Annotated in this window: 95 protein-coding genes and 3 pseudogenes (2 of these 98 cut by a window edge); 45 read left to right on the top strand and 53 right to left on the bottom strand. The window is 72.1% G+C overall.

The annotated features are described in order from the left end of the window. Positions 1-91, top strand: the 3' portion of a protein-coding gene (locus HNR23_RS09695; protein WP_184075156.1) for a hypothetical protein. It extends 1,037 nt beyond the left edge of the window; the window shows 91 of its 1,128 coding nt (coding positions 1,038-1,128); its start codon lies off the left edge, out of view; the stop codon is at positions 89-91. Between the two features lie 229 nt (positions 92-320). Next, positions 321-1,484 (top strand): N-acetylmuramoyl-L-alanine amidase, encoded by a 1,164-nt coding sequence (locus HNR23_RS09700; RefSeq protein WP_184075158.1) that lies wholly within the window; start codon positions 321-323, stop codon positions 1,482-1,484. A gap of 55 nt (positions 1,485-1,539) precedes the next feature. On the opposite strand, the gene HNR23_RS09705 is transcribed toward HNR23_RS09700, so the two are convergent. Then, a complete protein-coding gene (locus HNR23_RS09705) occupies positions 1,540-2,646 on the bottom strand; it encodes an iron chelate uptake ABC transporter family permease subunit (RefSeq protein ID WP_184075160.1) in 1,107 nt (368 codons plus the stop codon). Beyond that, a complete protein-coding gene (locus HNR23_RS09710) occupies positions 2,643-3,710 on the bottom strand; it encodes an iron chelate uptake ABC transporter family permease subunit (protein WP_184075162.1) in 1,068 nt (355 codons plus the stop codon). Before HNR23_RS09710 ends, HNR23_RS09705 begins: the two co-directional genes overlap by 4 nt. A 684-nt stretch (positions 3,711-4,394) precedes the next feature. On the opposite strand from HNR23_RS09710, the gene HNR23_RS09715 reads away from it, so the two are divergent. The 3 genes from HNR23_RS09715 to pgi all read left to right on the top strand — a co-directional run bounded on the left by HNR23_RS09715 (position 4,395) and on the right by pgi (position 9,837). Then, entirely contained in the window at positions 4,395-6,164 is a 1,770-nt protein-coding gene (locus HNR23_RS09715; protein WP_343070501.1) for an ABC transporter ATP-binding protein, read from the top strand. A 79-nt stretch (positions 6,165-6,243) separates the two neighbouring features. Then, positions 6,244-8,025, top strand: coding sequence for an ABC transporter ATP-binding protein (locus HNR23_RS09720; RefSeq protein ID WP_184075164.1), 1,782 nt, complete (start codon positions 6,244-6,246; stop codon positions 8,023-8,025). A 150-nt stretch (positions 8,026-8,175) separates the two neighbouring features. Further along, positions 8,176-9,837, top strand: coding sequence for a glucose-6-phosphate isomerase (pgi, locus tag HNR23_RS09725; RefSeq protein WP_184075166.1), 1,662 nt, complete (start codon positions 8,176-8,178; stop codon positions 9,835-9,837). Positions 9,838-9,925: 88 nt separating this feature from the next. Here pgi and HNR23_RS09730 read toward each other — a convergent pair whose 3' ends face one another. From HNR23_RS09730 to HNR23_RS09745, 4 genes are all read right to left on the bottom strand, one after another. Next, complete coding sequence (locus HNR23_RS09730) at positions 9,926-10,135, bottom strand: MbtH family protein (protein WP_221308077.1); 210 nt, start codon at positions 10,133-10,135, stop codon at positions 9,926-9,928. Next, positions 10,132-24,507, bottom strand: a complete 14,376-nt coding sequence (locus HNR23_RS09735) for a non-ribosomal peptide synthetase (RefSeq protein ID WP_184075168.1) — start codon at positions 24,505-24,507, stop codon at positions 10,132-10,134. Before HNR23_RS09735 ends, HNR23_RS09730 begins: the two co-directional genes overlap by 4 nt. Positions 24,508-24,560: 53 nt before the next feature. Further along, a complete protein-coding gene (locus HNR23_RS09740; protein WP_184075170.1) occupies positions 24,561-25,565 on the bottom strand; it encodes an iron-siderophore ABC transporter substrate-binding protein in 1,005 nt (334 codons plus the stop codon). Positions 25,566-25,732: 167 nt separating this feature from the next. Continuing rightward, positions 25,733-27,307, bottom strand: a complete 1,575-nt coding sequence (locus HNR23_RS09745) for a lysine N(6)-hydroxylase/L-ornithine N(5)-oxygenase family protein (protein ID WP_246421675.1) — start codon at positions 27,305-27,307, stop codon at positions 25,733-25,735. A 176-nt stretch (positions 27,308-27,483) separates the two neighbouring features. On the opposite strand from HNR23_RS09745, the gene HNR23_RS09755 reads away from it, so the two are divergent. Together HNR23_RS09755 and HNR23_RS09760 are read left to right on the top strand one after the other, a co-directional pair. Then, complete coding sequence (locus HNR23_RS09755; RefSeq protein WP_184075172.1) at positions 27,484-28,431, top strand: methionyl-tRNA formyltransferase; 948 nt, start codon at positions 27,484-27,486, stop codon at positions 28,429-28,431. A 152-nt stretch (positions 28,432-28,583) separates the two neighbouring features. Beyond that, positions 28,584-29,873, top strand: coding sequence for a D-arabinono-1,4-lactone oxidase (locus tag HNR23_RS09760; RefSeq protein ID WP_184075174.1), 1,290 nt, complete (start codon positions 28,584-28,586; stop codon positions 29,871-29,873). A 13-nt stretch (positions 29,874-29,886) separates the two neighbouring features. Here HNR23_RS09760 and HNR23_RS09765 read toward each other — a convergent pair whose 3' ends face one another. From HNR23_RS09765 to HNR23_RS09810, 10 genes and pseudogenes are all read right to left on the bottom strand, one after another. Then, complete coding sequence (locus HNR23_RS09765) at positions 29,887-30,156, bottom strand: SHOCT domain-containing protein (protein WP_221308078.1); 270 nt, start codon at positions 30,154-30,156, stop codon at positions 29,887-29,889. 175 nt (positions 30,157-30,331) lie between these two features. Beyond that, complete coding sequence (locus HNR23_RS09770) at positions 30,332-31,459, bottom strand: DUF2293 domain-containing protein (protein ID WP_343070502.1); 1,128 nt, start codon at positions 31,457-31,459, stop codon at positions 30,332-30,334. Between the two features lie 19 nt (positions 31,460-31,478). Then, the gene (locus HNR23_RS09775) at positions 31,479-31,895 is read right to left on the bottom strand and encodes a DoxX family protein (RefSeq protein WP_184075176.1); all 417 of its coding nucleotides are present in this window, start codon (positions 31,893-31,895) and stop codon (positions 31,479-31,481) included. Positions 31,896-32,042: 147 nt separating this feature from the next. Next, positions 32,043-36,272: a DUF11 domain-containing protein gene (locus HNR23_RS09780; protein ID WP_184075178.1), complete on the bottom strand. Its 4,230-nt coding sequence runs from the start codon at positions 36,270-36,272 to the stop codon at positions 32,043-32,045. 223 nt (positions 36,273-36,495) lie between these two features. Next, positions 36,496-37,497: pseudogene (gene xylA, locus HNR23_RS09785) on the bottom strand (xylose isomerase); the annotation flags it as partial. Between the two features lie 99 nt (positions 37,498-37,596). Continuing rightward, entirely contained in the window at positions 37,597-38,826 is a 1,230-nt protein-coding gene (locus HNR23_RS09790; RefSeq protein ID WP_184075182.1) for an RNA-guided endonuclease InsQ/TnpB family protein, read from the bottom strand. A gap of 154 nt (positions 38,827-38,980) precedes the next feature. Further along, positions 38,981-39,139 (bottom strand): annotated as a pseudogene (locus HNR23_RS09795) (xylose isomerase); the annotation flags it as partial. 69 nt (positions 39,140-39,208) lie between these two features. Then, positions 39,209-40,606, bottom strand: a complete 1,398-nt coding sequence (xylB, locus tag HNR23_RS09800; RefSeq protein WP_184075184.1) for a xylulokinase — start codon at positions 40,604-40,606, stop codon at positions 39,209-39,211. A 440-nt stretch (positions 40,607-41,046) separates the two neighbouring features. Next, the gene (gene mmuM / locus HNR23_RS09805) at positions 41,047-41,949 is read right to left on the bottom strand and encodes a homocysteine S-methyltransferase (protein WP_184075186.1); all 903 of its coding nucleotides are present in this window, start codon (positions 41,947-41,949) and stop codon (positions 41,047-41,049) included. 10 nt (positions 41,950-41,959) lie between these two features. Beyond that, entirely contained in the window at positions 41,960-43,771 is a 1,812-nt protein-coding gene (locus HNR23_RS09810) for an FAD-dependent oxidoreductase (RefSeq protein WP_184075188.1), read from the bottom strand. A 195-nt stretch (positions 43,772-43,966) separates the two neighbouring features. On the opposite strand from HNR23_RS09810, the gene HNR23_RS09815 reads away from it, so the two are divergent. Then, positions 43,967-44,398 carry a winged helix-turn-helix transcriptional regulator gene (locus HNR23_RS09815; protein ID WP_184075190.1) on the top strand — a complete coding sequence of 144 codons (432 nt, stop codon included), beginning with the start codon at positions 43,967-43,969 and terminating at the stop codon, positions 44,396-44,398. A gap of 175 nt (positions 44,399-44,573) precedes the next feature. Continuing rightward, positions 44,574-45,857, top strand: coding sequence for a pyroglutamyl peptidase (locus HNR23_RS09820; RefSeq protein WP_394353760.1), 1,284 nt, complete (start codon positions 44,574-44,576; stop codon positions 45,855-45,857). Between the two features lie 79 nt (positions 45,858-45,936). On the opposite strand, the gene HNR23_RS09825 is transcribed toward HNR23_RS09820, so the two are convergent. The 4 genes from HNR23_RS09825 to HNR23_RS09840 all read right to left on the bottom strand — a co-directional run bounded on the left by HNR23_RS09825 (position 45,937) and on the right by HNR23_RS09840 (position 49,475). Beyond that, complete coding sequence (locus tag HNR23_RS09825) at positions 45,937-46,587, bottom strand: NAD(P)-dependent oxidoreductase (RefSeq protein WP_184075194.1); 651 nt, start codon at positions 46,585-46,587, stop codon at positions 45,937-45,939. Between the two features lie 151 nt (positions 46,588-46,738). Further along, on the bottom strand, positions 46,739-47,623 hold the full coding sequence (locus HNR23_RS09830) for an ABC transporter permease (RefSeq protein WP_184080137.1): 885 nt from the start codon (positions 47,621-47,623) through the stop codon (positions 46,739-46,741). Between the two features lie 25 nt (positions 47,624-47,648). After that, positions 47,649-48,419: an ABC transporter ATP-binding protein gene (locus HNR23_RS09835; protein WP_184075196.1), complete on the bottom strand. Its 771-nt coding sequence runs from the start codon at positions 48,417-48,419 to the stop codon at positions 47,649-47,651. Between the two features lie 3 nt (positions 48,420-48,422). Next, the gene (locus tag HNR23_RS09840) at positions 48,423-49,475 is read right to left on the bottom strand and encodes an ABC transporter substrate-binding protein (RefSeq protein WP_184075198.1); all 1,053 of its coding nucleotides are present in this window, start codon (positions 49,473-49,475) and stop codon (positions 48,423-48,425) included. A gap of 293 nt (positions 49,476-49,768) precedes the next feature. On the opposite strand from HNR23_RS09840, the gene HNR23_RS09845 reads away from it, so the two are divergent. Next, positions 49,769-50,998, top strand: a complete 1,230-nt coding sequence (locus tag HNR23_RS09845; RefSeq protein ID WP_184075200.1) for a styrene monooxygenase/indole monooxygenase family protein — start codon at positions 49,769-49,771, stop codon at positions 50,996-50,998. 5 nt (positions 50,999-51,003) lie between these two features. On the opposite strand, the gene HNR23_RS09850 is transcribed toward HNR23_RS09845, so the two are convergent. The 3 genes from HNR23_RS09850 to HNR23_RS09860 all read right to left on the bottom strand — a co-directional run bounded on the left by HNR23_RS09850 (position 51,004) and on the right by HNR23_RS09860 (position 52,300). Then, on the bottom strand, positions 51,004-51,207 hold the full coding sequence (locus HNR23_RS09850) for a hypothetical protein (RefSeq protein WP_184075202.1): 204 nt from the start codon (positions 51,205-51,207) through the stop codon (positions 51,004-51,006). Positions 51,208-51,296: 89 nt separating this feature from the next. Continuing rightward, positions 51,297-51,740, bottom strand: coding sequence for a rhodanese-like domain-containing protein (locus tag HNR23_RS09855; protein WP_184075204.1), 444 nt, complete (start codon positions 51,738-51,740; stop codon positions 51,297-51,299). Next, complete coding sequence (locus HNR23_RS09860; protein ID WP_184075205.1) at positions 51,737-52,300, bottom strand: cysteine dioxygenase; 564 nt, start codon at positions 52,298-52,300, stop codon at positions 51,737-51,739. Before HNR23_RS09860 ends, HNR23_RS09855 begins: the two co-directional genes overlap by 4 nt. 752 nt (positions 52,301-53,052) lie before the next feature. Here HNR23_RS09860 and HNR23_RS09865 point away from each other — a divergent pair. The 4 genes from HNR23_RS09865 (at position 53,053) to HNR23_RS09880 (ending at position 56,089) form a co-directional block, all read left to right on the top strand. Then, a complete protein-coding gene (locus HNR23_RS09865) occupies positions 53,053-54,003 on the top strand; it encodes a VOC family protein (RefSeq protein WP_184080139.1) in 951 nt (316 codons plus the stop codon). A 20-nt stretch (positions 54,004-54,023) separates the two neighbouring features. Next, positions 54,024-54,674 (top strand): alpha/beta hydrolase, encoded by a 651-nt coding sequence (locus HNR23_RS09870; protein ID WP_246421677.1) that lies wholly within the window; start codon positions 54,024-54,026, stop codon positions 54,672-54,674. A 211-nt stretch (positions 54,675-54,885) separates the two neighbouring features. Next, positions 54,886-55,575 (top strand): sulfotransferase family protein, encoded by a 690-nt coding sequence (locus tag HNR23_RS09875; protein ID WP_184075207.1) that lies wholly within the window; start codon positions 54,886-54,888, stop codon positions 55,573-55,575. A gap of 43 nt (positions 55,576-55,618) precedes the next feature. Then, positions 55,619-56,089 (top strand): NUDIX domain-containing protein, encoded by a 471-nt coding sequence (locus HNR23_RS09880; protein ID WP_184075209.1) that lies wholly within the window; start codon positions 55,619-55,621, stop codon positions 56,087-56,089. Between the two features lie 188 nt (positions 56,090-56,277). Here HNR23_RS09880 and HNR23_RS09885 read toward each other — a convergent pair whose 3' ends face one another. From HNR23_RS09885 to HNR23_RS09895, 3 genes are all read right to left on the bottom strand, one after another. Continuing rightward, a complete protein-coding gene (locus HNR23_RS09885) occupies positions 56,278-57,432 on the bottom strand; it encodes a hypothetical protein (RefSeq protein ID WP_184075211.1) in 1,155 nt (384 codons plus the stop codon). Between the two features lie 224 nt (positions 57,433-57,656). After that, on the bottom strand, positions 57,657-59,336 hold the full coding sequence (gene ctaD / locus HNR23_RS09890) for an aa3-type cytochrome oxidase subunit I (RefSeq protein ID WP_184075213.1): 1,680 nt from the start codon (positions 59,334-59,336) through the stop codon (positions 57,657-57,659). Further along, positions 59,333-59,671, bottom strand: a complete 339-nt coding sequence (locus tag HNR23_RS09895; RefSeq protein WP_184075215.1) for a DUF3040 domain-containing protein — start codon at positions 59,669-59,671, stop codon at positions 59,333-59,335. The genes ctaD and HNR23_RS09895 overlap by 4 nt, the downstream gene beginning before the upstream one ends. A gap of 819 nt (positions 59,672-60,490) precedes the next feature. On the opposite strand from HNR23_RS09895, the gene HNR23_RS09900 reads away from it, so the two are divergent. After that, the gene (locus HNR23_RS09900) at positions 60,491-61,147 is read left to right on the top strand and encodes a dienelactone hydrolase family protein (protein WP_184075217.1); all 657 of its coding nucleotides are present in this window, start codon (positions 60,491-60,493) and stop codon (positions 61,145-61,147) included. A 171-nt stretch (positions 61,148-61,318) separates the two neighbouring features. Here HNR23_RS09900 and HNR23_RS09905 read toward each other — a convergent pair whose 3' ends face one another. Beyond that, positions 61,319-62,026 carry a pentapeptide repeat-containing protein gene (locus tag HNR23_RS09905; RefSeq protein ID WP_184075219.1) on the bottom strand — a complete coding sequence of 236 codons (708 nt, stop codon included), beginning with the start codon at positions 62,024-62,026 and terminating at the stop codon, positions 61,319-61,321. A 122-nt stretch (positions 62,027-62,148) separates the two neighbouring features. Here HNR23_RS09905 and HNR23_RS09910 point away from each other — a divergent pair, with 122 nt between their 5' ends. Next, entirely contained in the window at positions 62,149-62,547 is a 399-nt protein-coding gene (locus HNR23_RS09910) for a PH domain-containing protein (RefSeq protein WP_184075221.1), read from the top strand. Positions 62,548-62,576: 29 nt separating this feature from the next. On the opposite strand, the gene HNR23_RS09915 is transcribed toward HNR23_RS09910, so the two are convergent. Beyond that, entirely contained in the window at positions 62,577-64,235 is a 1,659-nt protein-coding gene (locus HNR23_RS09915; protein WP_184075222.1) for a PucR family transcriptional regulator, read from the bottom strand. Between the two features lie 250 nt (positions 64,236-64,485). On the opposite strand from HNR23_RS09915, the gene HNR23_RS09920 reads away from it, so the two are divergent. The 6 genes from HNR23_RS09920 (at position 64,486) to HNR23_RS27190 (ending at position 73,629) form a co-directional block, all read left to right on the top strand. Further along, a complete protein-coding gene (locus HNR23_RS09920; protein ID WP_184075224.1) occupies positions 64,486-65,355 on the top strand; it encodes an FAD binding domain-containing protein in 870 nt (289 codons plus the stop codon). Next, a complete protein-coding gene (locus HNR23_RS09925) occupies positions 65,346-65,882 on the top strand; it encodes a (2Fe-2S)-binding protein (protein ID WP_184075226.1) in 537 nt (178 codons plus the stop codon). Before HNR23_RS09920 ends, HNR23_RS09925 begins: the two co-directional genes overlap by 10 nt. Further along, a complete protein-coding gene (locus HNR23_RS09930; RefSeq protein WP_184075228.1) occupies positions 65,879-67,231 on the top strand; it encodes an 8-oxoguanine deaminase in 1,353 nt (450 codons plus the stop codon). The genes HNR23_RS09925 and HNR23_RS09930 overlap by 4 nt, the downstream gene beginning before the upstream one ends. Continuing rightward, on the top strand, positions 67,231-69,630 hold the full coding sequence (pucD, locus tag HNR23_RS09935) for a xanthine dehydrogenase subunit D (RefSeq protein ID WP_184075230.1): 2,400 nt from the start codon (positions 67,231-67,233) through the stop codon (positions 69,628-69,630). The genes HNR23_RS09930 and pucD overlap by 1 nt, the downstream gene beginning before the upstream one ends. A 333-nt stretch (positions 69,631-69,963) precedes the next feature. Next, positions 69,964-71,418 (top strand): NCS2 family permease, encoded by a 1,455-nt coding sequence (locus tag HNR23_RS09940; RefSeq protein ID WP_184075232.1) that lies wholly within the window; start codon positions 69,964-69,966, stop codon positions 71,416-71,418. Between the two features lie 249 nt (positions 71,419-71,667). After that, on the top strand, positions 71,668-73,629 hold the full coding sequence (locus tag HNR23_RS27190) for a serine/threonine-protein kinase (RefSeq protein WP_281381836.1): 1,962 nt from the start codon (positions 71,668-71,670) through the stop codon (positions 73,627-73,629). Between the two features lie 13 nt (positions 73,630-73,642). Here the strand turns inward: HNR23_RS27190 and HNR23_RS09950 are convergent, their stop codons facing one another. Continuing rightward, a complete protein-coding gene (locus HNR23_RS09950) occupies positions 73,643-73,861 on the bottom strand; it encodes a DUF3099 domain-containing protein (RefSeq protein ID WP_184075234.1) in 219 nt (72 codons plus the stop codon). 37 nt (positions 73,862-73,898) lie between these two features. Beyond that, positions 73,899-74,807 carry an oxygenase MpaB family protein gene (locus HNR23_RS09955; protein WP_184075235.1) on the bottom strand — a complete coding sequence of 303 codons (909 nt, stop codon included), beginning with the start codon at positions 74,805-74,807 and terminating at the stop codon, positions 73,899-73,901. Positions 74,808-75,028: 221 nt separating this feature from the next. On the opposite strand from HNR23_RS09955, the gene HNR23_RS09960 reads away from it, so the two are divergent. Then, the gene (locus HNR23_RS09960) at positions 75,029-75,904 is read left to right on the top strand and encodes a universal stress protein (protein WP_184075237.1); all 876 of its coding nucleotides are present in this window, start codon (positions 75,029-75,031) and stop codon (positions 75,902-75,904) included. Between the two features lie 115 nt (positions 75,905-76,019). On the opposite strand, the gene HNR23_RS09965 is transcribed toward HNR23_RS09960, so the two are convergent. Further along, positions 76,020-76,742, bottom strand: a complete 723-nt coding sequence (locus tag HNR23_RS09965; RefSeq protein WP_184075239.1) for a CBS domain-containing protein — start codon at positions 76,740-76,742, stop codon at positions 76,020-76,022. A 40-nt stretch (positions 76,743-76,782) separates the two neighbouring features. Beyond that, entirely contained in the window at positions 76,783-77,364 is a 582-nt protein-coding gene (locus HNR23_RS09970) for a hypothetical protein (protein WP_246421680.1), read from the bottom strand. Between the two features lie 242 nt (positions 77,365-77,606). On the opposite strand from HNR23_RS09970, the gene HNR23_RS09975 reads away from it, so the two are divergent. From HNR23_RS09975 to HNR23_RS09985, 3 genes are all read left to right on the top strand, one after another. Further along, positions 77,607-78,017, top strand: a complete 411-nt coding sequence (locus HNR23_RS09975) for an HPF/RaiA family ribosome-associated protein (RefSeq protein ID WP_184075241.1) — start codon at positions 77,607-77,609, stop codon at positions 78,015-78,017. Positions 78,018-78,208: 191 nt separating this feature from the next. After that, positions 78,209-79,003, top strand: a complete 795-nt coding sequence (locus HNR23_RS09980; RefSeq protein WP_184075243.1) for a VOC family protein — start codon at positions 78,209-78,211, stop codon at positions 79,001-79,003. Positions 79,004-79,259: 256 nt separating this feature from the next. Continuing rightward, on the top strand, positions 79,260-80,735 hold the full coding sequence (locus tag HNR23_RS09985) for a catalase (RefSeq protein ID WP_184075245.1): 1,476 nt from the start codon (positions 79,260-79,262) through the stop codon (positions 80,733-80,735). Positions 80,736-80,892: 157 nt separating this feature from the next. Here the strand turns inward: HNR23_RS09985 and HNR23_RS09990 are convergent, their stop codons facing one another. Further along, entirely contained in the window at positions 80,893-81,327 is a 435-nt protein-coding gene (locus HNR23_RS09990) for a hypothetical protein (RefSeq protein ID WP_184075247.1), read from the bottom strand. A gap of 183 nt (positions 81,328-81,510) precedes the next feature. On the opposite strand from HNR23_RS09990, the gene HNR23_RS09995 reads away from it, so the two are divergent. Continuing rightward, positions 81,511-81,777: a DUF427 domain-containing protein gene (locus tag HNR23_RS09995; RefSeq protein ID WP_184075249.1), complete on the top strand. Its 267-nt coding sequence runs from the start codon at positions 81,511-81,513 to the stop codon at positions 81,775-81,777. A 509-nt stretch (positions 81,778-82,286) separates the two neighbouring features. On the opposite strand, the pseudogene HNR23_RS27775 reads toward HNR23_RS09995, so the two are convergent. Continuing rightward, positions 82,287-82,391: pseudogene (locus HNR23_RS27775) on the bottom strand (IS481 family transposase); the annotation flags it as partial. 116 nt (positions 82,392-82,507) lie between these two features. Continuing rightward, positions 82,508-82,819, bottom strand: coding sequence for an integration host factor, actinobacterial type (gene mihF, locus HNR23_RS10005; protein WP_184075250.1), 312 nt, complete (start codon positions 82,817-82,819; stop codon positions 82,508-82,510). A 257-nt stretch (positions 82,820-83,076) separates the two neighbouring features. Between mihF and HNR23_RS10010 the strand changes: the two genes are divergently transcribed. After that, the gene (locus HNR23_RS10010) at positions 83,077-83,802 is read left to right on the top strand and encodes a Crp/Fnr family transcriptional regulator (protein WP_246421685.1); all 726 of its coding nucleotides are present in this window, start codon (positions 83,077-83,079) and stop codon (positions 83,800-83,802) included. A 9-nt stretch (positions 83,803-83,811) separates the two neighbouring features. After that, positions 83,812-84,669, top strand: a complete 858-nt coding sequence (locus HNR23_RS10015) for a methyltransferase domain-containing protein (protein ID WP_184075252.1) — start codon at positions 83,812-83,814, stop codon at positions 84,667-84,669. 27 nt (positions 84,670-84,696) lie between these two features. Here HNR23_RS10015 and HNR23_RS10020 read toward each other — a convergent pair whose 3' ends face one another. Continuing rightward, positions 84,697-85,242: a carboxymuconolactone decarboxylase family protein gene (locus HNR23_RS10020; protein ID WP_184075254.1), complete on the bottom strand. Its 546-nt coding sequence runs from the start codon at positions 85,240-85,242 to the stop codon at positions 84,697-84,699. Positions 85,243-85,448: 206 nt separating this feature from the next. On the opposite strand from HNR23_RS10020, the gene HNR23_RS10025 reads away from it, so the two are divergent. Beyond that, positions 85,449-85,805 (top strand): zinc ribbon domain-containing protein, encoded by a 357-nt coding sequence (locus HNR23_RS10025; protein ID WP_184075256.1) that lies wholly within the window; start codon positions 85,449-85,451, stop codon positions 85,803-85,805. A gap of 38 nt (positions 85,806-85,843) precedes the next feature. Here HNR23_RS10025 and HNR23_RS10030 read toward each other — a convergent pair whose 3' ends face one another. Then, positions 85,844-86,578, bottom strand: a complete 735-nt coding sequence (locus HNR23_RS10030) for a flavodoxin family protein (RefSeq protein WP_184075258.1) — start codon at positions 86,576-86,578, stop codon at positions 85,844-85,846. A gap of 191 nt (positions 86,579-86,769) precedes the next feature. Here HNR23_RS10030 and HNR23_RS10035 point away from each other — a divergent pair, with 191 nt between their 5' ends. After that, entirely contained in the window at positions 86,770-88,077 is a 1,308-nt protein-coding gene (locus tag HNR23_RS10035; RefSeq protein WP_184075259.1) for a bifunctional alpha/beta hydrolase/OsmC family protein, read from the top strand. Between the two features lie 34 nt (positions 88,078-88,111). Here HNR23_RS10035 and merA read toward each other — a convergent pair whose 3' ends face one another. Beyond that, positions 88,112-89,542, bottom strand: a complete 1,431-nt coding sequence (merA, locus tag HNR23_RS10040) for a mercury(II) reductase (protein WP_184075261.1) — start codon at positions 89,540-89,542, stop codon at positions 88,112-88,114. A gap of 307 nt (positions 89,543-89,849) precedes the next feature. On the opposite strand from merA, the gene HNR23_RS10045 reads away from it, so the two are divergent. The 4 genes from HNR23_RS10045 (at position 89,850) to HNR23_RS10060 (ending at position 94,356) form a co-directional block, all read left to right on the top strand. Next, positions 89,850-90,233, top strand: coding sequence for a hypothetical protein (locus tag HNR23_RS10045; protein ID WP_184075262.1), 384 nt, complete (start codon positions 89,850-89,852; stop codon positions 90,231-90,233). Between the two features lie 490 nt (positions 90,234-90,723). Then, positions 90,724-90,918: a hypothetical protein gene (locus tag HNR23_RS10050; RefSeq protein ID WP_184075264.1), complete on the top strand. Its 195-nt coding sequence runs from the start codon at positions 90,724-90,726 to the stop codon at positions 90,916-90,918. An 82-nt stretch (positions 90,919-91,000) separates the two neighbouring features. Continuing rightward, a complete protein-coding gene (locus tag HNR23_RS10055; RefSeq protein ID WP_343070504.1) occupies positions 91,001-91,945 on the top strand; it encodes a TrmH family RNA methyltransferase in 945 nt (314 codons plus the stop codon). Positions 91,946-92,985: 1,040 nt separating this feature from the next. Further along, positions 92,986-94,356: a dicarboxylate/amino acid:cation symporter gene (locus tag HNR23_RS10060; RefSeq protein ID WP_184075266.1), complete on the top strand. Its 1,371-nt coding sequence runs from the start codon at positions 92,986-92,988 to the stop codon at positions 94,354-94,356. 102 nt (positions 94,357-94,458) lie between these two features. Here the strand turns inward: HNR23_RS10060 and HNR23_RS10065 are convergent, their stop codons facing one another. Next, on the bottom strand, positions 94,459-96,729 hold the full coding sequence (locus HNR23_RS10065) for a terpene synthase family protein (RefSeq protein ID WP_184075268.1): 2,271 nt from the start codon (positions 96,727-96,729) through the stop codon (positions 94,459-94,461). A 458-nt stretch (positions 96,730-97,187) separates the two neighbouring features. Between HNR23_RS10065 and HNR23_RS10070 the strand changes: the two genes are divergently transcribed. After that, positions 97,188-97,775, top strand: coding sequence for a hypothetical protein (locus HNR23_RS10070; RefSeq protein ID WP_184075270.1), 588 nt, complete (start codon positions 97,188-97,190; stop codon positions 97,773-97,775). 138 nt (positions 97,776-97,913) lie between these two features. Here the strand turns inward: HNR23_RS10070 and HNR23_RS10075 are convergent, their stop codons facing one another. Further along, positions 97,914-98,510, bottom strand: a complete 597-nt coding sequence (locus tag HNR23_RS10075) for an ATP-binding protein (RefSeq protein ID WP_184075272.1) — start codon at positions 98,508-98,510, stop codon at positions 97,914-97,916. A 246-nt stretch (positions 98,511-98,756) separates the two neighbouring features. On the opposite strand from HNR23_RS10075, the gene HNR23_RS10080 reads away from it, so the two are divergent. The 3 genes from HNR23_RS10080 to HNR23_RS10090 all read left to right on the top strand — a co-directional run bounded on the left by HNR23_RS10080 (position 98,757) and on the right by HNR23_RS10090 (position 101,249). Continuing rightward, positions 98,757-99,563: a helix-turn-helix domain-containing protein gene (locus HNR23_RS10080; protein ID WP_184075274.1), complete on the top strand. Its 807-nt coding sequence runs from the start codon at positions 98,757-98,759 to the stop codon at positions 99,561-99,563. Further along, positions 99,560-99,742 (top strand): DUF397 domain-containing protein, encoded by a 183-nt coding sequence (locus tag HNR23_RS10085; protein WP_184075276.1) that lies wholly within the window; start codon positions 99,560-99,562, stop codon positions 99,740-99,742. The genes HNR23_RS10080 and HNR23_RS10085 overlap by 4 nt, the downstream gene beginning before the upstream one ends. A 958-nt stretch (positions 99,743-100,700) precedes the next feature. After that, on the top strand, positions 100,701-101,249 hold the full coding sequence (locus tag HNR23_RS10090; protein ID WP_184075278.1) for an isochorismatase family protein: 549 nt from the start codon (positions 100,701-100,703) through the stop codon (positions 101,247-101,249). On the opposite strand, the gene HNR23_RS10095 is transcribed toward HNR23_RS10090, so the two are convergent. The 3 genes from HNR23_RS10095 to HNR23_RS10105 form a co-directional block, all read right to left on the bottom strand. Continuing rightward, on the bottom strand, positions 101,244-101,462 hold the full coding sequence (locus tag HNR23_RS10095) for a hypothetical protein (protein WP_184075279.1): 219 nt from the start codon (positions 101,460-101,462) through the stop codon (positions 101,244-101,246). The genes HNR23_RS10090 and HNR23_RS10095 overlap by 6 nt on opposite strands. A gap of 70 nt (positions 101,463-101,532) precedes the next feature. Continuing rightward, positions 101,533-102,084, bottom strand: coding sequence for an NUDIX hydrolase (locus HNR23_RS10100; RefSeq protein WP_343070505.1), 552 nt, complete (start codon positions 102,082-102,084; stop codon positions 101,533-101,535). A 58-nt stretch (positions 102,085-102,142) separates the two neighbouring features. After that, complete coding sequence (locus HNR23_RS10105; protein ID WP_184075281.1) at positions 102,143-102,853, bottom strand: phosphotransferase; 711 nt, start codon at positions 102,851-102,853, stop codon at positions 102,143-102,145. An 897-nt stretch (positions 102,854-103,750) separates the two neighbouring features. Between HNR23_RS10105 and HNR23_RS10110 the strand changes: the two genes are divergently transcribed. After that, positions 103,751-103,960 (top strand): hypothetical protein, encoded by a 210-nt coding sequence (locus HNR23_RS10110; RefSeq protein WP_184075283.1) that lies wholly within the window; start codon positions 103,751-103,753, stop codon positions 103,958-103,960. After that, on the top strand, positions 103,957-104,685 hold the full coding sequence (locus HNR23_RS10115; RefSeq protein WP_184075285.1) for a hypothetical protein: 729 nt from the start codon (positions 103,957-103,959) through the stop codon (positions 104,683-104,685). Before HNR23_RS10110 ends, HNR23_RS10115 begins: the two co-directional genes overlap by 4 nt. 215 nt (positions 104,686-104,900) lie before the next feature. On the opposite strand, the gene HNR23_RS10120 is transcribed toward HNR23_RS10115, so the two are convergent. The 4 genes from HNR23_RS10120 to HNR23_RS26305 all read right to left on the bottom strand — a co-directional run bounded on the left by HNR23_RS10120 (position 104,901) and on the right by HNR23_RS26305 (position 107,227). Further along, positions 104,901-105,554 carry a LolA-like protein gene (locus HNR23_RS10120; RefSeq protein ID WP_184075287.1) on the bottom strand — a complete coding sequence of 218 codons (654 nt, stop codon included), beginning with the start codon at positions 105,552-105,554 and terminating at the stop codon, positions 104,901-104,903. After that, complete coding sequence (locus HNR23_RS10125; protein ID WP_184075289.1) at positions 105,551-106,240, bottom strand: hypothetical protein; 690 nt, start codon at positions 106,238-106,240, stop codon at positions 105,551-105,553. Before HNR23_RS10125 ends, HNR23_RS10120 begins: the two co-directional genes overlap by 4 nt. Next, positions 106,216-106,746, bottom strand: a complete 531-nt coding sequence (locus HNR23_RS10130; protein WP_184075291.1) for a hypothetical protein — start codon at positions 106,744-106,746, stop codon at positions 106,216-106,218. The genes HNR23_RS10125 and HNR23_RS10130 overlap by 25 nt, the downstream gene beginning before the upstream one ends. Before the next feature lie 259 nt (positions 106,747-107,005). Further along, positions 107,006-107,227: a hypothetical protein gene (locus HNR23_RS26305; protein ID WP_221308079.1), complete on the bottom strand. Its 222-nt coding sequence runs from the start codon at positions 107,225-107,227 to the stop codon at positions 107,006-107,008. On the opposite strand from HNR23_RS26305, the gene HNR23_RS10135 reads away from it, so the two are divergent. Together HNR23_RS10135 and HNR23_RS10140 are read left to right on the top strand one after the other, a co-directional pair. After that, a complete protein-coding gene (locus tag HNR23_RS10135) occupies positions 107,189-107,554 on the top strand; it encodes a cupin domain-containing protein (protein ID WP_343070506.1) in 366 nt (121 codons plus the stop codon). The two genes, HNR23_RS26305 and HNR23_RS10135, sit on opposite strands and share 39 nt — an antisense overlap. An 18-nt stretch (positions 107,555-107,572) precedes the next feature. Then, positions 107,573-108,169: a dihydrofolate reductase family protein gene (locus tag HNR23_RS10140; protein ID WP_184075295.1), complete on the top strand. Its 597-nt coding sequence runs from the start codon at positions 107,573-107,575 to the stop codon at positions 108,167-108,169. A gap of 39 nt (positions 108,170-108,208) precedes the next feature. Here the strand turns inward: HNR23_RS10140 and HNR23_RS10145 are convergent, their stop codons facing one another. After that, on the bottom strand, positions 108,209-109,450 hold the full coding sequence (locus tag HNR23_RS10145; protein ID WP_221308080.1) for an MFS transporter: 1,242 nt from the start codon (positions 109,448-109,450) through the stop codon (positions 108,209-108,211). A gap of 402 nt (positions 109,451-109,852) precedes the next feature. Between HNR23_RS10145 and HNR23_RS10150 the strand changes: the two genes are divergently transcribed. Beyond that, positions 109,853-110,581: a nuclear transport factor 2 family protein gene (locus HNR23_RS10150; protein WP_184075297.1), complete on the top strand. Its 729-nt coding sequence runs from the start codon at positions 109,853-109,855 to the stop codon at positions 110,579-110,581. Positions 110,582-110,684: 103 nt separating this feature from the next. Further along, positions 110,685-111,251: a hypothetical protein gene (locus tag HNR23_RS10155; RefSeq protein ID WP_184075299.1), complete on the top strand. Its 567-nt coding sequence runs from the start codon at positions 110,685-110,687 to the stop codon at positions 111,249-111,251. Here HNR23_RS10155 and HNR23_RS10160 read toward each other — a convergent pair. The 5 genes from HNR23_RS10160 to HNR23_RS10180 form a co-directional block, all read right to left on the bottom strand. Further along, the gene (locus HNR23_RS10160; RefSeq protein ID WP_221308081.1) at positions 111,248-112,327 is read right to left on the bottom strand and encodes a serine hydrolase; all 1,080 of its coding nucleotides are present in this window, start codon (positions 112,325-112,327) and stop codon (positions 111,248-111,250) included. The genes HNR23_RS10155 and HNR23_RS10160 overlap by 4 nt on opposite strands. Continuing rightward, entirely contained in the window at positions 112,324-113,256 is a 933-nt protein-coding gene (locus tag HNR23_RS10165; RefSeq protein ID WP_184075301.1) for a DUF6895 family protein, read from the bottom strand. The genes HNR23_RS10160 and HNR23_RS10165 overlap by 4 nt, the downstream gene beginning before the upstream one ends. Further along, positions 113,256-113,987, bottom strand: a complete 732-nt coding sequence (locus HNR23_RS10170; protein WP_184075303.1) for a hypothetical protein — start codon at positions 113,985-113,987, stop codon at positions 113,256-113,258. Before HNR23_RS10170 ends, HNR23_RS10165 begins: the two co-directional genes overlap by 1 nt. An 11-nt stretch (positions 113,988-113,998) precedes the next feature. Beyond that, on the bottom strand, positions 113,999-114,214 hold the full coding sequence (locus tag HNR23_RS10175; protein ID WP_184075304.1) for a hypothetical protein: 216 nt from the start codon (positions 114,212-114,214) through the stop codon (positions 113,999-114,001). A 357-nt stretch (positions 114,215-114,571) separates the two neighbouring features. Next, positions 114,572-115,343 carry the 3' portion of a sugar-binding transcriptional regulator gene (locus HNR23_RS10180; protein WP_184080154.1) on the bottom strand. Its footprint extends 143 nt past the window's final position, so the window shows 772 of its 915 coding nt (coding positions 144-915); the start codon falls outside the window, past its right edge; the stop codon is at positions 114,572-114,574.

Genomic DNA, 115,343 nt, shown 5'->3' on the forward strand with positions numbered 1-115,343 from the left:
CGAAGAGCTCTCCCGGGACCTGCTCATGCCGCTCGCCCCGCCCGGGTCGACGCCCCCGGGCACCGGATCCGACCACAGCGTGACCTCCTGACGGCGGAGCGCACGCCCAGGGGCGCGCTGCGGCCCTTCCCCGGCCGGCCGCGGGCACCGGGTTTGCCGAATCGTCATGGACACGCATCAGGAACCGCCCTCCACCGGACGCAACGTGCCGTACGGTCATGATCCGGAAATCCATCCACCCGGGTTCGGCGGTGCGGACGGCGTCGCGGACCCGTTTCCCCCACAACGGGTGGCCAGACCACCCTTGGAACGGAGACCTTGTGCGACGGCGCAACTTCCTCGCGGCGGGTGCCTCCGCCGGAGCCGCGTTCGCTGCCCTCGGCGCCACGGCGGCCGGGACGCGGGCCGCGGCGGCCGACCCGCTCCCGGCACCGGACGGTACCTCCGCCGGGCACGGCGTTCCGCAGACCCTGGTCGAGCGGTCCACCGCCGACACCTCGGCGTCCGGCATGGTGCGGCCCGAGTCGGGTTTCGACTACGTCGCGGTCAGGCCGACCGGTGGCCGGCCCGGCGACGCCGCGATCCGCTTCGAGACCCCCGGCGGCCTCACCGACTGGCGGGATCTGCACTTCCACGCCGACGGGCCCGACGACAGGCCGCGGACCCCGGCGGCGCTGGCGCCCGCACCCGAGGGGTGCACGGGCTATGAGATCCGGGCGCAAGGCACCGACCGTGCCCGGTGTGCGGCGATGAACATGCGTGACGGGGGCACGGTGCGGATGGGCGGCAGGCCCGAGGGCGAACTCTACGATGACACCGGGACCGACCCCAGGGGCGGGCGGCTCGTGCGCTACCGCACCCGGGCGGGCTGGGGCGCGGACGAGTCGCACCGGTTCGACGACGGGGGCAACGAGATCTGGCCCGCGGCCTACTCCCGGGTCCAGGCCATCACCGTGCACCACAGTGCCTGGCCCGTCGGGGACGACGCCGCCTCCAACGTACGGGCGATCTACCACCTGCACGCGGTGGAGAACGGGTGGGGCGACGTCGGCTACCACCTGCTCATCGACCCGGAGGGCACGGTCTACGAGGGGCGGTGGACCGGCAACGCCCTGATGCCGATCTTCCGCGGTGTCCCGCTGCCCGGTCAGGCGGAGGCGGTGACCGCCGGCCACGCCTTCCAGTTCAACACCGGCAACATCGGCATCTGCCTGATGGGCGACTTCACCGACGGCATGCCCACCCCCAGGGCGCAGAACAGCCTGGTGCGGACGCTGCACGCGCTGTGCCTGATCACCGGGGTCGACCCGGTGGAGGAGATCGAGTACGAGAACCCGGTCAACGGGAGGAAGGCGGTCCAGCAGGGTCTGTCCCGGCACCGGGACTGGCTGGCCACCGAGTGCCCCGGTAACACCTTCGCCGAGGAGTTCGACCGGGTGATCCGCCAGCGGGTGGCCCGGGGCCTGCCCCGCCGTCCGAGCTGACCGCACGGGACCGGCTTCCCGCGGCCGCCCGCCACCGGGCGGCCGCGGGCCGGTGTCAGCCCCGGCCCCGACGCCACTCGGTGATCAGGAGCCCGACCAGGTACAGCCCACCGATCAGGCCGGTCGCGGTGCCGACGGGCAGGGCGGCGCCGGTGAAGAGCCGCTGCACGGCGATGTCGCTCACCAGGAGCAGCAGCGCGCCCATCAGGGCCGCCGCGACCAGGCCGGGACCGGGCGAGCGGGTGAGGCGGCGGGCGAGCTGCGGGGCGGCCAGCGCCACGAACAGGATCGGCCCCGTGGCGGCCGTCGCGATCGCGGCCAGCACCACGCTGACGGCGATCAGCACCAGCCTGCTGCGCTCGGCACCGACGCCCAGCCCCTTGGCGGCGTCGTCGCCCATGGAGAGCAGGGACAGTGCCCGGCCGTGGGAGACCGCGACCGGGAGCAGAACCGCCAGGGCGAGGCCGACCGCGGCGGCCTGTTCGGTCCCGGCCGCGTTGAGGCTGCCGACCAGCCAGGCCTGGGCGGCCATCGCGTCCTGCAGGCTGGCCCGGGTGATCAGGTAGGAGTTGGCGGCCAGTGCCATGGCGGCGATGCCGATCCCGACCAGGATGAACCGGCCGCCGGCCCCGCGGGTGAAGGCCAGCAGGTAGATGAGCACGGCCGCGGCCACGCCGCCGACCAGGGCTCCGGCCGCGACCTGGAGCATGCTCCCGCCGATCAGCACGATGACGACGAGGGCTCCGGTGGCGGCGCCGTTGGTGAAGCCGATGATGTCGGGGCTGCCCAGCGGGTTGCCGGACAGCCGCTGCAGGATGGCGCCGCTGACCGCCAGGGCCGCGCCGACGAACAGCGCGGTGAGCAGGCGGGGCATGCGCAGGGTGTAGACGATGAAGTCGTGCCCGGGCGACCCCCGCCCGATGAGGGTGGCGGCCACCTCGCCGGGGGTGAGGGGGAAGTCCCCGACGGTGAGGGCGAGGACGGACATCCCCGCCAGGCCGAGGGCCATCGCGGTGCACGCCGCGGCGGTGCGCAGGTGGATCCGCAGTGCCAGCCGCTCGCCCCGGGTGCGCAGCGGGGCGTACCCGGCGGGGGTGGCGGCAGGGGTCGGCGCCGGGCCGACGGAACGGGTGCGGGGCGGGTGCCCCGGCCGCGCGCTCACAGCGCGGCCGGCCGGCGGCGACGGCACAGGGCGATGAACACGGGGGCTCCGACGAAGGCGGTGACGATTCCGACCTGCAGCTCGCCCGGCGCGCCGAGAACGCGGCCCAGGACGTCGGAGCCGAGCAGCAGGATCGGGGCGAGCAGCAGGGAGTAGGCCAGCACCCAGCGCTGGTCGGGGCCGACGATCAGCCGGGCGATGTGCGGGACGGCGAGCCCCACGAAGGTGATCGGCCCGGCTGCGGCCGTGGCGGCGCCGCACAGCAGCATGATCGCGATGGCGCCCAGGACACGGGTGCGCCGGATACGCACGCCCAGGGCGGTTCCCAGCTGGTCGCCGAGCGCCAGGGCGTTCAGCGGGCGCGCGAGGGCGAGGGCGATGATGCCGCCCGCGATGATGAACGGCGCGACGGGCAGCAGGACGTCGAGATAGCGGCCGGCCAGCGAACCGACGTTCCAGAACCGGAACTCGTCGAACGCCCGCGGATCGACCATGAGGACCGCGGTGTTGAAGGCGAAGAGCACGGCGGTGATCGCCGCGCCCGCGAGCACGAGCCGGTCGGGGGTGGCGGCCCGCCCTCCGGTGGAGCCGATGGCGTAGACGGCGGCGGAGGCGATCACCGCTCCGGCGAAGGCGAACCAGACGTATCCGCTGACCGCCGAGACGCCGCAGAACGCGATCGCGACGACCACCCCGGTGGAGGCTCCCAGGCTCACGCCGAGGATTCCGGGATCGGCCAGCGGGTTACGGGTGAGCGCCTGCATCAGCGCACCGGAGAGGCCCAGCGCGATGCCCACGAGCGCGCCGAGGACCGTCCTGGGGATCCGGTAGTCGTGCACGATGACGGCGTCGCGCGACCCGTCTGGGTGCCGGAGTACCTCCCACACCGTGCGCAGCGGGATGTCCTGGGCGCCCGCGGCGATGCTGAGCAGGACTACGGCCGCCAGCGCGAGGAGGGCCACCGCTATCCCCAGCCGCCGGACCACGGGACGGGGGCCCCGGCGCTCCGTGCGCTCCTCGGGGTCGGCGACGCTCCTCTCCTGTGAGTGAGCGGTGACCGACACCGGCGACCTCCTGAAGGGGTGACGCGGCACCCGCGCTGTTTCTAAGGTGAGGCTAACCGAACCGAGATGCTAGCGGAGATCCCGACCAGGGTCCAACGCCGGGCGCGCATGCCGCGGATCACCCGGGGCCTCACGGCCGCACCCCTCCCCCACCGACCGCCTCGTGCACTGTGTCGGGAACGTGGGGCGGTGAGGGCGGCCACGCGCCCACTCCCGTCTTCGTTGATCTCGGAGATACTGGGGCAAAGATCGCCCACGAAGCCCCAATATCCCTGAGATCAACGGATGAGGTGGAAAGGGACGGCCGGAAGCCCGTGTGTCCGCTTCGCGTAGAGCTCTTTCCGCGAACCGGGAGCCCCCCTACCCCTCCCCGAAGGTGACCCTGGGCGGGCATCTCATGGTGTCCGGTTCGCCGGACTATTCCCCGTGATCACCGCAGGGAGTGGTTCTGCTTCGACCCGATCCCCCGATCCGAGCACCCCCGCCCGCACCCGGCCGGGCCAGCCCCACGGGAGAGCACCGTAGGGGACGCGTCGCGTCGTAGGGGGCGCCCTCGCATTGGTCCTGGTCGGTCGGTCTTGGGAGATCCCTGCATCCACCGAATGCGCGCAGTCGATTCTTAGACTAGCCTTACCTAACTGCTTGTCCATGGTGCCGGGTGGCCCGCCGGAGGGATGTGGAGTGGTGCGCGCAGAACGGCCCGCCGAGGTCACAGACGACCCCGCGCCGACCGGACGGCGGGTGGTGCTGCGCTCGTTGTCGGGGCAGCGGCGGCTCGTCGCCGGGGCCTCGCTGCTCGCCGCGTCGCACCAGGCATGCGAAGCCCTGGTCCCGGTCGTGATCGGTGTGCTGATCGACCAGGCGGTGGCCCCCGGTTCGCTCGGCGCGCTGGTGCGGTGGCTGGTGGTCCTCGCGGCCCTCTTCGCCGTGCTCTCCTTCAGCTACCGCCACGCCGCCCGCGCCGCGGAACGGGCCGCCGAGCAGGCCGCGCACCGGCTGAGGATCGAACTGGGCGAGCGGGTTCTCGACCCCCGGGGCGGGGCCGAAGCGGGCCGGCTGCCCGGCGCCCTGGTCAACATCGCGACCGACGACGCCCGCCGCGTCGGGCGCATCAACAGCGCCCTGCCCTTCGGCGTCGCGGGCCTGGCCGGGCTGCTGGTCAGCTCGGTGGCACTGCTGCTGATCTCGGTTCCGCTGGGGCTGCTGGTACTGCTGGGCACCCCGCCGCTGCTGTGGCTCGCGCACCTCATCGGCCGCCCGCTGGAGCGCCGCAGCGGCGCGGAGCAGGAGCGGGCCGCCTACGCCTCCGGGACCGCCGCCGACCTCGTCACCGGACTGCGGGTGCTCAAGGGGCTCGGCACCGAGTCCGCGGCCGTCGCCCGCTACCGGGAGGCGAGCCGCGACTCACTGGCCGCCACACTGCGCGCCACCCGCGCCCAGGCCGGGCACGACGGGGCGCTCCTCGCGCTCACCGGCCTGTTCATCGCCCTCGTCGCCCTGGTCGGCGGCCGCCTGGCCATCGGCGGCACCATCAGCATCGGAGACCTGGTCGCAGCGGTCGGCCTCGCGCAGTTCCTCCTCGGCCCCTTCCAGATCTTCGCGTGGGTCAACGGCATGCTGGCCCAGGGCCGCGCCTCCGCCCGGCGGGTGGCCTCCGTCCTGGCCGCTCCCCCGGCGGTGTCGGCCGGGAACGGCCGACTTCCGGAGAACGTCGCCGGGCACCTGCGGCTGACCGGCGTCGCACACAAGGCGCTCACGGGCGTCGACCTCGACATCGCCCCGGGGCGCCTGACCGGCATCGTGGCACCGGACCCGGCCGCGGCATCGGCGCTACTGGAGTGCCTGGGCCGGGACGCCGACCCATCGGCCGGGGTGGTCGAACTGGACGGCGTGGAACTGGCGGACCTGCACCCCGGCGACGTCCGCGCCGCGGTCCTGGTCGCCGCGCACGACGCCGACCTGTTCGAGGGGTCCCTGCTGGAGAACGTCACCGCGGCGGCCGGCGCGAACCCCCCGGGCGACGGGGTGGACACGCTCGCCGAACGGGCGGCACTGGACGCCGGGGTGCGGCGGGCACTGGACGCCTCGGCCACCGACGAAGTCGCCCGCGCCCTGCCGCAGGGTGTCGACACGGCCGTCACCGAACGCGGCCGGTCCCTGTCCGGCGGGCAGCGCCAGCGCGTCGCCCTCGCACGGGCGCTCGCCGCCGACCCCCCGGTGCTGGTGGTCCACGACCCGACCACGGCCGTCGACGCGGTCACCGAGGCCCGGATCGCCGCCGCGATCACCGAGGTACGCCGGGGCCGCACGACGGTCCTGGTCACGACCAGCCCGGCACTGCTCGCAACGGCCCACCGCGTGGCCCTCATCGACGACGGTGCCGTGGCCGCCGAGGGAACGCACCGCGACCTGCTGCAGGCGCACCCCGCCTACCGCTCGGCGGTGCTCACCTGACCCCGCCGGCGCCGGCCGCGTACGGCCGCCCCTTCACCTTCCCCGTGCCCACCCACGACTGCAGAGGGACACACCCCCGATGACCGCGACGTCCGACTCGGCACGAGCCCTGCTGCCCACCGCCACCGGCGCGCGGACCACCAGGGTGGTGGTCGGGCTGCTCGCGGGAAGGCGGCTGCTCGCCCTCGGCGCGCTCCTGACGATGGTCGTGGCCACCGCCATCGGACTGCTCACCGCCCCGCTCCTCGGCCACATCGTCGACGTCGTCGTCGGCCGGGGCGGGGCCGGAGCCCTGACCGTGCCCGTGGTGCTGCTGGCCGTGGTGGCGCTGACCCGCGGGGCGGTGACCGCGCTGGGGCTGGCGCTGGTCGCCCGGCTCGGCGAGGGCATGCTGGCCACGCTGCGCGAGCGGTTCATCGCGCGGGCCCTGCACCTTCCGCTTGAGCAGGTGGAGCAGGCCGGGTCCGGCGACCTGACCGCGCGGGTGACCAGTGACGTGGCCGAGGTCGCCAAGTCGGTCCGCGAGGCCCTGCCCGAACTGGGCCGCTCGCTGCTGACGATCGCCCTCACCCTCGGCGCGCTGGCCGTCCTCGACCGGCGGTTCCTCCTCGCCGCGCTGCTGGCCGCCCCCATCCAACTGCTGACCGTGCGCTGGTACCTGCGCCGGGCCGTCCCGCTCTACGCCGCCCAGCGCGTCGCCGTCGGCGCCCGGCAGCAGCAGCTCCTCGACACGGTCGGCGGTGCGCGGACGGTGCGCGCGTTCCGGCTCACCGACGACCACATCGAGCGGGTCACCCGGCGCTCGCAGGGCGCCGTCGACCTGTCGCTGCGCGGGATCCGGCTGGTCACCGGCTTCTTCGCGCGCCTGAACCTCGCCGAGTACGTGGGCCTCGGCGCAGTGCTGGCGACCGGCTTCCTCCTGGTCGGCACCGGCTCGGTGAGCATCGGCACGGCGACCGCGGCGGCACTCTACTTCCACAGCCTCTTCAACCCGATCAACGCCGCCCTCGTCCTGCTCGACGACGCGCAGAAGGCCGGGGCGAGCCTGTCCCGGATCGTCGGCGTGGCGGACCTGCCCGGCGAGGCCGACGGCACGGCGGCGAACCCGGTCGTGCCGGTCGACGCCTCGGTCAAGGCGGCCGGGCTCGGCCACGCCTACACGCCGGGCCACGACATCCTGCGCGACGTCGACCTGCACATCGGCGCGGGTGAGCGGGTCGCGCTGGTCGGGGCCAGCGGCGCGGGCAAGACCACCCTTGCCAAGCTGATCGCCGGCATCCACCGGCCCACCTCCGGGACGGTCACGCTGGGCGGTGTGGGCACCGACGAGCTCGATCCCGCCTCCATCCGCGCCACCGTCGGGCTGATCAGCCAGGAGGTGCACGTCTTCGCCGGGCCGCTGCGCGAGGACCTGCGGCTGGCCCGGCCCGGCGCCACCGACGCCCAGCTGCGCGCCGCGCTGGCCCGCGTCGGTGCGCTGGCCTGGGTCGACGCCCTCCCCGACGGCCTGTCCACGGTGGTCGGCGACGGCGGGTACCGGTTGACGGTGGCCCAGGCCCAGCAGCTGGCGCTGGTGCGGCTGGTCCTCACCGACCCACCGGTCGCCATCCTCGACGAGGCCACCGCGGATGCGGGCAGCGCGGGCGCCCGCGAACTGGAGGAGGCCGCCGCCCGCGCGCTGGAGGGACGCACCGCGCTGCTCGTGGCCCACCGCCTCACCCAGGCGGCCTCCGCCGACCGGGTCGTGGTGCTGGACGCCGGCCGGGTCGTGGAGACGGGCACCCACGACGAACTCGTCGCGGCCGGAGGACGCTACGCCGCCCTGTGGGAGGTGTGGTCGGACAACCGTCCCGACACGTGACACCGCAGCGCCCCGACCTGCCCCACCGCACCGTGCGAGCGTGTGACCTGGGCCGCTTCTCCCACGACCGGTGGTCTGGTCTAGGCCAATGTGTGGTACACACCGGGCGGAGGCTTTTTGAGTCACGTCCCTGGGACAAGGAGCGGAGCCATGCCGGAATCGAGCCCTGCGGGTGACACCCGCCTGGATCAGCGTGCGGAGTGGAAGGCGCTGGCCGAGCACCGCGAGAAGCTGGGGGACACCCACCTGCGGGAGCTGTTCGACACCGACCCCGGGCGGGCCGGACGCTACGGCCTGCAGGTCGGCGACCTCCACCTCGACTACTCCAAGCACCTGGTCACCGACGAGACACTGCGGCTGCTGCGCGAGGTGGCCGCGGCCACCGGGGTGAGCCGGCTGCGGGACGCGATGTTCCGCGGCGAGAAGATCAACTTCACCGAGGACCGCGCCGTACTGCACACCGCGCTGCGCGCACCGCGCGACGCCGTGATCGAGGTCGACGGGCACGACGTCGTCCCCGACGTCCACGCCGTGCTGGACCGTATGTCCGGCTTCGCCGAGCGCGTGCGGTCCGGCGCGTGGACGGGCCACACCGGTGAGCGCATCACCCGGGTCGTCAACATCGGCATCGGCGGCTCCGACCTGGGACCGGCCATGGCCTATGAGGCGCTCCTCCCCTTCACCGCGCGCGGACTCGACGTGCGCTTCGTGTCCAACGTCGACGGCGCCGACCTGCACGAGGCGCTGCGCGACGCCGACCCCGAACGGACGCTGTTCATCGTCGCGTCCAAGACGTTCACCACCATCGAGACCATCACGAACGCCACCTCGGCGCGCGCGTGGCTGCTCGGTCGGCTGGGCGGCGACGCCTCCGCTGTGGCCAAGCACTTCGTGGCGGTGTCCACCAACGCGGAGAAGGTCACCGAGTTCGGCATCGACACCGCCAACATGTTCGAGTTCTGGGACTGGGTGGGCGGCCGCTACTCCTACGACTCGGCGATCGGGCTGTCACTGATGGTCGCGATCGGCCCCGACCGGTTCCGCGAGATGCTCGACGGCTTCCGGCTGATGGACGAGCACTTCCGCACCGCCCCGGCCGAGGCCAACGCGCCCCTGCTGCTCGGCCTGCTCGGGATCTGGTACGGCGCGTTCTTCGGTGCCCAGTCGCACGCGGTGCTGCCCTACAGCCACTACCTGTCGCGGTTCACCGCCTACCTGCAGCAGCTCGACATGGAGTCCAACGGCAAGGCCACCGACCGGGCCGGGCGGCCCGTGGCCTGGCAGACCGGGCCGGTCGTGTGGGGCACGCCGGGCACCAACGGACAGCACGCCTACTACCAGCTGCTGCACCAGGGCACGAAGATGGTCCCGGCCGACCTCATCGGCTTCGCCCGCCCGTCGGCCGAGCTCGGCCCCGAGCTGGAGGCCCAGCACGACCTGCTGATGAGCAACATGTTCGCCCAGGGCCAAGCCCTGGCGTTCGGGAAGACCGCCGGAGAGGTGGCCGCCGAGGGCGTGGCGGACGAACTGGTGCCGCACCGCACCTTCCCCGGCAACCGCCCGACCACCACCATCCTGGCCGCCGAGCTGACCCCCTCGGTGCTCGGCCAGCTCATCGCGCTCTACGAGCACAAGGTCTTCGTGCAGGGCGCCGTGTGGGGCGTCAACAGCTTCGACCAGTGGGGCGTCGAACTCGGCAAGGTCCTGGCCAAGCGCGTCGAACCCGCCCTGTCCGAGGGCGCCGAGGTCGGCGGCCTGGACACCTCCACGGCGAACCTCGTCGCCCGCTACCGCGAACTGCGCGGGCGATGAGCGGCGGGGCCGGGTAGCCGCCGCGGGCGTGTCCGCCCCCGCCTCTTCTCCCGAGGCGGGGGCGGACACGTCCGGCGTCCTGTGCGGCTCAGCCGCCCATGGCGTCGATGAGGCTCTTGGGCCGCAGGTCGGTCCAGTTCTCCTCGACGTAGGCCAGGCAGGCGTCGCGGGTGTCCTCACCGAAGACGGTGCGCCAACCGGCCGGGACCTCGGCGAATGACGGCCACAGCGAGTGCTGCCCCTCGTCGTTGACCAGGACCAGGAAGCGGCCTTCGGCGTCGTCGAACGGGTTGCTCATGATCGGTTCCTCCTCAGGATCTCCGAGAGGGGCAGGCCGGGGTCGGCCGCCGCTCCCTTCAGTACGGTGAGCAGATCGGTGACCAGGCGCTCGGCGGTGGCCCGGTCGAACAGGTCGGTGGCGTAGATGAGGCCGCAGTGCACGTCCCCGCTCCCCCGCGGCTCGTGGAAGCCGAGCGTCAGATCGGCGGGTGCCGTGCCCGTGTCGACCGCGTCGAGGGTACCGAGCTCCCCCTCCAGCTGGGAGCGCTCGGCCTGCTCGTGGTGGATGACCAGCACCTGCGGCCCGTCCCAGCCGAGTTCGCCGGCCACCTCCTCCAGCGGGGTCTCCTGGTGGTCCAGAGCGCTGAGCGCGGTCTCGCGGACGCGGCCCAGCAGGTCGGTGAAGGCGGGGTCGTCGCCGGTGTCGGTCCGCAGCACCACGGTGTTGAAGAAGCAGCCGACGAGGTCGGCCAGCCCGTCCTCGGTCCGCCCGGCCACCAGCGTGCCGATCGGCAGGTCGTTCCCGGCCCCGTGCCCGGTGAGCACGGTCGCCAGGGCCGACTGCAGGACCATGAACATGGTCGTCCGGGTCGCGCGGGCGAGCCGGTCCACGGCCGCGTGCAGCTCCTCGTCGAGGACGAACTCCACCACCGACCCCGGTCCGCCGCGCACGCCCGCGGCGGCGCCCGGACGGTCGGCGGGCAGCGGCAGCTCGGTGGGAAGACCGCGCAGGGTACGGCGCCAGTAGTCGAGCTGCCGGGCGGCCGTGCTACGCGGGTCGGCCGGGTCGCCGAGCACCTCGTGCGCCCACCGGGTGTAGTCGGCGTAGGTGACCGGCAGCGGCCCCCACTGCGGTGCGCACCCTTGGCGCCGAGCCGCGTAGGCGGTGTTCAGGTCGCGCAGCAGCGGAACCACCGACCACTCGTCGACGCCCAGGTAGTGCAACGTCAGCAGCAACGCCTGGCCGCCCCGGTGGTCGCGCGGGATCAGCAGCCGCGCCCGCATCGGCGGCTCCTGGGCCAGGTCGGGCCGGTGGCGGGCGTGGCAGGCCAGGCGCGTCTCCACGTTGGCGCACAGTTCCGTCTCCAGCTCGGGCGGCTCCACGGTGCGCTGGTAGACCGCCCCGTCGCGTTCGACGAACACGGTGCGCAGCGGCTCGTGCCGCTCCACCACGTCGCGCAGCGCAGCTGCCAGCGCGTCGGCGTCGAAGTCCCGATCCTTGGGCGCGCGCAGCACCAGCGCGTGGTCGTGGGCGGGCAGCGCGCGGTACCGCGACCACCGCCACCGCTGGGCCGGGGCGAGCGGCAGCTCGTCGGGCCGCTCCCCACACCGCAGGGCGGGCCGCACTCCCCCTCCTGCGCCGAGCTTCTCCGCCAGGCCGGCCACGGTGGGCGCGTCGAAGACGTCGCGGATGGTCAGCTCCGCGCCGAACTCCGAGCGGATGCGGCCCAGCAGCCGCATCGACGACATCGAGTGCCCGCCGAGCATGAAGAAGTCGTCGTGGACACCGATCTCGTCGATGCCCAGCCGGTCGAGGTCGAGGACCTCGCCGAACAGACGCGCCAGGCGGCGCTGCTCGGGCGTGGCGGGGCGGGCGTCACCGGCCAGGTGGCTCCAGTCCGGTTCGGGCAGCGCCTTGACGTCCAGCTTGCCGTTGGGGGTGAGCGGAAGCGGTCCGTCCAGCGGCACCACGATGGCCGGGACCATGTACTCGGGCACCCGCCCGGCCACGTGCGCCCGCAGCTCGGCCGGGTCCAGCGGTGCCCCGCCGGGATCGGCGGGAACGGCGTAGCCGACGAGCCGCACGATGTCGCCTGCGCGATCGGCGACGACCGCCGCCTGCGCCACGTCCGGGTGGGAGGCGAGGGCGGCGATGATCTCGCCGGGTTCGATGCGGAACCCGCGGATCTTCACCTGGTCGTCGACGCGGCCGAGGAAGTCGAGGTCGCCGTCGGCCCGCCAGCGCGCCCGGTCGCCGGTCCGGTACATCCGCGCCCCGGGCTCGCCGAACGGGTCGGCGACGAACCGCTCGGCGGTCAGCCCGTGCCGGGCGAGGTAGCCGCGGGCCAGGCCGCGGCCGGACACGTACAGCTCACCGATGACGCCGGGCGGGACCGGGCGCAGGGCGGCGTCCAGCACGTAGCAGCGCGTGTTGGGGTCGGGGCGGCCGATGGGGACGCGGCCGGTGGGGCCGTCGTCCGGGTCGGGCACCCAGAGCGTGGAGTTGACGGTGGCCTCGGTGAGGCCGTAGGCGGCGATCAGGTCGACCCGGCCCGACCAGCGGTCGAACAGGTCCGGGGGCACGGTTTCAGTGCCGACCAGGATGGTCGACCCCTCCGGCAGCTCGCACTCGGCGGGCAGCGCCGACACCAGCGACGGCGGCAGGATCATGTGCGTGATGCCCTGCTCGGCCAGGAAGTCGGTGAGCGCGGGGCCCGCGACGCGCGCCTCCTCGGGGATGAGGACGAGGCGCCCGCCGTGGCACAGCGCCATGGACAGCTCGAACACGAACACGTCGAAGCCGATGGAGGCGAACTGCAGCAGGGTACTGTCCGGCCGCAGGCCCATCCGGTCGACCGCGGTGGCGACCAGGCTGCCGATGCCTTCGTGGGAGACCACCACGCCCTTGGGGCGGCCGGTCGATCCGGAGGTGTAGATGATGTAGGCGGCCTGGTCGAGCGAGGTCACGCCGACCGCGGTGGCGGGCGCGGCGCCGACGACCTGTTCTGCGACCGTGTCGGGGGCGTCGAGGAGCAGCGTTGCCACACCGTCGACCTGCGGGATCTTGCCGGCTGTGCTCTCGGTACCGACCACGATCCGGGCTCCGGAGTCACCGATCATGTAGGACAGCCGGTCGCCCGGGTGGGAGAGGTCCAGCGGCAGGAACGCGGCGCCCAGCCGGAGCGCGCCCAGCACGGTGGCGATCATGTCGGCGGTCCGGGGAACCGCGACGCCGACGACGCTCTCCGGGCCCGCGCCGCGCCGCCGCAGCAGCCGCGCGATCTCCTCGGCGCGGGTGTCGAGCTCGGCGTAGGTGACCTCGCGCCCCCGGTCGACGACGGCCACGGCTCGGGGCCGCTCGGCGACGTTGCGGGCGAACGCCCCGGGGATCGACATCTCGTCGACCGTGCGGGTGGTGGCGTTGAAGTCCTCCAGCACCAGCCGGCGCTCGTCGGCGGCGAGGATGTCGACGGCGCTGACCGGCGCCTCCGGATCGTCGGCGACCGCGCCGACCAGGCGGGACAGGCGCTCGCCCAGCCGGGTGACGGTGGCGGCGTCGAACAGCTCGGTGGCGTACTCGATCCGGCAGGTGATGCGGCTGCCCGCGTCGACCGTGTCGGCCGCGGCGCCGCCCGCATCCGATGAGGCTCCCATGTGCTCGGTGAAGCTGAACACGAGGTCGAACTTGGCGGTGCGGGTCTCGTAGGGCACGCCCTCGACGCGCAGTCCGGGCAGGTCCAGCAGGTCGCCGGAGCGCGCGTGGTAGCCGACCATCACCTGGAACAGCGGGTTGCGGGCCGGGGACCGGACCGGGTTGAGCCGCTCCACGACCGCCTCGAAGGGCACGTCGGCGTGCGAGAAGGCGGTGAGGTCGGTGTCCTTCACGCGCGCCACGAGCTCGGTGAAGGTCGGGTCGCCGGAGACGTCGGTGCGCAGCACCAGCGTGTTGACGAAGAAGCCGACCAGGTCGTCCAGGGCCTCGTCGGTGCGCCCGGCGATGGGGGCACCCAGGGGGATGTCGTCGCCCGCGCCCATGCGGTGCAGCAGTGCGGCGACCGCCGCGTGCAGCAGCATGAACATGCTCGCCCCGGTCCGCTGGGAGAGCGCGCGCAGCGCCCGGCACGTGTCGGGGTCGAGCTCCAGGTCGAGGTCGGCCCCCGCGAAGGTGGGGCGGGCGGGCCGCGCCCGGTCCAGAGGCAGCTCGACCTCCTCGGGGGCGCCGTCGAGGACACGCGCCCAGTGGTCGAGCTGGCGGGCGGCGCGGCTGTCCGCGTCGGCGGGGTCGCCGAGCAGCCTCCGCTGCCACAGCGCGTAGTCGGCGTACTGGACCGGCAGCGGCTCCCAGACGGGGGCGGTGCCGCCACGCCGGGCGGCGTAGGCGGTGGCGAGGTCGCGCAGGAAGGGGCGGTCGGACCACTCGTCGGTGGTGATGTGGTGCAGGAGCAGCACGACCACGTGGTCCTCGGGGCCGACCTCGGCGATGGTCGCGCGCAGCGGCAGCTCACGGGTGAGGTCGAAGGGGCGCGCGACGGCGTCGCGCACGATGTCCGCGATCTCGTCCTCCCTGGCGGCCCTGACGCCGATGTCGGGCCGAGCCACTGTTCCTGCTGCGCGCTCGGGCTCACCGCTCGCTGCACCGCCAACCCACTCAGGCCTGCGGCCAGTCGGGATCGACGGCTCCGCTCGCTCACTCGCCCTCGCGTCGGTGATGGGCACGATGCGCTGGAACGGAACCCCGTCCCGCTCGCCGATGAGGGTGCGCAGGGCCTCGTGGCGGGCCACGACGTCGCCCAGTGCGGCGCACCACGCCTCGACGTCGAGTCCGCCGCGTATGCGCAGCACCAGTGGGAAGTTGTAGGCCGCCGAGGCGCCTTCCAGCTGCTGGATCACCCACAGCCGCTGCTGGGCGTGGGAGAGCGGCAACTCGGCGGGGCGGTCGGCGGCGACCAGCTCGGGGCGTGCGGCCGTCCGCTCCCCCGCGCCGTCGCCCTGGGCGCGGCGGACCAGTTCGGCGACCGTCGGCGCCTCGAACAGGTCGCGGATGGCCAGCTCGGCGCCGAGCGCGGTGCGGGCGCGGCTGATCAGCCGGGTCGCCAGCAGCGAGTGGCCGCCGAGGTCGAAGAAGTCGTCGTCGATGCCGACCTCCGCGACACCGAGCGCCTCGGCGAACAGCGCGCACAGTTCCCGCTCCTCCGCGGTGCGGGGCGGACGGCTCTGCTGGGCCGCGGTGGACACGGGTGCGGGCAGCGCCCGGACGTCGAGCTTGCCGTTGACGGTCAGCGGCAGGCCGTCGACCGCGACGAGGGCGGCAGGGACCATGTAGTCGGGCAGCCGTGCTTTCAGGTGACCGCGCAGTTCGGCCAGGAGTTCCTCGTTGCACACGGCGTAGCCGACGAGCCGCTTGGCACCTCCGGGCCCGGAGGCGTCGGCGACGACGGCTGCCTGCCGGACCCCGGGGTGGGCCGCCAGCTCGGCGGCGACCTCGCCGGGTTCGACGCGGTGGCCGCGGATCTTCACCTGGTCGTCGGTTCGGCCGAGGAAATCGAGGTTGCCGTCGGGGCGGCGGCGCACCAGGTCGCCGGTGCGGTACATGCGCGACCCGGGTCCGCCGAACGGGTCGGCGACGAACCGCTCGGCGGTCAGGCCGTGCCGGTCGTGGTAGCCGCGGGCCAGGCCGACCCCGGCGATGTACAGCTCACCGGGGCCGCCGGGCGGGACGGGCCGCAGGCGGGAGTCGAGCACGTAGCCGCGGGTGTTCCAGATGGGCCGCCCGACGGTCGGCGTCGCGCTGTCGAAAGTGGAGCCGCCGAGGGTGTTGATGGTGTATTCGGTGGGTCCGTAGAGGTTGTAGCCATAGGTGCCCTCGGTGCCGCGCAGCCGCGACCACACAGAGTCGGAGACGGCTTCGCCGCCGAGCAGGACAAGTGCCGGGCGGTGGCGGCCGACGTGCTCGTCGTGCTCCAGCAGCCCCTCCTCGATGAGGAGCTGGGCGTAGGTCGGTGTCACGTTGACGACGTCGATGCGGTGGGCATCGCAGTAGGCAACCAGCGCCTCGGCGTCGCGGCGCAGCTCCTCGTCGCATACGTGGACCTCGTGGCCTTCGACGAGCCAGAGCAGCTCCTCCCAGGACATGTCGAAGGCGAAGGAGACGGTGTGAGCGATGCGCAGCCGCCTGCCTCCGGCCTCGGCGATGGCCGGACCGAAGATGGCTTCCTGGTGGTTGAGCTGCATGTTGGTCAGTCCCCGGTAGGGCGTGACGACGCCCTTGGGCCGACCGGTCGAGCCGGAGGTGTAAATGACGTAGGCCGGGTGGTCCATGCGCCCGGGGCGCCCGTGGGCGAAGTCGGGCCGCTCGTCGTCGGCGACCTCGGCGCCGGACAGCGCATCGATTTCGGCGCGGACGTCCGGGTCGTCGATCAGGACGGTCGGCACGCCTCCACCCGCCAGGATCGGTGCGACCTCCCCCGCGGACAGCAGGCACAGCGGCGCCGTGTCCTCCAGCATGAGGGTGAGCCGGTCGGCCGGGTGGTCGAGGTCCAGGGGCAGGTAGGCGGCTCCAGTGCGCAGTACCGCGAACAGGGCGACCACCATGTCGACCGAGCGGGGCAGCGCCAGCGCGACCACGCGCTCGGGGGCGGCGCCCCGCGCCAGCAGCAGCCGGGCCAGGCGGTTGACCCGCACGTCGAGTTCGGCATAGGTGAGCACCCGCTCCCCCGCCACCAGTGCGGTGGCATCGGGGGTGCGCCGCGCCTGGTCGGCGAGCATGTCGGCGACGGTGTCGTCGGGCAGCGGGCGGGCGGTTGAGTCCCACTCCTGTTCCAGGACCTGGCGCTCGGCGGCGGGCACCACGTCGACCGCGGCGACCCGGACGGTGAGGTCCGCGGCCAGGTTCTCCAGGGCCGTGGTGAACCGCGCAAGCACGTCGGCCGCCGCGCCGCCGTCGAACAGGTCGGGGCGCGCGGCCAGGGTGACGCGCAGGCGGCGTTCGCCCGGGGTCACGATGAGGGTGAGCGGGAAGTGTGTGCCGTCCACGTTGGACACGGCGGTGATGCCGTGGCGGCGGCGCAGCCCCGCCTGCCGTTCGTCGCCGTCGGCGTTGCGCAGCACGAACAGGGTGTCGAAGAGCTTGCGGTGTCCGGCCTCACGCTGGATGTCGCCGAGCCCGACGTACTCGTGGGGCATGAGCGCGGCCCGCTCGGACTGGGCGCGCCGCAGCAGGTCCAGCACGGACTCTCCGGCGTCGAAGGTGAGGCGGGTCGGCACGGTGTTGAGGAACATGCCGATGACGCTCTCGACGTTCGGCACCTCCACGGGGCGCCCTGCGACGGCCGTGCCGAACACGACATCGTCGCGGCCGAGCATGGCGGCCAGCACCATACCCCAGGCCGCGCTGAGCAGCGTGTTGAGGGTGAGGCCGTGGCTGCGGGCCTGACCGCGCAGGCGCTCGGTCAGCTCCTCGGTCAGCCACGCGTCGACGTCGGCGGGGATCACCGGCTCGCGGCCGCGGTCGTCGGCGGCGACGAGTGTGGGCTCCTCCAGCCCGGCCAGGGCGTCACGCCATGCCGCGGCGGCGGCCGCGGCGTCCTGGCGCTCCAGCCAGGCGAGGTAGTCGCCGTACGAACCGGGTTCGGGCAGCCCGGTGGCGTCGCCGCCCTGCTCGTAGAGGGCGAACAGCTGCTCCAGGAACAGCCAGGCCGACCAACCGTCCCACAGCACGAGGTGGTGGGTGATCAGGAGCCGGTCGCGGCCGTCGGACATCCGGACGAGGCGCAGGCGGCACAGCGGCGGGCGGGCCAGGTCGAATCGCTCTCGGCGGTCGCTCTCCATGAGTTCGGCGAGGCGGGCGGAGCGCTCGCCCTCGGGCAGGCCGGACAGGTCGACCTCGGTCAGCGGCACCTCGGGGTCGGTGGCGATGAACTGCACCGGCCGGGGCACACCGTCACCGGTGAAGCCGGCGCGCAGGCTGGGGTTGCGGGCCAGCAGCGTGGCGCAGGCGGCGCGCAGCCGGTCGGCATCGAGACGCCGGTCGAAGTCGAGGGCCTCCTGGGAGATGTAGACGTCGAGGGCGCCCTCGTCGTAGCTGGAGTGGAAGTACAGGCCTTCCTGCAGCGGGGAGAGCGGCCAGATGTCCACCACGGGGGTGGGGCTGATCGCCTCGACCCGGGCGGTCTCCTCGGGGGCGAGGCTGAACGTCGCGGGGGCGGTGTCGCCCGCGCCCGTGGCCGGAACGGTCGCCTGCGCGACGGCGGCGAGCGCGGCAGGGGTCCGGTGTCGGAACACGTCGCGCGGGCTGATCTCCAGCCCGGCGGCACGGGCCCGGCTGGAGACGGCGATGGAGGTGATGCTGTCGCCGCCGAGCATGAAGAAGTCGTCGTCGATGCCGACCTCGGCACGTCCCAAAGTCGCGGCGAAGCTCGCGCACAGCAGGCGCTCGCGGGCGTCGCGCGGCGCCCGCGCCGGCGTCGGGGCGGCCGTGGCGGGGGCGGGCAGCGCCGCGGAGTCGAGTTTGCCGCTGGGGGTGAGCGGGAGGTCGCCGAGCAGGACGAACGCACTGGGCACCATCGGTGCGGCCAGCCGCTCGGCCAGCTCGGCGTGCAGGTGCTCGGGGTCGAGGCCGTCGTGCCCCGGGGCGGGGACGAGGTAGGCGACGAGCATCCCGCCGCGCGCGACCACGGCCGCCCGTGCGACGCCGGGCAGCGCGGTGAGCGCGGCCTCGATCTCGCCGGGCTCGATGCGGTTGCCGCGGACCTTGATCTGCCGGTCGGTGCGCCCGAGGTATTCCAGGGCTCCGTCGGCGCGTCGGCGCACCAGGTCGCCGGTGCGGTACATGCGCTCCCCGGGTTCACCGAACGGGTCGGCGACGAACCGCTCGGCGGTCAGCCCGGGGCGGCGGTGGTAGCCGCGGGCCAACTGGACCCCGGCCAGGTAGAGCTCGCCAGGGACCCCGGGAGGCACCGGCCGCAGGTACACGTCGAGGACGTGCAGGCGCGTGTTCCACACCGGCCACCCGATGGGCACGCTCGCGTCGGCCTTCGCGCCGGGGGCAAACGGATACCAGGTCACGTCCACGGCCGCCTCGGTCGGGCCGTAGAGGTTGTGCAGCGGGACCCCGGTGAGGGCGTCCCAGCGGGCGGCGGCGCCGGTGGCGAGCGCCTCGCCGCTGCTGAAGACGCGCAGCAGGCTCGCCGCCCACCCCGGGTCCGCGGTGACCTCCTCGGCCCGGAGGAAGGCCTCCAGCATCGACGGCACGAAGTGCAGCGTGGTGATGCCCCGGCGCCGGATCAGGTCGGCCAGGTAGGCGGGGTCGCGGTGCCCGTCGGGCCGGGCGAGTACGACGGCGGCGCCCTCGCACAGAGCCCAGAAGAACTCCCACACCGAGACGTCGAAGCCGGAGGGGGTCTTCTGCAGTACCCGGTCCTCGGCGGTGAGGCCGTAGTGGTCCTGCATCCACGCCAGCCGGTTCACGATCGCCCGGTGCGTCACGACGACCCCCTTGGGCCGACCGGTCGATCCGGAGGTGTAGATGAGGTAGGCGGGATCGTCGGGCCGGGCCGCCGCGGGGGCGGTCGGGTGGTCGACGGTGTCCGCGCTGTCGGCCTCGCCCAGGACGAACCGGTCCAGGCCGTCGAGGACCGGGAGGTGGTCGGCCGCGCCGGGGACGGTGACGACGGTGCGCGCGCCGGAGTCGGCGAGCATGTAGGCCACCCGGTCGGCCGGGTAGTCCAGGTCGAGGGGAAGGTAGGCGGCGCCGGCCTTGAGGACGCCCAGGAGGGCGACCGTCAGCTCGGCGGACCGGGGGACCGCGACCGCGACGACCCGGTCGGGGCCGACGCCTCCGCCGCGGAGCCTGCGGGCCAGTGCTTCGGCCCGTCGGTCGAGGTCGGCGTAGGTGAGGGTCGTGCCGACCTCGTCGTCGGCGATGACCGCCGTCGCCTCGGGGGTCGCGGACGCCTGGGCGGCGATGAGTTCGACCAGAGTGGCGTCCGGGACGTCGTCGCAGGTGGTCGCGTTGAAACCGGCCAGCTGACCGTGCTCGGCGCCGGTCAGCGGGTCGAGGCGGGCGACGGGCTGCGCGGGGTCGGCGGCGATGGCGGCCAGGAGGCGCACGAAACGGTCGGAGAGCTCCCGCACCGCGGCGGCGGGCAGACGGGCGGCGTCGTGCTTGAAGCGCAGCTCCAGCCCCTGGCGGGTGCCGGTGGGCCCGGCCCCCTCGGTGCCGCCGGTCGGCAGCACGATGAGGGCGAGCGGGTAGTGCACGGCGTCGCGCACGTCGACGGCGGTGATGTCGAGCCGCGCGCCACCGGGCGGGGCCGCCTGCTCCGGGGCGTCGGGCTGGTTCTCGACGACCACGAGGGTGTCGAACAGCTCGCCGAGGCCCACCGTGCGCTGCACGTCGGCCAGGCCGACATGGTGGTGGTCGAGGAGGGCGGACTGCTCGTCACGCAGCCGGGCCAGTGCGTCGGCGACCGTATCACCGGGCCGCGTGCTCATCCGCGTCGGCAGGGTGTTGATGAACAGGCCGACCATCGACTCGATGCCCGCGACGTCGGCGGTGCGTCCGGAGACGGTGCTGCCGAACAGGACGTCCGAGCGTCCGGTGAGCGTGCCCAGCAGCAGCCCCCAGGCCCCGTGCACGACAGTGCTCAGGGTCAGCCCGTTCTGTCGTGCGCGCGCGTCGAGATCGGCGGCCAGGGACGCGGGCAGCTCGGTCGTGACCAGTTCCGGGCGGGGTAGCCGCTCCTCCGCGTCCGCCACCAGCCGGGTGGGCTCGTCCACCCCCGCCAGGGCGGCGCCCCAGGCCGCGCACGCGGCGTCGTGGTCGCGGGCGGCCAGCCAGGCGAGGTAGGCGCGGTGGTCGGGCGCCTCCGGCGCCTGCCCGCCGGCGTAGGCGGTGCGCAGGTCACGCAGCATGATCTCGACGGACCAGCCGTCGGCGATGATGTGGTGCAGGGTCAGGGCCAGCTTGTGGCCGGTCTCCCCCTCAGGGGTGCGGACCAGCATGGCCCGCAGCAGGGGCGGCTCGTCCAGGGCGAAGCGCTGGGCCCGGTCACGCTCCAGGATCTCCGCGAGCCGACGGTCGGGGGCGTCCGCCCCGGTGAGGTCGAACTCCCGCCAGGGCAGGTCGGCGCGTTCGGCCAGGCGCTGGGCGACCCTCCCGTCGGGCAGCCGGTGGAACCCGGCCCGCAGCAGCGGGTGGCGGTCGAGCACGCCCTGCAGTGCGCCGCGCAGCGCGGCGGCGTCGACGTCCCCGGCGAGATCGATCACCTCCTGCACCGCGTAGACGTCGGCGGCGCCCTCGTCGAACACCGCGTGGAAGTAGAAGCCCTCCTGCAGTGGGGAGACCGGCAGCGCGTCGTCGTCGAGCCGGACCGGCTCGGCCGTGCCGCCCGCCGCCTCCCTCTGCGAGGCGGCGGCGTCGGCCGCTTCGGCCAGCGCCGCGACCGTGCGGTGGGCGAAGACGTCGCGGGGCGTGATCGCGATCCCGGCTCGCCGGGCCTCGCCGACGAGGCGGATGGCGATGATGCTGTCGCCGCCCAGCTCGAAGAAGCCATCATGGACACCGACCGCTTCCAGGCCGAGGACGTCGGCGAACAGGTCGGCCAGGGCCCGCTCGGCGGGGGTGGCGGGCGCGGCGTCGCCGACCGGCGCGTTCCAGTCCGGTTCGGGCAGGGCGGCGGCGTCCAGCTTGCCGTTGGGTGTGAGCGGCAGCGGGCCGTCGAGCACCACGACCGCGGAGGGCACCATGTATTCGGGCAGGCCCGCGGCGGCATGGGCGCGCAGGTCCCCGGGTGCGGCCGTACCCGCGGCGTAGGCGACCAGGCGCTTGGCGCCCCGCTGGTCGTCGCGGACGACCACCGCTGCCTGGGAGACCTCGGGGTGCGCCATGAGCGTGTTCTCGACCTCACCGGGTTCGATCCGGTAGCCGCGGATCTTCACCTGCGCGTCACCGCGGCCGAGGAAGTCGATGTTGCCGTCGGCCCGCCAGCGGGCGCGGTCGCCGGTGCGGTACATGCGCGCCCCGGGTCCGCCGAACGGGTCGGCGACGAACCGCCCGGCGGTCAGCCCCCGGCGGCCGAGGTAGCCGCGGGCCAGTCCACGCCCACCCACGTACAGCTCGCCCTCCGTACCGACACCGACCGGGCGAAGCGCGGAGTCGAGGATGTAGCAGCGGGTATTGGGGTCGGGAACACCGATGGGGACCCTGCCATGGCCGCGCTCGGGCTCCCCACCCGACTCCGCCTCCGGCGCCACCGGCGCTGCGCGCATCGGCGCCGACGGCTCGGCTCGCTGGCTCGCCCCCGTGCCGGGGGCCTTGTGCCGCGTGTCCGCGACCCACAGGGTGGAGTTGACCGTGGCCTCGGTCAGTCCGTAGGCGGCGACGACGCGCAGCCGCCGCGACCAGCGGGCGATCAGTTGCGGGGGGACGGTCTCGGTGCCGACGACCAGTACCGCCCCCTCGGGCAGCTCGCACTCGGCGGGCAGGGCCGCCACGAGGGACGGCGGCAGGATCATGTGGGTTCCGCCCTGCTCGGTGATGTAGTCGGTCAGCTCGATCCCGGCGACGCGGCGCTCGCTCGGCACGATGACGCTGCGCCCGCCGACGCCCAGCGCCATGGTCAGGTCCCACACGGCGACGTCGAACCCGACGGAGGCGAACTGCACGACCCTGCTGTCGGCATCGACGCCGAGGCGGTCGACGGCGGTCGCGATGAGGCTGCCGATGCCGTCGTGGGAGACGACCACGCCCTTGGGGCGGCCGGTGGACCCGGAGGTGTAGATGACGTAGGCGGCCTGGTGCAGGCGGGGGGTGGCGGGCGGGGCGGCGTGCTGGTAGCCGGAGGTGTCGGCGGTGTCGAGCAGGAGGGTGGACGGGCGCGGCGGATCCACCGGCCCATCGGAGCCCGGAAGGTCGCCGGTCAGCTCGGAGGCGGTGATGATGAGCCGCGCTCCGGCGTCCGAACAGATGTAGGCGATCCGCTCGCGCGGATGGTCGAGGTCGATCGGCAGGTAGGCGGCTCCGGCCTTCATGACGGCGAGCAGGGCGACGGCGAGGTCGGTCGAGCGGGGCAGCGCGACGGCGACGACGTCCTCGTCGCGCACGCCGCGCTCACGCAGCAGGTGGGCCAGCCGGTTGGCGGCGGCGTCCAGTTCGGCGTAGGTGAGCCGGTCGGGCCCGCAGACCACGGCGACATTGCCGGGGGTGCGGGCGGCCTGGCGTTCGACGGCGGCGGGCCAGGTGAGCTCGTCGACGTCGCGCGGATCGGCGCCGAAGTCCGCCAGGAGGCGGGTGCGCTCGGTCTCGGGCAGCAACTCGATGGCGCCGATGGGCCCGTTCGGGCGCTCGGCGATCGCGTCGAGCACGGCGAGCAGGCGGTACTCGTGCCCGGCCAGCTCCTCGGGGGTGCACACGGCGGCGTCGGCGTCCAGGTTGACGGTGAGGCCGCGGCCGTCGGCCTGCTCGTCGACGGAGACCGACAGATCGTTGACCGGGCCCAGGGACAGGTTGCGGTGCTCGACCTCGTGGTCGCCGAAGCGCATGCCGTCGCCTGTGTAGCCCATGAAGTTGACGGTGGGCCCGACGAGCCGGGGCAGCCCGTCGGTCAGTCCGAGTTCCCGGGCGAGGTCCTCGCCGCGGAACCGGCTGTGGGCGACGAGCGCGCGGACCTGCGCGTCCGCGGTGCGCACCAGATCGGCCGGGGTGGTGTCGGGGCGCACGGTGAGGCGCAGCGGCAGCACGTTGGAGGCCATGCCGGGGACGTCGCGCGTGCCCGGGTCCGGGCGGGCGGTGACGGGTAGGCCGAGGATGACGTCCCGGCTGCCGGTGGCGCGGTGCACATAGGCGGCGACGGCGGCGACGGCGACCCTGGACAGCCGGGTGCCGGCCTGCTCGGCGACGTCACGCAGCGCCTGGGTGGACGCGGCCGGAAGGTGGAGGGTGCGGCGCAGGAAGCGGCGCATCGGGGTGTCGGCGCGCTCGACCAGCCGGGCCGGTTCGGGGCGGTCGGCGAGGAGTGTGTGCCAGTACTCGCGGTCGGTTTCGTGGTCGGGCGAGGCCAGGTAGGCGGCGTCGGCGGCCCGCAGCCGGTCCAACGGGCCGAAGCCGGTGCGTCCGGCCTGCCCGCGCCCCGAGGGGGCCGCGCGGCTGCCCGCGGGGCCGTCGCCCGCACCGGCTTCCGTGTCGGACACCGAGGCGGTGTAGAGGGCGGCGGCCCGCCGTGTGACGAGGGTGCCGCCGTAGGCGTCCATGACGAGGTGGTGGTAGCGCTGGTACCAGCGCACGTGCCCGTCGCCGAGGCGGAGGAGCGCCTGGGTGAACAGGGGGCCGCGTTCGAGGTCGGCGGCACGGTCGAGGTCGGTGCGCATCCACGCGTCCGCGGTGGCGGCCGGGTCGGGGTCGGCGCTGAGGTCCAGCAGCCGCGGCGCCGGGTCGGCCGGCGCCGCGGTCCGGCGGGGAGTACCGTCGGGACCCGCGGCGGTGGTGAACACCGTGTGCAGGCTCTCGGCCTCGGCGGTCGCGCGCCGGACGGCGGCGGCGAGCCGGTCGAGGTCGACGCGGCCGCGGATCTCCACGCACCACGCGATGTTGTAGACAGGGCTGTCCGGCTCGACCTGCTGGGCCTTCCAGACTCCGGCCTGCGCACTGGTCAGAGGCTGACCGTCGAACACCATCTCAGACGCCTTTCCGGCTACGGTGGCTTCGGGTACTCCGTCAGGGGCCGCCGCTACCGGTCGTCGGCGGTCAGCAGCGGAACGGTCTCGTCGACGGCGTAGGGGATCGACAGGACGGTGTTGAAGGAGAAGGCGGCGCCGATGTCGGGGTCCTCGTAGGGGATGAACAGGTCGCGGCCGTCCTTGACGACGTCGAGGCGCTGGTAGAGCTTCTCGTCCTTGATGCGGTCGTCGGCCTCCTCACCGGAGGTCACCCAGACCACACGGTCGGCGGAGTCGAGCAGGTCGAGCTTCTCGGAACCGAACTCGGCCACGTTCATGTCGTTCTCGACGAGGTCGTCGACGTCGTCGGAGAGCTGGAAGCCCAGTTCCTGGAAGAAGAGCGCCTTGGGGTCGGTCGCGGCGAACGCGGAGTAGACGCCGGGCTCGAAGCTGTCGGCGACGATGACGGTCTCGTCGGCGAACTCCGGGTGCTCCTCGCGGACCTGGGCGAACTTCGCGTCGGTCGCCTCGATCAGCTTGTCCATCTCGGTTTCCCGGCCCAGGGCCTGGCCGATCCGCTGCGCCATCTCCTTCCAGGGCGCCGCGTAGTCGGGGTGGTCCTTGGGCTGGGCGACGACGGGAGCGATCTCGGAGAGCTTGTCGTACTGCTCCTGCTGCATGCCGGAGTACTGGGCGATGATCACGTCCGGTTCCAGGGCCGCGATCTTCTCCATGTTGTACTCGTCGCGCTCGCCGACGATCTCGGGGGCCTCGTCGCCCCACAGCTCCTTGGTCCAGGGCCACTTGCCGTAGGGGTCCTCCTTGAACCAGTCCACGGCCCCGACCGGCTTGACGCCCAGGGCGAGCACGGCGTCCTGGTCGGACAGGCCGAGGGTGACGACCTTCTCCGGTTCGGCGGTGATCTCGGTCTCGCCGAACTTGTGCCCGATGGTGACCGGGAAGGCGCCGTCGCCGGAGGCGTCGCCGCCGGACGACGCGTCCTGGCCGCCGCCGCAGGCGGTCAGCGCCAGGGTGAGGGTGAGCAGCATCGCCCCGAGGGCGTGCTTGCGGGACATCGGGTCCACCTTTCGAGGAAGCGTCTGTGCGGTGGGGGGCGCGTGCGGCAGGCACCGTGCCCGGGCGGCGCGGGAGCGGCGCAGGGCACGGTGTCGCCGGAGAGAAGAGGGGGAAGTCGCCCGGCCGCCGTCGGCTGCGTGCGGGCCGTCCGGAGGCGGTCGCAGGGTCAGCCGGAGGCCCCGAGCACCTCCGGCTGACGGGGGAGCGCGGCCGGAGTGCGTGCGGTGACCGACCGGAGGATCTCCGCGGAGCGGACCGACACGTTGGAGAGCAGGGAGGAGGTGATGCCGTGCGTGTGCTCGGTGCCGCCCTGCAGGTAGAGGCCGCCGCCGACGGCGCGGGTGGTGGCCACGCGGTAGTCGCGGTCCACGCGCAGCCGCCCCTCGGCGTCGCGGAGGCATTCGCGGGCCAGCTCGCCCAGCAGGCCGATCGGGGAGGCCGGGCGGTAGCCGGTGGCGAAGACGGCGATGTCGGCGTCGAGCACCTCGGTCCTGCCGGTGCTGGTCGACTCGGTGGTGGCCCGCACTCCGTCCGCCGTCTCGGTGATGCCGGTCACGCGGGTGAGGTTGAGCATGTGCAGGCGCTGCCGCCCGAGGACCTTCTCCTGGTAGCTGCGGCGGTAGAGGTCGTCGATGAGTTCGATGTCGACCACGGAGTAGTTGGTGTTGCCGTGGTACTCCATCATCCGCTGCTTGGTCTCGGCCGGCGCCCGGTAGAAGTCGTCGACGGCGTCCGGGTCGAAGATGCGGTTGGCGAACGGGGAGTCGTCGGCGGGGCTGTAGCCGTAACGGGAGAAGACGGAGTAGACCTCGGCGGAGGGGAAGCGCCGGTGGAGGTAGGCGGTGGCCTCGGCGGCGCTTTGCCCGGCTCCGACGACGACGAAGCGCTTGGGGTCCTCTGCGCCGTCCGCGGCGAGCCGGTCGACGTTGGGGACCAGGTCGCGGTTGTGCCAGACGCGCTCGGAGACGGTGACACCCTCGGGGAGGGAGGGCCGCAGGCCGGTGCCGAAGACCACGTTGCGGGCGCGGTAGACGGTCTCCGCGGGTTCCGGGGAGGCGGCGCCGGCGGGCACGGCGACGACGTCGAAGTACTCGACCACCCCGTCCACGGTGACGGGGCGCACGGTGCGCACGTCGTGGCTGTAGGAGACGAGGTGGGAGAGCTTGGCGGCGGCCCATTCGAGGTAGTCGTGGAACTCCACGCGCAGGGGGAACAGGTTCTTGTGGTTGATGAAGTCGACCAGGCGGTCCGCGCTGTGCAGGTAGTTCAGGAAGCTGAACTCGCTGGTGGGGTTGCGCAGGGTGACCAGGTCCTTGAGGAAGGAGACCTGCATGGTCGCATCGTCGATCAGCATGCCGCGGTGCCAGCCGAAGCGCGGCTGCCGTTCGAGGAAGAGCGAGGTGAGGGCGTCCCCCGACCTGCTGTTCGCGCACTCGGGCTCCTCACTCACTCCGCCGCCGACCCACCCGGGCCCACGGCCGTTCAGGGCCGACGACTCCACTCGCTCGCCCACCCTCGCGTCGGTGCTCCCCGCGCGCTCGGGCTCCTCACTCACTCCGCCGCCGACCCACCCGGGCCTACGGCCGTTCAGGGCCGACGACTCCACTCGCTCGCCCACCCTCGCGTCGGCGTCCCCGTTGTGCTCCGTGACGGCGATCGCCAGCGCAAGGTTGGAGGGGCCGAAGCCGATGCCGATGAGGTCGTAGAAGGGAACCCCATCGTCGGGAATTGCCAGTGACATACCTGTCCCATCACTCGGGCGAGTAACACTCAGTCGGTCGGAGTCTGGGGTGTGCGGGCATGGCTCACCGCACACAGCAGAAGGAAGCCTAACCTAACTAAGGCATTGCTTACTTAGGTGAGTCTTGCTTAACTTGTGCGCGATCGTCAATCCCTGCACCACTATGAGGAGGCCCGATGCGGGTCGTCATGTTCGGTTACCAGACCTGGGGGCACCGCACGCTCCAGGCGCTCCTGGACTCCGACCACGAGGTGGCCCTGGTCGTCACGCACCCCAAGAGCGACCACGCCTACGAGCGGATCTGGAGCGACTCGGTAGCCGATCTGGCCGAGGAGCACGGCATCCCGGTGCTGCTGCGCAACCGGCCCGATGACGAGGAGCTGCTGGACGCCGTCAAGCGGGCCGAGCCCGACATCATCGTCGCCAACAACTGGCGGACCTGGATCCCGCCGCGCATCTACGACCTCCCGCGGCACGGGACGCTCAACGTCCACGACTCCCTTCTCCCCGCCTACGCGGGCTTCTCCCCCATCATCTGGGCGCTGATCAACGGGGAGAAGGAGGTCGGCGTCACCGCACACCTGATGAACGAGGCCCTCGACGCGGGTGACATCGTCCGGCAACTCGCGGTCGAGGTCGGACCGAAGGACACCGCCGCCGACCTCGTCGCCAAGACCGTGGACCTCATCACACCGATCGTGACCGAGGCGCTGGACCTGATCGACTCCGGCCGCACCGACTGGCAGCGGCAGGACCGGTCCCAGGCCAGCTTCTTCCACAAGCGGTCCATCGAGGACAGCCGCATCGACTGGACCTGGCCCGCCGAGGACCTGGAACGGCTCGTCCGCGCCCAGTGCGACCCGTATCCCAACGCGTTCACGCACTACAAGGGCGAGCGGATCCGGATCGTGGAGGCCGACGTCTCGGAGAAGTGCTACGGCGGCACCCCCGGGCGCGTCTTCATCCCCGAGGGCGACGGCGTGGTGATCACCGCGGGCGCCGACGCCCGCACCGGCCGCAACCGCGGCCTGGTCATCAAGCGCGTCCGCACCGACGACGGCTCCGAGCACACCGCACTGGACTACTTCCGCAGGATGGGCGGCTACCTCACCGCCCACCCCTAGGCTCGCGCCGGTCGCCGACCGCTCCCCGCCGGTGCGGTCCCGGGGGGCTGCGGCGACCGGGCCGCGCCGCACCGGCGGAGGCCGAAAGGCCTGTCCCGCAGGGGATGCGGCTTGTTAGGCTCCACGCGACCGCGGTGCGGAAGGAGACCCGGATGGAGCGGCGACGCAGGAACTGGGCGGGGAACCTCACCTTCCGGGCGGAGCGCATCCACCGGCCCTCCTCCCTGGCGGAGCTGCGGCGCCTGGTCGCCCACGCACCCCGGATCCGCGCGCTCGGCACCGCGCACTCGTTCAGCGACGTCGCCGACGGCCCCGGGGACCTGGTCTGCTTCGACCGCCTTCCGGGCGCGATCGAGGTCGACGGCGAGCGTTCCGCCGTCCGCGTCGGTGCGGGGGTGCGCTACGCGGACCTGGGGCGGGTGCTGCACGAGAAGGGGCTCGCCCTGCCCAACCTCGGCTCCCTGCCGCACATCTCGGTGGTGGGATCGTGTGCGACCGCGACGCACGGTTCGGGGGACGGCTGCGGCGGTCTCGCCACGGCCGTGCGGGAGATCGAGATGGTGACCGCCGACGGGGACCTCGCGGTCCTCCGCCGCGGCGCCTCGGGCGCCTCCCCCGGCGCCGACGCCTTCTCCGGGGCGGTCGTCTCCCTCGGCGCGCTGGGTGTCGTCGTCCGGGCGACACTGGACACCGTGCCCGCCTTCGACATGCGGCAGTACGTGTACGAGGGGCTTCCGGCCGATGCCCTCGACGACCACTTCACCGAGATCACCTCCAGCGGGTACAGCGTCAGCCTGTTCACCACCTGGCGCGGTCCGGTGATCGACCGGGTGTGGGTGAAGCGGCGCGTCGACGGCGGTGGGCGCCCGGCCCCACCCGGCCCGGAGCGGTTCGGTGCGCAGCCCGCCGACGGCCCGCGCCACCCGGTCGCGGGGCTGTCGAGCGTCCACTGCACCGAGCAGCTCGGGGTGCGCGGCCCCTGGTTCGAGCGGCTGCCGCATTTCCGACCCGACGCCACCCCCAGCAGCGGGGAGGAGCTGCAGGCCGAGTACCTGGTGCCGCGTCGGCACGCCGTCGACGTGTTCCGGGCGCTGGACGCCGTCCGCGATCGTATCGCCCCGGCCGTGCAGGTCAGCGAGATCCGCACGGTCGCCGCCGACGACCTGTGGCTGAGCCCGGCCTACCGGCGCGACACCGTCGCCTTCCACTTCACCTGGGTGGCCGACGCCGCGGCGGTGCTGCCGGTGATGGCGCTCGTCGAGGAGCGGCTGGAGCCCTTCGCCGCACGTCCGCACTGGGGAAAGCTGTTCACGGTTCCCCCGCGGGTGCTGCGCCCGCTGTATGAGCGGCTGCCCGACTTCCAGCGCCTCGCGCACCACTACGATCCGGCCGGTAAGTTCCGCAACGGCTTCCTCGACCGCCATCTCCTGGGCGAGGCCTGACCGCGCGCGCCCGTCAGGGCGAGTCCCGACCCATCGCCGAGCGCAGCTCGCTCAGCCGCTCGCGGTACTCGTAGGTGTCGATCTCACCGCGGGCGAACCTCTCACCCAGCGTCTGCTCGGCCGCCTTCCGCCACGTTCGCGCGGCATCCCCGCGGCTCTCACGGACGGCGTAGCGCACCAGCAGCACGAAGCCCACGATGACGAGGGACCAGAACACCCACGTGCTCGCCTGCATGAGACCGTGGCCCCAGGACATGCCCATCACCTCACACCATGCGTTCATCTCGTGCCCCCCTCGACGCCCTTGGCACCCACTGAGCGCTCTCCCCTACTTCCGAGGGTGCCGCAGAGAGCCGTGTACGGGCCACTGCCCTACGTCGCGACGCGGTGTTGCCTTGGTCCCGTTTTCCGGCGGGGCGGGGACGGCGGTCGGGCGATGGAGGTCGGGTCGGCGGAGGTCAGGCCGAGGGTGACCAGGCGGCGAGCACCCGGTCGATGGTCGCGGCGATGAGCGCGCGGGCATCCTCGCGGGCGACACCGGACATGAGCATCCGGTCGTAGTCGGTGTCCTCGTGGCGCACCGCGGCGACGACGGCACGCCGGACCGCGCCGGGGTCGACCTCCCGGCCCGCGGCGGACCGACCGACGCGGCCGCTGCCGCGGGCCGCGGTGTGCCGGGCGATGCGGTCGGAGCGGTCCTCGGGGCAGCCGGGGAACTGCCGAAGGATCTCCCGACTGATGCGCGCCTGCAGGTCGACGTCCTGCTCCGCGCGGCGGACGGCGTCCCGCTCGCGGCGCCGTGCCCGCAGGTCGGCGTCGGCCAGGCACTGCTCTTCGGCCCGCTCCAGGGCGGTCTCCGCCACGAGGATGCCGCGGCGCCGGTAGCGCTTGCGGCGGCGGTCCCACTGGGTGACCACGGCCGAAAGCGAGCTGGCCTTCTTGGCCCGGCGGGTGAGTGTGGCGTTGCCGGAGGGCAGCAGGACGAGGTGGTCCATGTCCGCGCAGCGCAGGCAGACCGTCTGCTCGCCTTCCAGCAGGAGGAGGCCGGCGGCACCGACCGCCGCACCGCTGTCCTCCCCGCGCTCCCCGCCCTCGCCGCACTCGGCGCAGACCCAGGGCCGGTCCGCGATGACGACCATGAGATCGGGGGCGGCCTCCCGCCTGGTGTCGACGCGCCTGCGCTGCGCCGCGGTCAGGTCCGGGGCGACCCAGTGGGTGCGGTAGGCGAGTTCCGTCGCCTCGTCGCCGTCGGCGGTGAAACGCAGGGCACGGCGGTCGCGGGTGGCGGCGGTGTACGGCGCCTCCTCCGGGGCCAGTCCCTGCTCCCGTGCCCAGGCACCCAGCAGCGCGACGGCACGCGCGAGTTTGTCCGGCGCCACCTGCGCGAACTCGGCCAGATGGGTGGCCCTGCCCTGGCGCCAAGCGTCGATTCGGTGCGCGGGCAGCCAGCCGATCCCGCTGAGGACGTCGACCGGCGCGACGGCGCCGGACCGGGTCACCGCCTCTCGGGCCGTGCTGGACACACGCAGCCCGAGCCGGGTGGTGTGAAGGTCGTCGCCGAGGTCGTCCCGCTGCACATTCCGCACAGGGGAGAGCGTAGCGCCGTCAGACGATGATGAAGAGCGGGCCGGTGATCGTCAGGCCGAGCGTGGGTGTGGCGGCGAAGAAGGCGAACAGCATCAGCGAGGCACCGGCCAGTGAGATGTCCTTGTTGAACTGGATCATCTCGTTCTGCCGCGCGTCGGGTTCGCTCTCCTGCCAGAAGGAGTGCATGAGCAGGGCGGTCGGCACGAGGAAGATCACGAGCAGCAGCGCCCCGAGGTCGGGCCAGATCCCCAGCAGAATGCTGAGTCCGCCGAGGAGCATCACGATGCCGCTGGCGAACACGGCGAATGTGGGGACGGGAATGCCCTTGGACTGGGCGTAGCCCGCCATCGCCTTGGGCTGTGTCAGGTGGCCGGCCGCTGAGGCCAGAAAGATGACCACGAAGAGAATGCGCCCGATGAGCACCACGATGTCCATCACTGCCCCCTGTCAGGTGTGGCTTGCTCAGGTACTCCCCTCCACCCCTACCCACCACCGGTCCGCCACGAACAGTAAGTGTTCGGATTCGTTGAGTGATTACGACGTCGGCGGGGCGGGATCCCGCCCCGCCGACGTCGGCGGTGGTCAGACCGCTGCGGCCCTCGCCGATATAACCGTCGTGTGGAACTGGTCCGTGGTCTTCTCGTCGCTGCGGCCGTTGACGACGAGGCCGGTCGTGACGGTGATCCGACCGGCGATGTCGTCGGTGAACGCGTTGAAGGCGATCGGGTGGGCCTCCCCGGGCGCCACCGGCCGATCGGGCTTCCACGTGACGGTGGTGGCCGCGTTCGCGCGGGTCACCCTGGCGCCGACGACCTGGTCGGGCGGCACCGTCACGGCGGCCTTGTCACCGCGGACGACGACGGTGAACTCGACGTCGGCGACCGACGGACCGTCGTTCTCCAGCATCCAGGCGTAGGTCACCGGGTCGCCCGCGGTGCAGGATGCGGGCGCGCTGGTGACGATCGCCTTCTCGACGGTCTCCCGCACCACCTTCACCTGCCCGGGCGCCTCGTTGCAGGCATCGGGGTCCTTCCCGGTCACCACCGCCTTCGGGGCGCGCGGACCTACGGCTGCATCGGCCGCGACATCCACGTTCAGCACGACCAGCGCGTCCGATCCGCCACCGAGTGGCCCGACGGGAATCAGCCACGCCCGGGGGGCCTGACTCTCGGTGATCCTGGCGGGGATCGCGTCGACCGTGGCGCCGCGCGGGACGAACCCGTCGATGACGGGTACCGCGAGCGTCACCTCGGCGCAGCTCGACGGCCCTTCGTTGCTGATCTCCCACACGAGGCTGACGCTGCCGCCCGCGCACGCCGGGTCGGGGTGGGAGAGCCGCATACCGATCCCGAGGGCGGCCTTTCGCTCGACGGTCAGCGTTTCACACACCGCGGGTGTGTCGCGCGGGGCGCCGTCCCAGACGGGTGTGGCGGTGAAGGTGAGATCGCGGGCCGCCAGGTCGTCGGCGACCGCGTAGGTCGCCTTGATCGTGATCGGGGCCGACGGGGTCACATCGACGGGCACCAGGGGGTTGCGTTCCCCGGCCGGGACGGCGACCGCGTGGCCGTTCACGGTGATCGCGGTGACCTGCGCCCCGTCCGGGACGCCGAGCCGGACGGCGGCACCGTGCGGCCGGCCGTGCCCAAAGAGCACGGTCGACCAGGCCAGGGTGGCCGAACCGCCGGCGGTGACCGACTCCGGGTTGCCGTCGACCGGGGCCACCTTCACGACCGCGTCCGAGACGGCCACGACCGCCGACGTCCCGCTCGTCAGCGCCTTGCCGTCCTCCTTGCCGTCCTCCTTGACGTCGGCCTTGACCGCCACCGGCCCGGCGTCCTGCGCGACGAGCACCCCGGTGAGGGTGATCGTGGCCTCGTTCCCCTCGCCGGGCGGCAGCGAGTCGATGGTCACCGTGCCGTCCGCCACCTTCCCCTTAGTGGTGGTCAGGTTCATGCCGTCGATCGTGTCGGGCACGTCGAAGTCGACCGTGACCTTGCGCGCCACGGAGACGCCGGTGTTGCCGACGGCCCAGGTGAACGTGGCCTGCTGCCCGATGGTGACCTTCGTTCCGGTGGATCCGGTGATTCCCAGTACGGACCGCTCGATGATGTCGGCGGTGGGCTTGGTCGCCGATCGCGCCTGACCGGCGTTGCCGGCCGTCGCCTCCGCCTGAACGGGTCCCAGTTTTCCGCCGCTCTGGTCGGCGTCGACGTCGAAGACGGCGATGACGCTCGTCGCCCGCTTGGGCCGGAGCCGGCCCGGCTTCCAGGTCAGTTTTCCGCCCGCGGCGGTGGCCGTGGGCGCGGACTCGGAGAACGTCGCCTGCGCGGTGGGCAGGAGCGGCATCGTCAGCCGGATGTCCTCCGCCTCGACCGCACCGGTGTTGCGCACCGTCCAGAGGTAGGTGGCCTTCCCTCCGGCGGTGACCGTGCCGAGGATCCTGCCGTCGACGCCCAGCGTGGTCCGTACCGCCGCGGTGGCCTCGGCCCGGACCGGCGAGGGGTCGGCGTCGGCCGCGGCGACCTCGGCGGACGCGGTGAGGTCCTTGGTCGCGCTCTTGGTGACCGCCCCCTTCATCCTGAGGGTCATCGAGCCCTTCGCCTTGATGTCGGCGAGTTCGGCGGTGAGCTGGTTCTTCCCCTTCTTCGTCACCGCCAGGGCCGTCCCGTTCACGGTGACGGTCGGCTTGTCGAGCCCCTTGGGCACGGTGACGGTGAGCTTGGGCCGCCGGGCAGTGGACGGCCCGCCGTTGGTGAGCTTCCACTCGAAGGTGACGTCTTCGCCGACGCCGACCTGGGCGGGTGTGGCCTTGCCGCCGGGCAGCCGCAGTTTCACCACGTGCCGGGGCCGCAGGTTGAGCGTGTAGAGGCCGGGGGCGACCACGTTGGAAGCGGTGGCGATCCCGGCCACAGGGATCGCGGCGGGCGGGTCATCGTCCACCACCGCCGTGATCTTGACCTCGGCGCTCTGGCCCTTGCCCAGGGAGCCCGGGCGGTAGAGCACCTCGCGCCGACCGAGTCTGGTCGCCGTTCCCTTGGTCGCTTCGGCCTTCTTCACGGTGAGGCCCAGGGGTGCGGTGATGGTCGCGGAGACGGGGGCCCTGGTCTCGTTGCTCCCGGTGTTCTTCACCGTCCAGGTCATGGTGATCTGGGCACCGGCCTTGGGCGGGGCGGTGCCGGACCGCCCCTCCAGACCGAGAGTGGTCAGCTTGGTCTTCCGCCGCCGGTTGCGGCGGTTCTTGCGCATGCCGCGAATCGGGTTGCCCATCCCTCCACCGGGGAGGACGCGGAAGAGCCACACGAACAGTCCGGCGATCAGGGCGCCGAGGATCGCCCCCCAGAGGGCCCCGTCCCTGGAGGAGTCCCACTTGCTGCCGCCGTCCTGCTCGGAGGCGACGTCGGCCCAGGCGTCCAGAGGAGCGGCCGGGTCGGCGATATTGGCGGCGGTGACGGTGGCGGTCGCGGTCAGCTTGCCCGAGGCGTCCTTGTCGACCACCGTCATCAGGGGAACGGTCTCACCGTCCTCCTCGGGGTCGAGGTCGGCCGCCTTGAACCGGTAGGTGTTGTCGCCGACCTTGACGATCGCCTTCTCGTCCAGCGCCTCTTTGTACTTGGGGTGCAGACTGACCTTGTCGGGCAGTTCCACGGTCACCTCGATGCCGGTGGCCTTGGTCGGTCCGGCGTTGTCCACGCGCCAGGAGAAGCCCAGGTCGCCGCCGGGCTGCACCTTGGCCGGGAACGCGTAGCCCTCCTGCAGGGTGACCTCGGCATCGGTCGCCGGGCCGATGGCCATCGCGCAGGCGTCACGGCAGCCGAACAGCCGCTGCACCGGCGCCTCGAAGCCGATCTTCTGGCAGAGGTAGCGGTTCCGCTGGATGACGGTCGGGCCCGGGAAGACCTTGTCGATCTCCTCCCAGATGCTGCCGCTGGGGTACCCCCACGCCAGGGCGGACCCGTCCGGCCGGGCGAGGAAGGCCCAGTAGCCTGCGGCGATTCCGACGTTCCCGGGCTCTGTGGGTGACTCCCAACCACCGGGAGGAGGAGCGACGGCCCGGCCCCGCCTGATCCCGGAACCGTCGAAACCCCACGCGAACGCCTCCCCGCTCTCGGTCAGCGCCATCGCCATCCGGGCGACCGCCGATACCGCCGTCACCTGCGCCGCCTCCAGCGCTTTCGGCGGCCGGATCGGCTCGTCGTCGGGGTCCTTCGTCCAGGCGACGAGCCGGTTCTTCGAGGTGCGGATGAGGGCGTAGCCGATCCCGGCGGCGATCTCGACGGCGCGTTCGCCGGCGACCGGTGTGAACAGCACGCGCTCGTGGCCGCGCCCCTCCCAGTCACCCCACCAGTGCACGGCCCCGTCGACGATCGCCACGATGTCGTCGACCCCGGCGGCCACAGCGGACGCTTTGCGGTTCCTGATCGCCTCGGGCATGGCCCGGTCGAGCATGGCGACGACGTCCGCTCGGCCCCACGGCACGATCTGCCCCGTGGCGAGCAGAGCGACGGAGAAGGGACCGCCGCCGCAGCTGATCGCGACCACCTTCCCCTGGTGCTCGTCGGGAAACTCCTTGACGATCTGCCCGTACCACTCGATCACGGTTCCGTGCCGCAGCGCGGCCATGTACCCGAGCTCGCCTCGGACAACGGTTTCGACTCCGCCGTGGGTGACCTCCCGGGGCACCCACAGCGTGCCCCACCCGCGCATCATGACCCGCCCCGTGCGCAGGGGACGTACCTCGTCGCGCTGCTCGGCCTCCAGGTCGAGCTCGCCGCGCGGGCCGGGAATCGCATACATGGTCTGAACGGTCTTCACGCTGATCCTCCGCAGAACGGCCGCTTCCGCAGCCCGCGGAAACGGCACACCTGATGTGACCGCGCCGGATGGCACCTCCCCGCCGCGCGCGGCCCACAAACGCCGCTTGCGGGGAGATGCGCCGCGCATGCGCATGCCTTTACGCAGTGGCGGCCGGGGTCGGCCGAAGGCCGAGAGGGGGCACAGGCACGCACGGGTCGGGTGGGTCGACGCCCGCCGCAGGTCACCGCACCCCGAGGAGGTGCTCCAGGGCGAGCTGATCGAGGCGTTCGAAGTGGTAGCCGCGGGCTCCGGCCTCGTCGAGGTCGAGGTCCTCGGCCAGCAGGTCGGCGACCGACTCGCCCGGCGCCAGGGTCGGCCGGGCCAGCTCGCCGACACCGGAGGCCTCCAGGGCGGCCGCGACCTCCGGGTCCGCGCGGAAGGCGGCGGCCTTCTCCCTGAGGATCAGGTAGTTGCGCATGCACGCGGCGGCCGACACCCACACACCGCCGGTGTCCTCGGTGCGCTGCGGCTTGAAGTCGAAGTGCCGCGGGCCGTCGTAGCCCGCCCGTTCCAACAGGTCGACCAGGAAGAACGCCTCCTTCACGTCGCCCGCGCCGAAGCGCAGGTCCTGGTCGTACTTGACGCCGCGCTGCCCGTTGAGGTCGATGTGGAAGAGCTTGCCGTGCCACAGGGCCTGCGCGACGCCGTGGGTGACGTTCAGCCCGGCCATCTGCTCGTGGCCGACCTCCGGGTTGACGCCCACCATCTCGGGGTGCTCCAGCTCGGCGATGAACGCCAGGGCGTGGCCGACGGTCGGCAGCAGCACGTCGCCGCGCGGCTCGTTGGGCTTGGGCTCGATGGCGAAGCGCAGGTCGTAGCCGCGCTCGCGGACATAGCCGCACAAAAGGTCGAAGGCCTCGCGCAGCCGGTCCAGCGCCGCGCCGACGTCCTTGCCCGCCTCGGTCTCCGCTCCGTCCTGTCCGCCCCAGCACACATAGGTCCGCGCCCCCATCTCCGCGGCGAGGTCGATGTTGCGGACGACTTTGCGCAGCGCGTAGCGGCGCACCTCGCGGCGGTTGGAGGTGAAGCCGCCGTCACGGAAGACGGGGTGGGAGAAGAGGTCGGTGGTCATCATGGGCACGACCAGGCCGGTGGCGTCCAGCGCGGCGCGGAAGCGCCTGACGATGCCGTCCCGGGCGGCAGGCGGCGACCCGGCCGGCACGAGGTCGTCGTCGTGGAAGTTGAAGGCTCCCCCGCCTGAAGGCGGGGGATTCCCGCCCGGCCTGGCGGCCGGTCGCCCCCTGGCGGGGCGCCTTTCATGGCGTGCGTGGGGATTCATGGCTCAGGCCGCCACCCGGGGCAGCGCCCCGCGTGGTCTTGCACCCTCAGCGCCATCCGGGTTCCAACCCGCCCGGACCAGCATCACCCGTGCGGAGTTCTTGTCCCGGGGGGACACGGCCCCGCACGCGGTGCACGCGTAGGTTCTCTCGGACAACGGGAGTGCGTGCTTGGCTCTCGCTCCGCACTGCGCGCAGTCCATGGTGGTGTGCGCGGGATGCACCAGCCGCACATCGCGCCCGTGCTTGCGGCCCATCTCCACCAGGGCCGCCTTGACCGCGCCGATCGCCGCGTCGGCGGCCTTGCGCGCCATGGTGGACTTGGCCAGGAACTTCGGCCGGAAGTCCTCCACCGCTACCCGGTCGTGGTCGCGCACAACGCGCTTGGCCCACTTGCGGGCGGTGTCGGTCCGCTGCCGGGCGACCCTCTTATGCAGCTTCGCCGTCTGCCGCTTGGCCTTCCGGTAGCCCTTCGAGGCGGCCCTGCCCTTCGGTGGCCTACGCCGGGCCATCATCCGCTGATACCGCGCGAGTTCGGCAGCTGCCCTCTTACCGTGCCCGGCGTGGGCAAGGTCGTGGGCATCGGACGTGGTGGTCGCGGTTTGGCCGACACCCCAATCGATGCCGATCGCCCGCCCGGTCGCGGGCAGCGGCTCGGACCCGGCGGGCACGACGAACGACGCGTACCAGTGCCCGACGCTGTCGCGGTACACGCGCACGCTGGACGCCTCGCCGGGAAGGCCACGCGACCACACCGGGCGCACACTGATCCCTCCGGCCAGCACCAGCAGGCCGTCTCGGAGACGGAATCCGCGCCGCGAGTAGTTCAGGGACGGGTCCGCCAGGTCTTTCTTCTTGAACCGGGGCATGCCCGCACGCCGGCGCACGGGCAGCCGGTCCTTGATGTCCTTCAACGCCTTGGCCCGGGAACGGGCGAAGTCCCGGACGGTCTGCTGCTGTGGGACGGATGCGCCCTTACCCAGCCACGCCTTGGACGACCGCCACCCGGTCAACATCCGGTCGAGCTTCCCGGGCCCGCACGTCCGCTTGTCCGCACCCTCGGGAAGGTCCCGGTTGCGGGCATGGGCGGACCGGGATTCAGCGACGCACTGGTTCCACACCCAGCGGCACCGCCCCCACTCGGCGAGGAGGGAACGCCGCGCGGTTGCCGACAGGCGCAAACGGTAGGTGTACCGGGCGTTCCCGGTGTCTTCCGTGCGCTCAGTCGTGGGCATGTCCGCGAATCTAACGGGAGGGTGCGACAGTTGCGGAATCGCTGTGGTGTGGCGGCGCCGGACCGCCGAGCGGCGGTTCGGCTTTCCCTGTCCCGCTGCGCGGGGAACCGGATTCCTTCCCGGCCTTCAGGCCGGGGCATCCTCCGGGAGGATCGGTGACGCCGTAGGCCCCGAGGTCGGCCAGCCGGTGCACCGCCTCCACGGCGTCGAGTGGCGGCCGCACGGGGCGGCCGAAGGTGGTCGCGCCGCGCCACCCGACCGTCCACAGGCCGAAGCTGAACCTGTCCTGGGGCGTGGGCCGGTGGTCGGTCATGGGTCGGGGGCCCCCTGTCTCCTCGTGTCGGCGGGTGCAGGACGGCTCGGCCGGGCGCCGCGGCGGTGCTCAGGCGGACGCCGAGCGCATCGCCTCGCGCGCCGCCGCGTACCGTTCGCGGACCTCGGGGACCGGGTCGGCCGCGTGGTCCGTGGCAGGACGGGGCTCCCAGGCGGGCGGCGCCTGGGTCAGCGCCCGGGCCGCCTGCCACGCGGCGCCGTCGGCGACGTACTCGCCCGGTTCGGGCACGGTGACGGTGCGGCCGAAGACCTGCGGGGCGATCTCCCGGACGGCGCGGGAGCGCGCCCCGCCGCCGATGAGCAGGATCCGGCCGACCGGGACCCCTTGCGCGGCCAGCGCGTCGACCGCGTCGGCCAGCCCGCACAGCATTCCCTCGACGACGGCGCGTGCGATGTTCTCCGGGGAGAGGTTGGCGCGGGTCATACCGTCGATGCGGCCGGTCGCGTCGGGGAGGTTGGGGGTGCGCTCGCCGTCCAGGTAGGGCAGGAAGGTCAGGCCCGCGGCGCCGGCGGGGGCGGATCGCGCCAGGGCGTCGAACTCCTCCAAGGCGACTCCGAGCATCCCGGCTCCGGCGCTCAGCGCGCGGGCGGCGTTCAGCGTGCAGACCAGCGGCAGGAAGTTCCCGGTGGCGTCGGCGAACCCGGCGACCTGGCCGGAGGGGTCGGCGGTGGGGGTGTCGGTGGCGGCGAAGGCGGTGCCCGAGGTGCCCAGGGAGACGACGACGTCGCCGGGCCGCAGGTCGAGGCCGAGGGCGGCGGCCATGTTGTCGCCGGTGCCGGCCGATACGACGTCGATCGGCGGGAGCCCGGGGACGGCCGCACCGGGCAGGGCCTCGAACGGGGCGGCGACGCGGGGGGTGCCCACCTCGCGCCCGAAGGCGAGGCGGAGCAGGTCGCGGCAGTACTCGCCGCGGCCGGGCGCGAAGTAGCCGGTTCCCGACGCGTCGCCGCGGTCGGTGACGGCCTCCCCGCCGCCGGTGAGCCGCCAGGTCAGCCAGTCGTGCGGGAGCAGGACCCGGTCGACGCGCCGGCTGTTGCCGGGCTCGTGTTCGGCGAGCCAGCGCAGCTTCGACACGGTCAGGCTGGCCACCGGGACGGTGCCCACGGCGTCGGCCCAGGCTTTGGCTCCGCCGAGCTCGCCGACGAGGTCGGCGGCGGCCCCGGCCGAACGGGTGTCGTTCCACAGCAGTGCGGGGCGCACGACGTGTCCGTCGGCGTCCAGGGCCACCATGCCGTGCTGCTGGGCGCCGACGCCGATGGCGGAGACGCCGTCGAGCAGGCCGCCCTCGACGGTGCCGAGCAGGGCGGTCCACCAGTGCCGGGGGTCGATCTCCGTTCCCTCGGGGTGCGCCGCCCGCCCCTGCCGGACCAGGGCTCCGGTGTCGGTCCGGCGCACCACGACCTTGGTCCCCTGGGTGGAGGAGTCCACCCCTGCGACGAGCGTCATTCGCCCTCCCTGCCTGCGTATTCTCGGTGGCCATCCGCCATGTGCGGTGATTAGTTTGGACGCTCGACCAACTGCGCGTCAATCGGGGCGGCCCCGGCCGTGCCCGTCGTCGGCGCCGTCGCGGCGGGACGGCGGTCACCTCACGTGTTTCGATCCTGATCGAAAAGTGTTGACCTGTCCATGTCCGCACCCCCACGATCGGTCGCACGGGGGCACGCTCCGCGATCGGAGCGGGTGGCATCGGGCGGCGCCGACATCGGGGGTGACGTCGGCTCCGCAGAGCCCGCCCCGGCCGGCCGCCGTCGGCGGCCGGCCGGGGCGGGTCCGCAGGTCGGCACAGCGGTCCGCGGACCCGGTCCCTCGCACCGGGCGCGGGGCCGCCGTGCCCGCGCGCCCCGAGGGGGAGGAGGAGGCGTGACCGCACCACACCGAGGAGCGCGCTACGCGCCGGTCCCGCGGACACGGCGGCGGATCTGCCGGATGTGCTCGGGCGTCGTGCGGCAGCAGCCGCCGATGAGCCGGGCGCCCGCGTCGCGCCAGCCGAGCGCCGCGGCACCGAAGGACACCGGGTCGGACGAGCCGGCCCAGCGACGGTTGCGCGCGTCCCACGACTCCCCCGAGTTGGGGTAGGCGACCACCGGCGCGCCGCCGGTCGCCGCCGCGCGGACCAGCGAGGGGATGTGGCGCGGCGCGGTGCAGTTGGCACCGACCGCGACCACCTGGTCGAGGCCGGAGAAGAGCGCGGCGCAGTCGGCCAGCGGGGTGCCGTCGCTGATGTGCGCGCCGTCGCGGCAGGAGAAGCTCACCCACACCCGGACGTGCGGGGTCTCGGCGAGCAGGCGGGCGAGGGCGCGCGCCTCGGCATAGGAGGGGACGGTCTCGCAGGCCAGCAGGTCGGCTCCGGAGTCGGCGAGGATATGCCACCGCTCGCGGTGCCAGGCGGCCAGGCCGTCCTCTCCGAGGTCGTAGGCGCCGGTGTACTCGGAGCCGTCGGCCAGCGATGCGCCGTAGGGGCCGACGCTGGCGGCCACCAGGCCGCCGCCGTGCTCGTCGCGGGCCTCGGCGGCCAGCGCCACCGAGCGGCGGAGCAGGTCGGCGGCCTCGCGCGCGCTCAGCCCGCGCCGGGTGAGGGCGGGCAGGCTCGCCTGGTAGCCGGCGGTGGTGGCGACGTCGGCGCCCGCCGAGAAGAAGTCCCGGTGCGCCCGCCGGATCAGGTCGGGGCCGTCCAGGAGCAGGCGGGCCGACCACAGCTCGTCGCCCAGGTCGCAGCCGAGCGCCTCCAGCCGCGTGGCCAGCCCCCCGTCGAGGACGAGGACGTCGTGTTCCCCCAGAGGTGTGCCCACACCCTCGACCCTAGCCGCCGGCCCGTGCGCGCCCTCCGCCCCCGGAACCGGCGGGGCGCCGGCGGCCCTGGGGCCGCTCCCAGCCCAGCAGGCGGCGCAGCGCGCCGGTGAGCAGCCCGGCGGCGTCCTCGGTGGCCCGCGGGTGGCGGAAGGCCACGTGGTTGTCGGGGCGGACGAGCAGGACGCCGGAGTCGCCGATGCCGCGTGTCCGCGCCCAGTCGCCGTAGGGGTCCTCATAGTCGCGGCCGGGTCCGATGACCGCGGTGGCGATGTCCAGGCCGAACTCCTTCTCGGCCATGCGTACGGCGTCGGTCCAGCACTCGCCGCCGATGCCGGTGATGAGGGTGAACCGGCCCCGCCCGCCCAGGTCCAGGGTGGACAGGTCGCGCGCGCCCGCGGTGAGCCAGGCGTGCGGGAGCTTGGCGCCGGGGCGGGTGGTGGGCCGGTAGTGCAGCTCGGGGTCGCGCTCGAAGCCGGGGTCGGGGGTGCCGTCGGGGATGACGGCGGAGGAGGTGTAGCGGTGGTTGAGGTCGACGCCGTGCGCGTTGAACTCGTACACCTTGGCCGCGATCGCCTCGCGCAGCCGTGCCCGCTGTTCGGCGGCCTGGGGGGTGGCCGACTTGCGGTCGGCGATGTTGCGGCGCAGCTGCTCGGGCGTCTGCGGCCGCAGGCCGTCCAGGGCCTCGAAGATGGGGGCGGTCTCGCCGATGGACTTGTTGGCGCGCTCGACGACCTGGCGGCCGATGGGCGCGCGCTCGGCGTCGTAGCTGTCGAGCAGGGACGGCGCTGCGACCCCCTCCAGGACCAGCTTGAGCTTCCAGGCCAGGTTGTAGGAGTCCTGGATGGAGGTGTTGGAGCCCAGGCCGTTGGACGGCGGGTGGCGGTGGACGGCGTCGCCCGCGCAGAAGACGCGCCCGGAGGAGTAGCGCTCGGCGTACATCTCGTTGACGGTCCAGGCGGAGGTCGAGGTGATGGAGACCGGGAGGTCGTCGTCTCCGACCAGCCTGCGCACGACCGACCGGGCGTAGTCCTCGGTGAGGTCCGGGGGCGCGCCCTGGACGTCATAGCCCCACACGATCAGCCACTCGTCCCACGGGCGCACGCAGCGCACCAACCCGGCCCCGATGCCTCCGACGGTGGCGCCGGGCGCCAGGACCCAGTAGAGGGTGCTGGGGCGGTGCGCGACGTACTTCGACAGGTCCGCCCGGAACACGATGTTGATGCTGCCCGCGACGCCCATCCGGCCGCGCATCGGCAGCCCGGCGTGCCGGGCGACCAGGCTGCGGCCGCCGTCGGCGCCGATGAGGTACCTGGCGCGGATGCGGTAGGTGTCGTCGCGCAGGCGGTCGAAGACGGTGGCCGTGACGCCCTGGGCGTCCTGTTCGAAGGACGTGTAGACGGTGTCGAAGCGCAGCCGCGTCCCGCGCTCGACGGCGGCGTTGACCAGCACCGGTTCGAGCAGGTGCTGCGGCATGTCGCACATCCGGGTGGGGCTGGCCAGCTCGTGCTCGGCCTGGACGAGCGGATCGTTGCCCCAGGAGCGCACCCGGCCGAGTTCCTCGCCGGCGAGGGAGGTGCAGAACACCGTGTTGCCCATGAGGTGCTGCGGCGTGGCCTTGGCGGCCACGTCCTGCTCCACGCCGAGGTCGCGCAGCACCTCCATGGTCCGCTGGTTGGTGATGTGCGCCCGGGGGGTGTCGGCCAGCCGCCCGTAACGGGTCACCAGGATGTTGTCGACTCCGTAGGTGCTCAGAGCGAGGGCGGCACTGGCGCCCGCCGGTCCGCTACCCACGATCAACACATCGGTTTCGACCGTTGCCATCGGGTACTCCTCGGGAGTTCCAGCGGCGGGCGATCGGGCCGCCGCAGGGGGGTCGTGATTCGGTCGCAGACGATTATCGGATACCGGATACGCCCGATATCGCCACGCTCCGCTACCGTAGTCCACAGGCGGAAAGCACGCACCGCCGGTAAGCGCCGTGAAGACGAAAGTGCAGGTGCGAGGTAGGGTGAGGACATGAGCGAAAGCGCCGCGCACCCGTCCACGCCGATCACCGGACCGACCGACTCCGGCGACGCCTTCGGCGATCTGGCCTTCGACGTGTTCGCGAAGCGCTGCCCCTCGCGCACCGCACTGGAGAACATCACCGGCCGCTGGGGCGTGCTGGTGCTGGCCGCGCTCAAGGACGGCCCCTACCGGTTCAACGCCCTGCGCAGGCGGGTGGACGGCGTCAGCGAGAAGATGCTCTCCCAGACCCTGCACGCCCTGGAGCGCGACGGTCTGGTCATCCGCGACGTGCAGCAGCAGATCCCGCCGCGCGTGGAGTACCGCCTCACGCCGCTGGGCGCGGACACCGCCGGGAAGCTGCTGGACCTGGTCGGGCTCCTCGAAGGCCGCATGGACGAGGTCCTCGCCGCCCGCTCCGCCTACGACGCCGCGCGCGGCTGAGGCGATCGGGCCTCACGCCACTTCCCCCGGTCTGACCAGCCCTGATACCGCTATCCCTGCCCTGCCGTCCGGCACCGCGCAGGTCGCGTAGTAGCTTCCGGCTCTGGTGATTCGCGCCATATGCGGATCCGAGGCACGGAAGGGACGGCGGAGCCGTATGGGTTTCCTGCGGACGATGGCACGGGTGTCCACGAGCGCGCTGATCGCGCTGCCGGTCGCGGCGGCCGCGCTCCCCGCCCACGCCGATCCGGCGGGTGCCGGAGCCGCCTGCCGGGGCGCCGGTGAGGTCACGGTGGAGGAGGCCCGGCTCGACGGGGCGGTCCCGCAGGAGATCCTGCGACGCTCCGGGTTCGACGGACGCGTCGCCGACTTCGCCGCCGCCCTGTGCGGGGCCCGGAACGCGCAGGCGGCCCAGGCCGTCGTGCGCCACCACGGCTCGCGGCTGTGGCGCGCGGCCGTGGACCGGGTCCAGGGGCACGGCCGGGCCACGGGTGACCTGAGCGCAGGGGACGACCGCCCCCTGTACTGGGCGCGGCTCGGGATGACCGCGGCACTGCGCACATGGGAACCGCACTTCGAGCTCGGCGGCGACCGGCGGGCCGACCTCGTCGCCGCGCTGGAGCGGTGGTCCCGGGGCCACCATGAGATGCGCTTCCCCGCCGACTCCGGCGTCATCCGCGTCGTGGTCACCGGCTTCGACCCGTTCGGGCTGGACAACGACATCCGCCAGGCCAACCCCTCGGGTGCCGCCGCGCTCGCCCTGGACGGCACGACGATCGAGACCGACGCGGGCACCGCACTCGTCCGGACCGCGATGTTCCCCGTGCGGTGGCGCGACTTCACCGACGGCATGGTCGAGCAGGCCCTGCTCCCCCACTACACCGGCGACCGTCCGGCCGACGTGGCGGTCACCGTCAGCCAGGGCCGCGACGGGCGATTCGACCTGGAGGCCTACAACGGCGCATGGCGCGGCGGCGGCGCCGACAACGAGATGACCGGAACCGCCGAGCAGGTGCCGGTGCCCGACGGCGTGCCCACCGTCGAACCGCAACCGCAGTGGAGCGAGTCCACCCTGCCCCACCGAGCGATCGCCGCCGCCGCGACCGGCCCCTTCCCCGTCTTCGACAACACCGAGGTGACGGAGATCCCCGCAGGGCGGACCGAGCCGGTCGTCCGCCCCGACGGCCCCACTCCGGGTTCCCGGGCGGTCCGGGGCGGCGGCGGGGACTACCTCTCCAACGAGATCGCCTACCGCAACACGCTGCTGCGCGACGCCACCGGCCGCGACATCCCGGCCGGGCACGTGCACACCCCGATCCTGCGCTTCGGGCCGCACAACGCCGGAGCCGTCACCGACCCGGTGTTCGAGCGCGACCGGACGCGCATCGTCGAGCAGGTGGACGCGATCGTCGCCGAGGCGGTCGCGCACCGGCGGCCGCAGGACTCCGCGCAGTCGTAGGTACGGAGCGGGCGTGCGCCGCGGGGGTCGCACCCCCGCGGCGCACGCCCGCTCCGTCCGTGTTCCGCGCGGTGCGGGCTCAGCGCGCGGCGGTGAAGCGTCCGCCGACGTGGCGGGGCCGCTCGATCTCGTCGACCAGCGCCACCGCGTAGTCCTCGGCGCTGATGTAGCTGGTGCCCCCGCCGTCGACGACGAGCCGCTCGGTGTCCGTGCGGTAGCGGCCGGTGCGCTCGCCCGGCTCGATGGTCCCCGCCGGGCTGAAGCTGGTCCAGCGCACGTCGGTGACGGTGCGCAGGTACTCCAGCGCGTCGCCGTGGGCGTGCATGATCGTGAGCAGCCAGTCCGGCAGGCCGGGGGCGTCCCAGACTCTGGCGCCGGACGCGGTCTGCAGGCTGCCGGCACCGCCGACCGAGATGAGGCGGGGTGCGTCCGCGCCCAGGGCGCGCAGCCCCTCGACGAGCGCGCGGACGGCCGGTTCCACGACCGCCTGGGTCGCGGCGGCGTCGCCGCCGCCGACCGCGCTGACGACGACGTCGGCGCCCTTGGCCGCGGCGGTGACGGAGCCGGGGTCGAGGACGTCTCCGGTGGTGACGGTCAGGGCGTCGTGGGTGCGGTCGAGCCGGGCCGGGTCGCGGACGACGGCGATCACCCGGTGGCCGCGGGCGAGCGCCTCGTCGAGGATGCGGGTGCCGATGGTTCCGGTGGCACCGAAGAGAACGATGGTGGCCATGGTGGAGCTCCTGTGCAGGGTGGTGGACGGGCTGCTGCTGCCATCCCGAGCGTACACTAACTTTTATAAAGTGCCATCATTTGGTTAGTGCACGGTGTGTCGCAGTCCCCCTCCACCACCTGCCGCATCGGCGCCCGTCCGTCACCGCACGTCAGCTCGTGGTCAGCCCCCACCGCTTGCGGATGCTCGCATCCGCCCGGTTGAACAGGACGTCGATGAGGATGCCGATGGCCATCACGATGAGGATGTAGGCCAGCAGCCGGTCGGCGTCGTTCATGGCGCGCGACTGGCTGAGCGCCCACCCGATCGAGTTCTGCTGGTTGATGATGACCAGCAGCTCGCCGGCCATCAGCGACCGCCAGGAGAACGCCCACCCCTGCTTGAGGCCGGAGACGAACATCGGCAGCGCCGCCGGGACGATGAGGATCCGGTAGAGCGCGATCCCGCGCAGGCCCATGACCTGTCCGGCGCGCCGGAGCGTCGGCGGGACGTAGTCGACGCCGTTGGCCAACCCGTTGGCGATGGACGGCGCCGCGCCCAGGACGATGACGAACATGATCGCGGCCTCGCTGATGCCGTAGAGCAGCATGGCGAAGGGGAACCACACGATCGACGGCATCGTCTGCAGGCCGGTGATCAGCGAGCCGATGGCGGTGCGCAGCACCGCGAAGCGGGAGATCAGCAGGCCGACCGCGCTGCCCACGGCGAAGGCGAGGACGAAGCCCGCGACCGCGCGCTCCATGGTGGTGCGCACCGCCTCCCAGAAGGGGGCGGAGGTCACCTCCTCCACAAGGGTGGCCAACACCCTGTCGGGGCCCGGTAGCACGTAGACGGGCCGCCACCCGCTCCACACCACCAGCTGCCAGCCGACCAGCACGATCGCGGCGGCCAGGAGCTTGGGCCAGGTGGCCGACCACAGGCGGGCGGCGAACACCGCGGCGCCGCGCTCCTCCTCCAGCCGCTCGGGGCCCAGTTCGAGGGCGTCGATGCCCCGGACGCGCCGGCCCTCGGCGTCAGCGGCGTCGTCACCGCTCATCGGCTCGGCGCGCACGCGGGTGGGTTCAGCGGGCATGGCGGGCGACCTCCACACGCAGACGGTCGGTGATGGTGGCGGCCTGTTCGGCGATCTCGGCGGAGTCGATGCGGCGCGGGCGCTGCCCGTGCACGGAGAACTCCTCGATGACCCGCCCCGGCCGGCTCGACAGCAGGACGACCCGGTCGCCCAACCGCACGGCCTCGCGGACGTTGTGCGTCACGAACAGCACGGTCAGCCCGCGCTCGCGCCAGATGCGCTCCAGCTCGTCGTGGAGGATGTCGCGGGTCATCGCGTCCAGGGCGCCGAACGGCTCGTCCATCAGCAGCACGTCGGCCTCCTGGGCGAGCGCGCGGGCCAACGCGACCCGCTGGCGCATGCCGCCGGACAGCTCATGCGGGCGCTTGCGGGAGGAGCCGCTCAGCCGGACGAGGTCGAGCAGCTCCTCGACGCGGCGCCGCCGCTCGGCCTTGGCGATACCGTGCACCTTCATCGGCACCTCGATGTTGCCGCCGACGGTCAGCCACGGGAACAGCGCGGACTCCTGGAACATCATCGAGACCCGGTGGCCGTTGACCGAGACCCGGCCGAGCGTGGGCTCATCGAGCCCGGCGACCAGCGAGAGCAGGGTGCTCTTGCCGCACCCCGAGGCCCCGAGGATGGAGACGAACTCCCCCTGGCGCACCGAGATCGACAGGCCGTCGATGGCGGTCAGGGTGTGCTTGCCGCGCCCGAACACCTTGGTCACGTCGTCGATGGAGACCGCGGTGCCGACGGATTCGGCCGTGAGGACACTCATGTGCTAATCGCCTTCCAGTCCGCTGACCCGGTCGTGGCCGGCCTCGGAGAGCAGGTCGTTGAGGATGTCGAGGGAGTAGACGCCATCGAGGTCCACCGGGTCGAGCAGGCCCACGGCCTCGGCGTGCCGGGCGCTGTCCGCCAGGGAGGATGCGACGGGGTCGACGGTGAAGGTGAGGTTGCCGAAGGCCGCGGTGAGGATGTCGTCGTGGAGCGGCCTTCCGCTGAGCCTCTCGAAGTGGTCGCCGACGGCGCGCTGGGCGCTCTGGGGGTCGGCGTTCATCCGGTCCACCGTGGCGATGTGGCCCTGGAGCAGCCGCCGCACGTTGTCGGGGTGCTCGGCGAGGTAGTCGGCGCTCACGATGAGCTGGGTGGTGACGTACTCGCCCCCGGTGTCGGGCCACTGGTCGGCCTCGTCGACCAGGACGTGCCCCCCGCCTTCGAGCACGAGGCGGCTGAGGTAGGGCTCGGGCACCCAGGCGCCGTCGATCCGGTCGGTGAGGAAGGCGTCGACGATCTCGGAGTTCTCCTGCGGGATGATCGCGATGTCGCCGCCGCCCTCGGTGTCGAAGGCCCAGCCCTGACCGGTGGCCCACCAGCGCAGCGCCACGTCCTGGGTGTTGCCGAGCTGGGGGGTGGCCAGGGTCGCGCCCTTGAGGTCGTCGACCGACGTGATGTCGGGACGCACCACCAGCCCGCTGCCGCCGGAGGTGGATCCGGCGATGACCCGCAGGGCGGCGCCCTCGGACTGCTCCCAGCCGTTGATGGAGGGGTTGGGGCCGACGAACGTGGCGTCGACGTCACCGGAGAAGACCGCGTTGATGGCGTCGGGGCCGGCGTTGAAGGTCTGGGTGGAGAACTCGATCCCGTCGCCGAGTGCGTCGGCGTAGATGCCCTCCTCGACGCCGACGAGCGCGGGGGCGTGGGTGACGTTCGGGAAGTAGCCCAGGACCAGGCGGTTCTCCCCGGCGGAGGCGTCTTCACCGCACGCCGTCGCCGTCATCCCGAGGAGGAGGGCGGCCGCGGCGGCCGGTAAGCGGAACCTGCGCATGCTCATGCTGGAGAGCCCCTTGACGTTGCTGACCCTGACTCACGACTGCGGCAAATCCTACTTAAGAAGTAGGATTAATGGAAGTGATCTTGCCCTCTCCACCCGTCCACCGCACCACCCCCGGGCCGCACTGAACAGCACCGACACCCCGCGCCCGCGAGAAGCCCCCCGGGGGCCGAGCCCGACGCCCGCATCCCGGTGCTAGATTCGCCGACGGGTGGCGGGATGTCGCGTTCCTGCCCATTTCCTGTTGATCTTCCGATCGAGCTGTTCCTGAGCTTCCGAGTACGGGTGGACCCATGCGCAGAATCCTCATCGTCGGCGCCGGCCAGTCCGGCCTGCAGATGGCGATCGGGCTGCTGGCGGACGACTACGACGTCACCCTGGTCAGCCTCCACTCTCCCGAGGAGATCCGGGCCGGCCGCGTGCTGTCGACCCAGTGCCTGTTCGGCGCGGCACTGCGCGACGAGCACCGCCACGGGCTCGACACCCACAACGGCGCCGCACCGCCCATCGGCGGCGTGGGCGTGGGCCTGGCCGACGCCAAGGGCGGGCTGAGTGCCGACTGGACCGGGCGGCTGCGCGAACCGGCGCGCTCGGTCGACCAGCGGCTCAAGATGGCCGCGTGGCTGGAAGAGGTCGAGCGCCGCGGCGGGCGCATCCTCATCCACCGCGCCACCGTCGAGGACCTGGACCGCGCCGCCGACTCCTACGACCTGGTGGTCGTGGCCACGGGCCGCGGCGAGCTCGGCGAGCTGTTCGAGCGCGACGGGCAGCGCTCGGAGTTCGCCGCGCCGCAGCGCACCCTCACCGCCGCCTACGTGCACGGCATGGCCGAGCACGCCGCCGGCAGCGTCCTGCGGCGCAATGTCCTACCCGGCGTCGGCGAGATCTTGGTGACGCCCTCCTACACGCTCGGCGGCCCGTGCCACGCCATCACCGTCGAGGCCGTCCCCGGCGGCCCGATGGACACCGCCCCCGGATCGGACGAAGGCGCCGAGGCCATGCTGGCACGCGTCCTGGAGGCGGTGCGCAGACACACGCCCTGGGAGTACGAGCGGTGCCGGGGCGTCGAGCTCACCGACGGGCGCGCCGTGCTGCAGGGCGCCGTCACCCCCGTCGTACGCAAACCGGTCGGGCGGCTGCCCGGCGGCGCGGCGGTGCTCGCGATGGGCGACGCGGTCGTCACCAACGACCCCGTCACCTCGCAGGGCGCCAACAGCGCCGCCCAGTGCGCCAAGGCCTACCGGCGCGCCATCGTCGACCACGGCGACCGCCCGTTCGACGCGGAATTCATGCGCTCGGCGTTCGACGGCCATTGGCAGCACGCGCGACACGTCGTCGCCTGGAGCAAGGTCATGCTCCGGATGCCGCCGCACGTCCAGGAGCTGCTGCAGGCGGCGCAGTACAGCCAGGAGACCGCGGACCGCTTCGCCAACGGGTTCGCCGACCCGGCCGACTTCATCGGCTGGTTCCTCCACCCGAGGCGCGCGTCGGAGTACCTCACGTCGCTGCCCATCTCGGTCTAGCCGGGTCACATCCCCACGGAGGGGAGAAGGGCGAGGGTCCGGTCGGAGGCCCCGGGCTCGGCAACGTCACCCGTGGTGTCCTGGCCGCCCAGGCTGCGTTCGACGCCGCCGGTGGAGGAGTAGGAGAGGGTGTCGTCGCCGAAGCCGGCGGTCGACGGCGCCCCCAAGGCGAACACAGCGGCACCGAACAGGGCTGCGCAACGCTCCACATCGCTCCAATCACTGGAAGTGATGACGCTGCCTCCACTCTCCCCCACGGCCCACGGGTCGACCTAGCCCGGCACCGACCGAAGAACCCTTAACCAGCAGTCCGTATACGGGTATGGGACGAATAGTCCGGTAAACCCGGCCATCCGGTTGCCTCACCCTGCTCGACCGGCAGGCCGGACGCCACCCAGGCGCGAAATCCGCCGACCATGTCGGTGGCGCGGCGCAGCCCCAGCTCACGCAGCTGCGCGGCCGCGAGGCTGGAGGCGTACCCCTCGTTGCAGAAGAGGATGACGTGCAGGTCGGCGTCGGCGGCCTCGGGGATGCGGTCCGGACTCGTGGGATCCAGGCGCCATTCCAGGACGTTGCGGTCGATGACCACGGCGCCGGGGATCACGCCCTCGGCGGCGCGGTTGACCACCGGCCGGGTGTCCACGAGGAGCGCCCCGGACCCGTGCGCCGCGTGCGCGTCACCGGGCTCCAGCCGGTCGAGCCCGGCGCGGCGGCGGCGCAGCAGGTCGTCGATCGCGCTCACCGGCGGCCCTCCCCCGGGAACGGCGCGGGGGCGGAGCCGCGCGTGGGGACCTCGTCGAGCGTGACCACGGCCGGCTCGGGGTCGTGGGTGAGGATGCTGTGCGTGCGGCGCAGGCGGTCGCCGTCCAGCCGGTAGTAGGACATCGCGGTCAGCGGCGGCGAGTAGGCGTGCACGCTCACCGCCGGCTCGGCCGAGCGGTTGACGACATCGTGCACGTGGCCGAGGGGGAAGACGGCGCCGCACCCGCCGGCGATGGACCGGTCGCGCAGGCCGGAGGACCAGTAGTGCTCGGTGAGCGTCCCGCTGACGACGGTGAGCGCACCGAGGGATCCGGCGTGGTCGTGCAGGGCGGTGGACTGGTCCCGGGTCCAGGTGATCAGCCAGACGTCGGCGTAGGCGTCCCCGCTGAGCCGGACCGACCAGCGGTTCTCGGCGTCGAAGCGGATCTCGTGCAGTCCGGCGCGGACCTCGGCCGCGGTGGCGGCGGTGAGTTCGACCAGCCGGTCGAGGGTGAGGGGGGTCGGCGCCGCACCGAGGGCGGGGTGGGTGTCGGTGGTCATGGGTGTCGTTCCAATTCGGTTAGGGAGCGGACGGGTGCATACGCCGCCCCTGACACCCCTCGTCGAAGGTGAGACTCCGCCGCCGCGCCGGGCGGTCGGGACCTGTGACATCCATGATCGAAGTCAACCACATTTCCTACATGTTCGGTTGGTTATCTCGGCCACACCCACGCCGACGTGGATGAAGAAGAATTTCCTACTTTATTGGTTGACATTATGCACTTTGCGCCCGAGGCTGATCCCGCGGCCCCGCGATGCGCGGAACCGGGGCCGCCCGGAGCGGCATCGCCACCACGCGGGAGGTGGCAGGCCGGGGGTCGGGTGAGTCAAGCGCCCCCGCCCCGCCCGACCGCACCGGCTCACCCGGCCGGGGCCCGCTCCGCCTGTGCGGGGCGGGGCGGACCCCGGCCGGACATCCCCACCCCGGCGCGGATGTCGACCGCGACGGCACACACCCGAGCCGGGGCGCCGACCGACGGCGACACGGCGAGTGAGATAAGCATCACTATCGCCATCACGGAACGTAGGCACCGCCGAATCAACGCCCTGGTGACAGTGGGTGAAATCGAAACGGTCACCCCAGCGGCACACGGCCACCCCCCGTTCACCCCGATTCCGATGCCCTCCAGGGGCCCGGATCGGGCGTCCTCCTCACTGCTGCCGCACACGCCTCTCCGGGAATTTGGTTTATATTTCAACCGTTTCCGATGATGAGAGAACCGAACAGCCCCGCGCTGTACGAGGAGACCCCTATGGACGTCCGCCCGGCCGGACTACACCACGTCACCGCGATCGCGAGCGACCCCCAGGCCAACGCCGACTTCTACCTGCACGCCCTGGGGATGCGACTGGTCAAGCAGACCGTCAACTTCGACGATCCGGGCACCTACCACCTGTACTACGGCGACCGGGCCGGAAATCCAGGCACGATCATGACCTTCTTCCCCTGGCCGGGCGCCCCGCGAGGGCGCATCGGCGCGGGCCAGGCCACCACCACCTCCTTCTCCGTGCCGGAAGGAGCGCTCGGCTGGTGGCAGCGGCACCTTGCCGCCCTCGGCATCGAGGCCACCCGCCCTGCCACGCGCCTCGATGAGGACGTGCTCACGCTGCGCGACCCCGACGGACTGGTCATCGAACTGGTCGCCGGCGCCGACCCCCACGACACCGACCCGTGGGACGGCGGGCCCGTCCCCGCCGAGCACGCGATCCGCGGCATCCGCGCCGTGACGCTCACCGAGAACGACCTGGACCGCACCGCGGCCATGCTCAGCGGACAGCTGGGCTTCCGCCTCACCGCAGAGGAAAGCAACCGCTTCCGCTTCCACACCGACGCGGCAGGCGCCGCCGTCGGAACGGTCGTCGACATCATCGCCGACCCATCCGCCCGCCCCGGCCTGGTCGCCGCCGGCACCGTGCACCACATCGCCTACCGCGCCCCCGACACCGAGGCGCAGGTGGCCTGGCGCAAGTCGCTCGTCGAGGACGGGGTCAGCGTCACCGAGGTCCGCGACCGCACCTACTTCCAGTCCATCTACTTCCACGAACCCGGGGGAGTTCTGCTGGAGATCGCCACCGACGGCCCCGGCTTCGACTACGACGAGCCGCTGCTCGAACTCGGCCGCAGACTCCGACTCCCGCCGTGGCTCCAGCCCGACCAGGCCCGCATCGAAGCCGCACTGCCGACGCTGAAGATCGGAGAGTGAGGCCGGTGACCCGCCCCGGCATGTCGAACGGAGATAGGCCGGTCCCCCTGATGGACACCGACTCCCCCTACGTCTTTCGGCCCGCCACCGACCCCGACGCACCGGTCCTGCTCCTCCTGCACGGCACCGGTGCCGACGAGCACGACCTCCTCGGGCTCGGCAGTGCCCTGTCCGAAGGCGCGGCGCTGCTGTCGCCCCGCGGGAGGGTGCGGGAGTTCGGCGCCAACCGGTGGTTCCGGAGGCTGCGCGAGGGCGTCTTCGACGTCGAGGACGTCATCGCCCGCACCCACGAGCTCGCCGACTTCGTGACGGCGGCGGCCGAGTTCCACGACCTGGACACCGGCCGCCTGGTCGCGGTGGGGTTCTCCAACGGCGCCAACATCGCCGCCGCCGCGCTGCTGCTGCGCCCCGGCCTGCTGCACGGAGCCGCCCTGTTCGCGGCCGCCGCACCGCTGCAGGACCGCACGCCCGACCCGGTCGACCTGGCCGGCACGCAGGTCTTCCTCAGCGCCGGCCGCGCCGACACCATCACCCCGTTCGACCAGGCGCATCTCCTGGCCACCCAGCTCACCGACCGCGGCGCCGACGTCCGCTTCGCCGAGCACCCCGGCGGCCACGGCCTGCCGTCCTCCGCCCTCCATGCCGCACGGGAGTGGCTGGACGGCCGCTGACCGGCCCACGACCGCGGAGCCGGGCCGAGGGGACGGCCCGGCTCCGCACCCTATTCCCACCCGGGGCGGGACATTTCTGTCCCCCCGCGGCTACCTGCGCTGCGCGTGCGCGTACCCCAGGGTCGACCTAGACCGGGCGGGCCGCGGCCGCAGGGGCGCCGCCCGCCCGCTCACCCACGACGCGACGCCGCACGAGCGGAGGACACGGACGATGCTGCAGGTCATCGGCGCGGGCATGCCCCGCACCGGGACCGCCTCGATGAAGGCGGCCCTGGAACACCTCGGGTTCGGCCCCTGTCACCACATGTACGAGGTCATCCAGCACCCGGAGCAGGCGCGCCGCTGGAGCGGTGTGCTCAGCGGCGGCCCCGTCGACTGGGAGCACCTCTTCGAGGGCTACCGGTCGGCGGTGGACTGGCCCGGCTCCTACTTCTGGCGCGAACTCGTGGCGGCCTACCCCGACGCCAAGGTCATCCTCACCCGGCGCGACCCGCAGCGCTGGTACACCAGCTGCCGCACCACGATCTTCGAGTTCAGCGCGGCCGTGGCCCGCGGCGAGACCCCGCCGGCCACCCCCGCGCACGAGGAGTTCAACGCACAGGTGCTCGACGTGATGTTCCGGACCGCGTTCGGCTCCGGTATGGCGGACATCCCGGAGCCGGAACCCTCCATCGCGGGGTTCCGGCGCAACAACGCCGCCGTCCTCGACACCGTCCCCGCCGACCGCCTGCTCGTCTACGAGCCCGGAGACGGGTGGGGTCCGCTGTGCGACTTCCTCGGCGTCCCGACCCCCGACGGCACCCCCTTCCCCCACCTCAACGAGGGTGCGGAGATGCGCCGCAGGCTCCAGGAGGCGAGAGGCAGCGGCAGGGTCGCCTCCCCGTTCGCCCCGGGGCACTGAGGGGGAGGCCGCGGGCGGAGTCCGACTCGGCTAGCCTGCCCGTATGCCGCAAGAGTTCCTGCCGCCGGAGCAGTGGTTCGCCACCCTGCCGACCGCCTACCTGTCCGCCTTCGGGCTCATCACCGACGAGTCCGGCAACGTGCTGATCGTGGACCCCAACTACCGCGAGCACTGGACACTGCCCGGCGGAGTCGTGGAGGACGGGGAGGCACCGCACCTGGCCTGCGAACGTGAGGTGGCCGAGGAGGTCGGGCTGCGGCTGACCCCCGGCCCCCTGCTGGCCGTGCACTGGAGCGCGCCGCAGGGTGTGCGCCCCAAACCGTTCCTGGCATTCGTCTTCGACTGCGGGACCGTCGGCCCCGCCACGGAGATCACCCTGCAGGCGGAAGAACTCGACGGCTACGCCTTCGTCGAACCGGAGAAGGCGGCCCGGCTGCTGTTCCCGCCCTTCGTCCCCCGCCTGGGTGCGGCACTGGAGGCCCGCCGCACCGGCAGCGCCGCCTACGTGATGTAGGCGCGCCGCCCCCGTGCCCGCCTTACCCGCGGATCCGCACGAGTCCGCCCCAGCCGCCGGGCGCCCTCCCCTCTCCCTCGCGCACCCCGGAGCCGCGCCGCCCCACCCGTACGGAGAAGACCCGCCGGGGCCGTCCGTCCGCCGGCCCCGGCGGGTCGCCCGGCACCCCGGACGCCTGGCCCGTGGCCTCAGCGCGCCGCGACGGCGGGTTCGTCCGCGCCCCGGCCGCACACCGCGCACGCGCCCCGGCGGCGGTAGTAGTAGGCCAGCGTCGCCGCCCCGAGCGCCGCGCCCCACAGCGGGAACAGCGCGGTGGGCAGCACACCCAGCAGGAGGGCGCCCATCTCATCGCCGGACACCGTCTCGGCCACCATCTCGGCGTACCCCGACCACATCGCGATCCCGGCGACGACCAGCAGCACCGCCACGAGCGTCGCGGGCACGACCGCGAGCGAGACGGGGACGCGCCGTCCCGCCGGCCCGACCATCCAGCGCGGGAACACCTCGCCCCAGCGCTGGGTCAGGCCGAGCGTGAGGACGGCTCCGACCAGCCCGAACGCCGCCAGGAACGCGCCGGAGGTCCACATTCCGGTCTCCTGGCCCTCGCGCAGGAACTCCTCGCTGATGCCCAGCGGCACACCGAACGCCCAGGCGAAGCGCGTGAATGCGTACAGGACCGGGGTGACGACGGCCAGGTAGACGGCGGCGCGGCCCCAGCGCGCGGCGTTCCGCGGGCTCCGCCACCCCTCGCCGCCCTGCGCGCGCCCGCAGCGCAGGCAGGCATCACCGGTACGGCGGGCGTAGGCGACGGTCGCCAGCGCCCACAGAAACCCGCCCACCAGGCACAGCAGCTGGTGCAGTACACCTGCCTCGGTGGCCTTGGCCGCGAAGGCGGCGGCCGATTCGGGGTCGGTGAACACGCTGACCAGGGCATAGGGGACGTAGCCGAGCAGAGTCAGCAGGTCGACGCTGGTCATCAGCGCCAGGAGCTGGACGGACAGCAGGGCCCCGACGGCGATGAGCACCGGTCGGCCCGCCCGCACCCCGCGCAGCATGGCCGCGCCCAGCAGCGCCGCCGGTACGCCGGCGAGCAGGACGGCACCCCAGGCGACACCCGGCCCGAAGCGCCCGGCGAGAGGCTCGGTGACCGCCGCGTCCGGAGCCGCCCCGTAGGGGAACCCGTGCCCGGTCAGCGCCCAGTAGGCGGCAAGCACGGCGTAGAGCCCCGACCACAGCACGGCGGCGTGCGCCGCGTAACGCGCATACCCGCCGCCGTCCGGCTCCGGTGCGGCCGTCGGCCGCACCGGACCGTGGCCCCGCCGGTCCCTCGTCTCCCGTCGCATGACGTCCCCTTCCGGCTCTCCCCGCCCGGCCCGTATCCGTACGCTCGGGCGCCCTTCCGGCGAGGTCGAGTCGAGCATCGCAAGCGCGAACCCGCCGGGACCTCCCCTGCGCAGGGGGTTGTGGGCGGTGTTCTCCCCCTCACGGGGGACCCGCGAGGGGGAACGTCCCGCACCCGCGGCTCCCATCGGCCTCGGGGCCGCCGACCCGATCCCGGCGGAGCGCGTCAGCCGGGTTCGCGGGAGCCCGCCACGGCACGCACGCCCTGGTAGGGGTACTTGAGGTCGAAGGCCGGGCGCTCGCTTCGGATGCGCGGCAGGGAGACGAAGTTGTGCCGCGGCGGCGGGCACGACGTCGCCCACTCCAGGGAGCCGCCGGAGCCCCACGGGTCGTCGGTGCCGACCTGCGGCGCGTTGTTCGACGTGTACCAGACGTTGGCCAGGAAGATCAGCGTGGATGCGCCCAGGACGAAGGAGCCGATGCTGGAGATGAAGTTGAGCGCGGTGAAGCCGTCGGTCGGCAGGTAGTCGGCGTAGCGGCGGGGCATGCCTGCGGCGCCCAGCCAGTGCTGTACAAGGAACGTGGCCTGGAAGCCGAGGAACAGCGTCCAGAAGTGGAACCGCCCCAGGCCCTCGTGCAGCATGCGGCCGGTCATCTTGGGCCACCAGAAGTAGAACCCGGAGAACATCGCGAAGACCACGGTGCCGAACAGCACGTAGTGCATGTGGCCGACGACGAAGTAGGAGTCGGTCACGTGGAAGTCGATGGGAGGCGAGGCCAGCAGCACCCCGGTGAGCCCGCCGAACAGGAACGTCACCAGGAATCCGACCGCGAACAGCATGGGGGTGGGGAAGGTCAGCTGCCCCCGCCACATGGTGCCGATCCAGTTGAAGAACTTGATGCCGGTGGGGACGGCGATCAGGAAGGACATCAGGGCGAAGAACGGGAGCAGGACCGCTCCGGTGGCGAACATGTGGTGGGCCCACACCACCATCGACAGCCCCGTGATCGCCATGGTGGCGCCCACCATGCTCTTGTAGGCGAACAGCGGTTTGCGGGAGAAGGCCGGGATCACCTCGCTGATGATGCCGAAGAACGGCAGCGCGACGATGTAGACCTCGGGGTGGCCGAAGAACCAGAAGAGGTGCTGCCAGAGGATCGCCCCGCCGTGGGCGGAGCCGTAGACCTGGGTGCCCATCATGCGGTCGGTGGCCAGGGCCGCCAGCGCCGCGGTGAGGACGGGGAACGCCAGCAGGATGAGCACGCTGGTGAACAGGGTGTTCCAGGTGAACAGCGACATCCGGAAGGGCGTCATTCCGGGGGCGCGCATGCAGGCGATGGTGGTGATGAAGTTGGTGGCGCCGAGGATGGTGCCCAGGCCCGAGACGATCAGGCCGATCACCCACAGGTCGCCGCCCAGTCCGGGGGTGCGCACGGCGTCCGACAGCGGTTGGTAGGCGAACCAGCCGAAGCTGGCGGCGCCGCCGGGGGTGAGGAACCCGCCCATCACGATGAGCCCGCCGAAGAGGAACAGCCAGTAGCTGAACATGTTCATCCGCGGGAAGGCGACGTCGGGCGCGCCGATCTGCATCGGCATGATCACGTTGGCGAAGCCCACGAACAGCGGTGTCGCGAAGAGCAGCAGCATGATCGTGCCGTGCATCGTGAACAGGGCGTTGAACTCCTGCGGGGTGAGGACCTGCAGGCCCGGCCACAGCAGCTCGGCGCGGATGAGCATGGCCATGACCCCGCCGGCGAGGAAGAAGCCGAAAGAGGTGATGAGGTAGAGGTATCCGATGACCTTGTGGTCGGTCGCCGCGAGCCAGCGCACGGTCACCCAGCCCTGCTGGGCGGTGGGGGTCACGGCGGTATCGCTGGGGTCTTCGTGCGACTCCGTCTGCGTCATGTGGCCGATCCCTGCCCGGCCGCGACACCGGGGGTCGGCTGGTCGGTGGACGTGCTGGAGGTGGTGGGGGGCGGGGCCCCGTCGGCCGGATCGGCGGGGGTGCCGCCGGTGGTGCTCATGGCCAGGGCGAGGATCAGCGCCATGACGACGGCCGCCATGGCGGCCCACAGCATGAGGGGAACGGACAGGGAAGCCGACGTGTCGGCATCAGGGGGTCGGTCTTCGGGGATCCGCTCGGCGCACCGTTCGAGTTCCTCGGCGAACTCCGGATCCTCCATGCGGAGCTGCTCCTCGATGGCGCGCAGCCGCTCCCGCTCGCTCCTGGACAAGGACATGGCGCCCGCCCCTCCCCGCCGCGTCTCATGGGCCGGTCCTGGGACGACCGGGGTGCCCGCTGCCCGCAGGAGGCGGCTGTGCAGCGGCGCGGCCCATCGGTGCCATGCGGCCGACCGCGGTCCACGTCGGATCGCGCTGTTAGTAGTACCCGCGCAGATGGGCTCGAATGCCTCACATCGCCCACAGTCGCATGCCCGCCCCCAGGGGAAGTCGGGGGCACCATAGCCGAGACGGTTGAAAATGTAGCGACCTCTCCCCCGCACGCCGTCACCCCGAATACGACACGAATGATCTCCGCTTCGCGCAGCGGACGTTTCACCCACGGCGGCGGATCGACGGCGATATCGGCATCGGCGCCCGCGCCGCCCCGCCCCACTCAGCAGGACCCTATACCGTGACCTGCGCGGAGTCCGCGATCGCCATTCGGCTTCGGCTCGCGGACACGAAATTCCGCGATTGCGCCGCGACCGTTTCCGGCGCACTCCCGATCGGCGGAGGAGCATGCCGCTCCGGGCCTCTCCGATCGTCGGGTTCGGTGGGCGATCGCGCGATATCGATCGAGGTTGCACATTGGCCGAAATTCCGGGCCGCGGGCCAGTGCGCACAGGTGGACGGGGGCGCGGCGCTCGCGGGCCGTCGGCACCGCCCGATAGGCGGCAGGACGACCGGTAAGCGGCGGGATCAGGGGAATGATCGATGAGGGGCGAGGGAACGGGACGCCCTCCCGTCCGTCCGACCGCGGGGATCCGGGCGCGACGCCGTCCGCGTCGCCCGTGCCCGCCGCACCGGTCGGACCCGTCTCGACCCGGGGGACCCACATGACGAACGCGACACCCGTGACCGTGACGACTCCGCACGCCACCCTCAACGGCGACCTGGCCGTCCCCGCGGGCGCGCCCGGGATCGTGGTGTTCGTCCACGGCAGCGGCAGCTCCCGGCACAGTCCGCGGAACAGGGAGGTGGCCGCCACGCTCAACGAGCGCGGTCTGGCCACGCTCCTGTTCGACCTGCTGACCGAGGAAGAGGAGGCGGAGGACGACATCCACCGGGAGTTCCGCTTCGACATCGACCTGCTGACGGACCGGCTGACGCACACGATCGACTGGCTGAACGGCGGCCGGGAGACCTCCCGCCTGCCGGTGGGCCTGTTCGGGGCCAGCACCGGGGCGGCCGCGGCGATACGCGGCGCGGTGGAGCGGCCCGACCGGGTGAGGGCGGTGGTCTGCCGCGGCGGGCGTGTGGACCTGGCCCGGCAGGCCCTCGACCGGGTCCGCGCACCGGTGCTACTCGCCGTCGGAAGCGCGGACGATCCCATCGTCCGGATCAGCCACGAGGCCGCGCGCCGGATCCGGGCGCCCCACCAGGTCTACCTCGTGCTGGGCGCCGGCCACCTGTTCGTGGAGCCGGGCGCACTGGAGGAGGTGGCCCGGGTCTCGGCGGAGTGGTTCGAGCGGCATGTCGCCGCAGCGGTGTGAGAACCGGGGGTGGGTGCTAGGGCGTGTTTGACGGATCATTTCCGGCTCGCGGCCACCGGAACGACGCTCGCTGCGCCGCTCCACTCGTGAAGCCGACCTGGATCGACTTCGTGCAGCGGCTTGCGAGCGCCGCCTTTACGTCGTAGATTCACCTCGGTCGGATGGGGCCGATCATTCCGCCACCTGGACCCCGATTCCGGCCAGGAGCATGTTCGCCTGGCCCGGCGCGACCGTGGCGCCGCGCAGCACGTGCGCCTCGGCCAGCGGGATCTCGCCCAGATCGGCCCCGCGCAGGTCGGCCCCGGCGAAAAGGGCTCCGCGCAGGACCGCGCCCCGCATCCGGCTGTCCTTCCACACCGTTTCCCGCAGATCGGCCTTGCTCAGGTCGGCCTCGTCCAACCGCAGCCCCTCGATCGCCTGCCCGCGCAGCACGACCCCCGCCATGCGGGCGAGCATGAGGTTGCACCCGGTGAACCGGTAGCCGATCCCCCGGCAGCCGCCCAGCCCGGCACCGGTCATCCGGCACCCGCTGAACACGGCGTCGGTCAGCAGCGCGCCGAGCCAGCGCGAGGTGGCCAGGTCCACCCGCTCGAAGCGGGCCTCCGCGCACTCGGCGCTGAAGAACGACGCACCGGAAGCGCTCCCGCCCTCCCACCGCGAACCGTCCAGCGCCGCCTCGTCCAGCCGAGCGCCGTCGAGGCGGCAGCCGGTGAACCGCGCGTCCACCAGATAGGCGCCGCGCAGGTCCGCCTCGCGCAGGTCGCAGTCCACGAACACGCGGGGCCGCTCGGGCTCGGCCCGCAGAATCTGTGCCAGGTCGCGTTCGGCCAGGTCGGCGCCGTGCAACTCACCGCCGGCGACCAGAGTCTCCTCGATCATGGGCGGAGGCTACCGGGACCCGCTGACAGTCGGCGGCGGCGCCGCGGCCGATGGACGCGCGTCCGGGGCGGCCTACAATCACCGAAACCGCCGCGTTGGCCCCACACCGTGGAGGAGCTGGGATGACCGATGCCGATGCCGTGTACACGGACGACCCGGAACTGCTGGAGGAGGTCCAGAGGCTTCTGCTGCGCGGCGAGCGTCTCCTGGCCGCCTACAGCAGCCCGGAGCCTAGCACCGGGTACATCGGGGTGACGGACCGCCGCGTGATCATCTTCATCGCAGGCGACTACCACTCCTCGCTCGTCAGCATCCCTTTCCACGGGATCACCGAGGTGGCACTTAAGGCCGACGCTGCGGGCGGGTCGATGTTCAAGCGCTCGTCGACCCGCTACCGGACGGTCAAGCTGGCAGGCCACAGCGATATGCGGCACCACCGCCTGGTCTTCCACAACGAAGACAGCGCCGGGCAGGCTCACGACATCATCCTGCGCCACGTCACAGGGGGCGTCCAGACGTAGCCGAGGTGGTCGTGCGCCCCCATACCCCCTCAGTCGCGCAGCTTCAGCGCCAGGAACAGGTCGACGCGGTGCTCCAGGTTGCTCAGGTCGCGCCCGGTGAGCTCTTCGATGCGGCCGATGCGGTAGCGCAGCGTGTTGACGTGGACGTGCATGGCGGCCGCGCAGCGCTGCCAGGAGCCCGAGTGCTCCAGGAAGCGCTCCAGGGTGCGCACCAGCTCCGAGCGGTGGTCGCGGTCATAGGCGAACAGCGGCCCAAGGAGGCGGTCCCGGTAGGAGGCCTGCACCTCCTCCGGCACCGAAGCCAGCAGTAGCTCGTGGGAGTCGATCTCGGCCCCGGCGATGATCTGGGCGCGCCCCTCGCGTAGCTCGGCGAGGCGGCGGGCGTGGCGGGCCTCGACGGCGGCGCCGCGCAGCTCCGGGATGCCCCGCACGGTCGAGCCGATACCGATCGCCAGCCGGTGGTCGGTGAGGCCGGCCTCCAGCACGTGCACGGCCTCGCCGATGGCGCGGCGCAGCCGTTCGGCCGTTGCGGCGCCCGCCTCGGGGCGCCCCCCGGCGACCGGTGGCCGCGCCCCCGTGCGCGTACCCGCCTCCCGCGACGGTGCGGCGGCCTGCTCGGGGACCGGGATGACGGCCAGGACGTCGTTGTCGCCGGTGACGACGGCGTCGGGCCATTCGGCCAGCAGCTCGCAGACGACACGGCGGGCGAGGTCGGGCACGCGGGGATCGGGCCGCATCATCGCGCTGACGACGATGTGCCCGGTGTCCTCGCGGCTCTCGGCCCCGGCGTCGCCGCCGACGTGGAGCAGCGCGGCGACCTCGTCGAACCGCTGTGCGGCCAGCAGCCGGGGCAGCCCCTCGACGTGCCGGGCCGCGGTGAGCGCGTTCTCCTCGACCCGGCTGCGGGCGAGGACCGCGATGGAGGTGAGCTCGGCGACGGCCTCGCGGGTCTCCTCCGGCCACTCGGCGTGGTCGCCGGAGCACACCAGGGTCCACCCGGCCAGCGGGTGGAACTCGCGGGTCTGCACCGGCAGGATCGTCACGGTCCGGGTGACCGCGGGGTCGGCCGTCGCGGGCATCGACGTCGCGAACGGGGAGGCGGCGCGGGTCAGGGCCCGGGACGCCAGCCAGGAGCGGTCCTCGGCGGGCAGCTCGGGGCCGGCCGCGGCGACCTGGCGCCCGGTGCTGGAGATCACCCAGGCGTCGACACCGGCCTCGGCGGCGGCGGAGGCGAATACGCGGGGGAAGTCGGCACCCGCGGCGACCTCCGCCATGAGCTGGCGGTGGCGGTGGTGGGTCTCGGTGATGGTGGTGAAGCGGTGCTTGGTGAGCAGCCGCAGCACCTCCTCGGTGACCGCCCCGAAGGACGTCTGGCTGGGCACCTCCAGCAGGGGGAGGTCATGTCTGCGGCAGGCCTCGATGAGGTCGGGGGGCACCTCTCCCAGGGCCGTCCCGGCGGCCAGACAGGCCGCACCGGCGTCGACCAGGGAACGGACGAAGGTTTCGGAGTCCTGTGGAGCGTTGCGCCACATCATGCCGGTCAGCACGAGCTCACCACCGCTCAGGTAGCGCTCGGGCTCCAGCAGGTCGGTGGTGTAGGCGAGCCGGACGTGCCGGTCGACGTGCTCCGACCCGGTCAGGAAGCGCAGGTGCAGGCGCGGAATCGCGAGGAGTTCACTGATCTGCATGGGCCTTCCCTCACGTCACCATCATCGCACCGATCGACCGGACCACGGGGGTCCGCGTGGCGGACACGTTAACCCACGACGGCGCTTGTAGGAAACCACGAAGGGGCGCCGCCCACCTGGTGATCACTTCATGTCATCGCGACCTAGCACCCACTCGGTGACGAGTGTTCTACTTCACATAGACGCCGACTGTCGGGTGTATCACCCCCCGGCAGAACATCCGCGACACGGCTGACGAACGAGGACGAGTATGGAATTCATGAGCCCTTCCACGTGGCAGGAAGCGCTCGCCGCCAAGGCCGAGCACCCCGACGCGGTGCCGATCATGGGCGGGACCGATGTCATGGTGGAGCTCAACTTCGACAAGCGCCGCCCGCCCGCGCTGCTCGACCTCACACGTGTGGCCGAGCTCGGCGAATGGGGGCCGGACGGCGCACACCTGCGCCTGGGGGCCGGGGTTCCCTACACCACCATCATCGAGCGCCTGGGCGGCCACGCCCCCGCACTGGCCCAGGCCTCCCGCACGGTCGCCTCGCCGCAGATCCGCAACCGGGGTACCGTCGGCGGCAACCTCGGCGGCGCCTCGCCCGCCGGCGACTCCCACCCGCCGCTGCTGGCCACCGGCGCCATCGTCGAGGTGGCCTCCGTGCGCGGCGTGCGGCACGTCCCGGCCCGGGAGTTCTACCTGGGTCTGCGCCGTACCGCCCTGCAGGACGACGAGCTCATCGCCGCCGTGCTGCTCCCGGAGCCCGCCGGCCCGCAGCACTTCAGCAAGATCGGCACCCGCAACGCGATGGTCATCGCCGTTGCCTCCTTCTCACTCGCGCTGGACGCCGCCGGGCGCCGGGTCGGCACCGGCATCGGCTCGGCCGCACCCACCCCCATCCGCGCGGTGGAGGCCGAGGAGTTCCTCGCCGCCGAGTTCGACTGGGAGAACGGGACCGTGCCAGGTGAGGCGACGGTGCGCCGCTTCGGGGAACTCGTCGCGTCGGCCGCCCGCCCCATCGACGACGTCCGCGGCAGCGCGGACTACCGCAAGCACGCCCTGTCTGTGATGGCCCGCCGCACGCTCGCCTGGTCGGTCACCGACTACCGGAAGGAGAGCAAGCGATGCGCGTGACATTCACCGTCAACGGCGAGAGGGTGACCGCCGACAACGTCTGGCCCGGCGAGAGCCTGCTGTACGTGCTGCGCGAGCGGCTCGGCCTGCCCGGCAGCAAGAACGCCTGCGAACAGGGCGAGTGCGGGTCCTGCACGGTCTACCTCGACGGCGTGACCGCCTGTTCCTGCATGGTCGCCGCAGGGCAGGCCGAGGGCCGCGACGTCGTCACCGTCGAGGGTCTGGCCGAGGGATCGGGCGAGGGCTCCGACAGGCGGCTCAGCGATGTCCAGGAGGCCTTCGTCGAGGCCGGTGCCGTGCAGTGCGGCTTCTGCACCCCGGGCCTGCTGGTGCAGAGCGACGACCTGATCAACCGCACCGTCGGCGCGGGCCGGGGCGTGCCCGAGGACGCCGAGATCCGCGAGGCGCTGGCCGGGAACCTCTGCCGGTGCACCGGCTACGAGAAGATCATCGAGGCGGTGCGGAACGCCGCGGAGGCGGCGAGTGCCAAGCGGGCCGCCGCCGGTAGCGCCGGGGGCGAGTCGTGAGCACCATCGTCATCGACGGCGCCTACATCGCCACCGTCGGCGGCGCCGAGTACGTCGACGGGCACATCGTCGCCTCCGACGGGCGCATCACCCAGGTCGGCTCCGGCGCCGCCCCGCACATCCCGGGCGCGCAGCGCATCGACGGGCGCGGGTGCATCGCCACGCCCGGCCTGGTCAACACGCACAACCACCTCTACCAGTGGGCGACCCAGGGCCTGTTCTCCGACGGCACCCTCTTCGAGTGGCTGGTCGGGTCCTATGAGATCTGGCACCGGCTGGACGCCGAAGTCGTCGCCCAGACCACCACGGCCGCGACCGGCTGGCTGGCGCTGTCGGGCTGCACCACCGCCTCCGACCACCACTACATCTTCCCCTCGGGCCGCGGCGACATCGCCGCCGCCGAGGTGGAGGCCGCCCGGCGGGTGGGCATCCGCCTGGACCTGGCCCGCGGCTCGATGGACCGCGGCCGGTCCGACGGAGGGCTGCCCCCGGACAGCGTCGTGGAGACCCTGGACGGCGCGCTGGCCGCCACCGAGGCCGCGATCGACGCCCACCACGACCCCTCCCCCGACGCCATGACCCGCGTCGCGGTCGCGCCGTGCTCGCCGTTCTCGGTCAGCCGAGAGCTGATGACCGGCGCCGCCGAGCTCGCCCGCGCCAAGGGCGTGCGGCTGCACACCCACCTCGCCGAGACCCGCGACGAGGAGGAGAAGTGCCTGGCCGAGTTCGGCTGCACGCCGGTGGAGTACGCCGAGAAGCTCGGCTGGCTCGGCCCGGACGTGTGGTTCGCCCACGCGGTGCACCTCTCCGACGAGGCCATCGCTCGGATCGCCGCCACCGGAACCGGGATCGCGCACTGCCCGACCTCCAATGCCCGCCTCGGCGCCGGCATCTGCCGCACCACCGAGCTGCTGGAGGCAGGAGCCCCCGTCGGACTCGGCGTGGACGGCCCCGCCTCCAGCGAACTGACCCCCCTGTCGGGGGAGATGCGCCAGGCGCTGCTGATGGCCCGCGCCCGCAAGGGCCCGCAGGCGCTCAGCGCCCGCGAGGCTCTGCGGATGGCCACCCTGGGCGGCGCCCGCTGCCTCGGCCGGGACGCCGAACTCGGCTCGCTGGAGCCCGGCAAGCTCGCCGACATCGCGCTGTGGCGGATCGACGGATTCGGCTACGACGTGATCGACGACCCCGTGGTCGCACTGACCTTCGGTCCCCCTCCCCCACTGGAGCGGCTGCTGGTCGGCGGCGAGACCGTCGCCGAGCGCGGTGAGCTCCGCACCGTCTCCTCCGGCGAGGCCGCCCGCCTCGGCCGCGCCGCCCACCGGACTCTGCTTCAGGAGGTGAGCCGCTGATGGCCGGCTCCGCGACGCGCACCACCCCCGCCGACCTGTCCAGCACCACCAAGGACGGGATCGGCGCCAGCCCGCGCCGCCCCGACGGAACACTCAAGGTGACCGGCGAGTTCGCCTACTCCTCCGACATGTGGATGGAGGACATGCTCTGGGGGATGACGCTGCGCAGCCCCCACCCCCACGCCCGGATCCGCGGCATCGACACCACCGAGGCGGTCAGGCTGCCCGGGGTGTACGCGGTGCTCACCCACGAGGACATCCCCGGCGAGAAGCGCTACGGCCTGGAGTACGAGGACCAGCCGGTCCTCGCCTTCGACAAGGTGCGCTACCAGGGCGAGGCGGTGGCGATCGTGGCCGCCGACCACCCCGAGACCGCGCGCCGCGCCCTGGAGCGCGTCAAGGTCGACTACGAGGTGCTGGAGCCGGTCGCCGACGCGCGCCGGGCCGTGTTCGACGAGGAGTGCCCGCGCGTCCACGAGGAGGGCACGCTGCCCGTCCACGAGGAGTACAACCAGCGCGGCAACCTCGTGCGCTACCAGCCCATCCGCACCGGCGCCTTCACCTCCGGCACACCCGTGGCGGAGCTGCGCGCCCAGGCCGACGCCGTGGTCACCACCGACTACGAGGTCGGCATGCAGGACCAGGCCTTCCTCGGCCCGGAGTCGGGTATGGCCGTGCCCGCCGAGGACGGCGGCGTCGACCTCTACATCGCCACCCAGTGGCTGCACGTGGACCAGCGGCAGATCGCCCCCTGCCTGGGGCTGCCCCAGGACAAGGTGCGGCTGACCCTGGCCGGAGTGGGCGGCGCGTTCGGTGCGCGCGAGGATCTGTCGATGCAGATCCACGCGTGCCTGCTGGCCCTGCGTACCGGCAGGCCGGTGAAGATCGTCTACAACCGCGAAGAGTCGTTCTTCGGGCACGTGCACCGGCACCCGGCGACGATGCGCTTCGAGCACGGCGCCACGAGCGACGGCACGCTGCTCTACGCCACGCTGGAGATCATCGTCGACGGCGGCGCGTACGCCTCGGCGACCCCGGCCGTGGTCGGGGTGGCGTCCTCGCTGGGCATCGGCCCCTACGAGGTGCCCAACGTGAAGGTGGACGCCTACGGCGTCTACACCACCAACCCGCCGTGCGGCGCGATGCGCGGCTTCGGCGCGGTGCAGGCCTGCTTCGGCTACGAGTCGCAGATGGACAAGCTCGCCGCCGAGCTCGGCATGCACCCGGTCGACCTGCGGATCAAGAACGCCATGTCGCAGGGGTCCCGGATCATCACCGGGCAGGAGATCGACATGCCGCTGCCGATGGCCGAGATGCTGCGGCGCGCCCGCGACCTGCCGATGCCGCCCGCTCGCGAGGAGCTGCCCGACCCGGCCGACCTGCGGACCCTGCCCGGCGGCGTGGCCAACACCAGCCACGGCGAGGGCGTGGTGCGCGGCGTGGGCTACGGCGTGGGCCTGAAGAACCTGTGCTTCTCCGAGGGCTTCGACGACTACTCCACGGCGCGGGTGCGCATGGAGGTCATCGGCGGGGAGCCGTCGGTCCTGGTGCACACCGCCGCGGCCGAGGTGGGCCAGGGGCTGGTCACCGTCAAGGGCCAGATCGCCCGCACCGAGCTGGGTGTGGAGCGGGTGACCATCCATCCCTCCGACACTCAGGTGGGCTCGGCCGGGTCGTCGTCGGCCTCGCGCCAGTCCTACATGACGGGCGGCGCGGTGAAGACGGCCTGCGAGGCGGTGCGCGAGCGCATCTTCGAGCTGGTGCGCGAGCGCGGCCTGGTGTCCGGCGGCCACCCCGGCGGCGGGCTGAGCCTGGTCGGCGGCAAGGTCGTCTCCGACACCGAGGGGGTGCTGGTGTCGCTGGCCGACCTGCTCGGCGACACCGTCGTCGAGGAGACCCGCGAGTACCACCACCGGCCCACCGAGATGCTCGACCCGACCCAGGGACAGGGCTCCTCGCACACCCAGTTCGGGATGTGCGTGCACCGGGCCGTGGTCGACGTCGACGTCGAGCTGGGCCTGGTCAAGGTCGTGGCGCTGGACGCGGTCCAGGACGTCGGCAAGATCCTGCACCCCCAGCAGCTGGCCGGGCAGATCCAGGGCGGGGCGACCCAGGGCCTGGGCCTGGCCCTGATGGAGGAGATCCAGGTCACCGGCAGTGAAATCCGCAACCCGTCGTTCACCGACTACTTGATCCCGACCATCCTCGACACCCCGCCGATGCGGATCGACGTGCTCGAACACCCCGACCCGCACTCGCCCTACGGCCTGCGCGGCGCCGGGGAGCCGCCGACACTGTCGTCGACCCCGGCCATCGTCTCGGCGGTCCGCGCCGCCACCGGCCGACCGCTCACCCATGCCCCGATCCGACCGGAGGACATCGTGGGAATCGAGCTGTAGCCGCACGGTCGGCGTAGGAGCCCCACAAGGCCTCGTCGCCCCTGACCCCGGGCCGACGAGTCGGACCTGCCCGCCCCGAGCCGCCGGCGCCCTCGGTGCCGGGGCGGGCAGCCGTCCCAGGGCTCGCGCCCGGTGACCCGCCGCGGCCGGGTGAGCCTGACCCTCACCCCCGCCGTCGACGCGTCCCGGCGCGAGCGATCCCACCGAACAGGCACCACTGCGCTTACAAAGACGCAACCAGTGATGACTTCGGAAAGTAATCGATTGAATACATAAAGCAAAAACCGACCGGGCACCGTGCCCGATCCCCCTGATTCCCTCCAGGAGGGGACCATGACCCAACTCGACACAGCGGGCCCGCAACCGCAACCTCAAGCCCCCGCGGAGGCCCGGCCGGCTCGATCCTGGCTCGACCGGTTCTTCTTCATCACCGAACGCGGCTCCGGCATCGGCCAGGAGGTCCGCGGCGGCCTCACCACGTTCATGGCGATGGCCTACATCATCGTCCTCAATCCGATCATCCTCGGCGGCGTCACCGACGTGAACGGGGACACCCTGTCCACCGCGCAGCTGACCACGATGACCTGCCTGTCCGCCGGAATCGTCACCATCCTCATGGGGGTGATCGGGCGCGCCCCGATCGCCTGCGCCGCCGCGCTGGGCGTCATGGCGGTGGTCGCCTACCAAGCCGCCCCGCAGATGACCTGGGCCGAAACCATGGGTCTGGTGGTCTGGCAGGGCATCGCCATCATCCTGATGGTGGTCACCGGAGTCCGCACGGCCGTGATGAACGCGCTCCCGCACCACCTCAAGCTGGCCATCGGCGTCGGCATCGGCATGTTCGTCGCGCTCATCGGCTTCACCAACGCCACCTTCGTGAGCGCCGGCGACGGCAAACTGCTGCAGCTCGGCGAGACCGGGCACCTGGCCGGCTGGCCGGTGGTGGTGTTCCTCATCGGCCTGGGAACCTCGGCGGTCCTGCTCGCCCGCCGCGTCCCCGGCGCGATCTTCTACGGCATCGTCACCGCGACGGTCGTCGCCGTCATCGTGCACTACGCCTTCCGGGTCCCGGCCGAGGACTGGGGGCTGCAGGCACCCGAACTTCCCGGCTCGGTCTTCTCCGCCCCCGACTTCGGCCTGCTGTTCCAGGTCGACATGTTCGGCGCCTGGACCACGGCCGGCGTGGCCAGCGCCGGGGTCATCCTGTTCACCCTCGTACTGGCCGGGTTCTTCGATGCCCTGGGCACCATCCTGGCCATCGGAAAGAAGGCCGACCTCACCGGCGAGGACGGCCACATGCCGCGGGTCAACCAGATCCTGGCCACCGACGGCGCCGGCGCGATCAGCGGCGGCCTGACCAGCTCCTCGGCCACCCTGGTGTTCGTCGAGTCCACCGCCGGCGTCAGTGAGGGCGCCCGCACCGGTCTGGCCAGCGTCGTCACCGGCGGGCTGTTCCTGCTGGCGCTGTTCTTCGCCCCGGTGTTCAGCATGGTCCCGGCACAGGCGGCCTCGGTCGCCATGGTCCTGGTCGGCGCCATGATGATGATGCACGTCGGGCAGATCGCCTGGGACGACATCACCGTCGCCGTTCCGGCGTTCCTGACGATCGCGGTCATGCCGTTCACCTACGACATCGCGCACGGCATCGGCGCCGGCATCATCTCCTACACCATCATCACGTCCGCCAGCGGGCGGTCCCGCGACGTGGGCTGGCTGATGTGGGTGCTCAGCGTCGTCTTCGGGATCCACTTCGGACTCGCGGGCATCGAGAAACTGCTGGGGCTGTAGCCGGTCCCGACCGTCCCAGCGGGCCGCACCCGCGCATTTGCTCCCATCACCCATTGACCGGGCCGTGCCCCCTTCCCCTCGGGGCACGGCCCGATGCGCTGCGTACAGGCCGGATCCCGATTCGATCAAGCAAGGCAACTGTGGCCTCCAGGACAAGGGGCCAGGGCGAACCGGCTGCGTCCAATGGGAGACAGGGAACGGGCACGGCGCGCGGCATCGCGCGCCGTGTGACGGGAGGGGACAGCCCATATGACGACGCCGTTGAAGAAAGGGGACCCGGCCGCCATCGGGCCCTACGAACTGACCGCGCGCATCGGCAAGGGTGGCCAGGGGACCGTGTACCTCGGTCGGGCGCCCGACGGCGGCGAGGTCGCGATCAAAGTGCTGACCAGCGAGTGGACGGGCGACGCGCGCCAGCGCTCCCGCTTCGCCCGCGAGCTGGAGTCCGCCCGGAAGGTCGCACCGTTCTGCACCGCCGCGGTGCTCGATGCCGACCTGGACGCCGCCGACCCCTACATCGTCAGCGAGTACGTGAAGGGGCCGAACCTGCGGGAGGCCGTCCTGGCCGAGGGTCCGCGCCGCGGCTCGGCCCTGGACCGGTTGGCGATCGCCACGGCCACCGCACTGGTCGCGATCCACCAGGCAGGCGTGGTGCACCGCGACTTCAAGCCCGCCAACGTGCTGCTGAGTGCCGAGGGGCCGCGCGTCATCGATTTCGGAATCGCCCGCAACACCGACAGCACCGTGACCCAGACCAACTCGGTGACCGGAACCCCCGCCTACATGGCGCCCGAGCAGATCCGCGGCGAGGAGATCGGCCCGCCCGCCGACATGTTCGCGTGGGCCGGCGTCATCGCGTTCGCCGCATCCGGAAACGGGCCGTTCGCCGCCGACAGCGTCCACACGGTCATCCACCGCATCCTGAGCGAGCCGCCGGACCTGGCGGCGGTCCCCGGCAATCTGCGCCCGCTGCTGGAGGCGTGCCTGGCCAAGGAGCCCGAGCAGCGCCCCACCGCCGCCAGGGTGCTGGGCCTTCTGGTGGGACATGACTTCGAGGCCGCCGCGCCCACCCCCGGGCCGGCCGCAGGCACCGGTGAGCGGACCGAACCGGTCGACCCGGTCACCGACGTCCTGCGCCGGGGCGCCACCGCGGCGATCGACGCGCAGACCCGCGTCGAGACGGTCGAGGTCCACTCCGCGGCCGAACGGCCCGAGCACACCGCCGCCCGGCAGGACGAGACCGAACGGGAACCGGCACAGCAGGAGCGCACTACCCCCGTCGACGGGCCGGAGACGGTCGAGCAGACGGCGACCGGCCCCGACGACACGCCGACCCGGACCGGCCAGGACGCCAAGCCGCGCAGCCACCGCCACATCCCCCGGCCGCTGCGGGGCGGACGCCGCGTCGCGCGCGACGGCCCTGCCGTGCTCCCCGGTCCCCCTGCGGTCGTCCCGGAGGGCACCGCGCCGCAGGGGCCCGGACCCCGCCACGGCAAGCCCCGGCGCCTCGGTCGGCGCGTGGTGGTCGTCCTGTCCCTGATGTGGCTCCTGGTCCTGGGCGGCGCGGCCGGCTGGGCGCTCACGAAGGACGGCGGCATCCCGTTCTTCCAGACGCCCATCGACCCGTCGGACTCGTCCGATCCCGGCGTTCAGGGTGGCGGCTCCGGTGGCGACGGTTCCGAGGACGGTGGAAACGGCGGCGGTGACAGGGGCGGGGGTGGCTCCGAGCCGCAGGGAGGTAGTGACGGCCACGTCGACCAGCCCGTGAACGGCGGTGGAGGCGGGGGCGATGGGGGCTCCGGCTACGGCGGTGGCGACAGCGGAAGCGACAGTGGCACCGGCGGCCAGCAGATCGAGGAGCGGGGTGGCTCCGAGAACGGCGGCGAAGGTGGGCCGGAAACCAGGGGCGGCGGTAACGGCGGGGGAGGCAACGGAGGCCATGGTGGCGGAAACGGAGGCGGAGAGAACGGGGGAGGCAACGGAGGCGGCAATGGTGGCAACGGGGGTAATGGGGGAGGCAACGGTGATAACGGCAACGGCGGAAACGGAGGAAACAGCGGGAACGGAGAAAACAACGGCAACGGCGGAAACGGAGGCACGAACGGCCCTGACAGTCGCAACCCCGGCGGTGGCTCACGCCCGGGGGACGACGATGGGGACCGGTCGGATCCCGGACTCCGCCCGCTGCAGGAGGATGGCGACGACGGGTGACGCCCGTCCCGCCTCAGTCCGCGTAGGGGCCGAAGGGGGTGTCCCGGTCCTCGGGGTCGGTGGGGTCGGGGGTGTTGGCGATGATCACCGCGACAGGCGGCAGCGCCATGGCGACCAGGCACATGGCGACGGCCGGAACCACGCCGAAAGCGTTGTAGACGGGCAGCGACCCGGCGAACAGCGTCAGGCAGGCCCCCATGAGCCACGAGTAGCGGCGCACACGCCGTTTCATCACTCCAGCCTAATCATCCGGGCGCCCCGAGGCGGGATCACGGCCGGAGCGCCACCGCCCCGGGGCGGTCGGGCCTGCGGACGCCGATGAGGCCGCCGCGCACGTCGTACCCGGCCGCTGCCAGGCGTTCCCGCGCCGCGCGGGCGCTGCGCACCGTCCGCTCGTCGAAGAGGCGGTGGTAGGCGGGGTCGGGCACCGCGTGCAGTGTTCGGCGCAGCGCGGCCAGCCCGGCCGTGGTCGCGGCCTGGCCGCCGGGGAGTTCGGGTAGCACGCGGTACGTGCGGCGCGCCCATTCGGGCAGGCTGTGGTAGGCCATCGCGCCGATGGGAAACCACAGCGGTTTGAGCGGCGCCAGCGCCCGCAGCCGCTCGGGAACCTTCGGCCACAGCAGGAAGCGCACCGCCCGGACGGCCTCCGGGGTGGCCCGCAGTCGGTGGCGGACGTCGGCCAGGTAGCGGCGCATGCCGACCAGGGAGGCGGGGACCTCCTCCGGGGCCAACCCGACGTAGGCGGCGGCACGCGCCTGCTCGGCGATGTACCGGTCGGCCTCGGCCGCGGTGAGGCGCTGTCCGGCGCGGCTGACGACCTCCAGGTAGGAGACGACCTCGGCGCAGTGCACCCACACCAGCAGGTCGTGCTCGTCGACCCGGTGGCGGCGGCCGGTGCGCGGGTCGGTGAAGGACAGCCGGGCGTGCACCCGGCGGATCCGCGCACCCAGCTCCTCGGCCTCCTCCGGGCTGCCGTAGGTGGTGACGGCGACGAAGTGGGTGGTGCGCAGCAGCCGCCCGGTGGGGTCGTCGCGGAAGTCGGAGCGCTGCCACACCCCCTGCATGGCCACCGGGTGCAGCGCCTGCAGCATCAGGGCGCGCACCCCGGCCACCCACATGGCGCGGTCGAGGTGGATACGCCAGGTGATGCTCTGGGGATCGGCGACCGTCGGGGGCATGGGTCCTGCGACCCTCCTCTCCCGCGGCCCGCCGGTGGTGCCGGTGGCCCGTCCGACGACCGCGTCCGGGGACGCCTGTCAGTCTAATGACGGCTTGGTCGGCGCACATCCGGGCCGACCGGGGCCCAAGGCCCCGCCCGTCCGGGCGGTTCGGCCGGAGAGCGGGGAGGAGGGTGCGGGGAGTCTGCAAAGGGAAGGTGTCTGAACAGGGAGGTCGAACCATGGCGTCATCGATACTTGTCGGAGTCGACGGCTCGGAGGAGAGCCTCATCGCTCTGGACTGGGCCGCCGAAGAGGCCGCCCTGCGCGGCAGCGGACTGCGCCTCCTCTACTCGGCGTGGGTGCCGGCGCTCGAACCGATCTTCCTTCCCGGCTCGGGTCCGTGGGACGACCACGCCCAGCGGGTCCTCCAGGCGGCCGAGGAGCGCGTGCGGCTGACCGATCCGGGCGTGCACGTCGAATCGAGCATCGGCTACCACGAGCCGGCCGCGGCCACACTGATCCACGCATCCCACGAGGCCAGCCTCATCGTGGTCGGCCTGCGGGGACGCGGGGGCTTCCCGGGGATGAAGATCGGCTCGGTGGCCTACGAGGTGGCCGCGCACGCCACCGTTCCGGTGGTGGTCGTCGGTCCGGAGCCACTGGCCGTCACCACCGTGCCGAAGATCGTAGTCGGGGTCGACGATTCCGACCACGGTCGGGCCGCACTGCGCGCGGCCTTCGTCGAGGCGCGACTGCGCTCGGCGCGCGTCGAGGCGATCCACTCCGTACGGGTTCCGCCGGCCATCATGTCGGTGGCCATGCTCGGCGGCTACGACCTCGAATCCATGCGCGGCGAGCGGGAGCGCCTCACGCACGACGCGCTGAAGCCCTACCGCAACGAGTTCCCGGACGTGGAGGTGGAGACCAGGGTGGAGTGGGACGACGCCACCCACGCCCTCAGCCGGGCCTCGGCAGGGGCGCACCTCGTGGTCGTAGGGGCGCGCGGCCGACACGGCTTCCCGTTCCTCGCCCTGGGCTCCGTCGCCCACGGCATCCTGCACCACGCGGCGTCCCCGGTCATGATCGTGCACATCGCCACCACCGAGGACGACTAGCGGGAAGGGCGCACACCACGCACGAGGGGAGGTCCCGGCCGAATGGCCGGGACCTCCCCTCCACTTTCGTCTCTTCTTCCGTCCCTTGGCCGCGCGTCCCACGGTGCGCCCCCGGTCAGGGCAGGTAGGGCGTCCGCGGCCGGACCAGGTCGTCGACGTTCCAGGTGAGCCGGTCGTGCACGCCGACGATCCCGTCGACGCTCTGCACCAACTGGAGCAGAACCGGGACGTGGCTGTGCTGCTCCAGACGCCCCTCCAGGGTGACCATGCCGTCCTGGACGGTGAAGCTGATGCTCCCCGGTTCCAGCCAGCGCGGTGCCCGCCCGAGTGCGGTGCCGACGTCGCGCGCGATGTCGGCGTCCTTGCGCACGAAGACCCGCAGCAGGTCGCGTCTGCTGACGATCCCGACCAGGTGGCCGTGCTCGTCCACGACCGGAAGCTGCTTGACGTCGTACCGGTCCATCACCCGGGCCGCCTGGACGACGGAGGCGTCGGGATGCGCCGTCACCACGTTGCGGCTCATCAGCCGGTCGGCCTTCTCCGCCAGGGCCTTGTCCCTGGCGGAGGCGCCTCCGACTCCGCCGAGCGCGTGGCGCAGCCAGGCGCGCATGGGCTCCCGGTAACCGGAGTCCAGATGTCCCTCGTCTCCCTCGGGCTGGAACTCGGCCTTGTGTACCAGGTCGGATTCGGAGACGACGCCGACCACCCGGCCCCTGTCGACGACCGGCAGCGCGGCGACGTTCTTGGTGATGATGCAGTTGGCGATGTCCTTGAACGCGGTGTCCGGGCCGATGGTCACCACGTCGGTGGTCATGACGTCGCGAACGGTGGCGGTCATGTGCTTACCTCTCATCTCGCGGTCTGTGGTGGCCGGGCCGTCAGCGCAGCCACGGGTAGCGTCGGACCACTCCGAGCCTGCTCCAGGCCCGACCCAGTCCGAGGGTGTCCCCCGCGTTCGCCACGGCCAGGAGGGCCAGGACGAGCGCGAAGACGATGTGGTAGCTGATGACGGGGTTATCGGTGGGCGGCAGCATGGACGACCACATCAGCAGGAGCATGACGGCTCCGCTGACCGCGGCGATCCGCATCCCGATCCCCAGCATGAGGGCCAGGCCGATCCCCAGCAGCCCGGCCATGAACAGGGCGTCGGCCCACGGTGCTCCGGCGATCGACCGGTAGAAGTCCGCGAACGGGCCGTGGACGGCATTGGTGAGGAACCCCTCGGTCGGACTGCCGCCGCCGAGCCACGCGGCGTCGCGCGGTGTCGCGAAGCCCAGGCCGAAGGTCTTGTCCAGGAACGCCCACAGGAAGATCCACCCCATGGCCAGTCGGAGGACCGCCAGGGTGACGGGTGCCGCCGCCACGCCCGCGGGCGGAGAGTTCACGGCACGGGCCCACTCCTCCCGCCGCTTCGCGACGGACGCCGCGCGCCGCTTTCCCATTCCCTCGATACCGGTCATCGCCGATCCCCCTTCGGGCGTCGGAAGCTCGTCCCTTCCAGGCAACACCGTCGACCTGTGCGGGATAAGTGCCGGACGGCGCCGCCGCGGCGGGCCGAATGTCCCGGCTGCACGGCCCCCTCGGCCCGGCCCAACGGCACCCGGGGGACGGGCTGAACGGCGGTGGTCAGGGCCACGGTGCCGGGGCCACTCTGGGCACGTCACCACATCCTCCACCGCGGTTCGACGGGAAGGCGGCGGCCATGGACCTCACCAGGATCGACCTCAGGAACGCCGAGGCGACCACACACGTGGGCGTGATCCGGACCGGCGGCGTCGATGACGCCGCCCTCGCCCACATTCGCGACAGGTTCGAGGGCGTGTCGCTCTACTCCGCCGTTCCCCTGTACCGGGTGTCGGTGACCGTCGGCTGCAGGAAGGTGCCCGTGTTCGGCCGCGTCGTGCGTGTCGAGGTGCACACCGACCGCGGCGCCGACACCGTGAGCGCCGAGGCGGAGGGGGATTCGGTCTTCACGGCCGTGGACAAGGCGCGTGACCGCCTCTGCATGGAACTGGCCGGGCACGACGTGGCCGAAGCGGTTCTGCGGCCGGCCGGTACGTGGGCGAGGATGAAGGCGATGCTGCGCGCCGGGGTGCGGCAGGCCGCGTCGTAGCCGTGTTCCGCGGTCCGGATCCGCGCTGGCGGCCACCGGCACGACGCCCGCCGCGCCGGGCGTTCGGCACGGTCAAGGAAGACTTTGCCACGACGGGAGGGCGGGATATCGGTGATCGGCGTCACACTCGTAGGGTGAGCGGCCGCCGCGACCGGTCGTAGGACGTCACCTGGCACACGGGGGAGGCCACCGTGATCACCACCGACTTCATTCCCGGTTCGCCCTGCTGGATCGAGATGTTCACGCCCGATATCCGGGCCACCACCGCCTTCTACCGGAGCGTGCTCGGCTGGGGGTCCGAGCCCGCCGAGTCCGCCGGGGCCGACACCTACGAGCTGTTCCACCTCGACGGCCGCACCCTCGGCGGCGTCACCGCCTCCACCGACCGGGGGTCGGGTTCCGCCTGGACGATCTACTTCACCAGCCCCGATGTCCATGCCACCGCCCGCGCGGTGGAGCACGGCGGCGGCACGGTGAGCATGGCGCCGATGGACGTCTTGGATCTCGGTCGCGCGGCGGAGTTCACCGACCCGCAGGGCGGGCGGTTCGGCGCGTGGACCGCCGCCTCCTTCACCGGGTTCGAGGCGGCGGACCGACCGGGGACCCTGTGCTGGACCGAGCTGTGGACGGACGATGTCACGGCGGCCAAGAAGTTCTACGCGGGCGTGTTCGGCTGGGGGTTCCAGGACATGGTCATGCCCGGCGACGAGGAGTTCACCTATACGCTGCTCACCCCACCGGGGGCAGGTGAGGACCGCATGCACGGCGGCCTGTGCCAGGCCGAGGTTCCCGGGCCCGAGGGGTCCGCGGCCAACTGGCACCCGGTGTTCGCCGTCACCGACTGCGACGACACCACCGCCAGGGTGGCGGCCGAGGGCGGGCAGGTACTGATGGGCCCGGAGGACGCCGAGGGGGTCGGTCGGCTCTCGGTGGGCAAGGACCTCTTCGGGGCGGATTTCGTGCTACTGACACCCGCCCCGGAGTGAGTCCGCAGGACGTTTCGGGCGCTGTCGCCCTTCTTGAAGCGTTCCTCAGCGGCGGTTTGGCCCGGCTTGGCATTACCCCCGCCCTGAGCGGGGACGATCCAGCGCGAGTGTACGACGACGAAGAAGAATACGTCGGGGCTGTCCCGTCGATACCGGTACCGCGGCCCTCGTGGCGGATGGCCGGGGCGACAGGCCCGGGCACCGCCGCGGGGATCACCGAATCGGCAGGACGGCCTGACGAGGGAGGTCCGAACCGATGGCCGCCTACGGTCTGCCCGAACAAGGAAACCCCACGACCACCACCGGCGCGGGCGCCCCCGCACCCAGTGACGAGCAGTCGCTGAGTGTCGGGCGCGACGGGCCGCTGCTCATGCACGACGCCTACCTCATCGAGAAGATGGCGCAGTTCAACCGGGAGCGCGTCCCCGAACGCGTCGTGCACGCCAAGGGCACCGGGGCCTACGGTGTCTTCCACGTGACCGACGACGTCTCGGAGTACACCTGCGCCGACCTGTTCCAGCCGGGGCGCGAGACGCCCATGCTCGCACGCTTCTCCAGCGTCGCCGGAGAGCTGGGCAGCCCCGACACGTGGCGCGACCCGCGCGGTTTCGCCCTGAAGTTCTACACCCATGAGGGCAACTACGACCTCGTGGGCAATAACACGCCCGTCTTCTTCATGCGCGACCCGCAGAAGTTCCAGGACTTCATCCGGTCGCAGAAGCGCGACCCGCGCACCGGGCTGCGGGACCACACCATGCAGTGGGACTACTGGTCGCTGTCGCCGGAGTCCGCGCACCAGGTCACCTGGCTGATGGGCGACCGCGGGATCCCGCGGTCCTACCGCCACATGAACGGCTACGGCTCGCACACCTACATGTGGGTCAACGCCGAGGGGCGCCGGGTGTGGATCAAGTACCACATCCACACCGACCAGGGGATCGACTTCCTCACCCAGGACGAGGCCGACCGCCTGGCCGGGAAGGACGCCGACTTCCACCGACGCGACCTGTACGCCGCCATCGACCGCGGCGACCACCCGTCGTGGACGCTGAAGGTCCAGGTCATGCCGGTCGAGGACGCGGCCGGCTACCGGTTCAACCCCTTCGACCTCACCAAGGTGTGGCCGCACGGGGACTACCCGCTGATCGAGGTCGGCCGGATGACGCTGAACGAGGTGCCCGAGGACTTCTTCATCCACGTCGAGCAGGCGGCGTTCGAGCCCTCCAACCTCGTGCGCGGGGTGGGGCCGTCACCGGACAAGATGCTGTTGTCGCGCCTGTTCTCCTACCCCGACACCCACCGCTACCGGATCGGCGTCAACTACAACGAGCTGCCGCCGAACCAGCCCAGGGTGCCGGTGCGCTCGTATGCCAAGGACGGCCGGATGCGCTTCACCAAGCCGGACACCGGGGCGGTCTACCACCCCAACTCCTTCGGCGGGCCGGATGCCGCCGTGCAGGAGGGCACCGAGCACGCCTGGTGGACGGTGGAGACGGGAGACCTGGTCCGCGCGCCCTACACGCAGCACCGCGAGGACGACGACTTCGTCCAGCCCCGGGCGCTGATCCGCGACGTCATGGACGACGCGGCCCGCGACCGCCTGGTGTCCAACGTGGCCGGACACATGTCCAAGGTCACCCACGACGGGGTGCTAAGCCGGTCGCTGGAGTACTGGCGCCGGATCGACCGGGAGATCGGCGACCGCATCACCGAGGCGGTGGGCGGAAAGTAGGGCGACTCGCGCCTCAGGGCGTCCTGAGGGGCCACGGCCCCTCAGGACCACGCGGGGAAGCGGGGATGGCGCGGCCCGGTCGTTCCGTGGCGGGGTTGCGGCCGACATCCTCTCCTTCAAGCCCGTGCCGCCGGCAGCGCGCGGCGCGGGCCGGGCGCTAGGCGTCGCCCCGGCTCAGGGCGTAGAGCGTCGCGGCGGCGACAAGCCCGTAGACGGCATGACCCATCAGGCTCATCACCGCGGCCTCGTCGATCATGAAAACGGGCATGCCCATCATGGTCGGCATCAGGACGAGCGCGCCCAGAACCCACCAGACCAGTCCGTAGCCGAGGCCGGCCCCCAGCACCGGCAGGATGCGGTGGGCGAAGGCGCCGGCGAGAATCCCGAACACCAGCCCGATGGCGGCCGAGATCACCAGGTGGACGGCTCCCCCCACCACGGCGCTCTCACTGCCGACGAGCATGGCGACCATCGGAAGCATCCCCGTCATCGCCATGAGCATGCCGAAGACGACACCGCCGGCCAGTCCGGCCACGACGCCGCGCCCGGCGTAGGTCACCGCGTGGGAACGGGTATGGGCGATCGTGGACATGGCATCTACCTCCCTGAGACGGCCGCGCCGCGATCTGCGGGCGGCGGGTGCGGCTCTGACCGCAGCGCCCATTGCATCCCGGAGCCCCCGCCGCAGGGCCGGTCCCTGTCGCTTCGCTGACACTTTTCCCTCCGGTGGAGCGGGAACGAGGCCTACTGGTGGGGCAGAAGGGAGGGGGTGGCGATGATCCGCGCCGTGTGGAACGGTGTCGTACTGGCCGAGGCCGAGCGCACCGTCAGCGTCGAGGGCAACCACTACTTCCCGCCCGAGTCGCTGCGGCGGGAGAACCTCACCGAGTCCGCTGGCTGCTCAGCGGGCGGGAGGTCAAGGTGCTGCTGCCGGCGCCGACGCCGGGCCGCCCCACGCGCTCGCTGCGGTGGGCGGCCACCTACGGGGTCGCCTACGCGGTCGCGTCGCTGTCGTGCACCGTCGGCCCGTTCCTCGCGGTGACGGCGAGCGCCCTGCGCTCCACCACCCCGCTGGGCGCGGTGGGCGTGTTCCTCGCCTACGCCGCCGGGATGGGCCTGGTCATCGGCGTGCTCACGGTGACGGTGGCGCTGGCCCGCGAGGGGGTGACCGCGCGGCTGCGCCGCGCCCTGCCGCACCTGACCCGCGGCGGCGGCGCGCTGCTCATCCTGGCCGGGGCCTACGTCGCCTACTACGGCGCCTTCGAGCTGCGGGTGTTCGCGGGCGGGTCGGCCCAGGACCCGGTGATCGGCGCCGCCACCGCGATCCAGTCGGAGCTGGCCCGCCTGCTGGGCGACATCGGCCCCGCCTGGTTCGCCGTCGCCCTGGCCGTGCTGGTGGCACTGGGTACGGCCCGCGCCCTGTGGCGGGCCCGCAACCACCGGGCCGCCGCACCCCGTTCCTCGGCCGCGGAGCCCTCCGAGCCCTCAGAACGGGGATGACGCGGCTGCGGGGAACCGATACCGGACCGCCGAATGGCGCGGCCGCCCGCTGTCCCCGGCCTGGGACAGCGGCCAGCCGTCCTCGACGATGCAGCGGGCCAGGGCGAGGCGGCCTGCGGGTGCGAGTTTGGCGTTGGCGTGGGTAGTGTGGGCCACGGAGGGCCTCCTGACCTACTTCAGGTGTTGATCTTGACAATCCACACCTATGTCGGAGGCCCTCTCGTGCTGTCAAATCGCTGCCGGGCTGTACCTAACCTCTGTGGTCAGTACAGCTAGCCGACTCTCGCGACCAGCTCACGGCGCTGGCGGTCGCCGAGCTCGCCGATGCGGCGGTCGGCGCCGATGCCGACCTCCGCCATCAGGGCGACGACGCGTGCCGTGCCGATGCCGGGTACGGCGTGCAGGACCAGCGAGACCTTGGTGCGGGCGACCACCGGGTCCCTCTCGGCCCGGGCGAAGACATTCGAGAGTCTGCTTCTGCCGCTGCGAACGGAGTCCAGCAGCGCCGTTCGGGACCGCCGGGCCGTCGCGGCGTTCTCCTGAGCGGCCATTCGCTGAACAGGGGTCATCGACAGCAGGGGCATCGGGACCGTCCTCTCTCCGGGGGGCTAGGGGCTAGGGGAAGACCACGCGCGGTTACTGATCGTTATCGCCCGCAACCGTCAGTGCGAAACGATCGAACGCGCTGCTCACACCGCAGGCGGTGTCCGGAAACCGACGTCCCGGACCTCCCCTCGCCGGGCCGCCGTGTCGAGTAGGTTCGAACCGAGATCGTCGCCCCGCGCCACGCACCGCCGCGCGCGCAGGGGTTGCGTCGGCGAGAGGGAGTGCGAACGACAGCATGGACCGGGGACACGGCTCGGCGATGGACCGTGCACTGCGGCTGCTGGGCGGACAGAGCGACCAGCGGTTACAGCAGGCCGCATGGGTGGCCCGCTGCGTGGGCCGCGGGGCGTCGGCGCCGCTCACCTCCGAGGACGTCTCCGCGCTCGCCGCGACCCTGACCCGCCGCACCGTGCCGCGCGGCGCGGTGGCCTACGGCGGGCGCGAGGACCGGCCCGGCGTGTGGATCGTCCGGTCGGGCCGCCTGGAGCTGACCTCGGGGGCGGGGCCCGGCCGCGTGGTCGTGCAGATCCTGCGCGGCGGCGACGTCGACGGCGACATCCAGCTGCTGCTGGACATGCCGCTGCCCTATACCGCGCGCGCTCTGGACGATGTCGAGATGCTGCACCTGCGCCGGGAGGACTTCGAGCGGCTGCTGGCCACGCGCCCGCCGATCGCGCGGCGCTGGCTGTCCAGCGTGGCGGAGCGGCTCAACACCAGCCACATGCGCATTCTCGGGCTGCTCGGCCGGAGCCTGACGCAGCAGACGGCGCAGCTGCTGCTCGACGAGGCGGGCGAGGGGGACGTGGCCCTGCCGCAGCGGACGCTCGCCGCGATGCTCGGCGTGCGGCGCCCGTCGCTCAACAAGGTCCTCAAGGAGCTGGAGAAGGACGGCCTGATCCAGGTGCGCTACTCGGCCATCGACATCCTCGACCGCACGGCACTGGCCCGGCGGGCGGAGTAGGGGCGCCGGGTGGACGAGCGGGAGTGGCGCCGGTTCCTGGCCGAGTTCCACCACACGCGGCCCGCCATCACCGAGCGGCTGCTGCACCACGCCGACTCCGACCCCTACGCCTGGGTTGCCGACCCGCTGCGGCCGGTGCGGGGCGTCGTCCTGGACCTCGCGTGCGGGTCGGCGCCCACGCGCACCCACCTGCCGGGCGCGCGCTGGGTCGGGCTGGACGCCTCGGCCCGCGAGCTGGGGTTCGCCGCATCGCGCGGCCGCGGCCCCCTGGTCCGGGGCGAAGCGGCCGCGCTCCCCTTCGCCCGCCGTTCGGTGGCGGGGGTGTGCGCGGCGATGTGCCTGCAGGTGGTCACCCCGCTGGACGCCGTGCTGGCGGAGGTGCGCCGGGTGCTGCGCCGGGGCGGGCTGGTGGCGACGCTCACCCCGGCCCGGCTCGGGTCCTCTCCGGTGAAGCTGTGGGGGTGGCTGCGTGTCCTGCGGTCGGTGGGGGTGCTCCGGTTGCCGTGGCCCAACCCGCAGGCCTGCGACCGTGCTGCCGACGTGCTGCGCGCCCACGGGTTCGCCGTCGTCTCCGACGAGCGGCGCGTCTTCCGGCTGGACCTGTCCACCGCAGCGGCGGCTTCACTCCTGCTGGACAGCCTCCACCTGCCGGGGCTCGGCGCCGACCGGCTCGCCGAGGCGGAGGCCGCTCTCTCCGGCTGGGCGCGCCCCGGCCGCTCGCTTCCGCTGCCGCTGCGCCGGGTGGTCGCCCGCCTGCCCGAGCGCCTGGACGCCGCCGGTTCCGAGGATGAAGAGGAGGCCGAGGCGGACGAGGACGCGGCGGACCGGGCGGTACGGGGCGCCGAAGAGGAGCGGCCGGCCGCCTGACCGCCCGCTCCCCCGCTGCCCCCGCGCTCAGACCAGGCCGGGCGCCCTGGGCACGTCCAGCTCGGTCTCGGCGTAGTGGTTGAAGTAGTTGGTGAACACGTTGACCATGACGTGGGTGTAGAGCTCGGCCAGCTCGGCGTCGCTCCACTCCGCCTGTCGTGCGGCGTCCCAGGTCGCGTCGGCCACCTCGCCCTTGTCGGCGGCGATCTCGCGGGCCACGGCCAGCAGCGCGCCCAGGCGCGGGTCGGCGGTGAACGATCCCGAGCGGATGTCCACGGTCTCCTCCAGGCTCCACCCAGCGGCCCTCCCTGCGGCGGTGTGCGCGGACTGGCAGTAGCCGCAGTGGTTGGTAGCGCCCACGGCCAGTGCGATCGCCTCGCGTGTGCGGGCGTCGAAGCCGCCGTGCTCGGCGATGGCCCGCTGCATCCCGTCGTAGGCGGCGAGGACGACGGGGGCGTGCGCCATCTCGCCGTGGATGTTGAGCACCGTGCCGAGCTGCTTCTCCAGCCCGCGCAGCGTCTCGCGGGCCTCCTCGGGTGCGCTGTCGATGGTGTGCACAGGGATACGCGGCATCGTCCTCAGCTCTTTCGCCTCGTCGTCATCGCGGAGCGGCCCGGCCCCGGCGGGGCCGTGTCCCGGCCGTCACCGGCTCCCCTGGACTAACTTCCCGCGCCCGCCGCCGCGTACCCGAACTGTCAGCGAGGTGTCCCTCTCAACCCGCCGCGCAGGCGCTTGGGAATCGCGCCCTGTGTTCCGGAGCCGGTCGCTACCATCGCCTCATGGAAGGCCGTCCTGACCCGCACTACATCCTCACCGTGCCGCCCGAGGTTCGGCCGGTGATCCTCGGTGACCTGGAATGGCTGGCGACGAAGGTCTACCAGGAAGAGGCGCCCCTGCTGGACATGCTCGCCGTGAAACTCAGGTCCGGTGGCGGGGAGATGCGGCTGACACAGCGGGAGGCGCAGCTCATCACGGCACCCGTCCTGTGGGGCGTGCACCGTGACGCCTATGCGAACTACATGGAAGAGTTCGAGGCCGTCCGCTCGAAGCACCGCAGGCCGCGCATCTGCGGCGGCTGTGGAGCCGAGAACCCCGACTACAACCAGTACTGCGTGTCCTGCGGCAGAAAGCTCTGACGGCGGAGCGGGGAGACCCGGCGGACCGCCCCCGCCGACTACCGGTAGTCGGGGTTGTCGAAGCCCGCGTGGCAGCCGGCCTCCCAGGCCGAGCGCTGGTTGCCGTAGGCGGGGATGCCGCCGGAGCGGCGCAGCATGGCGGCCACGTGCATGAGGTTGTAGGTCATGAACGTGGTGTTGCGGTTGGTGAAGTCGTTGTCCGGGCCGCCGGATCCGGGGTCCAGGTAGGAGGGGCCGGGTCCGGCCTCGCCGATCCACCCGGCGTCGGCCTGCGGCGGGATCGTGTAGCCCAGGTGCTGGAGGCTGTAGAGGACGTTCATCGCGCAGTGCTTGACGCCGTCCTCGTTGCCGGTGATCAGGCACCCGCCGACCCGCCCGTAGTAGGCGTACTGCCCGGCGTCGTTGAGCAGGTGCGAGCAGCCGTAGAGGCGTTCGATGACCCGCTTCATCACCGAGCTGTTGTCGCCGAGCCAGATAGGGCCGGCCAGCACGAGGATGTCGGCGGCCAGCACCCACTCGTAGATGCGCGGCCACTCGTCGCCGGGCCAGCCGTGCTCGGCCATGTCGGGGTACACCCCGGTGGCGATGTCGTGGTCGACGGCGCGCAGGTGCAGCACCTCGACCCCCGAGCGGTGCATGAGGTCGGCACTGCGGTCGATCAGCCCCCGGGTGTGGCTCAGGTCCGGCGAACGCTTGAGCGTGCAGTTGATGAACAGCGCGCGCAGGCCATCGAACCTCGGCGGCCGATCGTCACCCGCGACCTGTCCGTTCATGGCTCCCCCGTCCTGTCCTGCGTCATCCTGTCAGCGTCTCGCCCGGAAATCGACGATCCGGGCGCGCGGTGTCGGATAACCTGCGCGCCGAATTCGACCGCAGGTCGCGGATGGTGTCGCAAGTGTCAGCAGAATGACGATCTGGTGTGGCGTGCGGCGCATGTCCCATACGCGAGTGCCAGGATGTTCCCATGGCCAGCGAAAGCAAGACGAGCAACAGCAGACGTTGGGAATTCCCCGGGTCCCAGGGGGCGCCACTGGCGGCGCTGCTGGACCTCCCGGAATCGGCACCGCGCGCCTACGCCCTCTTCGCGCACTGCTTCACCTGCAGCAAGGAGGTGTTCGCCGCCGCCCGCATCTCGCGGGCGCTGACCCGCTTCGGGATCGCGGTGCTGCGCTTCGACTTCACCGGGCTGGGGCAGTCCGGCGGAGATTTCGGCAATACCGATTTCAGCTCCAACATCGCCGACCTCGTGCACGCGGCCGACCGGCTGCGGTCCGAGTTCGCCGCACCCAGCCTGCTCATCGGGCACTCCCTGGGCGGCGCCGCGGTGCTGGCCGCCGCCCACCGGATCCCGGAGGTGCGGGCCGTGGCCACCATCGGCGCCCCCGCCGACCCCGAGCACGTCACCCGGCACCTCGCCGACGCCCGGGAGGAGATCGAGCAGGCGGGCGAGGCCGAGGTGGTGCTGGGCGGGCGGACGTTCCGCATCCGGCGGCAGTTCCTCGACGACATCGCCGCCCAGCCCCAGGCCGACCGCATCCGGCGGCTGGGCACCGCGCTGCTGGTGATGCACTCCCCCACCGACCAGACGGTCGGAGTGGAGAACGCCCGGCGCATCTTCGACACGGCCAAGCACCCCAAGTCCTTCGTCGCGCTCGACGGCGCCGACCACCTGCTGACCGAGCGCGCGGACTCGGAGTTCGCCGCGACGGTCCTCGCGGCGTGGGCGGGCCGCTACATCTTCGCGCCGGAGACCGGCCGCGCGGAGCCGGCCCCGGAAGAGGCACCGGCCGACGAGGGGGTCGTCACGGTCGCCGAGAACGGGACCGGTCCCTACGGGCAGCAGGTCACCGCCGGCCGCCACGTGCTCGGCGCCGACGAACCCCAACCGGTCGGCGCCGACTCCGGCCCCTCTCCCTACGACCTGCTGCTGGCGGGACTGGGCGCGTGCACGTCGATGACGGTGCGGATGTACGCCCAGCGCAAGCAGTGGCCGCTGGAGAAGGTCACGGTGGCGCTGCGGCACTCGCGCATCCATGCCGAGGACTGCGCGGACTGCGAGACCCGGGAGGGCAAGGTCGACCGGATCGAACGCGTGGTCCGCTTCGACGGTGACCTCGACGCCGTTCAGCGGCGGCGGCTGCTGGAGATCGCCGACAAGTGCCCGGTGCACCGCACCCTCACCACCGAGACCGTCATCGCCACCACCCTGGAGGGGGACACCGGAGAGGGCACCGAGGCCACCGAGGCCACCGAGGCCACCGCCCCGCAGTGACGCGGCGGTCCGCACCGTCTCCCGGCCTCCCCCCTCAGGAGGCGCAGCAGGACAGCCCGGTGACGTCGCGGGTGAAGGCCTGCGCGGCCAGCCGCAGGGCCTCGGCCATGGTGAGGTAGGGCGACCACAGCTCGGCCATGTCGCCGACGGTCATCCGGTGGTGCAGGGCGTGGACGGCGGTCGCGATGACGTCGCCCGCGCCCTCGCCGGCCATGTGCGCGCCGAGCAGGCGCCCGCTCCCGCGCTCGGCGACGAGCTTGACCAGGCCCCGGGTGTCGCGGTCGACCTGCGCCCGGGGCACGTGCTCCAGCGGAAGCACCCGGGACTCGGCGTCCAGCCCCTCCTCGCGGGCCTGGGCTGCGGTGAGCCCGACCGCCGCGAGCGCGGGTGCGGTGAACACCACGCGCGGCAGGGTCCGGTGGTCGACGGACCGGTGGGCCGCGCCGAAGGCGTTGTCCACCGCGAGCCTGCCGTGGGCTGCGGCGACGTAGACGAACTGCGGGTGGCCGGTCACATCCCCGGCCGCCCAGACGCGGGGGTGGTCGGTACGCAGCCGGGTGTCGACCGTGACCTCGCCGCGGGAACCCGTGCGCACGCCGACGCCGCCGAGTCCGAGCCCGGCGGTGGCGGGGCGGCGGCCGGTGGCGATGAGGATGCGGTCGGCGCGGAGCGGGCGGTGGTACCCGGAGGCGTCGGCGATGTCGGCGGTGACCTGCCCGCTCTGTCGGCGTACCGAGGACACTCGGGCTCCGGTGTGCACGGTGAGGCCTTCACCGGTCAGGGCCTGTTCCAGCGCGGCGGAGACCTCGGGCTCCTCGAAGGGTGCCACGCGCTCCATGGTCTCCACGAGAGTGACGGCGGTGCCGAGCCGCGCGAACAGCTGGCCCAGCTCCAGGCCGATGGAGTTGGCGCCGACGACCAGAAGTGACGCGGGCAGCTCATCGAGTTCCAGAGCGGTGGTCGAGGTCAGGTAGCCGGTGGCGGCGAGCCCGCCGATCGGTGGTGTCCACGGCACAGACCCGGTCGCGATGAGGTAGTGCTCGGCCTCGATCCGCCGGGGTCCGCTGCCCTGCCCGCCGTCTCCGGCCGGGCCGACGGTCAGGGCCGGCCCCTCGGAGAAGCGGGCCGTTCCGGTCAGGATCTCCCAGCCGTGTTCGGCGGCCGAATCCAGGTACTTGGCGGTGCGCATCGCCCCTACCAGCGCGTCCTTCCCACGCACCAGCTCGGCGAAGTCCAGGCGCGGTGGTCCGCCCCGGAGACCGGGGAATCGCCCGGCGGAACGGGCGGTGTGGTGCGCGTGCGCTGCGGCCAACAGGGCCTTGGACGGCACACAGCCCGTGTTGACGCACGTGCCGCCGATGGTGCCGCGCTCGATCATCACCACCGACCGGCCCTGTCGGCGTGCGGCGATGGCCGCCGCGAATCCCGCGCTTCCCGAGCCCACGATCGCCAGGTCGTAGCGCATGGCGGCACCTCCGGCGATGGATCTATTCGCGCATCCGAATTCAACATGCCGCACGCGCGACGCCCTGCGCAAGGCGACCCCGGCGCCTCCGCAAGCCACCGGAAGCGAGGCCCCCACTGGGCTTGACTGAAAAACGTTATTGAATCAGACCGAAATTTGTCCTTCAGGGACGCATGAGAACTGCGGTCACTAGGCTGACCTTTAACGCAAGCTTCCCCATACGTCACCAATTCTTGACATATCGGCACATCAGCCACATGCATCACGTGTCGACATCGAGATACCGCGGAGCATCGGGGGGGACATCATGAAGGGAACACTGGGCAAGGCGGCAGCGGCCATCGCAGCATCCGCCGCTCTGACCGGCGCGATGATGGTGGGTGCCGCTCCGGCCGCGGCCGCGACGTCCACGACCGCGGCCGGCAGCTCGACAGCGAGCCACTACGGCTACACGGTGAAGTGCCACAAGCACCATCACGGCCACGGGCATCACCCGGGCCACCACCACGGCCACCACCACCCGCGCGGCGGGCACTCGCACTACCACTGCCACGTGTACTTCCACGGCAAGGGCCACGGACACGGACACGGACACGGCAAGGGCCACCAGCACGGCTCCACGAACGTCAACGTGGTCATCGGAGGAGGCGGCATCGGACTGGGCGGCGGCCTGATCACCATCAGCGGATGACATCGCCGACCCAGGTGCGTCGGACCACCCGGGTCCGGCGCACTCTCGTGCCCGCCCCGGCACTCGGCGGCCCGACGGCCGGGGCGGGCGGCCCGCGGCACTCCCCGGCCTCCGGTCGGTGTTCGCCGCCGGGGCCACCGAGCGGCGGCGGACAAAGTTCCGACCAACGGCACCCGCCGAGAGACCGGAGGCACGGCCCGCACCCTGCACCGCAGCGCCCTTGGGCGATGGCGGCGGCGACTCCGGCGGAGCATGCCGATCGGGATCTCCGCCGACGACGGCCGGAACCGGCGCGGCAGCGGGGCTCCGGGGCATTCACGACCGACAGCGCCGGCGAACTTACCGTCTTCTTAGCTTCCTTGGTAGAAGCGGACATTCTGGACATGTCAGGGTGTGAACTATGCGCATCACATAGCCGAGGACCCCGGCCGTACCGGACCACCGAGGGGGAGCCATGAAAGGCGCGGCAGGCAGGACGTTGGCGGCACTGGTGGCAGTGATCGCACTGGCGGGCGCGATGGCGTTGAGCACGGCTCCGGCCGCCGCGTCGACGTCACCGTCGGCGACGGCATCGGCGTCCACCACAGCGGAGACGTACGGACACGGCTACGGCAAGGGCAAAGGCAAGGGGGGCGGCGGGCAGAGCTTCTGCTTCCTGGTGCTGATCTGCATCATCTACCGCTGAGGCGGATGCGCCGCCGCGGCACGCGCGGCGGGTGGCGATGCATCACCACAGTGGCGCGGCGTCCGGCTGCTAGCTTGGGGCCGTGCCGGACAGACACCGCAGAAGCGGACCACAGCGGGCGGAGCGCCCCACACCCAGCAGATCACCGAAGAAGCGCGCGGACGGGCCGTCCACGCGCGACGGGCAGCGCTCCGGCCGCACCCTGTCGGTCACCACGCGCAACGCGCTCTTCCAGCAGTGGGAGGCGATGCTGACCAACCGCAACAAGCGGCAGCGCCTCGGCCAGTTCCTGATCCAGGGGGTCCGGCCCATCACCCTGGCCGTCGACCACGGATGGCCTCTGCACCACCTGCTCTACCCCGCCGACCGGCGGCTCTCCGACTGGGCGCGGCGCATGATCGGCGACAGCGGCGCCCCCGCGGTCCGGGTCGACCCCGACCTCCTCGCCGAACTCGGCGAGCGCGGCTCGGGCACACCCGAGCTCATCGCCGTCGGCGGGCTCCGGGACGACGCCTACGACCGCCTGGCGGTGGGCACGGACTTCCTCGGGGTCGCCTTCGACCGCCCGGGTTTCCCGGGAAACATCGGCACGCTCGTGCGCTCGGCCGACGCGTTCGGCGCCAACGGCGTGATCGTGACCGGCCACGCCGCCGACGTCTACGACCCCAAGTCCGTCCGCGCCAGCACGGGATCGCTGTTCGCCGTCCCGGTGATCCGGCGGCCGTCCCCCGCCGACGTACTCGACTGGGTCCGCGCGCAGCGCGACCGCGGTGTGCCGATCCGCGTCGTGGGGACCGACGAGGGCGGGGCGACCACCGTCACCGCCTGCGACCTCGCGACCCCCACGCTGCTGGTCATCGGCAACGAGACCACGGGGATGGCCGCCGGGTGGCGCGAGGTGTGCGACGAGGTCGTCAACATCCCCATCGGCGGCGCCGCAAGCTCACTCAACGCGGCCTCCGCCGCAACGCTGCTGCTCTACGAAGCCGCGCGGCAACGCGGTTTCCCCGCGGGAATTCCGCGGTGATCGCGGAATTCCGGATCGGGTCTGAGCGATCCTCGCCCGTCGTCCGCTAACGCCAACGGGTGTCGCATATGCGCTGACCGCCACCCCTCTTACACGCCTGTATGGTCAGATCCTTGGTCACCCGATGGGGCGACCTCCAACTCGCCGCAAGCGTTACAGGGGAACGGCGTCCCTTAGTGTTCTCGATATTCAGCGTGGTGGTCTGCCAGCTCCACCGGCTCGTGCGCCACCGGTATCGAATGCGGAACTCGGCATATTTCCCGTCCGCCCTGGTATCACTCACCGAGCCCGCCAGCCACACGCGCCCCCAACCGCCCTGGAGTCGGTCATCCCAGCAGATTCGCGCCCTGGCTGTGGCACCACCACCCTTGGCGGTACTCGAAGCGGTCCGACATCTTTGAGCCGCCTCTGCAGTGGCCGCGCCTCGGGTCGTTTGCAGGGGTTGCTCGGGGCTATCGGTCAGCAGGCCAACCTCCGCCGGGACACTCGCCCCGGCACCCGACACGCCAAGAAGGCCGAAGGTCAGACCGAGACCGGTGACGACGACGGCACTGCGGAAGACCAGGGAACGTCGGGTCGACATGATTCTCCCTCCATTGTCCCCCCGGATTCCTTCTCGATATCAACGCGACCACAGGAGACAGGCGGCAGAAAGCCGCTCTTCGCGGGTGCACCTCAACCGCTTGGTAGATGACGCTACCCATCCAGGAAAATGTTCGCGACCCCCCGAAACTGGCCACGTCCGGACACCGAGGATCCAGAAATTCTTACCCAACAGAAAGTGAAAATCGGACGTTATTGCAGGACACCCCATGACCTCATGGGGAATTCGTCGGACGCACGACAATGCACGAAATCTCTTCTCCACCCCCGCCCCCCGGCGCTCCACTCCGCCGCCCCGCCCCGCGCCCAGAACACGATTCGGCATCGCTGCTCCAGGCGTGACCTGCGATGCTGCAGTGATCGGAGGGTGACGGTGGTCCGGGCACTGCCTCCGGTCCGGTCCAATGGTCAGTGCGCTAACACGACAAAGGAGGACAATGTCCACACAGACGTCGAGCAGGTCGTCCGGATCGGGCAGGTCGCTCTGGCGGCGCTACCTCGACTTCCCCCTGATCTGGAAGCTGGCGATCGGGCTGGTCGCCGGTGCCGTGGCGGGACTGGCCATCGGTGAACCCATCACCGTCATCGCCCCACTGGGCGAGCTCTTCCTGCGCCTGCTGAAGATGCTGGTGATGCCCCTGATCATCGTCACCCTCATCGCGGGCGTCTCGTCGGTCACCCCCTCGGCCCTGGGCCGCATCGGGTTCAAGGCGTTCGTGTTCTACCTGGCCACGTCGGCCTTCGCGATCACCATCGGGCTCGGGCTCGCCCTGTCGGTCGCACCGGGCACCGGACTGTCCATGCCGGGCGACGAGGTGGAGGGCGCCACCCCGCCGCCGGTGTCGGAAACGCTCCTCAACATCGTCCCGGAGAACCCCTTCGAGGCCCTGGTCGACGGCAACGTCCTCGCGGTCATGTTCGCCGCGATCGTCGCGGGCCTGGCGCTGACCTTCATGCGCGGCAGCGACGACGACCGGGTCCGCGAACTCGGCGACTTCCTGCGCCGCGGTGTCGACGGCGCCGTGGAACTGGTCTTCCTCGTGATCAAGGGTGTCCTGCAGTACGCGCCGATCGGCGTCTTCGCCCTGATCGCCGTGGTCATGGGCGAGACCGGGGTCGACTCGATCGTCCCGCTCGCCAAGCTCACCGGCGTGGTCTACGGCGGCATCCTGCTGCAGATCCTCGTCTACACCGCCATCATGCTGCTGTTCCGCATCGGGATCCGCCGCTTCTACGCCGCGGCCAAGGACCCGATGCTCACCGGCTTCGTCACCCGCTCCAGCAGCGGCACCCTCCCCGTGTCCTCCCGGGCCGCGGAGAAACTCGGCGTGCGAGAGGGCGTCTACAGCTTCACGCTGCCCCTCGGCGCGACCGTCAACATGGACGGGACCGCGATCTACGTCGGTGCGGCGACCGTCTTCGTCGCCAACATCTCCGGGGTGGAGCTCACCCTGACGCAGCTGGCGACGGTGGTCCTGGTCGGAGTCCTGGCGTCCATCGGCACGGCGGGCGTGCCGGGCGCCGGGCTCATCATGCTGACCATGACCGTCTCCCAGACCGGCCTGTCCATGGCCCCCGTCGCCCTGGTAGCGGGCATCGACGCGCTGCTGGACATGGCCCGCACCGCCTGCAACGTCACCGGTGACCTCGTTGCCACCCGCATCATCGCCCAGACGGAGCCCGGCATGCTGCGCGACCCCGACGCGCCCGAGCCGCACGACGCGGCGCACGCGCTCGACGGCACCGGCACCCCGCCCGACGGAGGCAGGGGCGGCGACGGGGGCGGCTCGACCGCTGCGGCCACCTAGCGCCTCACCCCGCGTGCCGAACGGCCGACGCCCTCCGCGGTGCGTGTCCGGCTCCCCGGTGCGGAACCGGACACGCACCGCCGTCCCCCAGCCGACAGCGCCTCAGCCGGCCAGTCGGTCGCCCAGCACCTCGGCGATGCGGGCCGCCGACGTCCCCAGCCCGCTCGGCCCGTGCGGTATCGGCGGCTTCGGCGCCGCGTGCGCCGCCTCGGGAACGCCGTGCCTGCGCCCCAGGTACTCCGCCTTGTACCGGTCCACGGCCCGGTGCCACTCCAAGATGCCGGACATCCACTCCTTGAGCCCGGCGGCGTGCCCGTCGAGTGCGCCCCGGGCCGCCGTGTCGAGCTCCAACTCCGCGCAGAGGCGGGGCAGGTCGTTGTCGATCACGTGCTGGAACTGCTCGACCCGCGAAGCCATCAGGCCGACGACGACGTCACGGGCGGTCAGGCGGTCCACGTCCAGGAAGTTCTGCACCACCAGGACCAGGTTGTGCACCTCCCCTTCGTACTGGATCTCCTTCTGGTAGGAGTGCAGGTCGTTGACGATGGTCGCGACGTCCTGGGCCGATGTCTCCAGCTCGTGGATCACCCGGGTCCGGTACACCTCGGGGCCGACCACGTCGTCGTGGGCGAAGCGGGACAGGGCGATCGTCAGGTCGGAGCCGAAGGTGCTGCGGCGCATCTCCACGTAGTCGACCGGGTCGGGGACCCGGTTGGCGGCCTGGTTCTCCACCTCCCACACCCAGCTCGCGGTCATCGACCGGACCGCATCCCGCAGGCGTTCCCGCTGGGCGAGCGTCATCGGTGTCGCCGTGCGCGTCCACAGGTCGGCCAGACCGCGCTCCAGCGGGTCGGCCGGTGCGGGCGTGGGTCCCAGGTTCACCGGCATGAAGTGGGCCAGGCGCTCGTGGCACAGCCTGGCGGCTTTCACATCGCGCGCCACGCCGAACACCAGCGGGAAGTAGTCGTCACCGTAGGTGCCCCAGCCCAGCCAGTCGGTGGACAGGTCGAGCTGGTCGGGCTCGGCGTCCGCGTGGATCATCGCCGCGCAGTAGGCGAGGTCGCTCGCGTCGTAGTGCTCCGGGGTCCAGACCCCGCCCACTTCCACACCGGGCAGCGAGTCGAAGAAGCCCACCCGGCGCGCCCACTCCAGGCCATGGCGGCGTGAAGCGTCCAGGTGCGGGCTGATCCGGATCGGGTAGGGCATCGGCAGTTCGGGCAGCGGCAGATGGCCGACCGGCTCGAACAGCGGCTGGGTGTGCTGGCGCGTGCGGCGGGCGAGACCGGGGCCGAACGCGAGCATCGGCATCCGGGCGGTGGAAGTGCCCAACCCCGTCGGGGCGAAGGGAATCGACGGCTGCCGGACCGCGCCCCCGTTCATGTACCGGCTGGACCGCGCGTGCCATTCGTGTCCGCCGGACTGCCAGTCCTGCAGGCCCTTGACGTAGGCGGCGACGCGGGCGGCGTCGTCGGGGGTGGCCGCCCTGTCGGCGAACAGCACGGGAACCTCGTCCAGCGCGGTGGTCTCGAACTGCACCAGGCGCGAGGTCAGCAGGTCGTTGACCTTGTCGGCGGCCTCCTGGGTGGTGCAGCCGAAGAAGTGCTCGAAGACCAGCACGGCGTTGGAGTTCTCGCCCTCCTCGCGCACTTCGCGCTGGTAGGAGAACAGGTCGTTGCGCAGGTGGACGGCGTCGGCGAAGGTGTCGGTCAGCACGCACAGCGGCCGGGTGCCGATCAGGTGTCCGGGCAGCTCCGCCCCGGCCGCCACCTCCACCAGGTTCGCCGACCAGGGGGCGCCGCCGACCTTGCGGCGCATCTGGATGTACTCGACGGGGTTGGCGATGCGCCCCCGCTCGATGTTGTCCAGCTCCCACATCGACTCGATCATCAGGTTGTAGGTGCTGCGCTTGAAGCGGCGCCGCCACTCGCCCGACATCATCGGGACGGTGCGCCGCCAGAGGTCGTCGAGGGCGGCCTCCGCGGCGTTCTCCGGTTCGGGGGCCCGGTCCTCTGATCCCTCGTCGGTCATGAACAGTTCCAGGCGGGCCAGGTAGGCGCGGGCGCCGTCCATGTCGCGGGTGTACTTGAACCGGGCGAGGAAGTCGTCGTCGAAGAAGAACACCCACACGTACCAGTCGGTGATCAGGTCCAGCATGGGACCGTCGCAGTCCGGGTGGATGTAGGCGCACATCAGCGCGTAGTCCATCGCGGCGAGGGCTTCCTCGTCCCACACCGTGCCGCCCTGGGGCGAGGGGGCGTCGAGGATGCCGATGTCACGGGACCACCGCATGGTGTGCGTGCGTGAACGTTCGACGTGGGGATTCAGACGCGCCGGGTAGGGGAGGTAGAAGTCGGGCAGTACGAAGGCGTCCATACCTACCTGTTCTCTTGTCGGCTGACCGGCACCGCGGAACGGCGTGGCGCGCCTCAGAAGCATAGGTATGGCTTTCGGATCATCGCATCACTTTTCCCGGAACTCCCCGGAACACATCCTTTTCGTGGGCATCGGCCCGCTTTATCCACCCCTTTCCGGAGGTCCGCAGTTCGGGCCGACTACCGGCCCGATACCCACCCGGTACGGCCGCCGGAATAGTCTTCCCTGGCCTCGACGCCACAGCTTCGTGGCAGCGTCGGGAATGGGTGCATCCGCATGGAAAGCGCATCGTCGTACCCATGGCGAGTTTGTGCGGTCGACGCACCCTTGCGGGCGACACATGCCGGAACGAGCGCATCTATCCTCCCTGCCACCATCACACGGAGCAGGCCATACGCGAACGCCGGATGAGGAAGAGGAAACGGAAACGGCGATCCCCTCCGCCTCGTCCCCAACTGGTGTGGCGTGATCCGGCGCGAAGGGGCCGCCTTCGGCTCCGGCCGTTCGCCGACCGGGAACCCGCCATCCACCAGGGGCCGCCTCCCGAGCTCGCGGAGCTGGCCGAACGGGAGTGGGACGCGGAACGCCGGAACGCGATCGAGGCCTTCGCCGCGTTCGTCTCCGACCGCACCTGGCGCCACATCACAGCGCAGCGCGCGAACCCTGACTGCCGCCCCCTGGAGCTGTGTGCCCGCGCGTGCGAACAGCCGGAGCCGCCGATCGACCTGGCACGGCGGCTCTCGCTCGCCAAGCCCGCCGCCGACCTGGGCATCAACCGCGACGTGGAGCGGATGATCCGCGCGGTCGGCAAGGGCAAGGAGGACACCGCCGCCGGCCTCTTCCTGGACGACCCCGAGCGCCACCTGGCCGAGCTGGCGCTCGCGCTGCGGCTCATCGGTGTGCACGCGTGCTGGGCCCATGGACGGCTGGGCGGCTGCCCCTGCCTGGCCGGTCTGGCACGCGACGGCGGACTTCCCACTGCCGCCCGGATCACCGCCCTGGTCTCCGGATTCGCCCTGCCGCACCCCCTGCGCCGCACCGGATGAGGCTCGGCGGGCCACCCGCCGACACCGACAGGACCTCCCGACCCCGCCGCCGAGAGGAGCGGGGCCGGGAGGTCCGTTTTCCCCTCCCCCCGATCCCTTCCTCTTCGTGCCGGGCGAGGAGGAAGGGGGATCGCGGTGCTACCGGGCCACTTCGGCCCACACGGTGGTGCTCTGCCGCTGCGGTCCGGGCACGACACCCCACCGCTGCGAGGACGCCTCCACCAGGGCGAGTCCCCGCCCGTGGACACGGTCGGGGTCCGCCTGGCACGGGCGGGGAAGGGTGCCCGGAACCAGCGGCCCCTCGTCGGTGACCTCGATCAGGATCGCCCCGGGCCGACGGGTCAGGGCGATGTCGACGTCGCCGCCGGCCCCGGAGCGCGAATGCCGGAGCGCGTTGGTGACCAGCTCGCTCACGACCAGCTCGGCCTCGTCGGCCCGACCACCGATCCCGGCCCCGGCCTCGCGCACCCACTGCCGCGCCCGCCGCACGGACGCCGGTTCACCGGGGAACGCCCGGCTCCGCGGCTGCCCGCGCCGAGGGAGAAGGGGGTCGTCGAGGAACGCCGCGACGGCGGTGAGGTGATCGAAGCCGATGAGGTGCCCGCTGCTGGAGTTGCGGAGCGTGTACCGGTACCCGCCGGTGGTGCTGTGCCGGTGGAGGTCATAGCCGAGCGCCATGGCGTCCGCTTCGACCGCAGCGAACCCTCCCGCCCGCTCAGGGGTCTCGGTGGCCATCACAGGTCACCCCTCCCCCGATAGATGTGCTCATGGGTGGATTGGGCACTGTTAGGATCTTGCATGTTCTCGCCTGCCTTACTCAGGTGGGAGCCACGCCTCGGGGCCAATTGGGTGGCCGCCGAGGCTTTCTTCATGCGCTAACTACGATGCCTCCACAGGCTCTGACCTGCCATAGAAGCCACATAGAAAACAATTTCCGTTGATCTCGTGGCGAACTGTGGAGACGTGGTGTACGCAAGTGGCATGAACCCTGAGGTAAATCCCGCATGGGTAAGGTTCGGCGTTGAGGTCAAGAAGCTGCGCTCCAAGGCCGGACTTACACAGGTCCAGATCCACAGCAGGACTGGCATCTCCGCCTCTATGCTGTCCGCCATCGAAAACGCGACACGCGCCCCAAAACGGAATCACGCGGAGCTACTGGACAAAGCTCTCTCCACACATGGCGCACTCGTCAGGCTCTGGCTCGACATCAACGACAGCGTGAACGTGCCCGATTGGTGGCGGAACATCGGGGTCATGGAACGCAACGCTGTGGAGATCCGTGAATACCAGATGACGTTCGTTCCTGGCTTGATCCAGACGGACGCCTATATTCGAACCGCGATGCGCCAGGCTCGCCGCTGGGACTCCGCCGACGTCATCGAGCGCGATGTCGAAGCGCGCACATCGCGCCTCGACAAGCTCCGCGAAGACGTGTTCCTGTGGTTCGTCGTAGACGAGTACGCCTTCACGCGCGTTGTCGGGGACGAGCAGATCATGCGAGCCCAACTGAGCCGAGTGCTCGACCTCATTGCCCAAGGGAGGATCCAAGTGCAGGTCATCACGCAGCCCAGGCCGCTCCACCCCGGTATGAGCGGACCCTTGCGCGTCCTCGACTTCCAAGATCGCAGCCCCGTAGCCCTTGTGGAGCACCTGGTGGGCGAAGAGGTCATAGATTCCCCGCAGACCGTCAGGCAATGCCGCAGCCTGTTCGGGGCGCTGCAGGCCGAGGCTCTCTCGCTTTCGGACTCTGCGAGGATGCTTGAGAAGCTCAGAGAGGATTACGGATGACTGAATTGCGGTGGCACACATCCAGCTACAGCGGTGGAAGCACAGGCACCTGCGTCGAGGTAGCCGAGGGTCTGATGACCGCCGTGCGCGACACCCAACACCGCCACCATGGCCACCTGGAGTTCCCCAGCACCGAGTGGACGAAGTTCCTCACCTCGGTGAAGGACCGACAGCTATAGCAGCCGACTTCCAACGGAGACTCCGCCCCAAGCCCCGTGTGGAGTCTCCAGTCGTCCTTCGGCGGAATTTGTCAAGGTCAGGCACCTTCTCCCCGACGACTGACCCACTGACAGGAAGAACCATCTCCGTTACAGTCCCGACATGCACTTTCACGGGTACTACTGGCGTGGTCCGCAGCTCCGCAGGCGTACCGAAGTGGAAAATTCCCACCCCAACAACCCGGGGTTCTTGACGTCCGATATTCCGCCGCTGAAGATCTGCCATTGGATGCGGCGAGGCCCCGCATCTGTGCAGGGGACCTGGGACAAGGCCATCGACGGTGTGGCATGGATGATCGAATGCCATGACCGTGTAGCCCATCTCGTTGTCGATCCATCACCCTGGAGGCCTGACCACGCGCTTCGGGTATCGACCAGGATCCAGTTGGAGGCCGGTCGGGATGCATGCTGGAACTACGGACTCGCCGAGGGCGACCAGATGTTCACTGCCCTTGTCTGCTGTCCCAACCGCTGGGAGGCTCTGGAGTGCCCGGTCACAGTGCGTCCAAGCGGGGGGACTCGATGATGTCGAACGGGTCTGTACGAGTTTTCAGACGGTGATTCCCGGCGGCAACAACAGGTGGTCTAGATGTGGTGGCCCGTCCAGTTAGGCGATGCGTGAAGGATCGTGGTGGCGGCCGGTGCCCACGCATATCCGGCACTCCTCGGTGGCCTGCTGCCACCCGATGGCGCCTGACTCCTCCCGCACGGGCTTCTCCGCAGTCCACCCTCCGGTTCCCCGGCAGTGGGCACAGGGCTCGAACGGTCCGGCGCAGAATGGGCACTCGGTCAGAGCACACTGGCGGTACAGGGGAACCATGGGTCTTGACTACCAGATGGCAGTGTGGACGACACTCCTTCCCCTTATTTCTTTCGGGCCACAAGATCACCGGGTTAGGGAAAGGGAAGGCGAGTTACGGTGCAGCCGAATACGCGTGACGTCCTTGTCGTCATCGACATGCAGAACGGGTTCATCCGTCCCGCATCCGCTCACATCGTGCCGGAAGTCGTGGGCCTGGTCCGCGACTGGGCGGCGGCCGGGGGCGCGGTCCTGTTCACCCGTTACCTCAACTACCCCGGCAGCCCCTACACCCGCATCCTCGACTGGCACAAGCTCCAGGCCTCACCCGAGACAGACATCATCCCCGAGCTGGCCCCGCTGCTGCCCTCCGGTGTGGTGCTGAACAAGACCGTCTACTCCCTGTTCACCGAGGACGGCGGAGACCTCGTCAAGGAGCACGGCTGGCAGCACCTCTACTTCTGCGGCATCGACACCGAAAGCTGCGTCACCCAGAGCGCCATCGGTGCCTTCGAGCGCGGGCTCACCCCCTACGTCATCACCGACGCCAGCGCCTCACACGACCACGACGACCTCCACCGCGCCGCACTCCTCCTACTCGCCAAGAACATCGGCGCCCACCAACTGCTCACCCGCACTGACCTCGCCCTCCCCCACGCACACCTATAACCCAGCACACCGCGGCGACACCCCGGGGATGTGGGTCGGCAGGTCGAGGATGGTGACCTGGCCGAGCAGACGGCCTGCGAAGGTCGTGCAGGAGCGCACCCAGGGGATCGTCGAAACCGAGCCGTCCTCGACGGGAATGCCGACCACCGCCCACACCGCCCCGGGGAAGCCGTCCCGCTGGACCCAGTCGGGCCAGGAGCCGGGCGATTCCATCACCCGTGCTGTCCATCCACTGACCTCCCCCGTGGTTTCGAACCGGCGAAGTGCCGCGGCACACGTGCTGTCACCGCCAGGAGAACGTTATGTCGGTCATCGGCGGGGCCAGAGTGCGATCCGGGCGGCTCACCGGTGTCTCCAGCCCCGCGATCTGCCCGCCCACAGCGGGAAACAGGGCGAGGTCACCCACGGTGCGGTAGTCCCGCCACTCCACCCGCCCGGTGTCGCCCCGGCCGTTCGGGGCGGCGTCGTGCTCCTCCTCGGCCAGCCGCCCCCGCGCCTCCTCGCCGATATGCAGCCGGTAGACCAGGTGCAGCTTGCGGGGCGGCGGGGTGGGTCCGGGGCGCGCGACCATCTGGTCTTGGACCCACAGCAACTCCGGGGGGCCGTCCCAGGACGCGGCCTCCAGGCGCAGCTCCTCGGACAGCTCGCGTGCCAGCGCCCCTTCCAGGGGTTCGCCGGGTTCGACTTTGCCGCCCGGCAGCGTGTACAGGGCACCGGCGGGCCGGTCGCGGCGAATCACGCACACCCGCTCGCCGCAGAACAGGGCGGCGCCGACGCGGATCCGCACGGTGGAGAACGCCGGTGCGCCGGTGGTGCCGGTGGAGGGGTCGTGCACGGTGTCGACCTTCCGCTGGGGGTGGGTGGCCGCCGGTGGGGCATCGGGCGGGCCGCGGTCAGGGGGTGTCGTAGCCGTGGTGGCGGGCGACGAGCTTCCAGGTGTCGTGGTTGCTGTCCCACAGCAGCGCGTGGTCCCAGCCGGGCAGGTAGAGCCCGGCCCATTCCCAGTCGAGCATCATGACCATGGAGCCGTCGATGTGGATGTTGGCGGGCAGGGCGTCGCCGTGGGCCACCACCCACACCCCCTGGACCTCGGCCAGGGCGGTGTAGATGAGGGTGAGGCGCCGCACGTCCTCCTGTGTCAGCAGCCCGTACCCGGCGGGGCCGTAGCGGGTGAACCTCTGCGGGTAGCCGAACACCGGGGTGAACGCTTCTGTTGGCGGGGACCAGGCGGCCACCGCATCGGCCGCGCCGACCACCGCGGCTGAGGATCGCGGGGGCAGGGGTGCGGCGGGGTGGCGCTCGGTGGCCGCCGGGCGGCCGCTCATGTGCTGGAGGATGAGGATGCCCGCCTCAGTATCGGCAGCGAGCAGGCGCGGCGCGCCCACCGGCGGCGGGTGGTCGGCGGCCACCTCGTAGGCGCGGGTCTCGGCCGCGAACCGCCGGCGCCACATCTGGGCGTGATCGGTCAGCAGTTTCGCCACAGCGGGCGCGCCGTCGTAGTCACCGGCCACGAGCAGAGCCTTACCGGTGTCGGCCACCATCCCGGCGGGGGTGAAGTGGAGGAAGCGGTCCAGCCGGGCCGCCACCGCGTCGTCCAAGGGCATCCAGCCCGTCTCCTCTCCTGCGCTGTCGCGCGCCCAGGGGCAGCGATCCGGGCACGTCCTGCGCTTTTCCTGGCCGGTGCACCTGCGCGACCACCGGCCACGCCGTGCATGGTGCAGAAGATGCGGCTAGCGGGCGCGTTTCGCCTTGGAGGTCGGCGAGCGGCACGCCTGCGGCCGTCGTCATGCTGTCAGGTCGCCGCCCCGGATGGGCGTCGGATCAGTGCGCTGACGACCTCGCGCTCCCCCACGTACACGCATGAGCCGGGACGCCTGGGCGGCATGACTGTGCGGTGGGCCGACGCAGAGAACGCGCTCCCGGCCGGGTGTACCCGGGCGGGAGCGCGCCTTGTGAAGCTCGGCCGTACCGTGCCGGTCGGGGTCTCCTCACTCCCGGCCGGCCGCGTGAGATCCAGGCCTGTCCAATGCATCCACCGTGGGTTGCGGCAAGCGCCTTAACCGCTATCTGTCAATCCGGAAAGAATCCGTCATTCCTTCCGAACCTGTCAGGATCCTACTTTCCCTGATCAACACTCTCAAAATCCCCTGAACAACCCCGAGCAAAGGAGGACACACAAAAACATCGGCAAACATTTCTGAACACGACCGAACGGGACCGGCAAGCCCGCGTACACAGGGGAAACGACGCACGCGGAAAACCTCATGAGACTCATCAGGGATGCTGTCCGACAATCAGGCAAATATGGGGCTCGACAGCCGGGAGCATTCCTGTAAATTCACCTCACGGCCAACCGCTCGCGCTCGTGGCGCGCCGTCTCCTCTCGACTTCACTGGCGCCGCCGCAATGAGCAACCGCATTTCCGAGCGCTATCGGTTCGATCCAGGCCGCGCCGGCACCCCGGCACCGCCGGGGTCTCCCCCGTAAGCGAAGGAAGCTCGATGTTCCTGAGAATCAGCGGTAATCGCCCCCGGACCCGTCGCCCGCAGGCCCTGCGGCCCCTGGTGCTGTTCGTCATCGTGGTCATGGTGGCCTTGGGCCTGTCGGTCGGAGGCGAGGGCATCGCCACCGCCCTGCTGATCAGCCTCGGCGCGCTCGCGCTCACCGCCGACCTCACGCCGCGCCTGGCACCTGCGGAGGGGGTCGGATGAGCATTCGCGACCTGCTGGAGCCGACCGGCCCCCAGCGCCCCCTGCGGCCGCAGCGCCCGTCCACCGTCTACCAGATCGCGCCCGACGCCCACCCGCGCCGGATCCACCGCTCCCCCGACGGGACGCTGATGGGCGAGGTGCCGGTCGTGCCCGTTGCTCCCGACGACCGGGATCCCCGGGAGCAACGCGATGCCCGAGAACCACGCGATGCCCGCGACCGGCGGAGCCGGCGGGCCCCGCAACCGCGCCGCACACCGCCGCGTGCGGCCGCGGACGACACCGGCGACGACCGGGCGGATCCGTCGGTCCGGCGGCAGCGGGCCATGGCGGTGCGCGACGTCGAGGGCTTCGACCTGCGCCCCGACCCCTTGGAGGCGGCCACGCCCGCCGAGTTCGTCGAGGCGATGCGGCGCTACCGGAGGTGGGCGGGCAACCCGTCGTACCGCACGATGGCCACGAACTGCGGCTACACGTGCTCGTCCGCCGCCTTCCACGCGGTTCTGAAGGGGGAGGGGCTGCCGAAGTTCACCCAGCTCAACGCCTTCGTCATCGCGTGCGGCGGCGACGAGTCCGAGTTCCAGCGGTGGGCCACCGCCTGGCGCAAACTCGACCAGGCACGCCAGGCCGCCGCCCAGGCGCCCGGTGGGGCGCCCTCCCGTCCCGCCGCCGGCGGCGGGACGGGTGACGGTGGCGGCGATGAGGGCGGACGGGGCTCCCGGAAGTAGCCGCGGCACCGGCGATCGCGGCATCGGCCGGTGATACCCGCACCCGTGGGTTCCCGCAGGCGTGCCACCCTGCGGGAACCCACCTCCTCAGCGGCCCCGGTCGTGCCCGGTCCGCGGGCATCGCCGTCGTTCACGGCATCACCGACGCGGTCCGAGCACCGACGCCGCGTCGTCCAGCCGTGAGTGGTGATGGCACCCTGCTCGTCGGGCACCGGTCACTCGCCGCCGAGGCGCAGGTCCGTGACCTCGTAGCGGCACCGCAGTCGGGTGCCGTCGTAGGACTCCGCCCGCAGGAGGAATCCGGTCTCCTCGTCGACCGCGGCGGACAGGCGGGTCATGTCGATCGCCGCCCACCCCGTGTACGCGCAGCCGCAGGCGTCCCAGGGGCGGGGGCGGGCGGTGAGCCGGTAGGCCGAGCGCCCATCGGCCTCATCCCGCTCGGCCCGGACCTCGGTCAGCCACGACACCAGCATCGCCGGACGGAACATCTCGGCGAGCCTGCGGTCGAACATGCCCGTCCAGGTCGTGTTCGACCACCACCCCTCGGGGTCCTCGCCCCGTACCGGAGGCTCGGGGTCGGGGACGGCCTCCAGTCCGGCCAGGTCGCCGTCGAGGTATTCCAGCTTCCAGTCGGTGGTCGACCGCGCCGTGAGCCGGACGGTCTGCACCACCCACGGCGCGTCCTCCGGACCGGGTTCGGGCATGAAGCGGCTCTCCGAGCGGGTGTCCCCCGCACGGTCCGACATCAGGTCGTAGGAGGTTCCCCCGCAGCGCACGTCGGCCCGGAACACCCGGTCCTCCCACTCCGTCGCGGCCATCCGCCCGACGGCCGCCCGCAGGCACGCGGTCTCGTCGTCGTGCACGCTCACACCACCTTCACGGCCCACGAAGCACTGTTCTCATGCACGCCGTCCGCGCCATCATCCCCGTCTCCGGGGCCGGCCTCGTCGACCACCGCCCACTCGCCGTACACGATGAGGTAGGGAGCGTCGGCGACGACGTCGGGCTCGATCCGGACCTCGATCCGTTCCCGGTCCCCGTCCTTCGACAGCCGGTGGACACACGTCGCGTCGTCCGCCGCTCGGCTCTGGGGGGCGCAGACCGCGGAGATCTGCCGCTCCTCTTCAGGGAGCCCTTCCGCGTCGACGTCGGGTGACGCGCGGACCTCGATCCTGCTCGGTTCGGCCGGGGCGCCGATGGAGAGCGTCACCGCCTCGCCGTCCGCACGGACGTCGACCCACTCAAGTGTCGTCGGAGGCTCGATCGAGGCGTCGGTTCCGGCCGCGGCCCAAAACGCCACGATCGCGTCGACCGTGACCTCACCACCGTCCGGCGCCGCGGCCCGGAGCGACGGCGGGCTCGGCATGTCGGACGCCTCCGCCAGCGGGACCAGCGGTTCCTCGGGGGGAGCCGACGGCGGCGACGCGTCGGTCGGCGCCGACTCCGCAGAGCAGGCCGTGGCCAGGAGCAGCAGGGCGGCGAGGCCGAGCCGGCGCCCGGCCCGTGCGGTACGGGCCGGGCGCCGCGGCGTCACGCCCTCGCGTTCTTCTTGCACTTGATCTCTTTGGGGTTCTGGTTGTGGAAGGACCGCGACCAGGTCGTCTTCCCGACCTTGGCGTAGAAGCGGCCGGACGCACGGTACTTGTACCACGTATCGGCCTTGCACTTCTTGTTCAGGTTGAGCTGCAGCTTCGCCTTCGCGCCCGAGACCCCGTCGGACTTCAGGTGCTCCCACCCGTACCACCGGGAGCGGTACAGGCTTCCGGCGATGTTGTGCGTGGAGGGCTTGGCCTTGCACCGGCCCCTCAGGTGCGTGTTGATGGTGTAGGTGACCCCCTTGGTCCCCGACACGTGGGGGTAGTCGATCTCGCCCTGGCAGATGCTGGCGGAGGCCGCTCGTGTCGAGGGCTCGCCGCCTCCCTGAGGCACGCCGCCGCTGTCCGCTTCCAGGGGAAGTGTCTCCGCGAGGGGCCCGGCATCCGCGGGGACCATCGCCTCGGACTCCGGCAGGCTCCGCTGCTCGCCCGGTTCGGCGTCCGCGTGCGCAGCAGGGGCGCTCACCAGCGCAAACCCGACCACGAGTGAAACGAACAGGTGCTTTTTCACGAATCTCCGTTCAGCTCGACCCGCCGCCCTTTCTCCCGGGCCGCGGGATCCACGTGTCGAGTGGAGAACTCTAGAGCACGGTTCACACGAAATGCCCCACCATTCCACATACCGCCGAATCATTGATAATGATCACATAAGCGGGCATCGGCAACGGCCGGGCGCATGAACGATCCCGGACCTTCCGACGGCGGGCCGCGGACACTGCTGTGCGCTAGACGGCCATGCGCACGGGTGCGGTTCCGGGTGACGCCGACGGTGTGAAGGCACCCCACGCCGCGGCCAGGCGGCGGACCGCCCCGCTCAGGTCCTCGGTCGGCGCGGCGAAGTGCAGGCGCAGGCGGTCGCGGCTGCCACCGGATGCGTCCAGCCCCCTGCCCGGCAGGACGGCGACGCCGTGGCGCAGCGCCGCCTGGACGGCGAGTTCCCCTGGCACCACCATGACGAGGACGAACTCTTCCTGTGCTGGGACGGGACGTTCCGCCTCGACCTGGAGGGACGGCAACCCGTCGTCCTCGGCGCGGGCGACCTCTTCGTCGTGCCGCGCGGCGTGCGGCACCGGCCGGTCGCCGACGCGCCCGCCCACGCCCTCCTGGTGGAGCGCCTGGAGACAAAGCAGTATGGGAACGGTCGGGGAGCAGGCGGCGAGGGGCGGCCGGAGACTCATGCCCTGCTGCGACGCGTACCGGTGGCGGAGGGCGGGGCCGCCCGAAGATGTCACAGGGGCCCGTTAACGTCCTTCACCTCATCCCCCGAACGGTGAAAAGAGGAGCGTGGTTCCATGCGCATCGTGGTCATCGAGTTCATGAGCTTGGACGGCGTCGTACAGGCTCCGGGCGGGCCCAAGGAGGACACCGACGGCGGCTTCGCCCACGGCGGCTGGACGGGACCGTTCTTCGAGCCGGAGACGGTGGGCGCCGCCTTCGACGATGCGCTGAGCAAGGCCGAGGCCCTGCTGTTCGGACGCCGTACCTGGCAGACGATGGCTGCGGCGTGGCCCGGGCGCGCGGGCGACCCGTTCGCCGACCGGATGAACGCGATCCGGAAGTACGTCGTGTCCTCGACGCTGGCCGATGACGACCTGACGTGGAACAACACGACGCTCGTCCCCGGCGGCGAGGCGGTCGCCCGCATCGGGCGGCTGCGTGCCGCCGAGGGCGGCGACGCGGTGGTCATGGGAAGCTCGGCGCTCGTCCGCACCCTGTTGAGCGAAGGCCTGGTCGACGAGCTCCGGCTCATGATCATGCCGGTGATCCTCGGCGGCGGGAAGACGGTCTTCCCCGGAGACGGCGCCCTGCACAAGTTCGAGCTGGTCGCCAACGCCACCAGCGGCACGGGCGTCCACATCTGCACGTACCGGCCTGCCGCCGAGGGATAGTTCGGGGCGCGGCGCAGCGGGCGGCGGCTACGCCGTCCGCTACGCCACGGTGTCGCGCAGGACACGAGCCGGGAGTCGGCGCTCCAGCAGCAGCACTCCGACGACGGTCACGGCGTTGGCCAGCCCCAGGGCGAGCCAGGGTGCCGCGTGGTCGAGTTCGTAGAGGGCGCCGAAGAAGGCGGGCGCGGCGATCGACGCGAGGGTGAAGGAGTACTGGAAGACGGCGAGGTAGCGGCCCCGGGCCTGGACCGGGGCCATGCTCGCGGCCAGGCCGTTGGAGACCGGCGCGTGCATCAGTTCGGCCGCGGTGAACAGGAGGGTCGCGACCAGCAGCGCCGGGATCGCCCACCACAGCTGCCCCGGCACGAGCGCGGCCATGATCAGGCACCATCCGGTCCACAGCACCGCCGCGCCGATCAGAGTCCGGGTCCTGCGGCGGCCGGCGAGTCGACGCGCGATAGGGGCGGACAGGACCGCGATGAGGATCGCGTTGCCCGCGAGGATCGATGCCGTCAGCCAGGCCGGCCCCTGGATCCCGCTCAGTACCACGGTGGGCAGGGCCAGCCCGAGCATCAGGGTCGACAGCGCGTACACGGTGTTCAGGCAGATCAGCCCAAGGAAAGGCCGGTCGCGCACCAGCTCCATGTAGCCGGACGCGGGGGCGGACTCGGCCGATCGCTCCCCACGCGCCTCCCCGGTGCGGACGAACGCCGCGATCATGACGGCGGCGACGGCGAAGCACACGGCCGCGCCGTAGGCGACGGCACGGAAGGCGGCCTCGCGCCCGTCGGCGACGACCACCCCGGTCAGCAGCCCGCCCGCCGCGAGTCCGGCGGTGCGTGCCCCGTTGCCGATCGCATACCAGGTGTCCCGGCCGCGCGGCGAGGCGCTGTTGTCGGCGTAGTCCGCGACGGCGGTGAAGATCGTGGACCAGAAGAAGCGGACACCGAGGGCGACCAGGCTCGCGGCCAGGAAGATCCCGACCGGCCCGCTCACCCACGCGTAGGCGAGGAAGCCGACCGCCTGCATCACCTGGGCCGCCACGACGACGGGAAGCGGACCGATCCGGTCGGCGATGGCGCCCGCCCAGACGGGGATGGGCAGGGTGATGGCGTTCGCGACGCTGAGCAGCACACCGAGCACCGCGAGCGGAACCGGGGTGAGCTCGGTGAAGTAGACGAGCGAGAGCGGGAGGAACAGTCCATGCCCGAGTGAGTCGATCGCCAGCGCCGCGATCAGCACCTCCCCGCCCCTGGCGCTTCTACGGGCACCGCCGCTCAACGGCACGCCTCCCTTCCCGAGCAGGCAGTCCGCCTACCCCAGACCTTCCGGCCGCAGTGATGTCCACGGCGGCACGGGCTACGGCGAGGGGGCGCTCGCACATGCGGGACATCATGGCCCGCCGCGCTTCCTCCACGCCAAGGGGTTTTACTCCCCGCCGGTCCAGGGCCGTTCTCCCTCGATGATCATGGGCGGGCATCCGATCATGTCCGTCTTGTCGGAACGGTTGCCTTGATCATCGGCGATGGCTCTGGGGGTGGAGCCACCGCCGCCGGCCCGCGTTCGAGGTGCGGATCGGTCACCCCGCACGCGGGAGAGATGACCCGGATTTAAGGATCACGCACCGGCTTCCAGGGAGACCCTTGACCTAGGAGTGAGATCGATTCATGGGGAGGGATCACCATGGCGGTCAAAGAAGAGGCGGGCCAGCGGTTCGATGTGGACGGGCTGCGCCACGCACTGGAGGACAAGGACCTCGACGCGATGATGTCCCTGTTCACCGAAGACGCCGAGTACCGCATCATCAGCCAGAGCTCACCGCCGTCGGCCCCCCGCGTCTTGCGCGGGCGCGGCGAGATCGGTGACCTGATGCGCGACGTGTTCAGCCGCGACCTGGACCACCGGCTGCAGAACGCGGTGGTCGGGGGCGGCCACGTCGCCTTCGAGGACCTGTGCACCTACAGCGACGGGACCCAGGTCGCCGGCATGGCCATGGCGGACGTGGTGGACGGCCGGATGAGCCGCGTGACCGACATCGAGGCCTGGGACGCTGTGAGCACCACGAGCCGCGCCGACTTCGCCGCGCCCGACGAGACGCGGACGTTCGGCCATGGGCGGCTGGACGTCGTCAACATCGACGACAGCACGATCGGGCTGTTCCGGCTCGAACCGGGGTGGAAGTGGTCCGTGGACGTGAAGCCGATCGCCGGCACGGATCTGTGCGAAGTCGCCCACTTCGTCTACTTCATCACGGGGACGATGTGCATTCGGTTCGCCGACGGCTCCGAGGTCGAGGCCGGGCCGGGCCAGGTGGCGCAGGTGCCCCCGGGACACGACGCGTGGGTGGTCGGCGACGAACCTGTGACAGCGATCGACTGGGCAGGAGCCACGCACTACGCCAAGACCACGTAGAAAGCCCGCACCGCGGCGTCCGGCGACGTGCCGTACGCCGCGGTGTGCCGGGCAGCCGGAGGTCGGGGGCGGCGTGGCGCCGGAGCTTCCTCCCGTTCAGGGTGTGGGGCGCAGGCCCGCCAGGGTCACCGTGTCGGTCGGCTGGCTCGGAGCGGTCGCCGCCTTCCTCGCGCTGGCCGTCGCCGGGCTGACGGCCGAAGACTCCCTGACCGCCCGGGGCGCCTACCTGGCGATGGAGGTCGTCGCCTGGTTCGTCATCGTCCCGTTGGGGCTGGCCTCCCTGGTGACCGGGCTCGTTTCGGCGCTGGGAACGACGTGGGGCCTGTTCCGCCACTACTGGGTCCTGGTCAAGCTGCTGCTGACCGTCGCCGCCACCGTGCTGCTGCTGGTGCACCTGCAGCCGATCGGCTTCATGGCCGGGATCGCGGCTGACACGGCGGCGCCCCTGACCGGCGCCGACCACCTCGGCGTGCGGACGCAACCGCTGTTCGACGCCGGTGCCGCCCTGCTGGTGCTGCTCGTGGCCACGACGCTGGCGGTGGTCAAGCCGCGCGGCATGACGCCCTACGGGCAGCGCGGGCAGCGCGGGCAGCGCGCGCAGCGCCGAGGCCCTTCCGCCGCTGCGGCGGTGCGGAGCAGCGGCTCCGACCCTGCGGTCGGGGCCGACTAGTAGGAGCCGTCCGGGAAGAGCACCGCGCGGAAGAGGCGGCGGGCGGCGCGGATGGCGGGTTGGCGCCAGGTCGGGGTGGCGTTGGCGAGCACCGCCACGGCGGCGTTGGCGGTCGGGCTGAACCCGACGAACGCGGTGAAGCCTCCGGTTCCTCCGGTGTGCCAGAGCAGGGTCTGCCCGCCCACGACGCGGTGGTTCCACACCAGGCTGACGCTGGTTCCGGCCGCACCGGCACGGCCCGCCATGGAGCGGCGCGGGATCCGGGTGGCCCGCAACGCCGCGGCGAGGGGCGCGTCGGACATCTCCGGGCGCAGGTGGGCTCGGAGATAGCCGAGCAGGTCGACGGCGGTGGACCGGACGGCGCCGGCCCCCGCCAGCGCACCGAAGTGCCATGGTCCGACCGGGCGCCCGCGCCGGTGGCCGGTCGCCGCACGGGTACCGGGGGCGATGGCGGGCGGCGCGCCGCTGTCGTCCATCCGCAGCGGGCGCAGGATGCGCTTGGCGAGCAGGTCGGGGTAGCTGCTTCCGGCGGCGTCGGCCAGCAGTTGGCCCAGCAGTCCGATCCCGAACGTGGAGTAGGAGGGCGGCGGCGACACGGCGGGCGCCGGGCGCAGCCGCGCCGTGGCGCGGTAGAGATCGTCGCGCGAGTAGCGGGCGTAGGGGTCGCGCAGCCAGTTGGACACGGCGCCCGGGAACAGGTTGCGGGGCAGTCGGGGCAGACCGGCGGTGTGGGTGGCGAGGTCGAGCAGGGTGATGGGGCGCTCCCCGCGCCGGGGGCGGCCCTCAGGTGGCAGGTAGGTGTCGATCGGGTCGCTGTAGTCGACATCGCCGCAGGCGGCCATCTCGGCGAGCAGCAGGGCGGTGAACGTCTTGGTGACCGATCCCGTCTCGAAGGTCGTGAAGGTGTCGACGAGGTCGGGCCAGCCGCGCCGCTGGAAGCCGACGGCGCGCACCGCCTCCTGGTTGCCTCGGATCACGGCTGCCGCCGCGGCCGGCACGCGCGCCTCGGTGAGCAGGGGCCGCATGTGGGTGTCGAGCAGCTCGGAGGGCGACTGGACGTCCGTCGATGTGGTCACGCGGTTCCTCCCGAGGCCGCCGCACTGGCAGTGAGGGCACGCGACACCGTCGTCGTCGCGGCGATGACGGCGACGATGGTCGGGTGGTGATGGTTGCGGAACGCCCGCTCCGGGTCGCACGAGGGCCGGGTGACGCCGTTGGGGACCATGCCGTCGTCCCGCTGCGCCTTGGCCAGGTGTGCCCACACACGCGGGAAGAGCAGGGGTTCGCGCAGGCAGGTGCCGACGGTGAGGATCTCGCCGAGCAGGTCCCAGAACCCGGTCTCGTCGAACACCTCGACCCATACCGGCAGCCACTGGTGCAGGTACTCCTCCAGCTCCTGGGGCAGGCCCTCGGGGTCGGCTCCCCAGTCGGTGAGGTGGAAGACGGTGTGGGTGACGCCGTAGGCGTTGGTGGCGTCGAGCATCCACGGCTCGGGGGTGGCGCCGAGCCAGGTGCGGGCGGTGAGCTCGGCGGGGTCGTCGTAGAGCGGCAGGCCGGTTCTTCGGGCCGCGGCGAACACCGCCAGCCGCCGGTTGGGCACCTGCTCGGGGACACGGGCGGCGCGCAGGCTGAGGAGGTGGGCGGCCAGCTCCTCCAGCTCCTCGTGGCGGTACCCGGCGGCGGCGAAGGTGGAGTAGATCTCCAGCGGGTAGGTCGCGGCCGGGGTGTGCTGCTGCAGCCGGAAGAGGAGGTCGCCCTCGCGGAGCTCACGCCAGGCGAAGTCGAACAGGGAGTCGGCCACCGCCGAACTGCGCGGGCCGAAGACCGCCTCGCGCCGGACCAGGCCGACGGCCAGCGCGAGTTCGCTCAGCGACTTGAGCGCGCCGCCGTCGAGGTCGTGGTCGGCAGCGTCGTGGTCGAGGGCGAAGCAGGAGCGGACGTGGTCGAGCCAGTCCAGGGCACTGTCACCGACCCGGTGAGCGGATCCGATGGTCGCGGCGTCCATCAGCGCTTGGGCTCCTTGAGGAGGTGGGCGATCGTCAGTTCCAGCAGGGTGCGCGGCTCGCCGGTGGCGAGCATCGCCATGTGCTCCAGCGCAGGGGTGAGCAGCGGTTCGGGCGCGGTGCTGTGGTCCAGGGCCAGCCAGCGGGCCAGGCGCGCGGCGGTGAGGTGGTCGCGGCGCAGCATGGAGCGGACCATGCCCCGGCTGAGGTCGGCGCGGCGGCGTCCGGCGTCGGTGCGGGTGGCGCCGACGAGGCCGGGCAGGGCGAGCGAGGACAGGCGCGCGTAGGCCACCGACCATTCGGGCCAGGGCGTGCCGATGCTGGCGGCGATCCCCTCGCCGGAGTCGCTGTCGACGGCCGGGGCGGGTGACAGCCCCTCCCAGGAGGTGGCGTCGACGGCGAAGCGCGCCAGCACGCGGCGCAGGGCCCAGTCGCGGGCCGCCCAGACGAGGTCGGGCGTGGGCGAGACCGGCGGCGCGGGGTAGGCCCGCGCCGCCTCCCGGATCACGGCGACGTCGTCGTCCTCGGGGAGCCGGCCGCCCAGCACGTAGGGCGCGAGGATGTCGGTTCCCAGGACGCGGACCGCCCCCAGGCCCGTGCCGTTCTCACCGAGTTCGGCGACGCGCCGCTGCAGTGTAAAGGCGCGCTCAGGCGCCGCCAGGGCACCGGCGACGTCGGCGGCCAGGACCCGGGTGGCTTCCTCGAATCGGGCCGAGGGCGATGAGGTGAGCATGGACCCGGCCGTCAGAACACCCGGGCGCAGGCGAGATTCTGCACCACGCCCTCGCACGCGTCCGCCTCGATCGGCTCGCCGCCGTCAGGGGCGATGGCCGGCAGCAGCGCCAAGAGGAGGTTGGAGATGCCCGCCGCGCGCGGTGCCGCGTTCGAGGGGGCCTCGGCAGTCTCACCTGCGTGCACCAGCGTCTGGACCGCGCCGCGGTCGTCGGCGGTCACGTCCACGTGACAGTCTGTCGGCGGTGTGCGCATCGCCATCCTGATCCCCCGTGTGAATTGGAATACACATGACCGAACCAAGAATGGGGGGCGGTGGCGGTTCACCACAAGTGACCGCCATTCCCAATCGCGCGTTCCGGTCGACGCGCAATTCACCGGCCGTGACGTCCGGCGCTCACCCAGCCGCACGTCAGAGGAGGTGGCAGCGCCCCGCCCGGGAAATGGAGCACTGCTTCCTATATCCCATAAAATCCCCCATCTCCTATCGACACCTGGCGATACCGCCGCCCGGCGGGTTCATCCTTTTCGGTCGTCGGAGAACGGGGCCGGGCGGGAACACGCCGTGTCCCACCCGCGGGGCGGCTACTCCTCCAGCAGGACCTTGGCAACGGCGGCGTCGGTGACAAGGGAGGAGATCAGGCCGGTGCGCAGCATGATGCCGATGGCCTCGGCCTTGGCCGCTCCCCCGGCGACCGCGATGACCTCGGGGACGCGGCGCAGTTGTTCGGCGCGGACGCTGAGGACCCGGTCGTCGAGGTCGGTGTGGACCTGCTCGCCCTTGGCGTCGAAGAGCTGGGCGGACATGTCGGCGCGCACCCCCATCTCGGCGTAGCGGGCGCGCTCGTCGGGGCCCAGGGTCTGGTAGACGGTGGAGGTCTGCTCGTCCCAGCCGCCGATCGCCACCACGGCCTTGGTCAGCCGCTCGAAGCGGCCGAAGGCCGCGGCGATGCCGGGGTCGGCGCGCAGCGTGCGCGCGGTGGCGGCGTCGGGCAGGACCAGCGGGGCATATATGGGGAAGGCGGACCCGCCGGAGATGTGCGCGGCGCGGCGAACGGTCTCCACCGGGCCTGTCGCGTTGGGGTGGTCCGAGATGACGCCGTTGAGCTGCACGATCGTGCAGGGCGCCAGCCGGGTCAGCTCGGCGCACATGATCTCCAGCGTGCGTCCGGAGGTGAGGCCGAGGACGTCGTCGGGGGTGACGATCTCACTGAGCAGGTCGGCGGCGACCGTGCCGACCTGGCGCCGGGTCTGCAGGGGGTCGCCGGACTCCGCCACGACGATGGCGTGGTGCAGTCCGAAGGCCTCGCGCAGCCGGTCGGAGCGCTCGGCGTCGAGCAGGGCGGGAAGCCGGATG

Origin of the sequence: Nocardiopsis mwathae, from assembly GCF_014201195.1 — a bacterium.
GTDB classification, from domain to species: Bacteria; Actinomycetota; Actinomycetes; order Streptosporangiales; family Streptosporangiaceae; genus Nocardiopsis_C; species Nocardiopsis_C mwathae.

What these genes read in the sequence shown, in the direction of transcription:
- HNR23_RS09720 (WP_184075164.1), top strand. Translation starts at nt 6,244, where the DNA reads ATGACCGCGACGTCCGACTCGGCACGAGCCCTGCTGCCCACCGCCACC.
- pgi (WP_184075166.1), top strand. Translation starts at nt 8,176, where the DNA reads ATGCCGGAATCGAGCCCTGCGGGTGACACCCGCCTGGATCAGCGTGCG.
- HNR23_RS09730 (WP_221308077.1), bottom strand. Translation starts at nt 10,135, where the DNA reads ATGAGCAACCCGTTCGACGACGCCGAAGGCCGCTTCCTGGTCCTGGTC.
- HNR23_RS09735 (WP_184075168.1), bottom strand. Translation starts at nt 24,507, where the DNA reads ATGGTGTTCGACGGTCAGCCTCTGACCAGTGCGCAGGCCGGAGTCTGG.
- HNR23_RS09740 (WP_184075170.1), bottom strand. Translation starts at nt 25,565, where the DNA reads ATGTCCCGCAAGCACGCCCTCGGGGCGATGCTGCTCACCCTCACCCTG.
- HNR23_RS09745 (WP_246421675.1), bottom strand. Translation starts at nt 27,307, where the DNA reads ATGTCACTGGCAATTCCCGACGATGGGGTTCCCTTCTACGACCTCATC.
- HNR23_RS09755 (WP_184075172.1), top strand. Translation starts at nt 27,484, where the DNA reads ATGCGGGTCGTCATGTTCGGTTACCAGACCTGGGGGCACCGCACGCTC.
- HNR23_RS09760 (WP_184075174.1), top strand. Translation starts at nt 28,584, where the DNA reads ATGGAGCGGCGACGCAGGAACTGGGCGGGGAACCTCACCTTCCGGGCG.
- HNR23_RS09765 (WP_221308078.1), bottom strand. Translation starts at nt 30,156, where the DNA reads ATGAACGCATGGTGTGAGGTGATGGGCATGTCCTGGGGCCACGGTCTC.
- HNR23_RS09775 (WP_184075176.1), bottom strand. Translation starts at nt 31,895, where the DNA reads ATGGACATCGTGGTGCTCATCGGGCGCATTCTCTTCGTGGTCATCTTT.
- HNR23_RS09790 (WP_184075182.1), bottom strand. Translation starts at nt 38,826, where the DNA reads ATGCCCACGACTGAGCGCACGGAAGACACCGGGAACGCCCGGTACACC.
- xylB (WP_184075184.1), bottom strand. Translation starts at nt 40,606, where the DNA reads ATGACGCTCGTCGCAGGGGTGGACTCCTCCACCCAGGGGACCAAGGTC.
- HNR23_RS09810 (WP_184075188.1), bottom strand. Translation starts at nt 43,771, where the DNA reads ATGGCAACGGTCGAAACCGATGTGTTGATCGTGGGTAGCGGACCGGCG.
- HNR23_RS09815 (WP_184075190.1), top strand. Translation starts at nt 43,967, where the DNA reads ATGAGCGAAAGCGCCGCGCACCCGTCCACGCCGATCACCGGACCGACC.
- HNR23_RS09820 (WP_394353760.1), top strand. Translation starts at nt 44,574, where the DNA reads ATGGCACGGGTGTCCACGAGCGCGCTGATCGCGCTGCCGGTCGCGGCG.
- HNR23_RS09825 (WP_184075194.1), bottom strand. Translation starts at nt 46,587, where the DNA reads ATGGCCACCATCGTTCTCTTCGGTGCCACCGGAACCATCGGCACCCGC.
- HNR23_RS09830 (WP_184080137.1), bottom strand. Translation starts at nt 47,623, where the DNA reads ATGAGCGGTGACGACGCCGCTGACGCCGAGGGCCGGCGCGTCCGGGGC.
- HNR23_RS09835 (WP_184075196.1), bottom strand. Translation starts at nt 48,419, where the DNA reads ATGAGTGTCCTCACGGCCGAATCCGTCGGCACCGCGGTCTCCATCGAC.
- HNR23_RS09840 (WP_184075198.1), bottom strand. Translation starts at nt 49,475, where the DNA reads ATGAGCATGCGCAGGTTCCGCTTACCGGCCGCCGCGGCCGCCCTCCTC.
- HNR23_RS09845 (WP_184075200.1), top strand. Translation starts at nt 49,769, where the DNA reads ATGCGCAGAATCCTCATCGTCGGCGCCGGCCAGTCCGGCCTGCAGATG.
- HNR23_RS09860 (WP_184075205.1), bottom strand. Translation starts at nt 52,300, where the DNA reads ATGACCACCGACACCCACCCCGCCCTCGGTGCGGCGCCGACCCCCCTC.
- HNR23_RS09865 (WP_184080139.1), top strand. Translation starts at nt 53,053, where the DNA reads ATGGACGTCCGCCCGGCCGGACTACACCACGTCACCGCGATCGCGAGC.
- HNR23_RS09870 (WP_246421677.1), top strand. Translation starts at nt 54,024, where the DNA reads ATGTCGAACGGAGATAGGCCGGTCCCCCTGATGGACACCGACTCCCCC.
- HNR23_RS09875 (WP_184075207.1), top strand. Translation starts at nt 54,886, where the DNA reads ATGCTGCAGGTCATCGGCGCGGGCATGCCCCGCACCGGGACCGCCTCG.
- HNR23_RS09880 (WP_184075209.1), top strand. Translation starts at nt 55,619, where the DNA reads ATGCCGCAAGAGTTCCTGCCGCCGGAGCAGTGGTTCGCCACCCTGCCG.
- HNR23_RS09885 (WP_184075211.1), bottom strand. Translation starts at nt 57,432, where the DNA reads ATGCGACGGGAGACGAGGGACCGGCGGGGCCACGGTCCGGTGCGGCCG.
- ctaD (WP_184075213.1), bottom strand. Translation starts at nt 59,336, where the DNA reads ATGACGCAGACGGAGTCGCACGAAGACCCCAGCGATACCGCCGTGACC.
- HNR23_RS09895 (WP_184075215.1), bottom strand. Translation starts at nt 59,671, where the DNA reads ATGTCCTTGTCCAGGAGCGAGCGGGAGCGGCTGCGCGCCATCGAGGAG.
- HNR23_RS09900 (WP_184075217.1), top strand. Translation starts at nt 60,491, where the DNA reads ATGACGAACGCGACACCCGTGACCGTGACGACTCCGCACGCCACCCTC.
- HNR23_RS09905 (WP_184075219.1), bottom strand. Translation starts at nt 62,026, where the DNA reads ATGATCGAGGAGACTCTGGTCGCCGGCGGTGAGTTGCACGGCGCCGAC.
- HNR23_RS09910 (WP_184075221.1), top strand. Translation starts at nt 62,149, where the DNA reads ATGACCGATGCCGATGCCGTGTACACGGACGACCCGGAACTGCTGGAG.
- HNR23_RS09915 (WP_184075222.1), bottom strand. Translation starts at nt 64,235, where the DNA reads ATGCAGATCAGTGAACTCCTCGCGATTCCGCGCCTGCACCTGCGCTTC.
- HNR23_RS09920 (WP_184075224.1), top strand. Translation starts at nt 64,486, where the DNA reads ATGGAATTCATGAGCCCTTCCACGTGGCAGGAAGCGCTCGCCGCCAAG.
- HNR23_RS09925 (WP_184075226.1), top strand. Translation starts at nt 65,346, where the DNA reads ATGCGCGTGACATTCACCGTCAACGGCGAGAGGGTGACCGCCGACAAC.
- pucD (WP_184075230.1), top strand. Translation starts at nt 67,231, where the DNA reads ATGGCCGGCTCCGCGACGCGCACCACCCCCGCCGACCTGTCCAGCACC.
- HNR23_RS09940 (WP_184075232.1), top strand. Translation starts at nt 69,964, where the DNA reads ATGACCCAACTCGACACAGCGGGCCCGCAACCGCAACCTCAAGCCCCC.
- HNR23_RS27190 (WP_281381836.1), top strand. Translation starts at nt 71,668, where the DNA reads ATGACGACGCCGTTGAAGAAAGGGGACCCGGCCGCCATCGGGCCCTAC.
- HNR23_RS09950 (WP_184075234.1), bottom strand. Translation starts at nt 73,861, where the DNA reads ATGAAACGGCGTGTGCGCCGCTACTCGTGGCTCATGGGGGCCTGCCTG.
- HNR23_RS09955 (WP_184075235.1), bottom strand. Translation starts at nt 74,807, where the DNA reads ATGCCCCCGACGGTCGCCGATCCCCAGAGCATCACCTGGCGTATCCAC.
- HNR23_RS09960 (WP_184075237.1), top strand. Translation starts at nt 75,029, where the DNA reads ATGGCGTCATCGATACTTGTCGGAGTCGACGGCTCGGAGGAGAGCCTC.
- HNR23_RS09965 (WP_184075239.1), bottom strand. Translation starts at nt 76,742, where the DNA reads ATGACCGCCACCGTTCGCGACGTCATGACCACCGACGTGGTGACCATC.
- HNR23_RS09970 (WP_246421680.1), bottom strand. Translation starts at nt 77,364, where the DNA reads ATGACCGGTATCGAGGGAATGGGAAAGCGGCGCGCGGCGTCCGTCGCG.
- HNR23_RS09975 (WP_184075241.1), top strand. Translation starts at nt 77,607, where the DNA reads ATGGACCTCACCAGGATCGACCTCAGGAACGCCGAGGCGACCACACAC.
- HNR23_RS09985 (WP_184075245.1), top strand. Translation starts at nt 79,260, where the DNA reads ATGGCCGCCTACGGTCTGCCCGAACAAGGAAACCCCACGACCACCACC.
- HNR23_RS09990 (WP_184075247.1), bottom strand. Translation starts at nt 81,327, where the DNA reads ATGTCCACGATCGCCCATACCCGTTCCCACGCGGTGACCTACGCCGGG.
- HNR23_RS09995 (WP_184075249.1), top strand. Translation starts at nt 81,511, where the DNA reads ATGATCCGCGCCGTGTGGAACGGTGTCGTACTGGCCGAGGCCGAGCGC.
- mihF (WP_184075250.1), bottom strand. Translation starts at nt 82,819, where the DNA reads ATGCCCCTGCTGTCGATGACCCCTGTTCAGCGAATGGCCGCTCAGGAG.
- HNR23_RS10010 (WP_246421685.1), top strand. Translation starts at nt 83,077, where the DNA reads ATGGACCGGGGACACGGCTCGGCGATGGACCGTGCACTGCGGCTGCTG.
- HNR23_RS10020 (WP_184075254.1), bottom strand. Translation starts at nt 85,242, where the DNA reads ATGCCGCGTATCCCTGTGCACACCATCGACAGCGCACCCGAGGAGGCC.
- HNR23_RS10025 (WP_184075256.1), top strand. Translation starts at nt 85,449, where the DNA reads ATGGAAGGCCGTCCTGACCCGCACTACATCCTCACCGTGCCGCCCGAG.
- HNR23_RS10030 (WP_184075258.1), bottom strand. Translation starts at nt 86,578, where the DNA reads ATGAACGGACAGGTCGCGGGTGACGATCGGCCGCCGAGGTTCGATGGC.
- HNR23_RS10035 (WP_184075259.1), top strand. Translation starts at nt 86,770, where the DNA reads ATGGCCAGCGAAAGCAAGACGAGCAACAGCAGACGTTGGGAATTCCCC.
- merA (WP_184075261.1), bottom strand. Translation starts at nt 89,542, where the DNA reads ATGCGCTACGACCTGGCGATCGTGGGCTCGGGAAGCGCGGGATTCGCG.
- HNR23_RS10045 (WP_184075262.1), top strand. Translation starts at nt 89,850, where the DNA reads ATGAAGGGAACACTGGGCAAGGCGGCAGCGGCCATCGCAGCATCCGCC.
- HNR23_RS10060 (WP_184075266.1), top strand. Translation starts at nt 92,986, where the DNA reads ATGTCCACACAGACGTCGAGCAGGTCGTCCGGATCGGGCAGGTCGCTC.
- HNR23_RS10065 (WP_184075268.1), bottom strand. Translation starts at nt 96,729, where the DNA reads ATGGACGCCTTCGTACTGCCCGACTTCTACCTCCCCTACCCGGCGCGT.
- HNR23_RS10075 (WP_184075272.1), bottom strand. Translation starts at nt 98,510, where the DNA reads ATGGCCACCGAGACCCCTGAGCGGGCGGGAGGGTTCGCTGCGGTCGAA.
- HNR23_RS10080 (WP_184075274.1), top strand. Translation starts at nt 98,757, where the DNA reads ATGAACCCTGAGGTAAATCCCGCATGGGTAAGGTTCGGCGTTGAGGTC.
- HNR23_RS10085 (WP_184075276.1), top strand. Translation starts at nt 99,560, where the DNA reads ATGACTGAATTGCGGTGGCACACATCCAGCTACAGCGGTGGAAGCACA.
- HNR23_RS10095 (WP_184075279.1), bottom strand. Translation starts at nt 101,462, where the DNA reads ATGGAATCGCCCGGCTCCTGGCCCGACTGGGTCCAGCGGGACGGCTTC.
- HNR23_RS10105 (WP_184075281.1), bottom strand. Translation starts at nt 102,853, where the DNA reads ATGCCCTTGGACGACGCGGTGGCGGCCCGGCTGGACCGCTTCCTCCAC.
- HNR23_RS10110 (WP_184075283.1), top strand. Translation starts at nt 103,751, where the DNA reads ATGTTCCTGAGAATCAGCGGTAATCGCCCCCGGACCCGTCGCCCGCAG.
- HNR23_RS10115 (WP_184075285.1), top strand. Translation starts at nt 103,957, where the DNA reads ATGAGCATTCGCGACCTGCTGGAGCCGACCGGCCCCCAGCGCCCCCTG.
- HNR23_RS10140 (WP_184075295.1), top strand. Translation starts at nt 107,573, where the DNA reads ATGCGCATCGTGGTCATCGAGTTCATGAGCTTGGACGGCGTCGTACAG.
- HNR23_RS10150 (WP_184075297.1), top strand. Translation starts at nt 109,853, where the DNA reads ATGGCGGTCAAAGAAGAGGCGGGCCAGCGGTTCGATGTGGACGGGCTG.
- HNR23_RS10165 (WP_184075301.1), bottom strand. Translation starts at nt 113,256, where the DNA reads ATGGACGCCGCGACCATCGGATCCGCTCACCGGGTCGGTGACAGTGCC.
- HNR23_RS10170 (WP_184075303.1), bottom strand. Translation starts at nt 113,987, where the DNA reads ATGCTCACCTCATCGCCCTCGGCCCGATTCGAGGAAGCCACCCGGGTC.